The following is a 115343-nucleotide window of genomic DNA, read 5'->3' as shown; positions in this document are numbered from 1 at the left end:
CGAGCACGATCGCGGCCCGCTCTACGGCTGGCAGCCGCCGCCATTCACGCTGGGCGCGCCGCGCGGCGGCGACCGCCCGGTCCAGATCCGCAGGAATGAGCAGCGGATAGGTACCGACCACCTCACGCGCGTCGGCGGGGTTGTAGACGTCGCCCCGCCGGTCGCCGCCGACCAGTTCGCCGTCGATCAGGCACCGGCTGTCGATCTTGTTCACGGCCTCTCCTCCGGCTGGTCGAAACACACCACGGCGCGGCCGGGTGGCAGGCGAATCTCGTTGGTCAGCAACCCGGGCACGTCGTCGAGCGTGTAGGTCTCTGACACCAGGACGTCAAGCGGCAGCCTGCCGTCCCGGTACAGTGCGAGAGCGGCCGGAATATCGATCCTCGGCACCAGGGAACCCGCATACGTACCGGTGACCCGCTTCTGCATCATGAAGCCGTAAAGGTCCAGCTCGACCTCATTGGACGCGTCGTCGATGCCGACCGCCACGACCTCCCCACCGGCACGAATGCTCTGGAAGGCGGTCTCGACCGTCCCTTTGCGACCGACCGCGTCGATCGCCACGTCGGCACCCCGCCCGGTCAGTTCCATCACTGACCGCAGCACTCGGTCGCCGTCCGGGTCGAGCACGTGTGTGGCGCCGACCTTCTCCGCCATCGCCCGCGCGCCGGCCGACGGGTCCACCGCGATGATCGTGGTGGCGCCACGCACCTTCGCGGCCATGATCGCCGTCAGCCCGACACCCCCACAGCCGATCACGACGACGCTCGACCCGATCCACAGCGTCGTCCGGCGGACAACCGCTCCGAAACCGGTCCCGCCGCCACACGCGAGCAGTGAGGCTACCGGAAACGGGATGTCCTTGGGGATCGGCACCGCGGAATTCGATGGCACCACCGCGTACTCCGCGAGCGACGACTGACACAGCAAAGAATGGAACTCCTCACCGCCGTTGCTCAATCGCGTCGTCCCGTCGAGCAACAGCCCGCCGGGCGCCATCGCCGAGCCGACCTCGCAGATGGACAAATTCCCGAGCCCGCACTGGTAGCACGAGCCACACGACACCACGATGCTGAGGACCACGTGGTCGCCAACGCCGACATCCTCGACCCCGGGCCCGGTCGCCTCCACAACGCCGGCGCCCTCGTGCCCCGGCACGAACGGCAGCGGAGCCGGAAGCGCCCCGGACACCATCGAAAGGTCGGTGTGGCAGATACCGGTCGCGGCCAGCCGTACGAGCACCTCGCCCATGGCGGGGACCGGCTTGTCGATCTCCTCGATCGACACCGAACCGGGCTCTCGCGTCACCGCTGCGCGCATGGCGTCCTCAGCTCGCCGCGAGCAGGTCGGTTCGCCCGTCGTCGCTCAGCATCTGCTCGTACGCCGCGAACAACGGCTTGGTCAACGGCAGCAGCTTGAGGGCCTTTGCCGTAGAACCCTCCATCCGGATTTTCTTCTTCGCCATCGCGACCGGAAAATTCAGCTTGCCCAGCCAGAAGTTGTGTGCGTCATCGCATTTCATGTACAGGTCCACCGTGGCGTTGCCGGCCGAAGCCGCCTCGTCGCCGTAACTCACCTTCTGCGCCGGGAAGTCCACGAGGATGGTCGTCTCCGGCTCCACGTAGTTCAGACGTAGAACCAGCCCGGTGCCCTGCGTGGCGTTGACGAAGTCGGGCTCGGCGACCACGTTCTCGAACATCCTCCCGATATAGCCGTTGGCCTCTTCGGCATCCTTGAAAACCGCCATTGTTGCTGGCCTCCTTCGATCTTGTACGATGTTGACGAATGACGGGGCGTCAGTCCCAGTGCACGGGCAGCTTGCTGACCATGCGGTTCTGACCACCTTGGAACTCGACGGCGTCCAGATCGGTGATGCGGTAGCCGGGAATCCGCTTCAATATTTCCTCGAGCACGATGCGCATCTCCGCCTGCGCGAGCGGCGCCCCGACGCACCGGTGCACACCGTCCCCGAAGCCCAGGTGCCGGTTCGGCGAACGATCGATGTCGAAGACGTCCGGATTTTCGAACGCCTCCTCGTCCCGGTTGCCCGCGGCGTAGGACAACCAGACTTTGTCGCCCTTCCTGAGCTGCCTGCCCCGCACACACACGTCCTCGCTCACGGTGCGGGCGATGCCTTGCACGGGTGCGCCCTGCCGCAGCGCCTCCTCGACGGCGAGTGGGATCTGTGTGGGGTCGGCCGCGAGCCGCCGCTGGACGTTCGGATCGGCGCCGACGTACAACAGCAACGAGCCGATACCGCCCACCGTGGTCTCGTGGCCCGCGACGATCGTGATCAGGGTCATCCCGAGCGCTTCGTCCTCACCCATCGGGCGTCCGTCTACTTCGGCCTGCACGATTCGGGTAAGCATGTCGTCCGCGGGCTCGGCCCGGCGTTCGTCCAGGACGTTCATCAGGTAGATGCAGTATTCGAGCGCCGCTTCGAAGTTGGTTTCGAGGTCCTCGGCCTTGGCCGCCTCCAGCATCCGCTCGGTGAGCACCCGGAACTTTTCCCAGTCTTCCTTCGGAAATCCCATCAGCTGCGCGATCACCACCGCGGGCAGCGGGCTCGCCAGTTCGGTCGCGAAGTCGGCCTCGCCGCGGTCCGCGAACGCGTCGATGAGGTCGGTCGCGACCAGCCGGATGGTGCCCTCCAGCTCCTGCATCCGTCCGCGGCTGAACTCGCGCTGCAGGATGCGGCGGTAACTGGAGTGCAGCGGCGGGTCGGATTCGAGCGGGATCAACGGAACCGGTGAACCGAAATGTGGAATAGTGACCCCGGCCCCGCTGAGGAAGGTGTTCGTGTTCCGGGTCGCCGCCCTGATGTCGTCGTATTTGCTGAGCACCCAGAACCCGTCGTATTTCGTGGAACGCGCGACCGGGCAGCGCTGGTGGAGATCCCGGAACACCGGGAAGGGGTTCTGAATGAACTCCGGATCGGCATGGTCGAAATCGACGTTCTCGTCGACGTCGTCCCTGGTTTGGGCCATCCTCGCTCCTCCTTCAGGTGGCACGGCCGGAGCGGGCGTGCCGGCGGCATTGTCCGCGCGACCGTCCTTAAAGGATGATCGCGACATCGTACGCGGGACGTAGACTCGTCATGTCCAGCTCGACCCGCTTGTGCCGGATCAGCAGCTGCCCGCCGACGACAGCGAGCCGGTAGTCGTACCTGCCGACGTAGTCCACGTGCCGGCCGCCGCGCGACCGGAACACCGCGAACGCCGCCGTTACCGCGAGGACGTCGTCCACACGGGCGCCGAGGCGGACGTTGGATACGAGATGCCGGGTCTGTGAGTGGGGATACTCGCGATGTGCGCGGCGGCTGTTCAACCGCACCACACGCGATTCCATCCGCGTCCGGTCGTCGTCGACGAGCACCAGATCCTTGTCCGGATCGGCGTCCCGCGAGTCCGTCGCGGGCACGACATAGCGAGCGTCGTCGGTGTAAAGACCGAGCCAATCGTCGAGGTTCCACGCGTCGAGCAGGTCCGCTTCCGCGAACAGCAGGTCTTCCACATCGTGGCGGGTCACGCTGTGCGAGTCCGGCACGAACACCGAATAGCCAGGCACACCAGCCGCGATCGTCATAGTGCCTCCTCGTGCTCATCCCGGTCACCGTGCATCTGCTCTGCCCACCGCCGCCAGAACGCGCGCATCTGTTCCTCGTCCGTGTCCTTCGGCGACCGCGCCATCCCCCGCGACACGTCATTCCATTCGACGCCGCCGCTGTCGAAGCCCGTCTGGCACGACTCCAACGCCTCCAGGTCGTCGGGCGTGGCGAAACCGCCCGGCCCGAGAAAAGTCAGGAAGTTGTCGAGCCTTCGCTCGCGCAGCAACGGCATTTCGTTTTCCGGCGCGAGCTGCCAGGCAGTGATCTCGGTGCGCCCCGGGGCCACCGGCATGAAGGTCCGGACGGTGACCGCCATAATGTCGTTAATGATCAAGTTCGGGTAGATCAGCAGGTTCCGGCTGGTATTCGCCATCCGGTAGGCCTGTTCCTCACCGTGCCTGTCGACCAGTCCGGCCCGGATCCGCTCGATCTCGCCCCGGGCATCCTCGCCGAACGAGGGCTCCCAGTTCGCGATCGGCCTGCCCCAGGGTGCGTCGCCCTCCACGACGGCGTGACCGTTGCCCAGCGACCGGCCAACCCCGGTGATGCCGCCTTCGAGACTGGTGCCCAATGCGGCGAGGTACTGGAAGTACGTCGCGTGCACCGCCAGCGCGTGGTAGCCGTCTATGCTGTTCTCCACCAGGAGCTTCCAGTTGGCTTCCATGCCGTATTCGTGCGTGCCCTTGAGGATTTCGACAGCACCGGACGCGCCGTCGACGACGAGGTCGATGTATTCCTTCGCCCCGGCCAGATACGCCGGGAGGTCCATGATTTCCGGGTCGTAGCTGAGGAACACGAACCCCCGGTAGCTGTCCACCCGGGGCGGACGTGCCAGGCCGAGCTCCGACATGTCCAGTCCGCCGCCGTACGCGCCCCGATCCGGCACGCCCACCAGGTTTCCCTCCGTGTCGAAGGTCCAGGCGTGGTAGAAGCATTGGAACGTTTGCGCGTTCCCACTGTCCTTTCGGCACACCGCCGCACCGCGATGTGTGCACGAGTTGTGGAAGACTCCGATCTTGCCGCTCTTGGCGCCGCGCGCCATGAAGACCGGGCGGCCTCCCACCGGGCGGCGCACGTAGTCGCCGGGGTTGCGGACCTCCGACTCGTGGCCGACGTAAAGCCACGAATGTCCAAATATCCGCTCCCGTTCCGTTTTGAAGACCTGCTGGTTGGTCATGCTGGACCGGTGCACCCGGAACCGGCGCCGTTCGAGGTCCTCGTCGACGAGCCGGGACGGCACCGGGCTCGTTCGCGGCGATGCGCCGCTCACTAGCGTCACGACCACTCCTCACGCATAGATGGCGAACGCCTTGTTGGAATTGAAGACACCGGTCGTCACGAACGTCGACCAGTCGAGGCCGAGGCCGAGTTCGTCGACGGCGCCGAGCAAGCAGAACCAGTTAAGCATTTCGTGTTGCCCGGCGTCGACGATCTCCCTGCTGGTGATCTCCCGCCAGGGCTTGCGATGCCCCGAAGCCAGCGCGTCGTACAGGCGCTGATCAGCGGCGGTGTCCGGACGGAGATGCCAGTCCTTGTCGTTCAGGAACGCATGCGACCAACTCGAGGACGCGACGAACGCGACCCGTTTCCCCGAGGACCGCATCGCCCTGGCCACCGCCGCGCCCAGCGCCATACACCGCTGCGGACTCGGCCCCGCCGGGTCCCGCTGCGCGTCCTTGATCTCGTCGAACCGGGCCAGCCCGCCCCGACGGGCGATCAGGTGCTCGCCGTAGCAGTTCACTGTGATCGGCAGGAACCGGTACGGCAGCTTGGATCCGTAGTTCTCGTAGTCCAAAAAGGTCTGTGTGTTCAGGATCGAGTGCGGGAAATGGGTGTCGGCGCGTTGTTTGTACGAGTAGGCCATGTCGAAGCCGTCCTCGATCAACCGGTCCGTCAGCCAGCGCGCCAGCGCCGCGTCACCACGCAGGGTGCACGTCGTGTCGTGCGGCATGTTCCAGGCATTGTCCAGACCACGATCGGCGAGCAGCCCGAACGGCCGGACCTCGACGTCGTCATAGGCGAGCACGCAATAGGGCGGGACCACTTCCTCGCGGAAGTTCTCGTACTGGTCATCACCCCAGACCAGCACCACATCGGGCGCGAAATCGTCGAGCTTCTCGCGGATGCGCGACACCCCGTCGACGAGCTGCCGCCGGTGTTCCGCGGCCGCCGCCTTGCCGTGGTCGTCGGACCATTCAGCGCGCATCTGCTCGGGCCACGACGCGGGGTCCTTTTCCTCCGCCGGTATTCCCGGATCGCGAAGGGTGAACCCGAGAATACCGGCCATCTGCTCGTCGGTACCCCCCAGCGGGGGGTAGTGGGTCATCCCCAGACCGATTGCGCCGGACAATGTCTGCCTCCTCGTCGAGACCGGACGAACTGTTTCGGCCAGTGCGACCGCAGTATCGGACGCACTTTCCGCTGTGTGCCAGCCCACGTTCCGCAGGGCTGAATAGCGGGCTAGCCAGCCTGTCCGGCGCGCGCCCGGCACATCTCGAGGGCCCGTTCCGCAAGCACTTTCTTGTCGACCTTGAGACTGCTGTTGAGCGGCAGCTCCTCGGTGCGCAGAAACATGCGGGGCACCTTGAAGTTCGCCAGCGCGCTCCGGCACCATTCGCGCAAAGCGGTCTCGTCGAATTCGTAGCCGCGCTCGCAGACGATGAACGCCGCACCGACCTCGCCAAGCCGCTCGTCAGGAATTCCGACCAACGCGACCTCGCGCACACCCTCGTGCTCGCGGATGGAATTCTCCACCTCCGCGGGATACACGTTGAAACCGCCGACGATGAACATGTCCTTCAGCCGGCCGGTCACCTTGACATAGCCGCCCGGATCGACTAGCCCGACATCGCCGGTGTGCAACCAGCCCTCCGGATTGACAGCCTTCGCCGACTGCTCGGGATCGTTCAGGTATCCGCTCATCACGGTCGGTCCCCGCACCAGGAATTCACCCTGTTCCCCGGCCGACATCGTCCTGCCCTCGGCATCCACCACGCGGAACTCCAAATGCTCCAATACGCGACCGGCGTACTGCGACACGGTCGCCGGACTGTCCTGAAGGGACGAGACCGAAACCGGGCCGCACGCCTCCGTCAGGCCGTAAGCGGTGAGCACGTTGTCGAATATGTTGTTCTCCAGCAGGCCGATGACGAGTTCCTCCGGAATGACGGTGGAACCGGTGAGCGCGATCCGCAACGACGACAGATCACGCTGCCGCGCCTTCGGGGTCAGGAACGCGGCCAGGATCGTCGGCGGCCCTGGCAGTACCGTAACGCGTTCGCGCTCGACCAGGTCGATGATCGCATCGGGGTCGAACGCCGATTCCAGAATGGTCGCCGCCGCGTGCATCAGTCCCATGTAGAGCCCGGCACGCATACCGAACTGAGCGAACAGCGGGGCAAGCACCAGGTTTCGATCCCCTGGCCGGAACCCGAGCGCGGCGCCGAGCGCCTTCATCGCGAGCAGGTTCTTACCGTGCGTCTGGATGACGCCCTTCGGCACACCCGTCGTGCCGGAGGTGTACATGATGTCGCTGATCTCATCAGCCCGGAGGTCAGCCACACGCTTGAGCGCATCCTCCTCGGGCACGGTCGTGCCATGTTCGAGGAACTGCTCCCACGTAATGTCCTTTTCGGACACCTCGCCGCTCATGACCACGATCGGGAGATCGGCGTGGGACGGGGCAGCCTGGCGTAGCATCGCCGCGTAGTCGACATCGAGGAATCCCGAAGTGGTGAACAGCGCGACGGCCCGGCTGTTGTCCAGCAGCTCCGCGGCTTCCTTGCCACGGAAGCGAGTGTTGATCGGGACCGCCACTGCCCGCGCCGCGAGCACCGCGAGTTCTACGACGCACCATTGCCAGCAGTTCTGTGCCCAGACCGCCACCCGGTCGCCCTCGTGCACGCCCATCCCGATGAGCGCGCGGCACGCGTCGAGCACGGCTCGGTCGAGTTCCCGGTAGGTCAGCCGGACGGCCCCGTCGACGATGGCCTCCTGCTCTGGGTACCGGGCGGCGGTGGCGCGCAGTGTGGCGGGAATGGAGGCTGCTGTGTCACTCATGTTCTGCTCTCCTTTTTCGGAAGAGGGGGAAGACCGGTCATCGCCGAACCGGAATCGTCCGGCGAGACCAGCGAGGGTGGCAAGAGTTCGCCCAGCCGCCGGACGGCGCGATGTTGCAGGGCTCGAACGGCAGCCGCGTTCCTGCCGATGTGCCGGGCTGTCTCCGACACGGAGCGATTGGCGAAGAAGCGCCACCACAGGCACTCCTGCTGGTCCGGAGTCAACTGTGTGATCGCGAGACGGAGGGCGGCGCGGTCCAACTCCCGCAGCACGTCCTCCTCCGGGATTCCCTCACGGGCCACGGTTTCCGGCGGCTGCGCCGTTACCGCCGCGTTCCGGCTCCACCCGGACTTCGCCATGTCGAACGTGACGTTGCGGGCGATCGTGGTCAACCACGAGCCGAGATCCTTGCCCAGATCACGCACCGACCCGATCGACCGCAGCGCGCGCAGGAACGTCTCACTCGCGATGTCCTCCGCCGTCGCGTGATCACCCGTCTTGGCGTAGGCGTAGTCGGCGATGACGCGCGCATAGCGCCGGTAGATTCCGGCAAAGGCCGCGAAATCCCCGCCCTGGGTTGCGCTGACGAGTTCCCAGGTATCGATCGCGGCGTGTTCGACAACCGGCATATCGTTCACCTTCTCCGGGTGGACGGCGGACCGCTCAGCCCGAGACCGGCCGCAGCGCGGCCGCGATATCCGTTTCCAGCTCACGGTTCGCGGCCGCGAAGATGCCGCGGCCGACCGTGAGCTTGAGAATCTGGCTGGTCCCTTCGAGCAGATCGAAACAAACCGCGTCGCGGTACCACTTCTCCAGCAAATGCCGTTCCGAGGAGCCTTCACTGCCCATGATCTGCACCAGCCTGCGATACCCTCGCTCGACGATGCGCGGACCGTGCGATTTTGCCATCGCGGCCTCGGTACGGTGCGGCAGACCGTGATCCGCCTTCCAAGCCGCGTTGACGAGAAGGCGCATCAGATCGTCCATCGAGGCGCGGATTTCGCCGAGATCCTCCTCGATCCGTTGCCTGCGCCGGGCATTGAACCCAGGTGTCTGGCTCTTGACCCAATCGCCGACGTAATCGGTGGCGCCGCGTAGTGTGCCGACATTCCACGCCATGCAAAAGGGACGTGTACGGTTCAGCACGTTCAGCCCCTCAAGGAAGCCCTTCGGATCATCGGGATCGCCGAGCATGTGGTCGTAGGGCACCCGGACGTCCTCGAATTCGATCGTCGACTGCCGCAGGTAACGCATGCCGAGCTTGCGTTCCTCGGTCTCCCGCAGGATTTTGATGCCGGGCGAGTCCTGCGGTACCATCACGCCGCGCAGGCCGCTCATGCCTCGCGCCGGATCGACCGTGACGAACACGAGCATGACCGTCGCCTCGGCGCCCTGCGAGCTGAATCGCTTGCGGCCGTTGATGACCCACTCGTCGCCGTCGCGGACGGCCTGCGTCCGGATCGCCGAGATATCCGACCCGCAGTGCTCCTCGGTGAACGCGAACGAACTCTGGATCGGCTGCTCCCCCGGCGGGGTCTCCCATCGCTCGAGCTGCTGCGGGGTGCCGATGACGCTGAGGATCTTCTCGAGATTCGCGTTACGCGGCAACGCGCCCCACGCCCACCCGTCGCCGTAGCACATGGCCTCCATGGCCAGCACGCCGAGAACATGGTTGTCGTCGTCGGAGTCCGAGGCCCGGTACCGCTTGCCGCCGCCGGACCGGACGAGCCCGAGTTCCGGCACCGCCAGCGGCGACATGTCGATCGGGCAGCTTTCCAGGGCCCGCTTGCCCGCCTCGAACACCTTCGTCTCGAGGGTGTCGGCTGTGCGGGCGAGCGGGCGCACCTCGTGCAGCGACCATTCGCGCAGCTCAGCCAGCAGCTGCCGGGTTCCGGCGGGCAGGTCGAAAGAGATCGTCACGACGTCTCCTAGCTCAGTCCGAAGGGCATCTCGAGCAGGTCGAAATCGACGGCGCCGAGCGCCGCGGCGTGGCGATACCACCGCTCCACCGGCAGTTCGCGGGTGATGCCGCGGACCCCGATCAGCTGGACGCCGTCCCGGCTGGCGCGCAGGGCGAGGGCGGAAGCGCGATTGACCGCCCTGGTGACATGGCGCTCGATCTCGGCGACCTCGTCGAGCCAGGCGAGGCTCGCCGCGGCGTCCCACGACAGCAGCCGCACCTCCTCCAGTTCGGTGCTCAGCTCGATCAGTGGGAACGAAACACCCTGGTGCTGGGCCAGCGGGCTGCCCCAGGTGGTGCGTTGCACCGCGTACGCCGCGCAGTACTCCAGCGCCGCCCGGGCCAACCCGACCGAAGCCGCCGCCACCAGTAGCCGGGCCTGACCGATCGCGCGATGCAGGGCCAGGCCACTGGACAGCCGCTCGTCGGCGTCGAACGCGGCCTCTTGTATGAACACCGGGCCGCTGGGGGTCGCGTCGAGTCCGATCTTGCCCGCCTCGCGGTCGCCCGCCAGTCCCGTGCGGGCGCCGGCGAAGCAGAAGGCCGCAGGCTCGTCGCCATCGCGCCCGACGAGCAGTGACACGTCGGCGTCGGCCGGGTAGGCGACGGACCCCTTGCGGCCGGTGACGGTCCAGCCGTCACCGGCCCAGGTCACCTTCGTCTCGAACTCGCTCGGCTGGCGGCCGAAGTCCTCGTACACAAGTAAACTCGCGGTCGCCGCCTCGTTCCCGGTAAACGCCGCACCGGCAGCCTGGCGTTGCGCGTCCGTGCCACACGCGCAGACGATCGTGGCGACCTGGAACGCCGACACGGCGGCCCAGGCGATCCCGGCATCGCCGTAGGCGAGTTCCTCGACGGCCACGAGCAGGGTGTGCGGATCGTCGATACCCCTCTCGAACAGCGCCGCGGGGGCGAGGCCGACCTTGTCCAGCTGACGGACGAGGGCTGGGAGATCGAGCCCGGCACGCTCCGCTTCGGCGGCTCGGCCGCGCAGGTCGGTGCGGGCGATGGCGTGCAGTTCCGCGCGCATCGCCTGCTGCACGGGCGAAAGCCCAAGATCGAAATATGCGCCGGGCATCTGGCCAACCTCCTCAGATCCGGAACCCTAGTCGGCGTGCTGGACAGCCGCCCCGAGACAATGCGCGTTTCCAGTGCCACCCACAACGCGCATTTCCGGGGACCGGAACCCTGCCACTCGACGTAACGAGCTTTCGGCCGGTCGGTCCCGGGAACGTCCGTTTCCCGCGCCGACCACAACAAGCGTTTCCGGCTACCGGAATTCGGTCACTCGCGCGTCGCGAGGTTCCCGGCAGGCGGAACTTCGCATGGCGAGTCGCACGCGGACGCGGTTTGAATGCGGCGAACTCCGCTCATTTCGCCGAGAGGTCACCAATGTCCTGCACCGAAGTCACCTTCAACGACCTCATCGTCGACGCGCTCACCGGCCGCGGCGATCAGATCGCGTTCATCGACGGAGACAGGCGAGTCAGTTACGCCGAAGGCGCCGCCTGTGTGGGCAGGATCGTCACGATCCTCCGCGAACGCAGCGTGGCCGAGGGGTCGGGCGTTCTCGTGCTGAGCCCGAACCGGCCGGAATCGTGGCTGGTGCAGGCCGCCACCTATCTCGTCGGCGCCCGCTTCACTGGTCTTCAGGCATTGGGGTCGACCGACGATCACGTGTACGTCTGCGACGACACGGCCGCTTCGGTCCTGTTCGTCGATCCCCGGTTCGAGGACCGCGCCGCAGAACTCGTCGAGCGTTGCCCGAGCCTGCGCCATGTCATCACGTTCGGCGCCAGCGACGCGGGCGAGGATCTCTTTTCACTCTACCAAAAGACTTCACCCGCGCCGCTGGCGCCGGGCGACGCTGCCGGAGGAGACGGAAAAGGTGTTGCGCGGCGGCTGGCTCCGGACGGGCGACATTGGTCGCCGCGACGAGGACGGTTATGTCTACATCGTCGACAGGGCAAAGGATCTCATCATCTCCGGCGGTCTGAACGTCTATGCCCGCGAGGTCGAGGACGCGCTCGCCGCGGAGCCCTCCGTCGCCGCCGCGGCAGTGATCGGCGTGCCCCACGAACGCTGGGGTGAAGCGGTGAAAGCCTTCGTGGTCCCGCGCGCCGGACACTCGATCGACACCGATGCGTTGATGGCCGCTGTCAAAGCGAAGAAGGGTTCACACCAATCGCCGAAAAGCATCGAGGTCATCGCCGAACTGCCACAGACGACCGTGGGCAAGGTCGACAAGAAGGCCCTGCGCGCCCCGTTCTGGCAGCAGGCCGGACGCGAAGTCAACTGATCTCGAGGAGGTGGCTGTGAACGAGCACGTCGACGTGGGCGCCCACAGCGCCGCGCCGCCCATCCAGCGATCGCAACGGTTCCGCGGGGACACCGGCGCTCCGGTCTGCGCCCACGACTTCGGCGGCACCGGGGATCTCCTGATCATCGCCCATGCCGCGGGTTTCTGCGGCGGCGCGTACGCACCCATCGCGGCGACGCTGCGCACGCATTTCCGGGTGTGGGCGGTGGATCTGCGCGGGCACGGAGACTCCGAAGCGCCCCCGGACGCCGACTTCTCGTGGGACGGCATGGCGCAGGACATCCTGACCGTTCTGACCGGCCTCGGCAGGGGGCCGGCCGCGTTCTTCGGGCATTCCCTCGGCGGCGGTGCGGGACTGCGCGCGGAGGCGCTGGCGCCGGGTTCGTTCTCGTCGATTTACGTCTACGAGCCGGCGGTGCTGCCCGTACTCGCCGGGGTGCAGGCCGCGAGCGACGGCATGAGCAACATGGTGCGGCAGCGACGTGCGGTGTTCGAGTCGCGGGAACAGGCGGTGCGCCGGTTGTCCTCCCGGCCGCCGTTCGACACGATGCGCGGCGACGCGCTCGAATCGTTCGCACGGCACGGACTTCGCGACACGGACGAGTCGACTGTGGCGCTGAAGTGCTCGCCGGAGAACGAAGCTCTGGTGTACGGGGCGCCACGGAAGATCACCGTGGAGCAGATCTCGGCGGTCTCCGTGCCTGTGCTCGTCGGCCTCGGCGAGCGCGAGAACGGGTTGCCTGCCGTGGCCGCCCCGCTGATCCGGGATGCCCTTCCCGACGCCCGGATCGTCTCTTACCGGGGACTCGGGCACATGGGACCGTTCGAGGATCCCTCGTCCGTGGGAGCCGACGCGGCCGGCCACCTCGCCGGCCGCACCGGTCGCATCGGTCGTGCATAATGAGGAATGTGACGACAGAGGCGGAGAGAACGGGCGATGAGCCGACAACTCGCGAGCGCATGCTGGTCGTGGCCGCTTCGGAGTTCTCGAAAATGGGATACGATGGTGTCTCGCTGCGGAAAATCGAACGGGAGGCCGGGGTAAACCGTGGCCTGGCGTCCTATCATTTCGGCAGCAAGTACCAGCTGTGGCAAGCCGCCGTCTCGTGGCTGATGGACCGGTTCCACGACGAGATGACGCGATTCCAGGACGTCCTGCGCGTCGTCTCGAAACAGGAACGGGGCCGAATCCTCGTCCGTGTTCTCGTGCACTTCGCCGCGAAATACCCCGAATTCTTCCGGCTGGTGATGCTCGAGGGCGGCGAGCTCACCGAACGGTCGCGCTGGCTCGCCGACGAACACGTCCGCAGGCATATCGAGTTCTTTCACAAACTGGCGGGCACCGAAAGCATCCAGGCCTCCGAAAAGGAGGCGATCGCGTACTACTCGCTGCTCGGCGCGGCGTCCACGGTGTTCAGCGTGCCCGCCCAATGCCGGCAACTGTTCGGCATGGACCCACAGGACGAACGCTTCGTCGACGTGATGGCCGACCGGATGGCCGACCTCTACCTTACCGTCGTCGACACCGGGATCACCGACGAGAGCTGACCCGGCGCCGGGGGCACCTGTCGCCGGTCACCCTTGTTCAAGGGAACGGAATCCGTCGTTGCGAATGATGTGCGCACGGACAACGCTTGCCGCATGGGCCAAGACGGCGCCAATACAGGGCGCAGCACACAGGTTCCGGGTTCCGGGCGCGGGCCGGGAAATCATTGCAGCGAAAACCCGGTAGTGGACCTGCACACGCACTATATGCCGGCCGGTCTGCCGTCGTTCGCCGAAAGCAAAGGCGACAGCCGGTGGCCGCGGCTCGTGCCGGGCAGTGGCGGCCAGGGCGAGATCGTCCGCGGGACCAGCACCTTCCGGGTAGTGCGGCAGGCCTGCTGGGACATCACCGAGCGAATATCGGAAATGGACCGGTTCGGCGTGGACGTCCAGGTCATCTCGCCGGTGCCGGTTTCCCTTACGTACTGGGCGTCCGGGCCGGACGCCGCCGAATTCGCGCGAATTCAGAACGATGAGATCGCCGAAGCGGTGCGCGGATCCGCCGGCCGGTTGATCGGCTTCGCCGGAGTGCCGCTTCAAGACACTGACCTCGCGATCGAGGAGATGCGGCGCGTGGTCGGGGAGCTTGGCCTGCACGGCATCGAGATCGGGACCGTGGTGGGTACCGACGAGCTGGACCACGAGCGGTTGCGTCCGTTCTTCGCCGCCGCGGCGCGACTCGGCGTCCCCCTTCTCGTGCATCCGATCGACGGGCCTTGCATCGGCCGGTCTGCCGATCCGCTCGGCGCGTTCTCCATCGGAATGCTCACCGACACCGCGGTCGCCGCGCGGGCACTGGTGTGCGGAGGCGTCCTGACACAACTGCCCGACCTTCGTGTGTGCCTGTGTCATGGCGGCGGGTCGTTTCCCTGGATATATCCCCGATTGCGCTTCGGCGCGGTGCTCGACGGCGACGACTCGACCGGCGATCGCCTCGACGCCGACCTGCGACGACTCTTCGTCGATTCGCTCGTCTTCGATCCGCGGCACTACGCGCTCCTGACCGAACGGTTCGGCACGGATCACGTCGTGCTGGGCACCGATTATCCGTTCTTCTCCCTCGACGGGCCCGGCCCCGACCTGGCTATGGAGAACGGACTCAGCGAGCACGACCGAGCGGCGATCCGCGGCCGCAATGCCCTTGACTTCCTGCAGCGCGAGCACATCGGCGCCGCACGTAGCTGACCGAGCACCGAGGAGTGGCCTCATGTTCAACCCTGTCCTGACCGACGAACAGGCCGCGCTGGCCGACGTGGTGCGGCAGCTCGGCGAGCGCGCCATCCGACCGATCTTGCACGACGGAGGGCGGGCGACACCGGCGGACCTCGCCGGCGTGTGGCGCGACCTGTATGAGATGGGCCTGACCGCGCCGGTCAACGCGGAGTATGACGGCCAGGGCAGGCCCGATCCCGGCACGTGCCTGCTGATCGCCGAAGAAATCGGCTATGGCGACCCGGGCGTCGCGTACGACCTGGTCTCGACGTGCCAGGCCGCGTTGCTGATCGAGGAACTCGGCACCGAGGCACAGCGCACGGCGTATCTGCCCCGGTTCGCCCACGATCCCGCGTTCTCCACCGGAGTCGCCTATTTCGAAGGCTTCGGCCGCACTCCGCAGGAGTTGGGCGCCGTCGCGAAACGCGCGGGCGAGGAATGGCGACTGAACGGCCGGAAGGTCGGCGTGACCCGGCCGAGCGAAGCGGACGTACTCGTCGTGGTCACCGCCGACGCAGATTCCGACCAGCTGGCCGTCTTCGCCGTCGAGCCCGCGCGATGTACAGGGCTGGAAGTCGCCCGAGACGACGCGGTCACCGGGAAACTGGGCCTCGACGCGGTCAAGACCGGTTGTGTCGAGCTGCGCGAGGTGCGCGTGCCAGAGACGGCACGGCTGTCCAGCCACGGCTCGGACAGCACTCGCACGCACCGCGCCATCGCCGCGTTGCGATTGGGTGTGGGCGCCGTCCTGCTCGGCACCGCACGGGCGGCGCTCGCGTACGCCGTGGAGTACGCGAACACTCGCGAAGCGTTCGGCCACCCGATCGCCCAATACCAGGGTGTGGCGTTCCCGCTCGTCGAGACCGACAGTGAGATCGACGCGGCCCGCCTCCAGCTTTGGCGCGCCAGCGAGACGATCGGCTCCTCGGCGGACGACGTCGCCATTGCGACCAGCACCGCGGAGGCGATCTCCCGTTGCCAGCGCGCCGCGATGGAAGCCACCAGGATCGGCATCAACACCCTCGGCGGCCACGGGTTCATCCAGGACCACCCCGTCGAGCAGTGGTATCGCGCGGCGGCGACCCTGGCCGCACTCGACTTCGACCCGCTGGAGAGCGACTGCGGTGTGCTCTGACCAACCGGCAAGTTCACGGAACAAGGAGGTGCGCTGTCCATGACGGTCAGCTTCGATCTCAATCCCGGAGCGCGAGCTCTGCTGTCCGACGTGCGGGACTGGGCGCTGGCCGAAGGCCGGGCGATCGCACGCGAATCGGACGACGCCCACAGTGTGCCTGACCACCTCGCCACCAGGGCGATGAAGACCTGCCCGCTCGACGCCAGCCCACTGCTCGGTGTCGCGGTCGATTTCGGGGTGGACCGGGATTACGCGCTGAGTGAGCGCGACGGCAGCAGCACCATCGGCGTTCGGGTCAGCGAACTGGCTGCCTATGGCGACATCAGCCTCGTGCTGCTGTTGAAGGGAGCCGGAATCGGTGCGCGGGTCGTGGACCTGCTCGGCACCGACGAGCAGATCGACAGGTGGAGCGGTGGCATCGCCAGGGGCGAGTACCGGGGCACCGGGTTCGCATTGACGGAGCCGAATTGCGGATCCGACGCGATCGCGTTGACGACCTCCGCCGTGCGCGACGGCGACAACTGGGTGCTGAACGGCACGAAGATCTTCTGCAGCAACGGATACCTGGCCGACTTCATCGTCGTCTTCGCGACCGTGGACAGGTCGTTGGGGCACCGCGGCATCCGGGCGTTCGTGGTCCCGCGGCACCATCCCGGTTTGTCGATTCCCCGGGCCAACGAAGAAAAACTCGGGGTCCGCAGCATGGTCACGTCACAGCTGACGCTGGAGAACGTCGTGCTGCCCGCCAATCACTGCCTCGGTGACCCCGCTCGTGAGGACGGTTTCCGCACCGCGATGCAGACGCTCAATTCGACGAGGCCGCATGCCACCTCCCTGGCGCTCGGCATCGCGCAGGCCGCACACGACTACGCCCGCGAGTACCTCGATGAGCATCGTGACGGCTTCACCGCGCGGCGGTGGGGCCGGGTGGACGACGAGCTGCGCCGGATGAACGCCGCGCTCGACCGGGGCCGCCTGCTGATCGGCAGGGCCGCCTGGCTGCAGGACCAGGGGCGCGACAACGCGAAGGAATCCTCGGCGGCCAAGGCGTACACCTGCCCCATCGCCGAACAGGTGTGCGCGCGCACTCTGCTGCTGATGGGCGCGGACGGGTACAGCAAGGACCATCTCGTCGAAAAGTGGTACCGCGACATCAAGATCATGGACATCTGGGAAGGGTCGGGCAACATCCAGAAGCTCACCGTGAGCAGGCAGCTGCAACACCACGGGCCGCGCGGGCTGTGAGTGGAAGGAGTACGCAGTGGACACGCGAGATCCGGCGGCTATCAACTGCGATCTGCTCATCGTCGGCGCGGGCCCGGTCGGCCTGTTCGGCGCCTATTACGCGGGTTTTCGTGGCCTACGGGTCGCCGTGGTCGACTCACTGTCCGAAGTAGGCGGTCAGGTCGCCGCGCTGTATCCGGAAAAGGAGCTGCTCGATATCGCTGGGTTTCCGGCGATCAAGGGCCGGGACCTGATCGCGCGGCTGCAGGCACAGGCCGACCACTTCGAGCCGGTTTATGTGCTGGGACATCAGGCCAAGCAACTGGAGCGGCGTCCCACCGGCGACGGGACGCCGGAGGACCTGGTCGTCACCACCTCCCGGGGACTGCGGATCGTCGCCAAGGCGATCGTCATCACCGGCGGCATCGGCACGTTCACACCCCGGCGGCTGCCCGCGGGCTGGGAGTTCGAGGAGCGCGGCCTCGCCTACTTCGTACCGGAACCGGGCGATTACGCCGATGCCGACGTGGTGATCGTGGGCGGCGGCGACAGCGCCTTCGATTGGGCGGTGACGCTGCACCCCCTCGCCCGGTCCGTCACCATCGTCCACCGGCGCGACACCTTCCGCGCGCACGAGGCGACCGTCGCCGCAGTCCGCGACCTCGGCGTCCCGATCATCACCAACGCCGAGGTCAAACGCGTCTCCGGAAACGGCTGGATCGAGGCCGTGGAGATCGAGGAGGCGGGCGCGGCCGGTGTGCGCTCATTGCCGTGCCAGCGGCTCGTCGCCGCACTCGGCTTCACGGCGAATCTGGGCCCGCTGCGTGACTGGGGCCTCGAACTGGCACACAACCGGCACATCATCGTCGACTCGGCGATGCGCACCCGCCAGCCGGGCGTCTTCGCGGCCGGCGACATCACCGAGTTCGACGGCAAGGTGCGCCTGATCGCCGTCGGGTTCGGCGAAGCCGCGCTGGCCGTGAACCACGCGGCCATCCACATCGATCCCGGCCGGAAGCTCTTCCCCGGCCATTCTACCGATCCCACACAGCAACGCGTGGCCGCGGGCCGGTGACGGGGATCCGACAACAGACAAGGGAGCTGACATGCCCTACTTCATCGGGCCGGAGTGCATCGATTACATGGACAAGTCCTGCCTCGAGGAATGTCCCGTCGACTGCATCTACGAAGGCAAGCGCAAGCTGTACATCAACCCGGTCGAATGCATCGACTGCGGCGCCTGTGAAGCAGTGTGCCCGGTCGCGGCGATCACGCTCGAAGGCGATACCGACGACCCGGCGCGGCTGCGACTCGGCGAGGACAACGCGCGCTTCTTCGACACGCCCCTGCCGGGAAGGGACACGGCGATCGGCGCGCCTGGTGGCGCGGCGATCACCGGCCCGCTCGGCGTCGACACCCCGCTGGTCGCCGGTCACCCGGCGAACGACTGAATGACGAAATCGCCCGGTTCACCAACCTGGTGAACCGGGCGATCGTCGTTCTCGGGCCGGAAAACGCTAGCCGGTCGTGGAGATCCACTTGCTGATCTCGCCCGCCGCCCGCCGGACCTCGACCGGATCGGCCGCAGTGAGCCCACCGCTGCCCACCCGCGTCAGCGAGACCGCCGCGACGGCCCTCCCGTTGCGAAAGACCGGTGTGGCCACACAGAAGACTCCTAACTGACATTCCTCGACATCGAACGAGAGCCCCGTCTTGCGAGCCTGGACCAACTGGCTCAGCAGCAGCCGGGGCTGCGCCACGGACCGCCCGGAGACGACCGGAAGCGGCTTCGACAGGACGGACTGGATGACCTCTCGATCACTGTAGGCCAGCAACGCCTTTCCCAGCGCTGTGCACGTCGCCGGCATCTGGGCGCCGACCCGGGTGGGCACGCTCGTGCCGCCTCTCGCAGTCAGCTTCTCCAGATACATGATCTTCTCGTCGCTGAGCACACCGAAGTGCACGGTGGCGCCGGTCCGCTCGAAAAGGCTCGCCAGCGGCGCCTTGGCCTGCTCGACCAGCCGTACCCACTCGGAGCAGCTCAACGCGGCCTGCAGCTCGAACCAGCTCTTGCCCAGGCGGTACTTCTGCTGCTGGTTGCGCGCCACCAGGCCCTCGCGAATGAGTTCGACCAGCACTCGATGGGTCGTGCTCTTGGGCAGTTCGGCGAATGCGGCCAGGTTCGACACCCCGGCGTCACCTTCGTCCGACAACGCCAATGCGCGCAGTACTCGAGCAGCTTTGGCGATCGACGAGAGCTGCCGTGTCGCGTCTCCTCCGGTCTCGTCCACGCTTGCAGTGACCATCATCGTCAACGGCTCCTTTGCCGTGCGACCGGCGAGCGCCCGTCGCGCCTTGTCACCTTACAGGTTTCAACGCTCAAAGTATGTTACGCGACGAGTCGAGTGTCAAACTATTCCCTGTCGAGCTACATATCTGGTGAAAGCTCCCCGGAACGCCCGAATGGGCGGCACGGCTGGTCGCCGTTCCGCCCGTCCGGAATCGCGTTGTGTCGCCTCTGCTTCAGAGCATCGAACTACCACCGTTGACACTGACGACCTGGCCCGTGACGTAGGACGCGTCGTCGGAGGCGAGGTACTCGACCATCGACGCGACCTCGTGGACGCTGCCCGCCCTCCCCAGCGGAATCTCCGCTTGGATTTTCGCGATCGATTCCAGCTCCTCCGGCTTATCGTACGACAGCATGGCCCTGGTACGGATGATCGAGGGCGCCACCACGTTCACCGTGATGCCGTCGCGTGCGAACTCACGCGCGAGGCCCGTCGTGAAGCCGTGCACGCCCCCCTTGGCCGCGTTGTAGACCGCGTGCCAGTCCAGTCCATTGCGGACAGACTCCGCACCAAGACTGACGATACGGCCGTACTGCCGCTCCTTCATCGTCGGCAGCACCGCGAGCGTGCAGTGCAGGGTGGTCCACAGATTGCGGTCGAGGGTGGTGCGCAGGGTTTCTTCCGAGTGCGCCAGCGTCGGCATGATGACGCCGCCGCCGGCATTGTTGACAAGGATGTCCACGCGACCGAACCGCTCCACGCAGGCGCCCGCGAGCCGATTCGCACAGTCCTGTGTAGATAGATCGCCGGCGCACGTCACCGGCGACAGCACACCAGGACGGGTCAGCTCGGCCGCGGTCTTCTCGAGCGACTCGGCATCGAGATCGCCCAGCGCGAGCGCCACGCCCGCCTCCGCCAGACGGTCGGCAACCGCCCGGCCGACGTCGCTACAGGCGCCGGTGACGACCGCCGCCCGTCCCTCCCCGAACCTCATCGCGGCTGTTCCACCACCGACTCAAGCTCAGGCCGCCGATCGGACACACCCGCCCACTCCGCGGTCTTGCGGCTCACCATGCCGTCCCGGAAGAACTCGAGAAACACCTCGTTGAACATCTCCGGCTGGTCGGTCTGCCCCTGATGCCCGCATTCGTCGGGATAGAAGAACTGGACGCCGGGCAGGCTGTCCTCGATCTCATAACCCTTCTCCACCGGAAGCACCACGTCCTGACGGCCATAGAGGAAAATGCCGGGGATACCGCATTTGTCGATCCGGCCCCGGGTAGTCAGCCTTGCCGCCTCGACCGGGTCGGACGTGCCCGATACGTATTTCACCAGCGACACCGGAATCGGCTTGTACGATTCGGCCTGCGCACGTGCGGCATTGGTCCGCATGCCGATGAGATCGTCACCGATGGCCTCGCCCCGGTAGATGATCCGCTCCATGATCTTGCGCATCGAAGCCGGCGTGCCGTCGAAGGTGAACAGTTGTCCCTCCTGCTTCGCGTCGAGGGTCACATGCGGGGCGACGTCGCCTACCGGTCCGGCGATCAGCGCGAAGCTGGCCACCCGTTCCGGGTGGGCGCACACGTAATTGACCGTGTTCGCACAGCCCATCGAGTTGCCCGCGATGTGGAAGCGATCCAGGCACAACGCGGTCGCGAATTCCTCGACGAAATCCACATAAGACGCCAGACCTGTCGGCCGGTGCTCGGACGCGGTGTCGGCGAGCCCGAAGCCGGGGAGGTCCGGACAGTAAACGCGGAACCCGTTCGCACCAAGGTACGGCGCCATGAACCGCCACCCGGCCGTGCCGGACGAGCCGATGATGCCGCCGTGCAGCAACACGACGGCGGGACCGCTTTCCCCCGAGGTCATGTAGTGGGCCTTGGCCCCGCTGCCGAGGCGCACCCACCTGCTGAGCATCCCGGGAGTCTCGATGATGCCCTCGTCGGTCAAAGCCATCCGCAGCCCCTCGCGGTCTGGGAACCGAAACTTCGTCGGCTCATGGTGATCTTGCTTGTCTCCGGCGCCCGCAGACGCCGTCCTCGCATCGTCGCGCCGCGCACGACCGACCACCAAACCGACTTTCCACTCCCTTGAACGACCCGCCCTGAGCCGCACCAAAGCATCGCGCTCAGTCGAGAGCTACTCACACCACGTCACACAAAAGCACTCGGCGCCGCGCCCGCGCCCATCAATGAGGATCAGTTGCCCCTGAGACCCGGGAACTGGTCGTCGCACCATTCGGTGTCTGCGGCGGCGGTGGTGTTCTCGCGTTCGCGGAGTTCGACGCAGCGGAGTTTGCCCGAATGGTTTGAGCAGGTCGAAGAATTCGAGGCGGCGGACGCGCTGGTAGGGCGCGAGGTGCGCGCGGGTACATTCCAGAATGGACAGCGCTGTGTCTTTGCTCGGCTCGTGCCCGAGCCCACGGCGCGAGCGTGGCCCAGCCCGACCGCGCCCAGCTCCGGCAGATCCAGACCTTTATCGAGGAGAACCTGACCGATCCGGCCCTGACGCTGCTGCGCGTGGCCGGCGGGTTCCTCATGTCCACCAGGACGCTGCACCGGCTGTCCGCCCGGCACGGGCTCACCGTGTCGGCCCGGATCAAGCGGCTGACGAGAATTCGATCACCCGGTGCCAGCGCAGTCACGGCGGTCCCCACCGCCACGAGAGCGTCCGCGACCACCAGCGGCATCACGTTCCTCAACCTCGAAAGAGCGCACCGGCGAACGAGCCGGGGAACAGCCCGGTGTGCGGGGTGAAGGTGCGGATGACCGCGCCGATGAGCAGGAGTACGAACATCATTCCGCCGGGAACCATCGAGGCGAGCACCCCAGGGGCGGGACAGGGGTGCCGCCAGTGGGGCCGGACGGCCTGCCGAACGCCAGAGCAGCTGTCAGTAGACGCCCTGGGAAATCGCAGGTCAGTGCCCTTCTACGACTTTCTCGGAGTGCTGCCCGGCGTCCTGAACCATCCCCGACGCCGCTTTCGCTTCTTGACTGCCGACGTCCGGTGAAGTTAGTGTACTGATCGGTCAGACAGTGGCGGGCGTCACGTGATGGACGTGTCGGAAACCTGACGTTCACGAGCCAGCCAGCCATGACCAGACAACGTCCAGCTGTCCGAAAAACGACCTCGAGACCCCAGTGGTCCGGCATCAAGTCCGGAGGTCGGAAGGGAGAAGCGTGGCCCAATATCAAATAGGCGTCGACATGGGAGGCACCTTCACCGACGCCGTGGTCATCGACGAAAGCGGCAATCTCTGGGCGGACAAGGCGTCGACGACTCCGGATCACCTGCTCGACGGTTTGGTGGGCGCGCTCGAGGCAGTCGCCGCCCAAGTTGGCGTATCGCTGGACGTACTGCTCGCGGGGTGCGGCCGGTTCGTGCACGGCACCACGATCGTGACGAACAGCATCGCCGAGCTGCGTGGTGCCCGGGTCGGCGTCCTGGCCACCGAGGGTTTCGGTGACTCGCTGCGGATCGCCCGGTCGCCGCGTTCCGACGCCCGTGATCATCACGATCAGCTCAACGTGCCGGACATCGCGCCGCGCGAGGCGATCCTGGAGGTCCCGGAGCGAGTCGACAAGCGTGGCGAAGTCGTGACGGCACTGGATATGGACGCCTGTGAAAAGGCGATCCGCCACCTTGTCGAAGTACAGCGGGTCGAGTCCATCGCGGTCACGTTCCTGTGGTCGTTTCTCAACGACACACACGAACAACTGGCCGGCGAACTGATCGGCAAGCTCTTCCCGGATGTGCATGTGAGTCTGTCTTCGCGCATCTACCCGATGATCCGCGAGTACGAACGGTCGGTCACCACCGTGCTCAACGCGTTCACCGCGCCGAAGGTGGCGCGCTACGTGGACGAGATGACCGAGGCGTTGACGAGGCGCGGTCTGCGGGTTCCGGTGGCGTTCATGCAGGCATCGGGCGGCAGCCTCAGCGCGGAGGAAGCGCGTGAGGTGCCGATCGTGCTGCTGGACTCGGGCCCGGTCGGCGGTGTGGTCGGGGCCAACGAGCTGGCCAAGGAGCTCGGGATTCCGAACGTGATCACCGGCGACATGGGTGGTACCAGCTTCGACACCTCGGTGATCGCGGACAACCGACTGACGATGAGTGCCCGGTCCTATGTGCAGAACCTGCTCACCGGGCTGACCAAAGTGGACGTTGTGGCGATCGGCTCCGGTGGAGGCAGCATCGGCTGGGCCGATCCGCGTGGCCTGCTGCAGGCAGGTCCGCAAAGTGCCGGCGCGGACCCCGGTCCGGTCTGCTACGGCCGCGGCGGCGACCAGCCGACCGTCACCGATGCGATGGTATCGCTGGGATTCATCGATCCGAACTACTTCCTCGGTGGTCGGGCGAAGCTGCTGAAGGACGCCTCCGATGACGCGTTCAGGCAGCTGGGCAAGCAGGTCGGCATGTCGCTGGAGGAGACCGCGGCCGCGATGTATCGCGTGGTGGTGGCCTCGATGTCCAACGCCGTCCGCGGCATCACCGTCGAGCGTGGACACGACCCGCGGGTGTTCACCTTCTTCGCCTACGGTGGCGCGACACCGTTGTTCCTGGTCGACATCTGCCGGGAGCTCGGCATCAAGCAGGCGTTGGTGCCCAACGCCTCCGCGGTGTTCTCGGCCAGCGGACTGCTGGCCTCCGACGACCTCCGCGTGCCATCCAAGAGCCGGTTCTGGACGCCGGGGCAGCCCGTCGACGACGTCAACGCGGTGCTGGGCGATCTGGAGGATTCGGCGAGGCAGAATCTGCGCACCAGCGGTTACGCCGACGACGAGATCGTGGTCCAGCGCTTCGGCGACCTGAAGTTCCAGGGCCAGATCTTCGAGCTCACGGTGCCGCTGCCCGACCACGAGGTGGATCAGGCCGCGCTGGAAGAGCTGGCGGAGCGCTTCCCGGAGATGTACGAGGCGGAGTACGGCCCGGGCACCGCGTGGGTCGACGCCGGCGTGGTGATGATGGCCGTGCGCGTGGAGGCCAAGGCGAGCACCCGCAAGTATCGCTACGAGGGCGGTTCCGTCGCGAACACCGCCGGTGGCCAGGCGGAGAAGGCGAACCGCACGGTCACCCTCCCCGCGACCGGGGAGCAGATCACCATCCCGGTCTTCGACGGCGACCTGCTCGCGGTCGGCCGGGCGGTCAGCGGGCCCGCGGTGATCGAGAAGAAGCAGACCACGATCTTCCTTCCGGAGGGGTCGCGCGGGGTGCTCGACGCCAGCCGGAACCTCCTGATCGACACCCTCCTGTGACCTGGAAATCCGCTCTGTCCGAAAAGAGGCGTCAAGGATGACCGCTGCGGAACAAGAAGTCGATCTCGTCACCGCCGAGATCATGCGTCAGCAGTTGTACAACATCGCCCAGGAGATGGGCACCGTCATGATCCGGACCTCCGGTGACCCGATCGTCACCGAGGCGGTGGACTTCTCCACGTTCATCGCGGACCCCGAAGGCGGCATCATCGCCTTCTCCGGGTACATGACCTGGCATGCCGGCCCGGCCCGCAAGTCGGTCCAGCACATTCTGGCCAGCGTGCCACGAGACGAGATCTATCCCGGGGACGCGTTCATCTGCAACGATCCCTACACCACCGGGGCCTGCCATCCGCCGGACGTCGGGATCGTCCGGCCGATCTTCTTCGAGGACGAGCTGGTGGCGTGGTGCTGGTCGGAAGGGCACATCCTGGACGTCGGCGGGATGTCCCCCGGCGGTTTCGCGCCCGCGGCGATCGACTGCTACGGCGAGGCGTTGCGCTTCCCCGGTATCAAGTTCATGGAGAAGGGCAAGGTCTCCGAGGACGTCCGGCGGCTGATCGACGCGAACTTCCGGCTGGCCTCCCGTAACTACAACGACCTGCGGTGCTTTCTCGCGGCCACCTCGGTCGGCGAACGCCGGGTGGTCGACCTGATCGCCCGGCACGGGCTGGCGGACTTCCGCCGTTACGTGGACGTCAACACCAGTCTTTCCGAGCAGACGCTGCGTGACCGGATCACCAAGCTGCCGAACAAAACGGTGGTCGGCAAGGAGAACATCGAGCACAACGGTCACGCCAACGACGTGTTCACCGTGCGGTGCGCGATGACCGTCGAGGACGGCGTCATCAACCTGGACTTCACCGGCACGGACCCGCAGACCGACGGGTTCGTCAACATCGCCGAGGGTGCGATGTGGGGCGTCGCGGTGACCCCGCTGATGCTCATGCTGGCCCCGGACGTGGCGTTCAACGAGGGATTCTTCAAGTGCCTGCGGATGAACCTCCCCGAGGCGTCCCTGGTGAACGTGCAGATGCCGGCACCGTCGTCGTCCGGGCACATGGAAACCGGCATGCACGTGATGAAGCTGCTCACCCGGATGCTGTCGGAGCTGATGGCCGAAAGTGACGACCCGTTCGTGCGCTCACATGCGATGGCACCGTTCCACGACGGCTGGATCGGCGGGGTGTTCGCCGGCGCCGATGACGACGGAAACCAGTTCGTCATGCTGGACATGAACGGTGGCGGTGCCGGTGGCGGTGCGCAGACCATGGTGGACGGTATGGACGCGGCGGGAACCTTGACGCAGGTCAGCAACGGGCTCCCGGACATCGAGCTGAACGAGCTCAGCTTCCCGGTCCATTACCTGTGGCGGCGGCTGAACACCAATTCCGGCGGGCCAGGCCGGTTCCGCGGCGGGCAGGGCATCGACTTCGCCTGGACCTCGGACGGCGTCTCGCTGGGCTACGAAACGGTGTTCTCCTCCTGCTGGCAGATCCCGCCGGCCGGGGTCGACGGCGGGTTCCCCGGTTCCACCAGCGGATACCAGCTGATCACGAACACCAACGTGGTGGCGCTCACCGCGGACCGGAAACCGCTTACCCGCGAGTCCATCACCGGGGACGTCACGGATCTGGACGGCAAGCAGGCCAATGTCCCGGTCCGCAGGGGTGACGTGTTCATCCAGTTCGAGGGCGGCGGCGGTGGCCTCGGCGACCCGCTCACCCGCGACCCGCGCCTCGTCGCCGCCGATGTGCGAGACCGCTACATCGACCGGGCCGTGGCGGAGGCCGTGTACGGCGTGGTGTTCAAGGGCGACAGCCTCGACGCGGACAGTGCGGCCACCGAGCGGCGCCGCGCGGACATCCGCAAGAAACGGCTCAGCGAAAGCACGCCGGGCGCCGCGAAACGGCCGAGCCGGCCGTCCGGCGGGGCCGGGCGCCCCGTCGGGTTCTCGCTGACGCTGGTCTCCGGTCAGGGCGGCACGGTGTATTGCTGCCAGCAATGCGGCGAGCCGCTTGCAGAGGTCGGCAAAGACTGGCGCACGGCCTGTGCGCGAAGGGATCGGCCGGCGCACGAGGCGGCGTCCGAGCAGGGCGGCTGGGCGAGGGAGCGAACCGAATCTCCCAAGGTGTTCGTCACCGAATTCCTCTGCCCCGGTTGTGGCGCTGCCCTCAACGTCAGTACCGACGTCCGCTGAGTCGGCCCGCCGCCGCCCCGCCTGTCACCGCGTGGCAGGCGGGGCGGCGGCGGCATCCGGCCTGACCGCAGGAAGAATCCGCGATGGAGACCTTCACCGAGAACCCGTGCTGCGCGCTCCGGACTGACCCCGGCGCCTAATATGTACTGATCAGTACAAGGATAGCGATTGGAGCAGCGGGTGAGCGACAGCGCCGACAAATGGGAACAGATTCTTCGGGTAGCCGCGCGGCTGTTCGCGCAGCGTGGCTACCACGGCACGGGGATGACCGAGCTGGGTGACGCGGCCGGACTGCAGCGCGGCGCGCTTTACTACTACATCCGAAGCAAGGAAAACCTGCTGTACGAGATCTCCTCGCGGCACGTGGCGAAAATGGTGGAGTTCGGCGAGCGACTGGCGAAGGAAGAACGGCCCGCCACCGACAAACTGCTCCGCTTGAGCGAGCGGCTCATTCGCACCATTCACGACGATCTGGACGAGGTCACGGTCTTCTTCCGCGAGATCGGCGCGCTCACCGGGGAACGCCGAGAGCGGGTTTTCGAACTTCGGGACCGGTTCGAGGACGTCTGGATGAGTATTCTGCGACAGGGCGTCTCCGAGGGGACGTTCCGCCGCGCCGACCCACTTCTGATAAAGGCCGTCCTCGGTATGCACAACTATTCGTACCTGTGGTTGCGGCCGGACGGCAAGATGCAACCCGAGGAAGTGGCGCGGTATTTCTGTGATCTGTTGTTCCGCGGAATACTGACTGAAACCGGCGATGCGGAATATCGTTCGTTCACCGCGAACAGCTGAGGATCCCGCACCCCGGGCGGCGGCCCGCCGCAACGACGTGAAGGAGATGTTTTCTGTTGGCCAGCGCAGGCAATGCAACCGACTACCGGACAATTCGCGATCGGGTCTTCGCCGCGATCTGGGACGAGCTGGACCCCTTGGCGGAGCAGATCGAGAACGAAGAGCACATTCCGCGCGAAAAGGTCTGGCCGATTCTGCGCGACTGCGGGGCGTTCGGTCTGCTGGTTCCGTCCGAATACGGCGGATACGGCCTCACGATCGGGCAGTACCTGCCGATCATCGCCGAATTCGCCAAGGTCCAGGGTGGCATTCGCGCGCTCGTGCACGTGCACAATTCGTTCGCACACGCGCTTTCCGAGATCGGTGACCCGGCGCAGAAGGACGCGGTGCTCTCGGGCGCCGCGACCGGTGAGCGCTCGCTGGCGTTCGCGCTGACCGAGCCCGAGCACGGCACCGGCGCCGACCTGGGCACCACCGCGCGGCGGGAGGGGACGCATTACGTCCTCAACGGCACGAAATGGCTCATCACCAACTCGGACTTCGCGTCGCACTTCATGGTGATGGCCAAGACCTCCGCGACCGAGGTGTCCGCGTTGCTGGTGGAGCGCGACACCCCAGGATTCCGGATCGAGCCACTGCCGGAAACGATGGGCTGCAAGGGCGGTGAGCACGGGCGGCTGACCTTCACCGAGGCGCGGGTACCCGTCTCCGCGCTGATCGGCGGCGAAGGCCAAGGGCAGGAGCACCTCGAGCGGGCGCTGGAGATCTCCCGGGTGCTGGTGGCCGCGAGCTCGCTCGGCACGGCGGAACGGGCACTGGAACTGTCGGTACAGCGCGCCAACGAGCGAGTCACCTTCGGCAAGCCGATCGCGCAGCGCCAGGCGGTGCAGCGCTACGTGGCCGAGATGGCGATGGACGTCTACGCACTGCGCGGCATGCTGGCCGACGCGGCCGCCAAATGGGATGCCGGCCGGCGCATTCCCGCCGAGGCGTCGATGTGCAAGCAGTTCGGCCTCGAAGCCGTCGGCCGGGTGACCGACCGGGCGCTGCTCGTGCACGGCGGCATCGGCTACACCAGGCAGTTCCCGATCGAGCGGCTCTACCGGGACGCCCGGCTGAACTGGCTGGAGGAAGGCAGTCCCACGATCCAGTACATGGTGGCGGCCCGGGAGATTCTCGCCGGCTACCGGTTCGACGACGCGTTCGGAGGCCCCGTCGATGCGTGACGCGGTCATCGTCGACGTGGTTCGCACGCCGAGCGGCAAGGGCAAACCGGGCGGGGCGCTGACGCAGCTGCATCCGGTGGACCTGCTCGCCGCGACCTTGCGAGAGCTGCTGGCCCGCAACGAAATCGACCCGGCGCTGGTGGAGGACGTGATCGGTGGTTGCGTCACCCAGGCCGGTGTGCAGGCGGCGAACATCACGCGCAGCGCCGTGCTGGCCGCCGGTTTCCCGGTGTCCGTGCCGGCCACGACCGTGGACCGCCAGTGCGGTTCCAGCCAGCAGGCGCTGCACTTCGCGGCGCACACGGTGCTCGCCGGCGCCGCCGACGTGCTCATCGCCTGCGGCGTCGAGTCGATGAGCCTGGCTCCGCTCTGGTCGAACGTCGGCGACGCCGACCCCTCCGGCACCGGTGTCGCCGACCGGTTCCCCGGCGGGTTGATCCAGCAGGGGACGGCCGCCGAACTGGTCGCCGCGCGGTGGAAACTGAGCCGCGAGGAGCTGGACCAATACGCTTGCGCGTCACATCAGCGGGCCGCGGCGGCGACCGCCGACGGCGTGTTCGCCGCGGACCTGGTGGCGGTGCCGGACTGCCCGCTGACCCAGGACGAGACGATCCGGCCGGGCACCACGGTCGAGCAGCTGTCCCGGCTGAAACCCTCGTTCGCCGACGAGCGGATGGCACAGCGTTTCCCGGAAATCGACTGGCGGGTGACCGCGGGCAATTCCTCGCCGCTGACCGACGGCGCCTCCGCCGCGCTGGTGATGAGCGCGGACGCGGCGGCGCGGCTGGGATTGCGCCCGCGGGCCCGGGTCCACACGACGGCTGTCGCCGGAGATGACCCGATGCTGATGCTGATGGGCGTGCTCCCCGCGACCCAGAAGGTCCTCGGCCGGGCCGGTCTCAACGTGCGGGACATCGACGCGTTCGAGGTCAACGAAGCGTTCGCCTGCGTACCGCTGGCCTGGCGACGTGAGTTCGAGGTGCCCGAAGACAAGCTGAACAGGCACGGCGGGGCGATCGCCCTCGGCCATCCACTCGGTGCGTCCGGTGTCCGCATCGCCTCCACTCTGATCGAGACGCTGGAACGTCTCGACGCCCGGTTCGGCCTGCAGACCATGTGCGAAGCCGGTGGCATGGCCAACGCCACGATCATCGAGCGACTGTGAGGAGCGTTATGGCGGGGCCGCTTGCCGGCGTGACCGTGCTGGAGATCGCCGGAATCGGGCCGGGGCCCTTCTGCGGCATGATGCTGGCCGACATGGGCGCCCGGGTGATCCGCGTGGACCGCGCGGACGCGGTGACCGAGCCGCCCGACCCGCGGGCCCGTCACGAAATCCTCAACCGGGGCAAGCAATCCATCGCGGTGGACCTCAAGCACCCGGAAGGCGTGGCCACCGTGCTGCGCCTGGCTGAGACCGCTGATGCGATGTTCGAGGGGTTCCGGCCCGGAGTCGCCGAACGGCTCGGGATCGGGCCGAAGGACTGCCACGCCCGCAATCCCGCGCTGGTCTACGGCCGGATGACCGGCTGGGGCCAGGACGGTCCCTATGCCCAGCAGGCCGGGCACGACATCACCTACCTGGCCGTGGCCGGCGCGCTGCACCCGATCGGCCGCGACAGCGGCGGGCCGGTACCGCCACTGAACGTGGTGGGCGACTTCGGCGGCGGCGGGATGCTGCTGGCGTTCGGCATCGTCTGCGCGCTGCTGGAGGCCAGGACCAGTGGTAAGGGCCAGGTGATCGACGCCGCGATTGTGGACGGCGCCGCAGTGCTCACCGCGATGATGCACGGCATGCTCGCCGACGGACGCTGGTCCACCCGGCGCGGCGAGAACCTCCTGGACTCCGGTTGCCCCTATTACGACGTCTACCGCTGCGCGGACGGCGAGTACGTTGCGGTCGGTGCGCTGGAGGACAAGTTCTTCGCCGAACTGGTCGACGGGCTCGGCGTGTCCGATGACCCCGTTTTCGGCCCCGGGCGGACGGACCCCTCGCGGTGGCCGGCGATCCGGCGGCGACTCACCGAGATCTTCGCCAGCGACACCAGGCAGGAGTGGGCGGCTCGGTTCGGCTCGGGGGACGCATGCGTGGCGCCGGTGCTGTCGCTGACCGAGGCGAGCGGCGACGTGCACAACCAGCGGCGGGTGGTGTTCGACGAGACCGCCGGGTTCGTGCAGCCGAACCCGGCACCGCGGTTCGATCGCACCCCGGCCGGGCAGGTGGGGGTGGCCCCGTATCCGGGCGAGCACACCACGGCGGTGCTCGCCGCCGCGGGGTATGCCGACGCCGACATCGAGCGGCTGGAACGCCTCGGCGCGGTCCGCGGCGTGGGTGCCCGGCGATGACCGAGCGGCGGGTGCCGATCGTGACCGGCGCCGGTTCCGGTATCGGTGCGGCGACCGCGCGACGCCTGAGCGCGCGTGGGGTGCGGCTGGTACTGGTGGACCGGGAAGCCGGCCCGGTCCGGCGGTTGGCCGGCCTGCTCGACGCCGTCGCCGTGCTCGGCGACGTCACGGACCCGGAGACAACGAGCGCGCGCTACGGGCCGCGGCCCACCACTACGGCCGGTTTCGCCGACACCCCGCTGATCGCCGGTATGCGTGCCGCCTTCCTCGCGGACGGCTTCCCGCTGATCAGCGCGGACGATGCCGCAGCCGCCGTCGAGCATGCCTGGTCCGCCGCCGAACCAGGGCGCTCTGGGTGGTGCAGCCGGGCAGAGAACCGATCGCCCATCGCCCGGCCGGCGTACCCGGTCCGTGCGGTGACCGCAACGAGAGAAAGCAGGTGAAGTGATGCCGCAGACCGAGGAGACCTTCAGGTCCTTCTGGGAACGCCGGGTCGACGCGACCCCATCCGCGGATTTTCTCGTGTACGAGGGAACGCGGCAGACCTACGCGGAATTCGACCACTCGCTGAACTCGCTGGCTCACGGGTTGCTGGCGGCCGGGGTGCGTCAGGGCAGCCGGCTCGCCTATCACCTGCCCAACGGCCTGGACCTGCTGCGGGTGGAGCTGGCGGCGCAGAAGCTGGGCGCGGTCACCGTGCCGATGATCGCCGGGCTGACCTACCCGGAGATGACCTACATCCTGGAGCACGCCGAGCCCTCGCACCTGATTCTGGACGCGGCCGGGCAGCGCATCCTCACCGAGGGCGGCGGTATCGGTGCGCGGGACATCCGGGTCTTCGTCTTCGACGGGGATACGGCCGGCCTGGACACCGGCGAGAACCAGCGGCCGCCGGCACCCGATCTCGATCCCTTGGCACCGATGTCGATCCGCTACACCTCCGGCAGTACCGGCCGGCCCAAGGGCGTGATTCAGCCGTCCGCCGGTTTCGCCAGCGCCGGTCACGCGATCGCGAACCGGTTGTCGATCACCGGCGAGGACAACGTCTTCTCCGCGCTGCCGCTGTTCCACACCGCGGCCTCCCATATGATGCTCGCCCCGGCCGTCGCCGCGGGTTGTGCGTTCACCCTCGTCCCGCAGTTCAGCCGGACCGCGTTCTGGCAGCAGGTCCGGGACTCGGGCGGCACGATCACCTTGCTGATGCCGGCCCAGATCTCGATCCTGATGACCGCGGCCCCCGCACCCGGCGACCGGGACAACCCGCTCCGGCTGATCTTCTCGCATGTGCGGTCCGAGGAGTTCTGCACCAGGTTCGGGGTGGACATCTGCACGACCTGGGCGATGACGGAGACCTCGGGGATGGGCACGCTGACCCCGGCCGGATACGACTCCTACCGGCCCAAGCTCATCGGCCGCCCGATGCCGGACGACGCGGAGATCAAGATCGTCGACCCCGCCGGGGACGAACTCCCTCCGGGCGAGCCGGGAGAGCTATGTTTCCGGCATCCGCACGCGATGATCGAGTACTACCGGGACGAGCGCAACACCGCCGCGACACTGCGCGATGGCTGGGTGCACAGCGGGGATCTGTGTGCCATGGACGAAGCGGGTCAGGCGTATTTCCACGGACGGCTGAAGAACGTCATCAAGCGTGGTGGCGAGAACATCGCCGGGGAGGAGGTCGAGTTCACCATCATGGAACATCCCGCCGTGGAGGAATGCGTGGTCTGCGGTGTCGCCGACGAGATCTACACCGAGGAGGTGTGCGCCACCGTGGTGGTACGCGAAGGCTGCTCGCTGAGCGAGGCGGAGATCGTGCGGTGGTGTGCCCGGCACCTGTCGGACTGGAAGGTGCCCCGCTACCTCCGGCTGGTGCACACCCCATTGCCCAAGCTGGCCAACGGAAAGACCAACCGGGGCGTGGTCACCAGGAAGGCCGCGGACGATCTGGCCGATGCCTGGGATCGGCGGAACGAGGTGGCCATCGATGCCTGAGCCGGAGTTGTCCGCGTCGTTGATCTTCAGCCGGACGCCGCTCGCCGAGCTGGTCGGCCTGGCGCGGCGGTTGGAAGACGCCGGCTACCACCGGGTCTGCTTCGGGGAGGCCTGGCGGGAACCGGTGGTGCCGATGACCGCGACGCTCGCGGCCACGAGCCGGATCGGTGTGGGCTCGGCCATCTCGCAGATCTACCCGGTCAATCCGGTGGTCACCGCCCAGCAGGCGGCCCAGTTGCAGGAGCTGGGTGCCGGCCGGTTCACCCTCGGCCTGGGGCTGGGCGCGGGATTCGTCGTGGAACGGTGGTTCGGCGTGCCGTACGAGCGGCCGCTGCGGCGGACGAGAGAGTTCATCGAGGTCGTGCGGGGCGTGCTCGGTTCGGCGGAGCACGGGCCGTTCAGCTACGAAGGTGAGATCTTCCGCGTCCGTAAGTACCGGTTGCCCTTCGCCGAGCAGGCGGTCGGCGTGCCGATCCACCTTGCGGCGATCGGCCCGCGGATGCAGGAACTGGCCGGCGAACTCGCCGACGGGATCATCGTCGGCTCACTGCATTCGCCACGGTCCATGGAGGAGACGAAGAGGCGGATCGACATCGGTGCGGATCGTGCCGACCGCGACCCGAACGAGGTCGCCCTCTGGTACTACCTGACCTGCTGCGTGTCGAACGACTCCGAACGGGCCAGAGCGCTGGCCAGGCGGAGCCTGGTCTATCTCACCCAGTATCCGCATTACCGCTGCGTCTATGCCGAAGAAGGTTTCGGGGCGCTCGCCGAGCGGATCGCCGGGCTCGCCCGGGAGCGGGCGATGGAGCGGGCCGAAGCCGCGATCACCGACGAGATGATCGACCGCTTCTGCATTGCCGGAACGGTGGCGGAATGCCGGGATCAGCTACGCCGCTACGCCGGCTATCCCGGTTCTCCAGTGCTGCACCTGGTGCCCTTCCGGATCGAGGAAGACGAGGTCGTGGAATCCTTCCGGCTGGCAGCACAACTGGCGCAAGCCCCGGCAGGAGCACGGGCCACAACCTGAATTCGCCGGCGCTCGCGGGCGGCCGCGCACCCGCAGTGACCATTGCCACCGGAGCGGACGACGCCGGTGCGGGTGGTGCGTCGGTTGCGGAGTTCAAGCCGGTCATCGACACGATGCTCCGCGAGGACCCCGACGCACCACACGCAGCGCCAGCCCGGTCGACGAGCACGATGCAGGCGAGGTGTCGTACTCGCGGTGCCGGGATCACGTCGCCCGACGGCGCCCGGAGACCGCGATCCAGGCCGGCCGACAGTTCGGCGAGGGATTCGTGCCGCAGACCACGCGCCGGGCGCCTCGGGCCGGTGCGGTCAGCGCCACACTGCCGAGGCGCATCGGGATGGGGTTGCTGCAAGGCACCGGCGACGCGATCAAGATGATCGCCGCTCGCACCGGCATGAGCTATCAGCCGGTAGCTGCGCCTGGACCAGCAACCAGCTCGATCACGTCGCCACCGAACTGAACCACCGACCGCGTGTGTGTCTCAACCACAAGAACCCGGTGCTCGCCACGCGATGGGGATCTGACCGCATCACCCGATGGACAGGTACTTGGAATCCATAGAAACAACGCCCGATCTGCGTTGTTCCGCAGGTCGGGCGATCTTGAAAACTTGGGACTGGGAGCACGAGCAGGACGACAACGGACCTGGGGATGCCCCGTTTTGATGGACACCTGAGATCAGGGGGCATGCGCCTCCGGAAGGACGTCCCTCATCATGGACACCATGGGCAAGAAGAAGCCTCGACCTCGTCGTTCGTTCACGCGGGAGTTCAAGGCCGAGATCGTCGAGCTGTGCCAGCGCGGCGACCGTTCGGTCGGTCAGGTCGCGAAGGACTTCGACCTGACCGAGACCGCCGTCCGCCAGTGGGTCACCCAGACTGAGCTGGACGCGGGAACCCGCACCGACAGGCTGACCAGCGACGAACGGGACGAGCCGGCCCGGTTGCGACGGGAGAACCGCCGACTCTCGGAGGACGTGGAGATCCTCAAACGAGCGACAGCTTTCTCCGCGAAGGAGATCCGGTGAACGTGTACCCGTTCATCGAGGGGAGAACGCTGCCAAGGGTGGCAACGTCAAGCGCGCGTGCACCCTGTTGAAGGTCTCCCGAGCCGCCTACTACGCCCACCGCACCGCCGGACCGTCTACCCACGCACGGCAGGACGCAGAACTGACCGAGCAGATCGCTGCGATCCACGACGAGTCGAACGGCACCTACGGAACACCCCGGCTGCACGCCGAACTGCGCCACCGCGGGCGGCGGCAACCGGAACCCGGGGTGATCTTCCACTCCGATCGCGGCTGTCAATATACGTCTGCCCAGTTCGGTGCTCTCGCCGACCAGCACGGCGTGCGTTCGTCGGTGGGGCGTAAAGGACAGTGCTGGGACAACACCGTCGCCGAATCGTTTTTCGCCACCATCAAAGCGGAATCGATCGACCGGCGCGGTTGACCGACCCGGGTTGCCGCGCACAAGGCGATCTTCGGCTACATCGAAGGCTGGTACAACACCCACCGGCTGCACTCCAGCCTCGGCTACCCCAGCCCCAACACCTACGAAGCCACCCATCAGATAGCCTGACCACACCTCAACGACCCTGTCCGTCAAAACGGGTCAGCCCCACCCAGTTCCAGGACCTCCGGTTCAAGCTCACCCGCATGGCCGCCGACATCGAAGCGGCTCGCCAGCTGATGTACCACGTGGCCACGGAAATCGACTCTGACCGCCGCTGCGACCGCGAGGCCGCAATGGCCAAGTACTTCGCCAGCGAAATGGCCGAGCGGGTGACCAGCGAAGCCATGCAGATCCACGGCGGTGCCGGGTACACCACGGACTTTGCCGTGGAACGGCACTGGCGAGACGCCCGGCTGACTCGGATTTTCGAAGGTGCTAACGAAATCCAGCTCCGCGTGATCTCCAACGACACCCTCGGCCCCGCGAGCTGACTCGCGGAACGGACATCCCGCTGTAGCCGCAAAGCGGACACCGATCGACGCGGCCCTGGCCGTTCAGACGGATCGGCCGAGCCGCAGCTCGGACCGCATACCGATGGCGGCTGGCGCTGTGCCGAAGTCGACGCTGGGTGCGGAGTACTCTCCGGTGCCCGAGACCTGCACGGCTGCGCGCTGATTCATGTCAGGGCGGCAGCCCAGCGAAAGACGGTTCGACGGCATGCTGCGCCGACAGGGCGAGCCGAGCCGCGGTTCGAACGGCGCGGGCTGATTCGCCTGGGCAAGACCGCATCGAAGGTCCTGGCCTGCCCAGCCCGAGGTCGCCGGATCGCGTTGGGCTGCAGGTCGGTCAGCTATATGACCGTAATCGCGGCGCTGGGAGCAGGCCCCCTGCGTCGCGGGATGCATTTGAGGAAGATGCCGAGGAATCGGCCGCGCCGACCAGTCTTCGCGTGGGCGGCGACCGGGCGAGCGACGGGACCCGGGGGAGGCGCTTTCTTCTTTGGCCGCTTCCCGTTCGAGGATCGTGGCAGCCTGCTCGGCACGGTCGCCCCTCGCGCAGCAACGGAAAGCGTCGCCGGCATACCGATGCACCAGTAATCGCGGAGTGAGGTTTGGCCAGACCGAGTTGCCGCTCCTCGCGCAGGTGGCTAGGCATGATCCGCATGAGTCCGGCCGACTGTGCGCAGTCGAATGTCGCCTCCTCGAGCGCAAAATGAGACGACTCCTTGTCGGCCAGGACCGCCGCCTGGTCCCCACACAATCGGGGCGGACGAAGCCATCACTGCCTGCGGACACTGACCGAGCACCGCGACGACCTCGTCGGTCGGACCGGTTCACGATCTGGCGAAGAAACTTGCGTAGATCGCCCGATCGGCTACATGTCCTGGAGCAGCGCGTGCACCCGACCCGAAATGGGGTCAGGGCCTGCTCCAGTCTTGCTCCAGTTACTGAACGGTAGCTGAAGTTACGCTTGAAACTCAAGATCCGGCAGGACGAAAAAACCGCCCTACCTGGATCTTCGGATCCGGTGGGCGGTGTTTCGTCACGGTGGAGCTAAGGGGACTCGAACCCCTGACCCCCACACTGCCAGTGTGGTGCGCTACCAGCTGCGCCATAGCCCCGGAGCGAAGGTGTACTCCGCATCTCGTCTGCGACTACTTTACATGACACCGGGATGGCCGTTGCACGGGGGGTCGGTCATGCGGGACCGGCCCCCCGCGGCGACTCATCCGGCCTGGTTGACCAGGTTCGTCAGCCAGCCGTCCTGCGTCCAGTTGATGACCTGGCCGTTGTGCATGACCGTGGGGGTGCCCTGGAAGTTCGGGGCCTTCGAGACCTCGGTCAGCGCGTCGTCGAGCTGCTGGTTGTAGGTGCCGCCGTTCACGCACGTCGCGAACTCGGGCGCGCTGATGCCCAGGTCCTGGCCCAGTTTGATCAGCTGGGCCTTGTCATAGCCGCGCTTGCCCTCCTCCGGCTGGGAGGCGAACAGGCTGTCGTGGAAGGGCGTGAACTTGCCCTGGTCCGCCGCGCACAGGGAGGCGTTCGCCGAGTCCAGCGAGTAGCCCGCCGGGTCCGACCGGTTGTTCAACAGCGGGATCATGTGGTACGTGACCTGCACGTTCCCAGCCTTGATCTGATCCTCGATCTGCGTGCCGTACTTCTGCTGGAGCTGCGCGCAGTAGGGGCACAGGAAGTCGGCCCAGATGTCGAGCTTCACCTTGGCGTCGGCCTTGCCCGAGACGACCGTGGCGCCCTGGCGCTCGTCCGCGGTGTCCAGCGCCGCCGACGCCGTCTGGGGTGTGATGGTCGTGCCCTCGGTCTCGTTCTTCGACGCGTTCGTCCAGATCACCCCGCCGATGACCACCGCGGCCAGCACCACCACCGCGACCACCGACACGATCGTCTTCCGGCTGGGGCCGCCACCACCGCGGGCCTGGGTCACCGCCCTGGCCGCCGCGGACTGCTGCTGGCGGCGCTTGCGCGCGGACCGTTCCGCTCCACCCACGTTCTTCAGATCCTCTCTTCTTCCAGCTCGACCTGCGGCGCGCCGCCGCGGAGCCAGCGGTCCAGCGCGAACCGGCTCGCCGGGCGCACGACCAGCCAGCAGGCCAGGACCAGGAAGCCCACGTCACGGGCGATCTCCTGGGGGTACCGGGTCTGCCCCGCCGCCACCTCGCCACCGCCGCCGAAACAACCGCAGTCGATGGTCAGGCCCCGCGCCCACGACTGGGCCACCCCGGCGATGAACACCAGCAGCAGCACGGCCGAAGCGACGGCCACCCAGCGCGTGGCGAGCCCGAGCAGCAGGAAGGCGCCCAGGACCAGCTCCAACAGCGGCAGCGCGGTCGCCACCGGGTGCAGCAGCGCGTCGGGCAGGACGTCGTAGGCCTTGACGGCCAGGTACGTCTGCCCGGAATCGCTGATCTTGGCGATCCCGGAGACCAGCCACACCGCGGCCAGGCCGAGCCGCACGAGGGTGCCGACGGCGTCGAGCACGGAGGGGGACGGGCGGAACACGGACCCAGGCTAGCGGCCTGCCCTGAGAAACCTGTGAGTTCCGGGGCCGGCGGGCGAATCCCATACGTCCGGGTGACCGGGGACTCAGCCACCGCCCACCGTCTACGGTTGCTCACGCCATGAACCTGCCCGATCTCCCTGTCCGCGCGGTCCTCGGCGAACTCGCCGCCGCCCTGGCCGATCACGGCACCGCGGTGCTGGTCGCACCGCCCGGCACCGGCAAGACGACGCTCGTCCCGCTGGACCTGATGGACCGGGCCGACGGCCGCGTCGTGGTGGCCGAGCCGCGCCGCCTCGCCGCGCGCGCGGCGGCCTCCCGGATGGCCGCGCTGCTCGGCGAACCGGTGGGCGAGACCGTCGGCTACTCCGTGCGCGGCGACCGGAAGGTGTCGAAGCGCACGCGCGTCGAGGTGGTCACCTCCGGCCTGCTGGTCCGGCGGGTGCAGAACGACCCGGAACTGCCCGGTGTCGCGACCGTGCTGCTCGACGAGTGCCACGAGCGGCACCTGGACGCCGACCTGCTGCTCGCCCTCCTGCTGGACGTCCGTGCCGGGCTGCGGGACGACCTGCGCCTGCTCGCGACGTCGGCCACCGTCGCGTCCGGACGGCTCGCGGACCTGCTCGGCGGGGCGCCGGTGGTCACCGCGCAGGCGCGCACCTACCCCGTCGAGACGACCTACGTCCCGCCCGCCCGCGGCGAGCGGATCGAAGCGTGCGTCGCCCGGGCGGTGCGCAGGGCGCTCGCCGACGGCGACGGCGACGTCCTGGCGTTCCTGCCCGGAGTGGGCGAGATCGCCCGGGTCAGCGCGATGCTCGAGCTCCCCGGCGTGAACGTGCTGCCGCTGCACGGCCGCCTCGCGCCTGGCAGGCAGGACGCGGCGCTGCGCCCCGGCGACCGCCGCCGCGTGGTGCTGGCGACCGCGGTGGCCGAGTCGAGCCTGACCGTGCCGGGTGTGCGGGCGGTCGTCGACTCCGGGCAGGCGCGCGTGCCGCGGGTGGACCACCGCCGAGGCCTGCCCGGCCTGGCGACCGTCCGGGTGTCGGCGGCCGTAGCCGAGCAGCGGGCTGGCCGGGCCGGGCGGGAGGCGCCCGGCCGGGCGTACCGCTGCTGGCCGCAGCACGAGCAGGCCGGCCTGCCCGCCTACCCCGAACCGGAGATCCGCACCGCCGAACTGGCCCGGCTCGCGCTGGAGCTGGCCTGCTGGTCGACGCCCGACGGCGCGGGCCTGTCCTGGTGGGATCCGCCACCGGACGGGCCGCTCGCCGCCGGCCAGGACCTGCTCCGCACGCTCGGCGCCCTGGAGGGCAACACCGTCACCGAACGCGGCCGGCGCATGGCCGAGCTGGGCCTGCACCCACGCCTCGCCCGCGCGCTGCTCGACGGGGCCGCCCAGGTCGGCGCCCGTTGCGCAGCCGAGGTGGTGGCGCTGATGGACGCCGGTGGCACGCTCGCCGATGTCGAGGCCGAGTTGCGCCGCCTGCGTGAGGACCGCGGATCACGCTGGCACACCGAGGTCGGGCGCCTGGAGCGGCTGGTGCCCGGCGGCCCGGACGCGCCCGACCCGGCGCTGGTGGTCGCGCTCGCCCACCCGGAGCGGCTCGCCCGGCGGCGGGGGCCGGATTCGCCGGTCTACCTGATGGCCGGTGGCACCGCCGCCGAACTGCCCGCCGGCGGGGGGCTCGGTGACGCGGAATGGCTCGCCGTTGCCGAGGCGACGCGTGACCCCGGCCGCGCGCACGGCGTGATCCGGCTCGCGGCGCGCGCGGACGAAGGGCTCGCGGTGCGGGCTGCCCCGAACGTGGTGACCGAACACGACGACGTGTCCTGGAACGGGGACGTGGTGGCGCGGCGGGTCCGGCGGCTGGGCGCGATCGTCCTGCGTGACCGGCCGCTGCGGGACCCGGACCCCGCTCTCGTGCGCGAGGCCCTGCTGACCGGCCTCCGCGACGGGAACGTCCTGACGTGGACGACCGAGGCCGAGCGCCTGCGGGCGCGGATCGCCTTCCTGCACGACGTCCTCGGCAACCCCTGGCCGGCCGTGGACGACGGCGCGCTGTTGTCCAGAGTGGACGAGTGGCTGGAGCCGGAGCTGTCCCGCTCTCGCCGTCGCGCCGACCTGGCCCGGATCGACACCGCCTCGGCGTTGCGCCGTCTGCTGCCCTGGCCGGAGGCCGGGCGGCTGGACGAACTGGCGCCGGACCGGATCGAAGTGCCCTCCGGGGCGCGGTTGCGGCTCGACTACTCGACCGGACGGCCGGTGCTCGCGGTGAAGCTGCAGCTCGCGTTCGGGTGGCGGGAAACCCCGACGGTCGCAGGCGGGCGCGTACCGGTGGTGCTGCACCTGCTCTCCCCGGCCGGCCGGCCCGCCGCTGTCACCGGCGATCTGGAGTCGTTCTGGGCGAACGGTTATCCGGCTGTGCGGGCGGAGCTGCGCGGGCGCTACCCCAAACACGCCTGGCCTGCGGATCCTCAGTCGCCGTAGGACCGCTCCGGCCGGGCAGGCAGGTCGCGCTCGAGCTCCTCGTCCTCCTCCTCGTGCAAGCCGAGCACCACCGCCTGCCGGATCTGCTCGCGGTTCTCCCGCACGACGTGGGCGAAGAACGCTTCCGTCCGCGGGTCGATCAGCACCTCGAGCATGACCCGCATCGTCGTGTCCACAAGGGAGTGGAGGATCTCGTCGTGGAACGGGAGCCGGGACAGCCTGCCAGCCTGCGGGTCGTCCTTGATCTTCTCGGTGATGATGGCGCGCAACGTCTCCCGGTTCTCGCCCAGTGACCTGGCCAGGTTTTCCGGGTAGTTGCCGGTCTCGATGACCTTGACCACCTCGTCGAGCACGGCGATGGTGATCGGTTTCTTGATGGCCAGCACGATCGGCCGGGACATGCGCTCGACCAGGCGCTGGGTGAACAGTTCGCCGAACGCGCGGTCGGCCGTGCGCGCCAGCCGCACGATCACCATCACGATCCGGAGCAGGCGGAAGCTGCGCAGCGCGGGGTGCGCGATCGGGATCATGCCCAGGATCTCGTACCAGTTGCGCAGCGGAAAGCGCTTGTCCCACCCAGCGCGCGACCACCGCCAGAGGAACTCGATCAGGAACACCCCGCAGATCGAGGTGTCGATGACGAAGATTCTGTGCGCCGTCTCGGGCGAGTGCGGGAAGAACGTGACGTAGACGACCAGGCCGACGGACACGACCGCCAGCGCCAGCATCGCCCCGTCGAGCGGGCTCACCCTTCGCCGGGAAATCATGGGGCGCATTCTGCCCTGCCGAAAGTGCAGGTGCGTGGGTGACCTTCGGCCGATGCGTCCCGGCGTGTCCGGTTCCTACCGTCGACCCCATGATCACGGTACGCGCGCTGACGAAGCGCTTCGGCGGGAGAACCGCCGTCGACCAGCTCACCTTCGCGGTGCCGCCAGGCAAGGTGACCGGGTTTCTCGGCCCGAACGGCGCAGGCAGGTCGACCCGATGCGCATGGTGCTGGGGCTGGGCCGCCCGACGGCAAGCGGTACGGGGACCTGCGGTGGCCACTGCGGACGGTGGGCGCGCTGCTGGATGCCAAGGCACTCCACCCTGGCCGCTCGGCGGCCAAGCACCTGCTGGCGATGGCGCGCAGCAACGACATCCCGGACCGCCGCGTCGAGGACCTGCTGGCCACCGTCGGGTTGTCGGACGTCGCGGGGAAGCGGGCCGGCCAGTTCTCGCTCGGCATGGGGCAACGGCTCGGCATCGCCGGGGCGCTGCTCGGCGACCCCGGAGTGCTGCTGTTCGACGAACCGGTGAACGGTCTCGACCCCGACGGGGTCCGCTGGGTGCGGCAGCTGATGCGCTCGCTCGCCGCTGAGGGCCGGACGATCCTGGTCTCCAGCCACCTGATGAGCGAGATGCACCTGACCGCCGACCACCTCCTCGTCATCCGAAAGGGACGCCTGCTGGCCGACGCGCCGCTGGGTGAGCTGCTCGCCGATGGATCGGTGGTGCGGGCGCGGTGCGCGGAACCCATCGGCCGTGCGCGGCTGGCCGCCCAGTTGCCCGGCGCGCGGGTCGAGGGTGACTCAGTGCTCGTGACCGGCGCGACGGTGGAGTCGATCGGCGACCTGGCCTTCGAGCTGGGCGTCCGGCTGCACGGGTTGAGCGAGGAACGGGCGTCGCTGGAGCAGGCGTACATGGAATTGACCGCGGACGCGGTCGAGTACGGCGCGGACTCCGCGCGGAAGGCTGGTGTGCGATGACGACAACCGCGGCGATCCGCTCGGAGTGGGTCAAGATCTGGTCCGTGCGCTCGACCTTCTGGGGTCTGGCCGGCGCGGTGGTGCTGATGCTCGTGTTCGTGCTGCCGTCGGCCACTTCCGTGACCTACACCAGCACCCAGGAGTCGGCGCCGGACCTGGTGGCGGGTGGGAGCTTCTACCTCGCCGAGTTCGCGGTGATCGCGCTGGCGAGCTTGTTCATCGCAGGTGAGTACGCGACCGGGAGCATTCGCGGGACGTTGCAGTGGGTTCCCGTCCGGAGCCGGTTCCTGGCCGCGAAGGGCGCGGTGCTGGCTCCGGTGTTGCTCGTGCTCGGCGTGGTGGCCGCGGCGGTGGCGATCGCGGTGGCGACGCCGTTGATGGACGGCTTCGGGCGTGCCGCGTCGACCGGCGAGATCATCCAGGCGTGCGTGGCCAACGGGGCTTTCTTCGCGCTCACCGGTTTGCTCAGCCTCGGGATCGGGACGGCGCTGCGCAGCGTGGCGGGCAGCATCACGGTGGCGTTCCCGGTGATGCTGATGACCGCGAGGGTGGCCGGTTCGCTGGGGCTCGGGGTCGTGAACTTCATGCCCGGTGTCGCGGGCGCTGCCGCGCTCGTGCCGTTCGGGCAGCCGAACCCGGTCTCCGGGCTGGTCCCGCCGTACCCGTCGTGGGCCGGGCTGCTGATCCTCGCCGCCTGGACCCGGTTGCGGACGTCGAGCCTGCCGAGGATCGTGCTGACGTAGGCCTTCACGGTGCCCTCGACCACGAACAGCCGCTCGGCGATATCCGCATTGGACAGTCCGGCGGCGACGAGGGCGAGCACCTCGCGTGCGGTCAGGACGGTGATGCGGTCCCGGGTCACCGCGGCCCGGGACATGCGGTCGCCGGACAGCTGGGCGATCACCCGCTGCGCGACCTTGGGTGACAGGAAGGCCGCGCCGTCGGCGACGGCGCGGACTCCGGCGAGCAGTTCGCGGGGGTCGCCGGACTTCAGCAGGAACCCGCTGGCGCTACCGGCGAGGGCGCGCTCGATGTAGGCGTCCTCGCCGAAGGGTGGTCAGCATGATGACGCCGGTGCCGGGCAGCAGGCCGCGGATCTCCTCGACCGCGGCGAGGCCGCCGAGGCGGGGCATGCGGATGTCGACGAGCGCGACATCCGGGCGGGTGCGCCGGGCCTGCTCGACGGCCTCGCGGCCGTCCCCCGCCTCGGAGACGACCTCGATGTCGTCGTCCGCGGACAGGATGGCGGCGACGCCGGCTCTGATCATGGCCTCGTCGTCGGCCAGCAGCACACGGATCACGTCGGAACCTCTCCTCGGTCACTGTCGTCGGTCAGGAGATCTTTGCTCACGAGCCGGTCGCCCGCGGAGCAGAGCCGGTACGCGTCGAGCCGGAACTGGGTGATGCTGCGACCGGTGCCGTAGTACTCGCACGTCAGACCCGGCGGCTCGGGCGCGCTGACGTGCGGGCCGCGTTGCCGTTGCGGCAGGACGGTGGCGATCTCAGCGCGGGCCTGGCCGGGGCGCAGCTGCTCGTAGTCGGCGGGGTCCAGCACGGAGGTCTGCCACTCGTACAGGTAGACCGTGCCCACCACACCGAGGAGCCCCGCCATGATCGACGGCGGCACGATCAACGCGGCGAGCTGTCGCCGGCGCACCTCGCGCCGGGCCTGGACGTGCCTGCGGGCGGACCCGGACTGCACGGGCTGGACGGGCGCGGGCGCGGAGGCGTGCGGGAGCCGGGCCACCACCTCGAAACCGCCGTCGCGCGGTCCTGCCCGGAGGGTGCCGCCGAGCAACCGGACGCGCGCCCGCAACCCTTCGAGCCCCTGGCGCCCGGAAACAGTGCCCGGCAACGGCCCGGCGGGCGGCGGCCCGTTGCACGCCCGGACGACGGTTTACTGGTGTGCGCGGGAGATGGTGACGGTGACCCGGGCGCCGGGGGCGTGCTTGGTCACGGTGGTGAGCGCCTCCTGGACCACGCGGTAGGCGGCGCGCTCGACCATCGGCGGTTCCGCGGTTGGTCCCTCCGAAGAGGACGATGCACTGGGAGCCGGTGATGGGTTGTCGGTGTCTGGCGCGAGCGGTGGAGCAGCATCCGCACCCGAGGCATGCAGCGTCGAACCGCCAAACGGAACGGAACCGGTGCCCGGAACCGCGCCGACGCCCGAAGAGGCATCGGCGTGCGTAGCGGCGACCGGCCGGGATCGAGCGACGGCCTGCGGTGGGTGGGCATCAGCAAGCCGTGGAGCGACGGCCTGCGGTGGAGCGGCACCAGCCAGCCCTGGACCGACGGCCCCCGGCACGGTCGCACCAGCCAGCCGTGGAGCGACAGCCTGCGGTCGTGCCGCGGCCTGCGGTCGAGCGACGGCCTGCGTCGGGCCCCGGCGCTTTCCCCTGCAACCACTGCCTCTTCCGAGAAGTCGATGTCCAGTCCGGACGCCCGGGCGCACTCGACCAGTGCCGGCACGCCGCCCTGGACCGGGTCGACCGGTGGGGCGTCTTCGCGCAGCACACCAATGAGCTCACGCAGCCGCTCGGTGGCCGCGGCGGCGCTTTCGCGCAGTGCCTTGGCTTCTGCGCTCCCCGACATCTCCAGCGCGGCCGCGCGCAGGGCGATCAGGCTCAGTTCGTGGCCCAGCGAGTCGTGCATGTCGCTGGCGATGCGGGCCCGCTCACGCAGCCGGGCCTCCTCCGCCACGATCCGTTGCCGCAGCTCCAGTTCCTCCGCGCGCTGCCACCCGGAGCGCACCAGGTCGTCCCGCGTGCGCATGTACCGGCCGAGCTGCCAGGGCAGCACCGCGGCGAACAGCATCACCCCGATCACCGCGCCCCAGTCGGCCATGGCGTGCCTGCCGATCGCGAGCGACAGCGGGACGCCGATGCCCCCGACCGTCAGGAACGTGACCAACGCGGGACGCACCGACTCCATCCGCCGCCCGGCCAGGCAGGCGAACGGCACCATGAGCAGCACCGGCCACACCGGAACGCGCCCGCCGAAGCTGAACATCATGGCGAGACTCGACGCCACCGCCGCGGTCAGCGACAACCACGGGCTGCGCCGGGCGGTGGCGACCGCGACCACGATCGCCACCATCCCGCCGATCATCTCCCACGGCTGGGCGTTGCGCCTGCTCTCGTACAGCAGCAAGGCGACGACCGGCGCCCCGGCGAGCACCTCCGCTGTTCTTCCCCAGAATCTCCCCACGGGAGGGAACGGTACCGACCAAGGTGGAGGGACGGCATCTATCTAAAGACAGGTTTTCGTGGTCACGCGGATGAATTCCAGGACCTGCGGCCAGGAGATCGCGAACGCCTCCGCGTTGACCGGCTCCCCGTGCCGCGTCTTGTTGGCGAAGCCGTGCTCGGCGGCCGGATACACGTGAATCAGGCTCGGGCCGGTGTCCCGCGCCTGCAACGCCGACTGCAGCTCGTCGAAGCGCGAGCGCGGGACCAGTTCGTCGGCCGTCGGGTACATCGTCATCACCGGCGCCTTGATCAGCCCGGCGTGGGCGATCGCGTCCATCGTGTGGTTCGGCGGCGTCTCCCCCGGCACCGTCGGGTGGTAGGCCACGACGTTCGCCACCCGGTGATCCTTGCCACCCAGGATCAAGGCGAACCGCCCGCCGAGGCACCACCCGATGACGCCCGCCTTGACGCAGCCCAGCTCGCCGAGGAGGTGGTCCAGCAGCTGCGTCTGCTCGTCCAGCGCGATCGCGTCGTCGAGTTCGGGCATCTTCGCCAGCAGGTCCGGCATCGACGTGTCGTCGCTGCTCGGACCGTGGAACGGGTCCCACACCAGCGCGGTGACGCCGATCGCGGCGATCGCCCCGGCCCACTCGCGCAACTGCTCGCCGATGCCGGTGACCATCGGCAGCAGCAGCATCCCGGACTCGCTGCCGCCGGCAGGCCGCGCGAGGTAGGCGTTGAGGCCGTTGACGGTGAGCCGTGACGTTTCGATGTCCTGTGTCATGCCGCGACATTAGGCATGATGATCGGCATGGCCGAACGCACCCTGGCCGAGCAGCTCGGCGCCGAACCGCCCGCGGGCGTCGCCGCGCTGGACCCGGCCCACCAGCAGGATCTCGCCGACGCCGTGCGCGCCGCCCGGCGCCGTCAGGCGGCGGTGCTGGCCAAGGCGGGCAACGATGCGCTGAAGTTCGTGCCCGCCCTGCTGCGGCCCGCCGTCCGGAAGGCCGTCGGCCTGTGACGCCCCAGGAAGCGGAGATCCACAAGCTCGCCCGCGTGCTCGGAGTCGGCGCGGAACGCCTCGGCTACCTCGCCGCCGTGCCGGTCGAGGACCTCCGTGAGCTGCGGGAACGCGCCTCGACGGTGCTGTTCGACGCGCACCTGAGCGTGCTGGAACGGATGGCCGGCGCGAGCAAGCTGCTGCCCACCCCGGTGCTGGCCAAGATGGCCGAGCGCGTGTTCGGGCCGCTGCTCGCCGCGCGCATCGCTGGGCTGGTGGAAGCCTCCCGCGGAGCGGAGATCGCCGGACGGCTGTCCCCGGCTTTCCTCGCCGACGTGGCCGCCGAACTGGACCCGCGGCGGGCGCGCGGGATCATCGCGAAGCTGCCCGCGGGGGTGGTCGTCGCGGTCGCGCGTGAGCTGAGCAGGCGGCGGGACTGGATCACCATCGCGCGGTTCGTCGACCACCTGCCGGACGCGACGATCGTGACCAGCCTGGAGTTCATCCCGGACGCCGCGCTGCCCGAGGTCGCCGCGCTGCTCGACGACCCGGCCAGGATCACCAAGGTGCGCGACCTGCTGCCGCCGGAGCGGCTGGCCGCGCTGCCGGAGCACCTGCGCTGACCGTTCCCATTCGTCCAAGCCGGCGGCCCTCCGCGGGCACCACCATGGACGGCATGATCCAGCGGATAGTGCCCTACCTCACCACGACGGACCCCGCTCCGGTGCGGGACTTCTACGTCGGCGTCCTCGGCCTCGATGTGGCCATGGAGGACCCGGTGCTCAACCTGCGCTCGCCCGGCAACCCGGCCGCGCAGATCATCGTCCAGCGGCCCGGGTCGCCCGAACCGCGTTTCGGCATCGACGTGGGCACTCCGGACGCCGTCGACGCGTCCCACGCCGAAGCCGTCGCCAGAGGCCTGCACGTCGTCTACCCGCTCACCGACGAGGCGTGGGGTGTGCGGCGCTTCTTCGTCGCCGATCCGAGCGGCTCAGTGGTGAACGTGCTCGCTCACGCGGTGACGATGAGGTAGATGCCGTAGAGCACGACGGCCGCGCACGCGGCGAAGCAGACGCCCGCCGTCACCGCGCCCGCCGTGCCGCTCGCGCCCGTCTCCCTGGCGTCGGCACGGGCGGCGACACCGCGGACGCCGACCGCGAACAGCCCGGTCACCACGGCCACCGCCGCCAGTGCCGTCACGAACACGCTGCCGAGCGCAGCCCAGTCGATGTGCACGGAAAGCCTCCTCAGACCGCCACCGGAACGGCTTGCTCGGGCTCGGCCACGGACTGCGGCGTCACCGGGTTGCGCCGCGACCACAGCCAGATGCCCAGCGCCGCCGCGACCAGCACCAGGCCGACGACCACAGTGCCGACGGTGCCCATGGTCGCGACCTTCGCCGCGACCGCGCCGACCGCGGCCGCAGCGGGCAGGGTCAGCAGCCACGCCAGCACCATCCGGCCCGCGACGCTCCAGCGCACCTCGGCCAGCCGTCGTCCGACGCCGGATCCGATGATGCCGCCCGAGCAGACGTGGGTGGTGGACAACGCGAACCCGAGGTGCGAGGACGCCAGGATCGTGGCGGCCGCGCTGGTCTCGGCGGCGAACCCCTGCGGTGTCTGGACGTCGGTGATCTTGCGGCCCATCGTGTGGATGATCCGCCAGCCGCCCATGTAGGTGCCCAGCGCGATCGCCAGCCCGGCGCTGAGCACGACCCACAGCGGCGGTCCGGACCCGGCGGCCAGCGCGCCGGAGGAGATCAGCGTGAGCGTGATGACCCCCATCGTCTTCTGCGCGTCGTTCGTGCCGTGCGCGAGTGAGACCAGCGACGCCGACAGCACCTGCGCGCGCTTGAACGACTTGCTCACCACGTCCTGCCGCACCTTCGCGGTGATCCGGTAGACGAGGTAGGTGCCGACGATCGCGACCAGCCCGGCCACCAGCGGCGAGGCCACCGCGGGGATCAGGACCTTCTGCACGACCTGCGCGAAGTGCACCGCGTCGGCTCCGGAGGCGACCCAGGTGGCGCCGATCAGGCCGCCGAACAGGGCGTGCGAGGAGCTGGACGGCAGGCCGACCAGCCAGGTCACCAGGTTCCACAGGATCGCACCGACGAGTCCGGCGAAGACGACCACGGGGGTGACCTTCGCGTCGTCGACGATGCCGCCGGAGATGGTTCTGGCGACCTCGACCGACAGGAACGCGCCGATCAGGTTGAGAATGGCGGAGATCGTGACCGCGACCTTGGGTTTCAAGGCGCCGGTCGCGATGGAGGTGGCCATGGCGTTGGCGGTGTCGTGGAAACCGTTGGTGAAGTCGAAGGCCAATGCGGCGACGATGACCACCAGGACGATCAGCGAGAGGTCCACACCTCCCACGGTACCTTTCGGGTGAACGATCACCCACCTCGGCCGAGGAACTCGCGGTGAACCGTGACCTCGGAGTGATTTGCCTTACGCCACACGGGAACCGCGTCGCCAGACCCGCCAGGTCAGGGGCACGCCGGGCCGGTAGGCGAGGTGCGTCCGGGACGGCGCGTCGAGCACGTGCAGGTCGGCTCGCGCGCCCGGGCGGAGCACGCCGACGTCGGTGCGGCGGAGGGCCCGCGCCCCACCGAGGGTCGCCGCGCGCACTGCCTCTGCCACGGACAGGCCCATCTGCAGGACGGCGGTCGCCACGCAGAAGCCCATCGACGTGGTGTACGAACTGCCCGGATTCGCGTTGGTGGCCAGTGCCACCGTGGCTCCCGCGTCGAGCAGCCTGCGGGCGGGCGCGAGCGGTTGGCGGGTGGACAGGTCGCAGGCGGGCAACAGGGTCGCGACGGTGTCCGACGACGCGAGGGCCTCGACATCCGAGTCGGACAAATGGGAGCAATGGTCGACACTGGCCGCACCCATCCGGACCGCGAGCCGCACCCCCGGCCCGGGGCCGAGCTGGTTGCCGTGCACCCGCAGACCGAGGCCGCGCCGCGCGGCGGCCCGCAGGACCCGCTCCGACTGGGCCTCGTCGAACGCGCCCGTCTCGCAGAACACGTCCGCCCAGCGCACCGACCCCGCCACGGCGTCCAGCATCTCCCCGCAGACAAGATCCACATAGGACGCCGCGTCCGCGCCGGGCGGCACCAGGTGGGCGCCGAGGAAGGTGACCTCGTCGGCGACCGCGGCGGCGATGCGGGCGGCGCGGACCTCGTCGGCCACGGTCAGCCCGTAGCCGGTCTTGGTCTCCAGGCAGGTCGTGCCCTGGCGCACGGCCTCGGACACGTGCCGCCGCAGGTTGGCGGTCAGTTCCGCGTCGGTCGCCGCGCGGGTCGCGTCCACCGTGACCGCGATGCCACCCGCAGAGTAGGGCTGACCAGCCATCCTGGCCTCGAACTCGGCGGTGCGGTCGCCGGCGAACACGAGGTGCGTGTGGCTGTCGACCCAGCCGGGCAGCGCGGCGCGGCCCTCGACGTCGATCCGCTCGTCGGCGTCCGGCGCGGCCGCGGCAGGGCCGACCCAGGCGATGGCGGGGCCGTCGAAGACGATCGCGGCGCCGGTGAGCGTGCCGAGTTCGTCGTCGTTCGTGGTCAGCTCGCCGATGCCGGTGATCAGGACTGCCACAGCGCCGCCACCTCCTCGGCCAGCACCGTCGCCGGGCGGTCGACCAGCCGGTGCGCCCGGTCCCGCACGATCCACCGGCCCCCAACAAGGACGTCGGTCACGTCGGCGGCCGAGGCGGCGAACACGGCGCCTGCCGGCTCGGTTCCCGCCGTGCGGACCGAGTCCAGTGCGACGACGACCAGATCGGCGGGCTCCCCCGCGGCCAGCCGCCCACCGTCGCGTCCGATCGCGGCGTGATGGGTGCCCGCGGCCACCAGTTCGGCGGCGCCGAAGCGCCCGCGCGCCTCCGACGCGAGCCGTTCGTGCAGTTCGAGCGCGCGCAGCTCCTCGAACGGGTCGATCACGGCCTGGCTGTCGCTGCCGAGGCTGAGCCTTACGCCCGCGTCCGCCAGGCGTCGTGCCTCGCCGATGCCGTCGCCGAGGTCGCGTTCCGTGGTCGGGCAGAAGCAGACCTGCGACAGCAGTCCGAGGTCCGTGGCCGTCAGGTGGGTGCCGTGCACCGCGACGGTGTCCTGGCCCAGGACGCCGGCGCGGTCCAGCAGTTCGGCCGGGGTGCAGCCGTGGTGTGCGAGGCAGTCCTCGTTCTCGGCGCGTTGTTCGGACAGGTGGACGTGCAACGGGCCGTCCCAGTCGGCGAAGAACGGCAGCTGCTCGGCCGGGACCGCCCGCACGGAGTGCACGGCCGCCCCGACCAGCGCCGAGTCCGGTTTCAGTGCGGCCACGCGCGTGGCCCAGCCGTCCACGTCCCCGTCGCCGAACCGCAGTTGCACGCCGGACAGCTCGCGCGCGAAGCCGCCGGTGAGGTAGCAGGTGTCCAGCAGGGTGAGCCGGATGCCCGCGTCCTCGGCCGCCTGGACCAGGGCGTGGCCCATCGCGTTCGGGTCGGCGTAGCGCCGCCCGCCCGGCGCGTGGTGGAGGTAGTGGAACTCGCCCACAGCCGTGTACCCGGCGAGCGCCATTTCGGCGTAGACGGCCCGCGCGAGCCGGTGGTAGGAGTCCGGGTCGAGTCGCTCGGCCAGCGCGTACATCCGCTCGCGCCAGGTCCAGAACGTGCCGCGGTCGTGGTGCGTCCGGCCACGCAGGGCCCGGTGGAACGCGTGCGAGTGCCCGTTGGCGAAACCGGGCAGCACGAGCCCGGGCAGTGCGCTTCCTTGGCGTGGCGCGCCGGGGCTGACGTCGGTGAAGACGCCGTCGGTGATCTCCAGGCGCACCGCGGAAGCGACGCCCTCCGGCAGCCACGCGTGCTCGGCCCACAAGGTCGTCATGTCGACAACGCCTCCAGCACCCGGGTGAGCGCGACCACGCCCTCCTCGACGTCGGCGTCCTCGGCGAACTCCTCCGGCGCATGGCTGATCCCGGTCGGGTTGCGCACGTAGAGCATCGCGGTCGGCACGTGCGCGGCGAGGATCGCGGCGTCGTGCCCGGCGCCGGTGGGCAGTTCGGGAGCGTTCAGCAGGCCGGTCAGGCGGTCGCGCAGCCCGGCGTCGAACGTGACGGTGCAGCCGTAGGACTCTTCGCTGACGGTGACCGCGCACCCTTCCGCGGCCGCTGCCTGCTCGGCCGCCTCAGTCAGCTCCGCGACCACTTCGCGGCTGTTCCCCCGTGCGTCCAGCCACAGGTCCACGGTGGACGGGATGACGTTCGTCCCACCCGGGTGCGGCACGAGCCGGCCCACCGTGGCCCGGGTGTCCATTGTGGATGCGATTTTGCGAGCCGCCAGCACGGTTTCCGCCGCCGGCAACATCGGGTCCCGGCGATCGCGCAAAATTGTCGTACCCGCGTGGTTCCCTTGTCCGGTGAACGAGAACCGCCACCGCCCGTGCTCCAGGACCGTGCTGCCGACGCCCACCGGCACGTCCAGCCCCCGCCCCTGCTCGACGTGCAGTTCGACGAACGTGCCGATGCGGCCGAGGGCAACGTCGTCACGCCCCAAGTGCCGCGGATCCACACCCGCCTCCGCGGCTGCCTCGGCGAGCGTCGTCCCGTCCGGATCGCGCAGAGCACGCGCCCGGCCCGGGTCGAGGGCACCGGTCAGCAGCCGTGAGCCGAGGCAGGGCACGCCGAACCGGCCGCCCTCCTCCTCGGCGAAGACGACCACCGCGAACGGCTTCGCGGGGCGGAAACCATCGTCCTGCAACCGGGAGACGGCCGCCAGCGCGCTGACCACGCCGAGCGGTCCGTCGAAGGCGCCGCCGCCGGGCACCGAGTCGAGGTGGCTGCCGGTCACCAGCGCGTCCGGCCCCTGCGCGCCCCACCACGCCCACAGGTTCCCGTTGCGGTCGGTCTCGACGTCCAGCCCGCGCCGCCCGGCCTCCTCCCGGAACCACTCGCGCATCTCGGTCTCGGCGCGGTCGAACCCGTGGCGCGCGTATCCTCCGCCGGGGGCACGGCCGACATCGGCGAGATCGTCGAGCAGGCTCACGCCTCCTCCCGCATCGGCACGCGCACGCCCCGGTCCCGCGCCACCTCGGCCGCACGCTGGTACCCGGCGTCGACATGCCGGATCACGCCCATGCCGGGGTCGTTGGTCAGCACCCGTTCGATCTTCTGCGCGGCCAGCGGCGTGCCGTCGGCCACGCACACCTGACCCGCGTGGATCGAGCGGCCCATGCCGACGCCCCCGCCGTGGTGCAGCGACACCCAGCTGGCGCCGGAGGCGGTGTTGACCAGCGCGTTGAGCACTGGCCAGTCGGCGATGGCGTCCGAGCCGTCGGCCATCGCCTCGGTCTCGCGGTACGGGGAGGCCACGCTGCCGGCGTCGAGGTGGTCGCGGCCGATCACCACCGGCGCGCTCAGCTCACCGGAAGCCACCATCTCGTTGAACCGCAGCCCGGCGAGGTGCCGTTCGCCGTAGCCGAGCCAGCAGATGCGTGCCGGAAGCCCTTGATACGCCACCCGTTCGCCGGCTAGCCGGATCCACCGGGTGAGGGTCTCGTTGTCCCCGAACAGGTCGAGGACGGCGCGGTCGGTCGCGGCGATGTCCGCCGGGTCGCCGGAGAGCGCGGCCCAGCGGAACGGTCCCTTGCCCTCGCAGAACAACGGACGGATGTAGGCGGGCACGAAACCCGGGTAGTCGAAGGCCCGCTCACAGCCGCCGAGTTTCGCCTCACCACGTAAGGAGTTGCCGTAGTCGAACACTTCAGCACCGGCGTCCAGGAAACCGAGCATCGCGCCCACGTGCTCGGCCATCGACTCGCGCGAGCGGTCGGTGACCTCGTCGGGCTTCTCGGACGCGTAGTCGTGCCAGTCGGCGACGTCGACGCCGATCGGCAGGTAGGCGAGCGGGTCGTGCGCGGAGGTCTGGTCGGTCACGATGTCCGCCTCGAGCCCGCGGCGCAGCAGCTCGGGCAGCACCTCGGCGGCGTTGCCGATCACGCCGACCGACACGGCCTCGCCGGCCTTCTTCGCCCCGGCGACCCGGCGCACGGCGGCGTCCACATCGGACGCGAGCTCGTCGAGGTACCGGGTCTCCAGGCGACGGCGGGCTCGGGCGGCGTCGCATTCGACGACCAGCGCGGCGCCACCGTTCATGGTGATCGCGAGCGGTTGCGCGCCACCCATGCCGCCCAGCCCGGCGGTCACAGTGAGCGTGCCGCGCAGGGTGCCGCCGAACCGTTTCTCCGCCACGGCGGCGAACGTTTCGTAGGTGCCCTGCAGGATGCCCTGCGTGCCGATGTAGATCCAGGACCCGGCGGTCATCTGCCCGTACATCGTGAGGCCGAGCTTCTCCAGCCGACGGAACTCGGGCCAGGTCGCCCAGTCCCCGACCAGGTTCGAGTTCGCGATCAGCACGCGGGGGGCCCACTCGTGCGTGCGGAACACGCCCACCGGCTTGCCGGACTGCACCAGCAGGGTCTCGTCCTGCTCGAGCCCGGTGAGGCAGCGGGTGATCGCGTCGAAGCTCGCCCAGTCGCGGGCGGCCTTGCCGGTGCCGCCGTAGACGACCAGGTCCTGCGGGCGCTCGGCGACCTCGGGGTCGAGGTTGTTGTGCAGCATCCGCATCGCGGCTTCGGTCTGCCAGTTCTTGGCCGTCAGCGTGGTCCCGCGGGCGGCCCGGACGGTGCGGCTCATGCTTTCTCCAGTGCGGTGAGAGCGGCTCCCGAACGGACGAGTTCCTCGGCGGCCGCGATTTCCGGGGCGAGGTGGCGGTCCGGTCCCGGCGGTGCGACGCGTTCCCGGAGCAGGTCGCGCACCGCGGCGGTGACCGGCGCGGGGCGCAGGGGCGCGCGGAAGTCGAGCGCGCGGGCCGCGGTCAGCAGCTCGATCGCCAGCACCGAGGTCAGCCCGTCGACCGCGCGGCGCAGTTTTCGCGCCGCGGCCCAGCCCATCGAGACGTGGTCCTCCTGCATGGCGCTGCTGGGGATCGAGTCGACCGACGCCGGGACGGCCAGCCGCTTCAGCCCGCTGACAATCGCGGCCTGCGTGTACTGGGCGATCATGTGGCCGGAGTCGACGCCCGGGTCGTCGGCGAGGAACGCGGGGAGACCGTGCGAGCGGGACACGTCGAGCATCCGGTCGGTGCGGCGCTCGGCGATGCTCGCGACATCGGCGACCGGGATGGCGAGGAAGTCCAGCACGTAGGCCAGTGGCGCGCCGTGGAAGTTTCCGTTCGACTCGACCCGGCCGTCGGCGAGGACTACCGGGTTGTCGATGGCGGCGGCGAGTTCCCGGTCGGCGACCAGCTCGGCGTGCGCGACGGTGTCCCGGGCCGCGCCGTGCACCTGGGGCGCGCAGCGCAGCGAGTAGGCGTCCTGCACCCGGGTGCACTCCGGGCCGCGGTGGCTGGCGACGATCTCCGAATCCGCGAGCGCGGCGAACATCCGGCGCGCGGAGCGGGCCTGCCCGGGATGCGGGCGCAGCTGCTGCAGGTCGGCCGCGAACGCCCGGTCGGTGCCGAGGAGGGCCTCGACGCTCATCGCGGCCGTGAGGTCGGCGGTGTCGAGCAGGCGGTTCAGGTCGTCCAGGGCGAGGACGAGCATGCCGAGCATCCCGTCGGTGCCGTTGGTGAGGGCCAGCCCCTCCTTCTCGGCGAGGGTCACCGGCGCGATCCCGGCCTCGGCGAGGGCCTGCGCGGCGGGACGGCCGTCGAGCACCTCGCCCTCGCCCATCATCGCCAGCGCGACGGCCGCGAGCGGCGCGAGGTCGCCCGAGCAGCCGAGCGAGCCGTGCTCGTGGACGACCGGGACGATGCCGGCGTTGAGCATCCCAGCCAGCGCGTCCGCGGTCGCCGGGCGGACGCCGGTGTGCCCGGAGGCGAGGGTGCGCAGGCGCAAGAGCATGAGGGCGCGCACGACCTCCGCCTCGACGGCGGGACCGGTGCCGGCGGCGTGCGAGCGGATCAGGGAGCGTTGCAGCGCGGTGCGGCGGTCGGGCGGGATGTGCCGGATCGCGAGTGCGCCGAAGCCGGTGGAGATGCCGTAGGTCGGCTGGTCGGCGTCGGCGAGGGCGTCGATGTGGCGGCGGGTCTCGCCGAGCGTCTTGCGGACCTCGTCGGCGAGCTCGACCGTGGCGCCGTGCCGCGCGACGGCGACGACCTGCTGCCGGTCGAGTGGCCCGGAGTCCAACCGCACTGTGCTCATGTCGTCATTGCACTCCGTCGCGGGGGCGGCCGGGGGTCCCCGCGGGGTGGTTGTGTCTGGTATCCCAGACAGATGACGGATGTCCCCGCTCTGCGCCGTGGTCTGGCGGTGTTGCGGGTGCTGGCGGCGCGGCCGGGGCCGATCTCGGCCGCCGCGATCGCGCGTGAGCTGGACCTGCCGCGGTCGACGACGTACCACCTGCTGGCGGAGCTGGAGGCCGCGGGTTTCGTGGTGCACCTGGCGGCCGAGCGCCGGTACGGGCTGGGGATCGCCGCGTTCGAGCTGGGTTCGGCGTACTTGCGGCACGACCCGCTGGAGCGGCTGGCGGCGCCGTTGTTGCGGAAGCTGGCCGACCGGGTGGGGCACACCGCGCAGCTGGGGGTGCTGCACGGCAACGAGTTGCTGTACCTGCTGAAGGAGCGGCCGTCGGCGCCGGAGACGCTGGTGACCGACGTGGGTGTCCGGTTGCCCGCGCACCTGCCGGCGAGCGGCCAGGTGTTGCTGGCCTACCTGCCGCACGCGCACGTCCGGGCGCTGTACCCGCGCTCGTTCGTCACGCGCACCGGCCGGGGCCCGACGTCGCCTGCCGAACTGCGGCAGGCGCTGGCCGCGGTGCGGTCCCGCGGCTGGGCGGTGGAGGACGGTCAGGTGACCGCCGATTTCGCCTCGGTGGCGCACGCGGTCTTCGACCACAACGGGCGCCCGCTGGCGTCGGTGGCGGTGACGTTCCGCCACGTCTGCGAATCCGGATGCACCCGAACGTGGCCCGACCTGGCGCAGGAAACCGCCACGACAGCAGCTGCACTGACACGCCAGGTGGGCGGCAAACCCCCACCCACCACCCGCTGACACACACCCACCGCGCAGCCCCCTGCTACGCCAGGCACACCCACCCCCGCAGAAACGAACACCCCAACACGAAGCACCCTGGCGAACCAGCTTCACAACCCCAGCAGCGAAGCGTCCTGGCGAAGCCAGCAGCGAAGCACCCCCACCACGGAACCCACCAACCCGACGCAACCATCGGATGGGGGTCCAAGGGGGAAGCCCTCCTGGCGGCGGCCTGGGGGGTTCGACCCCCAGAGAAAATGCCGAAGGCCGAGGCCTGCGAGCGTCCTCCGCGAGCAGGCCTCGGCCTTCGGCCGAGTGGAGGTGCCGGGAATTGAACCCGGGTCCTCTGGCGCCTTGCCTAGGCTTCTCCGTGCGCAGTTCGCTGTGCCTCTACTCGGCCCCACCGGTCACGCGAACAAGCCGGTGTGACGGGCCCAGCCGCTGTGGTTTTCCCTTCCGGTCCCCGCGGCCGGGTCCGGAAGGTGAGCCTCCTAGCTGATGCCGGCTACCGGGACGGAGGCGCTCCCGGGCCGACAGACTCGCACTCGCTCAGGCGGCGAGGGCGAAGTCGCGCTGACTATTAGTCTTGGCGCTTATTTGGTTACGACGACGCTTAACGGTGGTCTCTCGCCTGCACCGGCACGCTTCCCTTGACTCAACGTCCAGAGTCGAAACCGTTCACCCCCTTGATGGTGTTCCGTTACCAGCATAACGCCTCCGGCAACCGGGTTTGTTCCGCACCGGTGGGGTTGTCCCTACCTCGGTGACGCCCGCGCGCCCCATGGCCCACCAGCGGGAACCTCGCGATGCTGGTCCCGTGTTGCAGAGAGAGGAACGGATCATGGGGCCGACGTATTCCGCGCTGGACGGGACGCGGCCGCGCCCTCCGGTGCTCGGTTCGCTCGGGTACCTGCTGTGCAACCTGCCGCTGGGGGTGGCGGGGTTCGCGCTCATGGTGACCTTGTTCACGGCGGGTCTGGGCACCGCGATCGTGTGGGTCGGGCTGCCGGTACTGGCCGCCGGGGTGCTGATCGCCCGCGCGGCAGGCCGCTTCGAGCGCGCCAGGGTGCACCGGATGCTGGGCGCCTACATCCCGACGCCCTACAAGCCGCTGCCGGAGTTCGGCCTGCAGGCGCGCTGGCGTGCGCGGCTGACCGACGGCGCGACCTGGCGGGACGTCCTCTACCTGGTTCTGCTGCTGCCGCTCGGGATCGCCGAGTTCACGATCGTGGTGACCTTGTGGCCGGTCGGGCTGGCCGCGACGACCCTGCCGTTCTACTGCACCTACCTGCCTGGTGGCGCCTACTTCTTCCCGGCCTTCGACGAACGCTGGATCGTGGTGGATTCGCCGGTCGACGCGCTGCCGTGGGCCGCGCTGGGGTTGATCGTCCTGGCTTGCGCGATCGCGCTGACCCGCGGCATGGGCACGGCTCACGCGTTGTTCGCCCGCGCCATGCTCGGTCCGGGGCCGCGTGCGCGCAGGCTCGTCGAATCGGACACCGACCGCCGTGGCGCGGTGGCATGATGAGCGCCGTGGCCGGTGAGCACGGGCCGATCGAGCAGCCGCGTCCGGCTGCCGCGAAGTCGATCGCGTACATGATCTCCTCCTTCGCGTTGCGCCTGGTCCAGTTCGTGCTGGTCGTGACGCTCAGCCTGGTCGGGATCGTGACGACGGTGATCTGGATCGGCATCCCGATCCTGTTGTGGACCACGAGCATGGTGCGCGGGTTCGGCGACCTGGAGCGCCGCTGGGTGCGCCGGATGCTCGGCACTCCCCTGCCGCCCGCCGACCGCGCGCCGGTCGAGGGCGGGGTGCTGCGCCGGTGGCGGATGCGCCTGGTGGACAGCACGACGTGGCGGGACCTCGCGTACCTGCTGATCGCGTTCCCGCTGAGCGTGGTCGAGTTCGCGGTCGGCATCGCGTCGATCGTGCTGGTGCCGATGGCGATCTGGGTCGCGCCGTGGATCGGCTGGGTGCACGGCTCGCTGGCCATCGCGCTGCTGGGCCCGAACCGCGCGGAACGGCTGCGCGTCAAGGCACAGCAGCTGCAGGCGTCGCGGGCGCGCGGGGTGGACGCCGCCGAGGCCGAGCGCCGCCGGATCGAACGGGACCTGCACGACGGCGCGCAGCAGCGGCTGGTCGCGGTGGCGCTGAACCTGGGCCGGGTCAAGAACAAGCTGGACAAGGAACCGGACGCGGTCCGCGCGCTGATCGAGGAGGCGCACACCGACGCCAAGCTCGCGGTGTCGGAGCTGCGGGACCTCGCACGCGGCATCTACCCGGCGGTGCTGGGCGACCGCGGCCTCGACGCGGCGTTGTCCGCGCTGGCGGCGAAGACGCCGATCCCGGTGGAGGTCGCGGTCGACATCGAGCCGCGCCCGCCGGCCGCCGTGGAGACCACCGCGTACTTCATCGCCGGCGAGACGCTCACCAACGTCGCCAAGCATTCCGGCGCGACGGAAGCGCAGGTCAAGGTGTGGCGCACGGACGACAAGGTGATCATCGAGATCACCGACAACGGGCACGGCGGCGCGGAGGTGCGCCCCGGCGGCGGTCTGGCCGGGCTGGCCGACCGGGCCGTCACCATCGACGGCGTGATGACCGTGGTGAGCCCCGAGGGCGGGCCGACGGTGGTGCGAGCCGACCTGCCGTGTACCTGGTGACCCGGTTCGTGAGTGAATAGGGCGAATTCACTCACGGAACTGGGGGTTGGCGGAATGCGTGTGGTGATCGCCGAGGACGCGGTCCTGCTGCGGGCCGGGGTCGAGCGGTTGCTCGCCGACGAGGGCATCGAGACGGTCGCCGCGGTCGACCGGGGCGACGAGCTGGTCGGGGCGGTCACCGAGCACCGGCCGGACCTGGCGATCGTCGACGTCCGGATGCCGCCGACGTTCACCGACGAAGGCTTGCGCGCCGCGCTGGCCGCGCGCGAGGCGGTGCCGGGCCTGCCGGTGCTGGTGCTTTCACAGTACGTCGAGGAGAGCTACGCGGTCGAGCTGCTGTCCGGCGGGGCAGGCGGCGTCGGCTACCTGCTGAAGGAACGCGTGGCCGACGTGGCCGACTTCCTCGACGCGGTCCGCCGTGTCGCACGGGGTGGCACGGCCATCGATCCGGAGGTGATCGCGCAGGTCATGGCTCGGGGACGGAAGAACCCGCTGGACGCGCTGACCGCGCGGGAGTCCGAGGTGCTCGGGCTGATGGCGCAGGGCCTGTCCAACTCCGCGATCGCCGCGACGCTGGTCGTCTCGCAGGGCGCCGTGGAGAAGCACATCGGCAACATCTTCGCCAAGCTCGGACTGGAGGCCAGCGCGGAGGAGCACCGCCGGGTCCGCGCGGTGCTCACCTACCTCGGCCGCCCCTAGCGGGTCCAGGGCGGCACGATCGTGGCGCCCTGGACCGTGCCGACCATCCCGGCCGAGGTGCACACCGTGGCCCGCGCCGGTTCCGCGCCAGGGTTGTCCAACCGGAACAGGGTGTCCGGCGGCACGATCATCGCGTCCCCGGGGGCGAGCCGGTGCACTTCGCCGCCGAGCGTCAGTTCGAGCACCCCGGTCTGCAGCACGAATACCTCCTCCCGGCTCACCGAATGCTCCTCACCGGTCAGCCCCGGCTCGAGCTCCAGCAACCAGACGGCCAGCTCGGCGGACCCGCGGCTGGGCACGGCCAGCGGGCGGAACAGCGCACCGCCGCGCTCGAACCGGGGCGCCTCCGCCAACGTCGCGACAGGCATTTTCCGACCTCCAAGTAGTCAAGCAGCTTTACCAGTTTTAAGGTAAAGCAGCTTGACCATCTAGTCAAGGAGCTTGACCATGACCGCTGGCGACCTGCCGGGACTGCTCGCGCTGACCTTCCGCGCGCTGATGGACGAGATCCACGAGCACCTCGCCGCGGAGGGGTTCGACGACGTCCGCCCGGCACACGGCTTCGTGTTCCACTTCCTGTCGCACCGCCCCGCCACGGCCGTCGAACTCGGCGAGCACCTCGGCATCACCAAGCAGGCCGCCGTGCAGCTCGTCGACGAGCTGATCACCCGCGGGTACGTCGAGCGCCGCCCGCACCCGACCGATCGGCGCAGCCGACTGGTCGTCCTGACGCCGCGCGGCCGCCAGTGCATCGACCGGGTGGCCGCGCACTCGCGGGCAGCCGAAGAACGGTGGGTGCACCTGATCGGCGCCGACGATTTCGCCCGGATGCACCAAGGGCTGTCGGCGTTCGCAGACGATATGGCGCGACACCGGAGGGTCACCGTCCGTCCGGTGTGGTGAATCGCTCCTCACCCGTTCTGACGGCGGCGCCCGGTCCGCCGCTCACCTACCATGGGCGGACGTTGACATCGTTTCCCCGCACGAGGAGGGCCCCATGACCGAAGAGAACGTCCGGTTCTTCGGTGGCCCACTCGACGGCCGGGTCCAGACGCTCGACGACCCGGTGAGCGGCACGGTCATGCGGCACGTCCACCTGCACGAAGGCCCCAAGATCGAGACCTTCTACCAGCTCGGGTTCTCCCCGGAGGCCGGCTGGGAGTACCGGCTCTGCGGCCTGCCCGCCTCCGAGGCCGACGAGGCTCGCGAGCTGTAGGCAGGGCGGACCCCACCACGGTCCTGCACCTGACCCCCGCCCGAAGACGGCGGTCTGCCCGGCTGTGCCCGGAACCCGTTCCGACCAGGCTGAACGCATGCGAACAAGCCTGCGGCAGGCCCCGGCGGGAGCCCGCGACACCTTCCTCGACGTGGTCCGCGCGACCGCGATCCTCGCCGTCATCGGGCAGCACTGGCTGATGCCCGTGCTCAGCTACGACCACGGCCGTCTCGCGATCGGCAACGCGCTGACCACCCCCGGCTGGTGGGCGCTGACCTGGCTGTCGCAGGTCATGCCGATGGTCTTCTTCGCCGGCGGCGCGGCCAACCTGATGTCGCTGCGCCGCGCCGCGTCCACGCGCGACTGGCTGTCCACGCGGCTCAAGCGCCTGCTGGTCCCGGTCCTGCCGCTGTTCGCGGTGTGGCTGCTGGCGCCGGACCTGTTGCGCGACCTCGGCGCGCCGGAGCAGCCGGTGCAGATCGCCGGCGCGATCGCCGGGCAGTTGCTGTGGTTCCTCGCCGTCTACCTGCTCACTGTTGCCGCGACACCGCTCATGCTGGCCGCGCACCGCCGCTGGGGACTGCGCGTGCCGCTGGTGCTCACCGGGCTCGCGGTGATCGTCGACTTCGGACGGTTCGAGGTGTTCGGCACAGTCGGGTACGCCAACGCGGTGTTCGTCTGGCTCGCCGTGCACCAGCTCGGCTTCTCCTACGCCGAGGGCAGGCTCGGCACGCTGAGCCGTCGTGGCGCGGCCGCGCTGGCCGTGGCCGGGTTCGGGGTCACCGCGCTGGCCGTCGCGTTCGGTCCGTACCCGGCGAGCATGATCGGCATGCCGGGCGCGCCGGTGTCCAACATGAGCCCGCCGACCGCGGTGCTGATGAGCCTCGCCGTCGGGCAGGCCGGGTTCTGGCTGGCGCTCAAGCCCACGCTGGCCACGCTCGCCGAGCGCCCCGCCGTCGCCGCCGTGCTGCGCTCGAGCGGACCGCGGTTCATGAGCATGTACCTGTGGCACATGCCGGCGCTGGTCGTCGTCGCCGGTGTCGCGGTGCTGGGCTTCGGTTACGCGACACCGGAACCCGGCAGCCCGGACTGGTTCGCCCTCGCCCCGCTGTGGGTCGGCGCGGCGGGAGTTGTGCTGGCCGGTCTGCTGAAGGCGTTCGGGCGCTTCGAAACCCGGCCCAGCCCGGCCGGCGGCGTCCCGGCCGGACAGCTCGCCGCGGCGGCTGTGCTGGCGTCCGCCGGGCTGCTCGGCCTGGCCGCGAAGGGGTTCACCACGCCACTGGACGCCGGGACGCTCGCCGGTCCCGTGCCGTGGGTGGCGCTGGTGCTGACAGGGCTGCTGCTGGCGGCGAAGCCGGTGCGGGTCGCCGTCAGAGGTTGAGCAGCTTCGCTGGGGTGTCGTGCAGGACGGCCCGCAGGAAGTCGTCCCCGAGGCGGTCGTCGGCAGCCCAGCCGGCGACCGCACGCAGCTGCGTGGCGTAGGAGTAGGGGATGTTCGGGAAGTCGGTGCCGAGCACGATCCGGTCGGCGATGTCCGCGAGCCGGCTCGTCCAGTCCGGCGGCAGCGGCATCAGCGCCTCGGTGAACGGGACGCCGACCATCGTGGTGTCCAGGTGGACGCGCGGGTAGCGCTCGACCAGGGCGAGCGCCTCGGCGTACTCGGGCATCCCCGCGTGCGCGAGCACCGCGGTCAGCCGCGGGTGCCGGGCGAGCACCTCGCCGAACACGTCGAGCCCGGTGTGCGGGCCGCGCTCGGGCCCGTGCCCGGCGTGCACGACGACGGGCACCCCGGCTTCGGCGAGCGCGCCCCACGCGGGGTCGAGCAGCTCGTCCCGCGGGTCGTACGCGCCGACCTGGACGTGCGCCTTGAAGCAGCGGGCGCCGGCCTGCAGCGCTTCGACGACGTAAGTGGCCGCCGACGGTTCCGGGTAGAGCGTCGCGGTGGGCACGGCCGCCGGGACGCGTTCGGCGAACTCGCGCAGCCACCCGTTGAGCCACTCGGCCATGCCGGGCTTGTGCGGGTAGGCCAGCGGCGCGTACCGCAGCACCCCGAACGATTCGAGCAGCGCGACCCGCTCGTCCTCGGCCACCCGGTACTGGATGGGCCACTCGTAGCCGGTGCGCTCACCGATCCGGTCGAAGTAGGCCCAGACCTTGATCAGCATCCGTTCCGGCAGGAAGTGCAGGTGCAGGTCGACGAGACCGTCCAAGCCGAGGCCACGCACCCACTCCCGGATGTCCTCGTCGCGCTCCGGCCCCATCTAGCGGCGGCCCTTCAACGCCCTGCCCACCGCGCGGCTGATCTCGCGCTGGGCGTCGCGCTTGGCCAGGTCCTGGCGCTTGTCGTAGGCCTTCTTGCCCTTGGCGAGGGCGAGCTCGACCTTGACCTTGCCGTCCTTGAAGTACATGGACAGCGGGACGAGCGAGAGCCCGCCCTCCTTGGTCTTGCCGATCAGCTTCTCGATCTCGCCGCGGTGCAGCAGCAGCTTCCGCTTGCGCCGCGACTCGTGGTTGGTCCACGTGCCGTGCTCGTACTCGGGGATGTGAAGGTTGCGCAGCCACACCTCACCGTCGTCGACCGTGGCGAACGCGTCGACCAGCGAGGCGCGGCCGGCGCGCAGGCTCTTCACCTCGGTGCCCACCAGCGCGATCCCGGCCTCATAGGTGTCCAGCACCGCGTAGTCGTGCCGCGCGCGGCGGTTCGACGCGATCACCTTGGAGCCTCGTTCTTTGGGCATAGTTCCAGGTTATCCCACACGTCCCGGGCGGAGCACGGCGTTAATGCCGCACGTAGAGCCGCAGCGTCAGGTACCCGGTGGTGGCCGAGATGATGATCGACGCGAGCAGCAGCCACGGCGCCACCACGATCACGTCGAGCACCTGGATGTTGGGGATGATGCCGCCGGTGACGGACAGGATGCGGTCGATGAACGCGAACTTCGCCGCGATCAGGCCGCCGACCGCGATCGCCCAGCCGATGACACCGGTGACCACCGCTTCCAGGAGGAACGGCAGCTGCGTGTACCAGCGGGTGGCGCCGACGAGCCGCATGATGCCGACCTCGGTGCGCCGCGTGAACGCGGAGATCTGCACCGTGTTGGAGATCAGCAGCAGCGCGGCGAGGGCCTGGATGAGCGCGATGACGAAGGTGCCGTCGCGGACGCCGCCGAGCACGCCGAAGAACCGGTCGAGGAACTGCTTCTGGTCGTCTACGCGGGACACACCGGGCCGGGTGCCGTACTCCTGGGTGATGACGTCGCTGCGGCTCGGGTCCTTGAGCTTGACCTGCAGCGAGGCGGGCAGCGCCTCGGGGCGGGCGGACTGCACCAGGATCGGGTTGTCCTGGAAGAGCTTCTTGAACCGCTCGTAGGCCTGGTCGCGGTTCTCGAACACGACGGAGTCGACGGCCGGGTTGCTGTTCAGGTCGGCCAGCAGTCCGCGGCACGGGTCCTGGGTGCAGGTCTTGTCGTTGGCGCTGACGTCCTGGGTCAGGTAGAGCGAGACCTCGACGTCGGCCATGTAGTTGACCTGCATCTTGTCGATGGTCCGCACGATCAGCAGGCCGCCGCCGAGCATGCCGAGCGAGATGGCCGTGGTGATGATCATCGCGATGGTCATCGTGATGTTGCGGCGCAGGCCGGTGAAGACCTCGCTGAACACGAAACTGGCACGCATCGGGGGGTGGTTCCTCAGGTCGGGGGCAGGCGGGGGGTTCGGGGTGACTTATCGGCCGACGCCGTACACGCCCCGGGCGTCGTCGCGGATCACCTTGCCGAGCTGGAGCTCGACGACCCGGCGCCGCATGGAGTCCACGATGGAGTGGTCGTGGGTGGCCATCAGGACGGTGGTGCCGGTGCGGTTGATCCGTTCCAGCAGCAGCATGATGTCCTGACTGGTGTCGGGGTCGAGGTTCCCGGTGGGCTCGTCGGCCAGCAGCACGAGCGGCCGGTTCACGAACGCGCGGGCGATCGCCACCCGCTGCTGTTCACCACCGGAGAGCTCGTGGGGCATGCGGTCGGCCTTCCCTTCCAGCCCGACCAGCTCGAGGACCTCCGGCACCACCTTCTTGATGGTGTGCTTCGGCTTGCCGATGACCTCGAGCGCGAACGCGACGTTCTCCGCGACGGTCTTGTTGCCGAGCAGGCGGAAGTCCTGGAAGACGCACCCGATGGTCTGCCGCAGGCGGGGGACCCTGCGGCGGGCCATCTTGGCCACGTCGAAGTTGGACACGAAGACCCGGCCCTTGGTGGGGACCTCCTCGCGCAGGAGGAGGCGCAGGAACGTCGACTTGCCGGACCCGGAGGGTCCGATCAGGAAGACGAACTCGCCCTTGTCCACGTCGACCGACACGTTCTCGAGTGCGGGACGCGTCGACGTCTTGTAGACCTTGGAGACACTGTCGAGCCGAATCACGGTGGGCAATCCTACCCATGGGCGTCGTTAAGCCCGGGTTGGCCTATTGCCTCCGGCGCGGCGGTTACGCAGCGTTGACCTGTTTGCGCCAGCGGATGCCGGCCTCGAGGAAGTCGTCGATCTCCCCGTCGAGCACCGAGCTGGGGTTACCCACCTCGTGCTCGGTGCGGAGGTCCTTGACCATCTGGTACGGGTGCAGAACGTAGTTGCGCATCTGGTTGCCCCAGCTGCTGCCGGAGTCCTTGAGGGCGTCGAGCTCGGCGCGTTCCTCCTCCTTCTTCTTGAGGAGGAGTTTGGCCTGGAGGACCTTGAGCGCGGCGGCCTTGTTCTGCAGCTGCGACTTCTCGTTCTGGCAGGAGACGACGATGCCGGTGGGCAGGTGGGTGATGCGCACCGCGGAGTCGGTGGTGTTGACGCTCTGCCCGCCGGGGCCGGAGGAGCGGAACACGTCGACCCGGATGTCCTTCTCCGGGATCTCGACGTGGTCGACCTCCTCGACCTCGGGCAGCACCTCGACGTGGGCAAACGACGTCTGGCGGCGGCCCTGGTTGTCGAACGGGGAGATCCGGACGAGCCGGTGGGTGCCCTGTTCCACGGAGAGGGTGCCGTAGATGTAGGGGGCCGCGACCTTGAAGGTGGCCGACTTGATGCCGGCCTCTTCGGCGTAGGAGATGTCGTAGACGTCGGTCGGGTAGCCGTGACGCTCGGCCCAGCGCAGGTACATGCGCAGCAGCATCTCGGCCCAGTCGGCCGCGTCGACGCCGCCGGCTTCCGCGCGGATGGTGACCACCGCGTTGCGATCGTCGTACTCGCCGGAGAGCAGGGTGCGGACCTCGAGGGCGTCCACTTCCTTGGCGAGGCGGGTCAGCTCGCCTTCGGCCTCGGCCTTGCTGGCGTTGTCGCCCTCGGCCTCGGCGAGCTCGTGGAGCACCTCGAGGTCGTCGAGCCGCTGGCGCAGGTCGGTGACCCGGCGCAGCTCGGCCTGCCGGTGGGACAGCTGACTGGTGACCTTCTGCGCGGCCTCCGGGTCGTCCCACAGGTTGGGGTTGGACGCCTGCTCTTCCAGGTCAGCCACCTGGGCGCGCAGGGCGTCGAGGTCCATGACGGACTCGACCTGCGTCAGCTTGCCGGCGAGGTCCTTCAGGTCGGCTGCGAAGTCACCACTCACAACCTTCAAGGTTACGGCACGGGGCGCGGCCGGTTACGGGAACCGGCCGCTTGGGGCCCCGTGGCCGCTCAGGCGTCCGGGATCGCGTCGATCAGCTTCAGCGCCGCGCGGGCGTGCGCCTGGCCGAACTCGGCGATGGCCTTGCTGTAGGGGTCGCCTGCTGCCTTGACGGCCGCCCTCGCCTCGTCCAGGTCCTCCTGGTAGCTGGCCCTGGCCGTCTCGATGAGGCTGGCGCGCTGCTTCGCGGTGAGCGAGGCGGCGTGCACGAGGCGCAGGATCAGGGGGCTGCGGAGGTGGTCGGGGCCGGCGTCGGAGGTCAGCCAGGCCTTGAAGGCCTTCTTCCCGGCGGCGGTGATCACGTACTGCTGGCTGGAGCGCGGGCCTTGCTTGCCGAGCCGGACGAGCCCTTCCTTGGCGAGGGCGGGCAGCTCACGGTAGACCTGGCTGCGGGTGACGCTGAAGAACGTCCCGAACCGCTCCTCCGCCGCCGCAACCAGCTGCCCCCCGGTGGCCGGGCCGTCCTGGAGCAGGCCGAGCAATGCCGCTGCTGTTGCATTGAGTTCAGACACACCTACAAGGTGCCACTTTTCCGCCGATCTGTCCACAGTGGTCACGGTCAATGTCCACAAAGGTCAATTACCTTCCCCCGTCCGGCCCAATCGGGGGTGACCCAAGCGCACGAAAAAGGCCCGGTCCGTGAAGACCGGGCCTTTTCGTCTGGTAGCGGGGACAGGATTTGAACCTGCGACCTCTGGGTTATGAGCCCAGCGAGCTACCGAGCTGCTCCACCCCGCGCTGTAAGACCCACTATACACACCCCACCCCGACCCCCAAACCGGCCCCCCAGACGCTCCCGAGTGGACACCACCCCGCACCCCGGGCATACGACACCGCACGACGCCAGGCACTCACCCCTGCCCAACGCCTGGAGTCAGCCCCCCCCCCAGCAACTCCGAGTGGCCCCCCCACATTCCCCAACCGAGCCCCTCAACACCGGCGGCCCACCACCCATGCCCCAGCGCCGCCAGGCGCGAAGGGCAACGCCAGGCGCGCCCCACTTCACCCGCACATCCTCGCCGATCCGGCACCGCACGGGGGTGCAGGGGGCTCGCCCCCTGCCCGGGGCCTGGGGGTCGCCCCCCAGAGACAACGAAGAGAGGCCCCTGTATCCGCGCTTTCCGCGGATACAGGGGCCCCTGCCTCTCGTAGCGGGGACAGGATTTGAACCTGCGACCTCTGGGTTATGAGCCCAGCGAGCTACCGAGCTGCTCCACCCCGCGTTGTGAGGATGAGTTTACGCCTTGGTTGCGGGGGTGTGCACACCGGGTGCCAGAAGCTGGCTCCGGCACCCGGTGGGGTGCGTCATCCGCCCGGCTGGGGTGGCGCCGAGGTCGTCTGGGCGGCCTTGGCGTTCTCGTAGGCGCGGGCGGCGGCGTCGAGGGCGGCGAGCGCCTCGCCCTGTGCGGCGAAGTTGCCGCTCTGCTGGGCCTGCCGGAGCCGTTCGAGCGCCGACTGGATGTCGGTGACGGCCTGGTCGAGGGCGGGGCTGCTGCCCGTGCCGCCGGTGGCAGGCGGCGTCGTCGGCGTGGTGGACGGTGTCGGCGTGGTCGTGGGTTGTTGCTGGGTCGGCGAGGTCGCCGCCTGGCCGGCCTGGTCGCCGAACACCTGTTTCAGCGCGTCGGCGAGGGTGGAGGCGAACCCGACCTTGGACCCGTAGGACACCAGCACGCGGGCGAGCTGCGGGTAGCTGTTCTGGTTGCGTTGCTGGATGTAGACGGGTTCGACGTAGAGGAACCCGCCGCCGACGGGCAGGGTGATCAGGTTGCCGAAGATCACCGTGACGCTCTGGTTGCTGAACAGGGTGCGTTCCTGGGCGAACCGGGAGTCGCTCTGGAACCTGTTCTGGACCTGGACGGGGCCGTCGACCTGGCTGTTGCCCGCCGCGGTGGTCGGTAGTCGCAGGACCTTGATGGCGCCGTAGTCGTTCGGGTCGGAGGACACCGTCATCCACGCCGCGAGGTACTGCCGTTGCAGCGCGGTGAGCGGGCTGGTCAGCTGGAACGTCGTGCCGCTCTGCCCCGGCGCCTGCGCCAGCACGTAGTAGCCGGGCTGGTTGGCCAGGCCGGAGGCGTCCAGGTTGGTGCCGCCCTCCTGGGTCGGGTCCTGTGGCACGTTCCAGAAGGTGTTGGTCGTGTAGAACTCCTGCGGGTCGGTGACGTGGTACTTCGTCAGGAGTTCACGCTGGACCTTGAACAGGTCCTCCGGGTACCGGAAGTGCGACCGCAGTTCGGGGCTGATCTCGCTGCCCGGCTTGACCAGGCCCGGGAAGACCTGCTCCCATGCCTTGAGGACCGGGTCCTTGTCGTCGACCGAGTAGAGGGTGACGGTGCCGTTGAACGCGTCGACCGTCGCCTTCACCGAGTTGCGGATGTAGTTGATGTTGTTGTTGGCCTGGCGGGCGACGCCGGCGAGGGTGTCCTCGGTGGCGGCGCCGAGCGGCGTCTGCTGGGAGTACGGGTAGTTGTTCAGCGTCGTGTAGCCGTCGACGATCCAGACGATCTTGCCGTCGACCACCGCCGGGTACGGGTCGCCGTCGACGGTGAGCCACGGCGCGACCTTGCTGACGCGCTGGCGCGGGTCGCGGTTGTACATGATCTTCGAGCCGTCGCTGATGGCGTCGGAGAAGAGGATGTTGCGCTCGCCGTACTTCGCCGCGAAGGCGAGGCGGTTGAACCAGTTGCCGAGGTTCACGCCGCCGCTGCCGTCGTAGCGGTAGTTGCTGCTGCTGGCGCTGTCGTACTCGCCGGGCGCGCGGCCTTCCTGGCCGCCGACGATGGCGTAGTCGTTGGTGAGCTCGCCGTAGTAGATCCGCGGCTCGGTGACCGCGATGCCGGGCGCGGTGGGGTTGGCCGGGTTGATGCCGGCGCCGGTCGGGTTCTGCGTGTCGCTGGTGACCGCGATCGGGTAACCGCCGTCGCTGTTGGCGCTGCTCACCGCACGGTCGATCGTGTTGGCCGGCGCCGCCACGAACCCGTTCCCGTGCGTGTAGACCATGTGCTTGTTGATCCAGTTGGTCTGGTTGCCGGTGAGGTTCGCGGTGTTGATCTCACGGGCGGCGACCACGTAGTCCTGCAGCCTGCCGTCGATCTCGTAGCGGTCGATGTCGAGCTTCTGCGGGAAGCCGTAGAAGTTCTCCCGGCCGACCCGCTGGGTGAAGGTGGGCGCCAGCACGTTCGGGTCGAGCAGGCGGATGTTGGGCACGGTCGTGGTGTCCGAGCTGATCTCCGACGCGGTGGCCTGCCCGGTGCCGGTGTAGTCCTCGTACTGGACGTTGTTGAGCCCGAACGCCGACTTCGTCGCTTCCATGTTGCGACTGATGGAAAGCGCTTCCTTCTGGTTGGCGTTCGGCTTGACCGAGAACTGCTCGAGGATCGCCGGCCAGGCGACGCCGACCAGCACACCGGACAGGATCAGCAGCACCAGCGCGATCGCGGGCAGCTGGATGTTGCGCAGGAAGGCGCCCGCGAAGAATGCGACGGCGCAGATCGCGGAGATGCACAGCAGGATCAGCTTCGCGGGCAGCACCGCGTTCAGGTCGGTGTAGGTGGCGCCGTAGAACAGCGGGGCGTTGCGGTCGGAGAACAGCAGGTTGTAGCGGTCGAAGTAGTACTCGACGGCCTTCAGCAGCACGAACAGCCCTGCGGTGACGGCGAGCTGGACGCGGGCCGAGCCGGCGAGCTGGCCGCCGCGGCCGGCGAGCCGGATGCCGCCGAACAGGTACTGCGCGATGAGCGCGCCGATGAACGAGATCGTCACCGCGACGAACAGCCAGCCGAGCAGCCACTGGTAGAAGGGCAGCGTGAAGGCGTAGAAGCCGATGTCGTTGCCGAACTCGGGGTCGGTCTGGCCGAAGCTCGTGCCGTGCAGGAACAGCTGGATGCGCTGCCAGTCGCCCTCGCCGGTCGCGCCCGCGATGAGGCCGGTGACCAGCGGGATGCCGATGCCGAACAGCCGGATGCGGCCGACCACGGCCGAGCGGTAGCGGGCCAGCGGGTCGTCGGCGCCGGAGACCGGGACGAACACTGGCCGCGTGCGGTAAGCGATCCACAGGCTGAGCGCGAGCGAGCCGCCGACCAGCAGCCCGATCGCGAAGAACAACACGATGCGGGTGACGACCATCGTGTTGAAGACCTGGCGGGCGTCCACCTCGCCGAACCACAGCCAGTCGACATAGGTGTCCAACAGGCGCGCGCCGAGTAGCAGCGCCAGGACGATCACCGCGGCGATGATCAGCAGTACCCGGCTGCGACGGGACAGCTTCGGCAGGCTCACTGGGGGCCGACTGGCCACTGCGCACGCTCCTGATGTCTTGGTCCGCTGGCGGGGCGCCCCGTAATGCGGGACACCCCTGAACCCCTAACTCTAGGAGGGCCGCCGCGGGTTCCCCGACCGGCCCGAATCGGACACGTCCGGCAGGCACCTGACACGATGAGGAGATGGCATCGGAAGTCAACCCCGCCACCGGTCCGGCCATCGCGGCGCTGGCCCGTGAGGTCGAGGAGTTCGTGGCCGCCGCCGGGTGGGACCAGGCTCCTCAGCTGTTCGCGCTGGTCCCGACCGCGTCGCTGCTGCGCGAGCAACCGGAGCTGGCCGGGCAGCTCGACCCGTCGAGCGCGCTGACCCCGGTGGCGCAGGAGCCGCTGCCCGAGGGTGACCTGGCGGAGGCGCTGGGGCGGATCGCGTGGCCGGAGGCCGTGCTCGGCTGCGCGCTGGCCCAGGAGATCATCGTGCTGCCGCCGAGCGCCGAGTCGGAGCTGTCCGAGTCCGGCGACGCGGAGCGGCTGCGGCAGGCCGCGGCGGACCACCCCGACCGGACCGAGGCGCGCCTGGTGGCGGCCGTGCTGCGGGACGGCCCGGGAGCCTGCGTCATGCGGCTGCGGGGCTACACCAAGGCGGAGGACGCCGAGCCCACCGACGAGATCATCGAGCACCCCGACCTGGCGCCGAACCTGCTGGACGCACTTCGCGCCACGCTGACCCCCTGACTTCACCGCTCGGCCGCGTGCCCCAGGCGGGGCACCCGGCTGAGCGCCGCGAATTCCGCACCGCCGCAGCCCCTGCTCAGCGCCCAGGCCCCACGGTCCGGGCACCCCCCCGGGTCCTATGAGCACCGCGGATTCCCCTCCCCGGCGCGGGTCCGGGTCAGCAGGACGGCGTGGGCTGCCCCGCCTTGAGCGCGTCCAGCGCCGAGAGCGCACTGTCCAGGTCGGACACCTTGACCAGCTTCAGCCCGTCCGGCGCCGCGGCGGAGGCCTCCGCGCAGTTGGCCTCGGGCGTGAGGAACACGGTGGCGCCGGCCTCGCGCGCGGCGACGACCTTGAACGAGATCCCGCCGATCGCGCCGACCTGCCCCTTCTCGGTGATCTCCCCCGTGCCGGCGACGTGCTCACCCGCCACCATCTCGCCCGGGGTGAGCCGGTCGACGATGGCCAGCGCGAACATCAGGCCTGCCGAGGGGCCGCCGACGTCCTGCAGCGAGATCTTCACGTCGAAGGGCACGTCGGCCCGGTCGATGGGCTGCAGGCCCATGAACCCCTGCTTCTTGGACGGGTCCGGGTTCGCGGCGAGCGTGATCTGCTCGGTGCGGGGCGGCTCGGTGCCGTGCTGGAATGTGATCGGCACGGTCTGGCCCGGGCTGGTGTCGGCGAGCGCCGCGGTCACGTCGTCCTCGTTGGTGATGGTGCGGCCGTTGACCGACAGCAGCCGGTCGCCCGCCGCGAGTACCCGGCTGGCCGGGGTGTTGTCGACGATCGACTGGGCGAGCACCTTGACCGGGAAGCCGAGGTGGCGCAGGGCGGCGACCTCGGCGTTGCTCTGCGAGTCCTGGAACTGCTGGACGTTCTCCTGCTGGACCTGCTCGTCGCTCTCGCCGGGGCGGAAGTACTCCTCGCGCGGAGCGAGCGCGTACCGGCCGCTGACCCACAGCCCGAGGGCGCCGAACAGGCTGATCTCGTCGTTGAGCGAGACGGTGGTCATCCGCAGCTCGCCCGCGGTCGGGTAGGTCTGCTGCCCGTCGATCTCGACCACCGGCACGCCGTTGACCTGGCCGAGCGTGTCGTAGGTCGGGCCGGGGCCGATGGCCACGTAGGGCACCTGGACGAACGCGCCGATGAGCCCGAACGCCACGATGAGGACACCGCTGGTCACGACGGTCCAGCCGCGCCTCGTCATGCGGGCGCGCTCGCGGGGCCGCATCGCGCGGTGCCCGTCGCGGGCCTGGTCGCCGTCGTCGGGCTTGGTGCCGGTCGCGGCGCCGGGAGCAGTGCTTTCGTCGCGGGACTCGCTCACGGCCCACAGCGTACGGTGACCGGCCCGCATGCTCGATCACCAGGCCTTGATCGCGCCGAGCGAAATCGGACACCTCTGGCGCGGTCACGGCTGTTCCGGCCGCGTACGGTGGAGCTATGAGCAATCTCCCGTTCGGCTTCGGGCCCCCGGATCCCGACAAGCCCGGTGACAACGGGCCGTCGGAGGGCGGCCAGCAGCCCGGCGCCGACGCGTTCAACCAGCTCGGGCAGATGCTGAGCCAGCTCGGGCAGATGCTGAGCCAGGCCGGCAGTTCGTCGGGCCCGGTGAACTACGACCTCGCCAAACAGATCGCACTGCAGAAGCTCGGCGGAAGCGCAGGCGGCACGATCGGTTTCGCCTCGAGCGGCGACGCCGACAGCGCCGTGCGGGACGCCGGGCACCTCGCGGAGCTGTGGCTCGACGCGGCGACGATCCTGCCCGCGGGCGCGTCGGTGACCGCGGCGTGGTCCCCGCGCGACTGGGTGCAGAAGACGCTGCCGACGTGGCAGCGCCTGTGCGATCCCGTGGCCCAGCAGGTGTCGGGCGCGTGGGTGGAGGCGCTTCCCGCCGAGGCGAAGCAGGCCGCCGGGCCGCTGCTGTCGATGGTCGGCCAGATGGGCGGCATGGCGTTCGGCTCGCAGCTGGGCAACGCGCTCGCCCAGCTTGCCTCGGAGGTCCTGACCTCGACCGAGGTGGGTCTGCCGCTGGGGCCAGAGGGGACGTCGGCCCTGCTGCCCGCGAACATCGGGAAGTTCACCGAGGGGCTGGAGCTGCCGAGCAGCGAAGTCCTGGTGTTCCTGGCCGCGCGGGAGGCGGCGCACCAGCGCCTGTTCTCGCACGTGCCGTGGCTGCGGCAGCGGCTGCTGGCGACGGTCGAGGAGTTCGCGCACGGCATCAAGGTCGACACCTCCGCGCTGGAGCAGCTGGCCGGCCAGGTGGACCCGTCGAACCCGGCGAGCATCGAGGAGGCGTTGTCCTCGGGGCTGCTGGAGCCCCAGACGACGCCCGAGCAGCAGGCGGCGCTGAACCGGTTGGAGACGCTGCTCGCCCTGGTGGAGGGCTGGGTGGACGTGGTGGTCGCCGACGCGGTCGGCGACCGGCTCCCCGGGGCCGACGCCCTGCGTGAGACGCTGCGCCGCCGCCGCGCGACTGGCGGCCCGGCCGAGCAGACGTTCGCGACTCTGGTCGGCCTCGAACTCAGGCCCCGCCGGATGCGTGCGGCGTCCGCGCTGTGGAAGCTCGTGGGCGATCGGCACGGCGCCGAGAAGCGGGACGGCCTGTGGTCGCACCCGGACCTGATGCCGTCGGCGGAGGACCTGGACGACCCGCTGGAGTTCGCCGAGCGGCTGGGCAAGCCGGGCGAGCTGGACGACCCGATGGCCGAGCTGGAGCGCACCAAGCGGGAGGACAAGCGAGACCCCGGCAAGGACGACGAGCCCGGCAGCTGACCACGGTCGCACAAGCGAAGCCGGCTGGGGCGGGCGGCAAGCCCGGCCCCAGCCGAGCGCGACCCGCCGCGCCCCTCTTGGGGCGCGTTCAGCGCTGGGCTTCGAGAGGCCCGCGACCAACTGCGCTGCTCTAAGCCCTGGCTGTCGATAGTCCCGGCAGCGGCCCCGCTGCCCTCAGCCCGACAGCCCGACGGGCCCGGCCACCAGGAACGGCCCTCAGCCCTGCATCTGTATGAGGCCCCGGCCCCGGCCACGCAGCCCTCAGCCGTAGATCCCGGCGGCCCGGCAACACCAACGCAGCCCTCAGCCCCGCATCTCGGTAAGCCCGGCCAACGGCCACGCAGCCCTCAGCCCGCATCGCGGCTGCACGGCCAACGGCCACGCAGCCCTCAGCCGTGCATCCCGGTAAGTCCCGGCCAACGGCCCCGCCGCGCACAGCCGTAGATCCCGGCGGCCCGGCCAACACCAACACCGCCCTCAACCCTGGGCCCCGGCAAGCCCGGCCACCGGCCCGCCGCCCTCATCCCGGCAGTCCGGCCAACGGCCCCGCCCCCCTCGGCCGTGCATCCCGGTTAGCCCCGGCCAACGGCCCGCCCCCTTAGCCCCGGATCCCGGCACCCCGGCCACGGCAACGCCGCGCTCCGCCCTGGATCTCAGCAAGCCCGGCCAACGGCCACGCCGCCCCTGTCCTTGTTTCAGGTAATCCCGGCCAACAGCAGCGATGCCGTCCTCGGCAGAGGACTCCGGGGCACTCCGGCCCGCGGCGATACCAGCCGCGCACCCAGCTCAGCGCCACACCGACACCACGGCCGCCTGGTCAGGCCGCTGTTTCCCACCCCCTCACGAGGTCGGGGGCCCCGCCAAGCAGCGAGGCCCCCGAGCTGCGTTCCTCAGTCGTCGTCCAGCTCGCTGATCCCCCAGCCGGCTGCCGCGGACAGGCCCTCGAGGTAGCCGATCGCCCGCTCCGTCTTCGGGTAGCGCCGGACCAGCTCCCAGAACTCGGCGTTGTGCGCCGCCACCCGCAGGTGCGCCAGCTCGTGCACCAGCACGTAGTCCAGCACCCACGCGGGCACGTTCTGCAACCTGTCACTCACCCGGATCGTCCGGTCCGCCGGTGTGCACGAAGCCCACCTGGTGCGCATCGGCGGGACCCAGCGGACGCTCGCCGGCAACGCCTGCCGGTCGAGATATCGCGCCGACAGCTGCGCGCACCGCGCGAGCAGCGCGGCATCCGACTCGCGTGCCGGAGACGCCCGCTTGGTCTCCGTGCGCTGGAGCTTGCGCTCCATCTCGGCCACCCAGTGTTGTTCCTCGGCTCGGCTCATGCTCGCCGGGATGAGCACCACGAGGGTGTCGCCGTCCCGGTACGCGCTGACCGTCCGCCTTCGTCGTGCACTGCGCCGTACTTCGACCTTGAGCTGCGGGTTCGATGACTGCCCGGTGTTGTCCCGGTTCCTCAAAGAGGGCACCCGTGCGTTCGCCACCCGTCCACGGTAAAGCCAGGGGCCGACAAGTCGGGAGAGCCGACTTCGAGAAGGCCCGAGTTATCCACATGATGGCCTACCTGTGGATAACTCGCGATCTTGGTTAGCGGATTCTTAGCCACCTTCCGTCACTCTGTGCTCCATGACGGACAGCAGCACAAATCAGCACACGGTCTTCCTGCCCGAACGCCCCTGGCTGCGGCCGGGCCTGGAGGTCTTCGACCGCGGTCCGGGCGAGGTCCAGATCGGTCTCGACCCCAGGCACGCGATGGTGGCCAAGGACCTGCCACCCGACCTGGTGGACGCTCTGCACCGCCTCGACGGCAGTCTCCGCCTGGAGAGCCTGCTCGCGCTCGCCAAGAGCGAACACGTCGAAATCCTCCGAGACATCGTCACCAACCTGACCCGGCTCGGACTGGTCGAGGAGGCATGGCCGCCGTCCGCCTACAACCGCGCCGCCAGCGAGGCCGGCCTGTGGTCCCTGTCCACCGGGCACCGCCATGGCGAGACCGTCGCCCGGCGCCGCCACAGCGCCGTCGTGCTGTTCGGGTCGGGGCGGCTGACGGTCGCCATCGCGGTGCTGCTCGCCACGGCGGGAGTGGGACAGGTGCGTGTCGAGGCCGCCGGCAATGTCACCGAGCACGACACCGGCAGTGGCTACACCGACGCCGACATCGGCCGGTCCCGGTCGGCCGCGGCGGCTGACGCCGTCCGGCGGGCGAACCCTGCGACCGTGACGCGCCGCCTGCTCGACGGACGGCTTCCGGAGCTCGTCGTGCTCGCCGACGCCATCGTTCCGGCGCCCGAGCTGGTCCGGCAGCTGATGCACGAGCGGGTGCCGCACTTGGCGGTGCGCGTGCGGGAGGGCATCGGGATCGTGGGTCCGCTCGTCGAACCCGGGCGGAGCAGCTGCCTGGCGTGCGCGGACCTCACCCGCCGCTCGATGGACGACCGCTGGCCCACAGTCGCGGGACAGCTCGCCGGGCGCACCCAGAAGGCCGACCTGACCACGGTCCAGGCGACCGCCGCCATGGCGACCGGTCAGGTGCTCCGGGCGCTCGGACCGGTCGACGGCGTGCCACCCGGCTGGAACACGACGATGGAGATCGACCCGTACGACTGCACGGTCTACCACCGCCCGTGGCCGCCGAACCCGGCCTGCACCTGCGGGGCCCGCCCGGAACCGCTGGTCAGCAACGTGCTCGCGCCGATGGCTGCGGAGGACATGGTCGACAAGGCACAATCGCAGGAGTGACCGACTTTCCCGAAGAGACCGACGACCGTGCCGATCCCGGGATTCCCCGCCGCACCGCCGCCCGCGCCGCGAAGCTCGCGAGCCTGCCGCTCGGAATCGCGGGGCGGGCGGTCGGCGGCTGGGGGCGGCGCCTGACCGGTCAGAGCGCGGAAGAAGTCAACGCGAACCTGTCGGCGAAGGCTGCCGAGCAGCTGTTCGAGGTGCTCGGCACGCTCAAGGGCGGCGCGATGAAGTTCGGGCAGACCTTGAGCGTCTTCGAGGCGGCCGTGCCCGACGAGCTGGCCGCCCCGTACCGGGACGCACTGACCCGCCTGCAGGCCGCTGCGCCGCCGATGCCGGTCCGCCAAACCCGGCGCGTCCTGGCCGAACAGCTGGGCCGGTCGTGGGAGACGCGGTTCCGTGAGTTCGACGACGCCCCCACCGCGTCGGCGAGCATCGGTCAGGTGCACCGCGGGGTGTGGCACGACGGTCGCGAGGTGGCGGTCAAGGTCCAGTACCCCGGCGCCGACGAGGCACTGCGCAGCGACCTGCGGCAGCTGCAGCGGTTCAGCAGGCTCTTCCAGGCGCTCCTGCCGGGCACCGAGGTCAAGCCACTGCTTGCCGAACTGTCCGCGCGGATGGACGAGGAGCTGGACTACCGCGGCGAGGCCGACAGCCAGCGCGAGTTCGCGAAGGCCTTCGACGGTGACGACAAGGTCCTGGTGCCGAAGGTGGTCGCGAGCGCGCCCAAGGTGCTCGTGACCGAATGGGTCACCGGCACCCCCCTCGCCAAGATCATCGCCGGCGCGGACGCCGAGACTCGCAACCACGTCGGCGCGCTCCTGGCCGAGTTCCACTTCTCGTCACCGGCCCGGGCGAAGCTGTTGCATTCCGACCCGCATCCCGGCAACTTCATGTTGCTGGACGACGGCCGCCTCGCCGTGATCGACTTCGGCGCCGTTGCCCGCCTACCGCACGGCATTCCCCGCCAGCTGGGCGAGATGACACGTCTGGCCCTCGATCACCGCTCCACCGAACTCATGGAGTTGCTGCGCTCCTCCGGCTTCATCCGGCCTGGCACGGAACTCAGCGCTGACGACGTGCTTGCTTACCTGGCCCCGTTCACCGAGCCCCTCGCCAACGAGCGCTTCCATTTCACGCGCCGCTGGATGCAACGCCAAGCGATGCGGGTCAGCGACACCCGTGGCCGCGACTTCCGCACCGGCCGGTCACTGAACCTCCCGCCGGAATACCTGCTGATCCACCGCGTGACGGCAGGTTCGACGGGAATCCTGTGCCAGCTCGACGCGGAGATTCCAGCACGAGCGATCGTGGAGCGCTGGCAGCCCGGCTTCGCCGACTGAGCAACACCTGCCTTTCGGTTCATTCTCGTCCGGACGTCAGGGGCGACGCTCTTCGCGCAAGCCCCGGGACGTCGCGGAGTCCGGTGCCCTGTTCACGGCGCTGAGCCCGGCGTCTCGGCCCTACTCGCAAACACGCGCCCTTTCCCGGCCGGTTTCTTGTCTCGCGCAACGTATGCCCCGCCAATTCCTTCAGTCCGCATCAGCATGTGCAATCCCACCCGCTGCATCCCTGCGCCTTCCTCGCAACACATCGCATTGCATGCCACCACCTCCTCGTCGTCATATACCCCGCCAGCGCAGTGGGTGCACGACGAGCGAACCTTCCATCGCCACGCGGACCGAGCTTCCGCGCTGGTCTTCGTCCTGCCTGTCCCGACGCAACATCCACCATGCCGCAACTTCGGCCGCCGCGGATTCCGTGGGCCGCTCAGGACCCCCAGTTATCCACAATTTCGACGAGAACCGCACGAGATGACCAGTCGCACCATCGAGTTGTCCACAGTTCCCCGTCACCTCTTCCCCTGCCTCATTTCCAGCGCAACGCTGGTTCCATGACCGAAACCATCAGCGCAACACCAGCGTGTGATTCGACTCCGGGCGAGGACGTCACCACCAGCATGCGCTTGCGCCGAGCGGGCCTGAGCCAGCACGTCATCTCGTCCCGGTGCCGTCCGGGCGGGCCGTGGCGAAGGCTCCTGCCAGGCGTGATCCTGTTGAGCAACCGAGAACCCAGCCGGGGCCAACAGCTGCGCGCAGCGATGTACCACGCCGGCCCGGATGCGGTGATCAGCGGCACGGATGCGTTGCAGGCTCAAGGCATTCCGCTGTCTCCGTCCCGGCGCGTCCACGTCCTGATCCCGATCGGACGTCGGATCGCGTCGCAGGAGTTCACCTGGCTCGATCGCACGTCCCGCGTGCCCGAGCCGGTCGTCGTGGACGGGCTACCGTTCGCTCCGCCCGCCCGCGCCACAGTCGATCTCGCCAGGCACGAGACCGATCCGGACAGGCTCCGGCGCCTGCTCACGCTGCCGGTCTACTACGGCCTGTGCAGCGCCGAACAGTTGCGTGACGAGGTCGACGCCGGTAATCAACGCGGAACAGCGGCAGTCCGCCAGACCCTGCGCAGTCTGGGTTCGCTCCGCGACACCTACCAGCAGGGTGTGGCGCGGGAACTGCTTGGCGGCGTCCCGGTGCCGCCGCCGGTCTGGAACGTGACCATCTGCGACTCGGCCGGACGTCGGCTCGGCGTGGTCGACGCCTGGTGGGACGAAGTCGCCCTGGGCTGGATCCTCGATCCCGCCCCCACCTGCTCTGACCGTCCGGCGGCGAGCCACCTTCCGCTCACCGGCGCCGGAGTGGTGTTGGTCCACACCACCCCGAGCCGGCTTCGCGGTGACGCGATGGCGGTGGCGCGGGAACTCACGAGCGCGTTCGCCGCGGCAGCTCGCCGCAGGCGGCCGAGGGTTCAGGCGCTGAAGGAGGTAGCAGCATGACGAGCAGTCACCAGTATTCGGGTGGGAGCTTCCCCTCGATGTCACGGACGTGCTCACGAGCGCATCGGGGACACAGCCAGTGCAGAGCACCGCCCTCGCGTTCGCTGACCCACGCCAACGTTTCCAGCGGGTCCTCGTCTAGCTTCCGTTCAGTGCCGCAGCGAGAACAGGCAACCGCCTCGGTCATCGGCGCGATCCGAAGTGGACTGTCTGCGTTCCGAGCACGTAGATGTCCTCGCGGTTGCCCAGGTACTCGGGATCCGCTGGATCGAGGAGGCGGTGCAGGACGTCCCGATCTTCCTGCGTCACCAGCTCGTCGCCGTCCGACGCGAGCCAGGCTATGCGCTCGATCACGTAGTTGCGAACGACTTGGCTGGGTGGCGCAGGCAAGTCGACAAGACAACTGAAAGAGCCGACTTGCCCCAGACCTGCTTTGACGAGGGCTGTGTACCAGCCATAGGGCATCCGGACCGAGCCCGGCATGCCGGCACGCATTTCTCCGAACGAGTGGTCGCGGGCTGCCAGTAGACGACGCTCCAACCCGGGTTCGCCGATGCCCAGATCCCAGGGGAGGCAGTACGTGGGTGGGCTCCCCTCAGCCAGAGCGAGCGTTCCGCCCGACTTGAGAGCCGTGACCAAGCCGTCGACTCCGGCTTGCTGATCAGGGAGGTGATGCGCCATCGAAGCGGCCCAGACCAGGTCCGCGGGCTGGACGAGCTGAGCAAGGTCCACCGACGCGACGTCGGCTCGGATGCTCTCGATCGAGACATGCCCGGCGAATGCAGCCTTGGAAACAGCCTCAGGTCCGGGGTGGGCGCGGCCTACCGTCGCAGCCACAGCGCTCCCCGCCAACTCCGCTTGCGCCTGCTCGAGTTCGACCTGTTGCGGTGCAGCTGAGGGCTCGCCTCGGGTCCCAGCCTCAGGACTCTCCAGGTCCGCCCGGGCGATGCGTTCCGCGTTCACCCGCCCGACGGCCGCCCTGGCTGCGGCCTCGGCCACCTCGAGCAGCTCCGGAACGGCGTCGACGAGAACGAGCGTGCCGCCGCCGCGGCTGGCCAACTCGGCCGCGAAGGCCGCGCTCATCCCGCCGGCTCCACTACCTACGTCGACGATCACCGGCTGCGCGCCGAGGCGACCGACCAGGTGGGCGGCGATTCCCGCGTGGGTGGTTGCTTGAAGCTCGTCGGCGCGGCGCAACGCCGGTATCCGCTCGGCCCAGTCGATGTGATCGTGCGTGTGTGCGGCCATAGCGGTCATTCAACACCGGCGTCCGGTCGCTCGCCGCCGTTTCGGATCGGTGACATGTGGTCAGTGCGCTTCGAGGTAACCGACGCGGTATGGAGCGCCCGCAGTGGCGATTGGATGCGGCGAACCTCCAGCCGCCACTGGGCGGCCACTGAAATGGATGCCCAACGGCGTCAGGCCCGGTGGTGTTCGAGAGCCTTCCTCGAAACACCACCGGGCCTAGGAGCCGACGGTCGTGACGAACCGCTACGAGCGGTTTCAGCGATCGACTAGGCGCGGTAGCGACCTGCGCGGCGCGAAGCCCAGCGGGCCACCCGGTCCCACCGGCGGGCGGCGCGTGCATTGGTGCGCACCGTTCGCGGCCGGACGTCGTCGTGCAGGTCCTGTATTCGTGCTCTGGCCAGTTCTTCGTTGAGCAACATTCGGATGGTCTCCTTGGTCATGGGCGCGACCCCGGCGCGGGGACGCGGCGTGCTCGGATGCTTCGTCCACGACACGGGAACTAAGGGGGCTTCAGTACTCATGCGGCTGCACTCTGCTGGTCAGTGCGGTTGCGGCGCTCGATGCGCTTCTCCGCTACGGGCGTTTCCACCGGGTTCTTGCGAGGACGTCCCCGCGGCCGCTTGCGCGCGACCACGGCACCGCGCTCGAAGATCTCGCCTCCCCAGACCCCCCAGGGCTCCCGCCGGGCGAGCGCACCGGACAGGCACGCACTCCGGATCGGGCAGTCGGCGCACCGGCTCTTGGCCAGCTCCAGATCCGCCGGTGACTCCGCGAACCACAGGTCGGCGTCGCCGGACCTGCAGGGCAGGTCGGCGTCCGGCGAGGCCACGGCATCGAAAAGCTCACCGATTCCGGATCCCGGAAGGGCGAGTTCGTCGGGTAACGCCTTCTCTGACGCGAAGGCGATTGCCGATGACATTCCCGTTCTCCTTTGTGTAGTAACGGTTTTTCGGTTGTGAGGTGGCACAAAAACACGAGGGCCGCGGATCCGAAACTCGGTTCCGCGGCCCTCGTGAGCCTGTCTCCCTGACGGGGGGTCAGAGTCTGAGCTCCGGTGGAGCCAGCGGAACGTGGAGTCGGGTCTGCTTGTCGGTCGGGACGTACGCCGGCTTGACGGCGGACACACCCGTCCCGTCGAAGCGGTCACGCAGCCGGGCGAGGATCGGCAGAGCGACGCCGGCAGTGCCGACGCCCGAGCCATTCGCGCAAGCCATCGCCGAACGGGCGAAGGGCAGGGCGATGCCAGGCTGCGTGACCGTGGTCGAAATGTTCACGTCCCAGCACCTCCTCTCGTCCTTCGCTCATCGCCGGCGGGCGACGGGCGTTCGCTTCGCGGGCGCTCTTCACCCGCTCATGCAGGCTATTGCCCCTGCCCGAGGCGGGGCAACTCATTTTTCGCAGAACTTTCCCGGACGACGAAGATCGTCCCTGAGCAGCGGTTCCGCCGCGCGAAGCGGCCCTTCTACGCGGTCAAGCGTGCGTGCCCCCGCGAGCTCACACCCGCGCTGATGATCACGGTGACGAGTGCAGCACGCAGCGCGATCGTTCCGGCGAGCTAGGTTAGCCAGTTCCGGGTGAGCGCGCGAGGTCTTTGCGCGCCACAGGCTGCTGAGCGAGGTCACGGCTGGGCGGGCCAGATTGCCGGGCGAGTCAACACTTCTGCCTGCCCGGTGGTACTGCCGCTTCTGCCCGGACGATTGCGGAGGGCACGACCACAGGGGTCGGTGCGCCCCACGGCTGCTGCGCATCCAGCGAGTCCGGCAATGTCGCTCGGCAAGCGGCCAGGCAGAACCGGCCGTACCACCGGGCAGGCAGCCAGCCAGGAGCGACCGCCTGGGGAAGCACAGGGCCAGGAGCGGCCGCCTCGGTAAGCACATAGCGAGTTCCGGCCGCCGGGTAGTCAGAGGGCCGGGCAGGAACGGCCGCCCACCTCACGACCGACAAGAACAGCCGCCCACGGGACAACCGGTCAAGGACGGCCACCCCGCCAGACAACCGAGAAACAGCCGCTCACCGGACAACCGAGAAACGACCACCCACCAAACGACCGAGAAACAGCGCCCCACCGGGCAACCGAGAAACAGCGGCTCACCAGACGCCGAGAAACAGCGGCTCACCGGACAACGGAGGAACAGCCACTCACCCGACGACCGAGAAAGGCGCGCTCACCGGGCAACAGCGAAAAAACGGCCGCCCACCGGAACGACCGCTCAGGCGTGGTCTCGGAGGAGGGACAGGACCTCGTCGCCGAAGCGTTGCACCTTTGTCGGGCCTATGCCGGAGATCGCGACCAGTCCGCGCTGGTCGTCGGGGCGTTGTTCGGCTATTGCGACCAGCGTGGCGTCCGTGAAGACGACGAACGGCGGCACCTTCAGTTCGCGCGCTCGCTCGGCTCGCCACTCCTTCAGCCGCGTCAGCAAGGCCTCGTCGAGGTCGCTCGGGCAGCGGGCGCAGCGTCCCAGCTTCACCTCGAGCGTGTTCGCCAGCTGTTCGCCGCACATGCGGCAGCTCGGCTTCGTCCTCGTGGTCGCCGCGCGGCGGGGCACCCGCGCCGTCGGGTGTTCCTCCGGGATCAGGCCGTACAGGAACCGGCTGCGGCGGCGGTGCCGTCGCCCGCCGGGGTGGCGCGACAGCGACCACGACAACCACAGCTGCTCCCGCGCCCGGGTGACCCCCACGTAAAAGAGCCTGCGCTCCTCCTCGATCGCCGCCTCGTCGCCGTCGGCGCGCTGGATCGGCATCGTGCCCTCGGCGAGTCCCACCAGGAACACCGCGTCCCACTCCAGGCCCTTCGCCGCGTGCAACGACGCCAGCGTCACCCCCTCGACCGTCGGCGGGTGCTGCGCCGCCGCGCGCTGCTCCAGCTCCGCGACGTACCGGCCCATCGACGCGCCCTCCACCGACGCCGCCAGCTCCTCGGCCAGCTCCACCAGCGCCAGCAGCGCGTCCCACCGCTCCTTCGCCGCCCCGCCCGACGGCGGCTGCTCCGTCAAACCGACCCGGGCCAGCACCGCACGGACCGCCGTCACCAGGTCACCCGCAGGCGGATCCGCCGCGGCCGTGCGCAGCGAGACCATCGCCTGCCGGATCTCCCGCCGTTCGAAGAACCGCTCGCCGCCGCGCACCAGGTACGGGATCTCCAGGTCCGTCAGCGCCTGCTCGTACACCTCCGACTGCGCGTTGACCCGGTACAGGATCGCGATCTCGCTGGCCGGCACACCCGCGTCCAGCAGCTGCCGCACCCGCCCGGCGACCGCGCCCGCCTCCGTCGGCTCGTCGTCGAACTCCGCGAACCGCGGCTCCGGGCCGTCCGGGCGCTGCCCGATCAACTTGAGCCGCGACCCCGCCGGCCGCCCCCGCGCGGCGCCGATCACCTTGTTCGCCAGCTCGACCACCTGCGGCGTGGAGCGGTAGTCCCGCTCCAGCCGCACCACCGTCGCCTCCGGGAACCGCCGCGTGAAGTCCAGCAGCGGCCGCGGCGACGCCCCGCCGAACGAATAGATGGTCTGGTTCGCGTCGCCGACCACCGTGATGTCGTCGCGCCCGCCGAGCCACGCGTCGAGCAACCGCTGCTGCAGCGGGGTGACGTCCTGGTACTCGTCGACGACGAAGCACCGGTACCGGTCGCGGAACTCGCGGGCGACGTCCGCGTTGTCCTCCAGCGCGGCCGTCGTGTGCAGCAGGAGGTCGTCGAAGTCGAGCATCCGCGCCGCGTTCTTGACCTCTTCGTACTTGCGGTACACCTCGGCGACCTGCGCGGCCTGCATCGGCGTGTCCCGCTGCAGCCGCGCGGCCTGCGCCGGGTAGTCCTCCGGGCTGATCAGCGACGCCTTCGCCCACTCGATCTCGCTCGCGATGTCCCGCAGGATCTCCGTGTCGGTGCTGACCCGCGTGCGCTGCGCCGCCTGGGCGACCAGCCGCAGCTTGCCGTCGAGCAGGTCCCACATCCGGTCGCCCACCACGCGCGGCCAGAAGTACCGCAGCTGCCGCCGCGCGGCCGCGTGGAACGTCAGCGCCTGGGCGCCGTCGACGCCCAACGCGCGCAGCCGCGTCCGCATCTCCCCCGCCGCGCGCGCGGTGAACGTGACCGCGAGCACCTGACCTGCGGAAACGTGCCCGGACGCGATCAGGTGCGCGATGCGGTGGGTGATGGTGCGCGTCTTGCCGGTGCCCGCGCCGGCCAGGACGCAGACCGGCCCGCGCGGGGCTGCCGCGGCGGCACGCTGCTCGGGGTCCAGCCCGTCCAACAGGCCTGTCGGGGACTTGGTCACAGGTGCGCTAGCCACCCCGGCATCCTCGCAGAGGGGACCGACAGGATCGCGTCGCCCTGCCCGGCCGTATCCTGGTTCATATGGCGGGAAAGCAGGACAAAGAGGCTGCCAAGCAGGCCAAGCGGGAACGACGCGCCGCGAGCAAAGCCCGGCGCGGTCAGATCTGGGAAGCGTTCAAGATGCAGCGCCGGGAGGACAAGGCGCTCCTCCCCTGGATGCTCGGCGCGTTCCTGGTCGTGGCCGGTGTCTTCGTCGTGATCGGGCTGCTGCTCGGGATGCTGTGGGTCCTGTTGCCGCTGGGCATCGTCCTCGGCGTGCTCGCCGCGGTGATCATCTTCGGCCGCCGGGTGCAGCGCACGGTGTTCGCGAAGGCGGACGGCCAGCCCGGAGCCGCGGGCTGGGCGCTGGACAACCTGCGCGGCCGCTGGAAGGTCACCCAGACGGTGGCCGCGACCACGCAGCTCGACGCCGTCCACCGCGTGCTGGGTGGCCCGGGTGTCGTGCTGGTCGGTGAGGGCGCCCCGCACCGCGTGCGGAACCTGCTGTCGCAGGAGAAGAAGCGCGTGGCCCGCCTGGTCGGCGACACCCCGATCTACGAGGTCGTGGTCGGCAATGAGGAGGGCCAGGTCCCGCTGCGCCGCCTGTCGAGCCACATGATGAAGCTGCCGCGCAACCTCCGCCCGGCGCAGGTCGACGCGCTGGAGGCGAAGCTCGCCGCGCTCGGCAACCGTGGTGGCGCGGCCATGCCGAAGGGCCCGATGCCGCAGGGCGCGAAGATGCGCAGCGTGCAGCGCGTCATCAAGCGCCGCTGACCCCGTACCCAAAGAGAAGGCCCCGACCAGGCAGGTCGGGGCCTTTTTCGGGCTCAGCGCATCCGGATGACGACGGTTCCGGTGAGGCGGTCGAGCCAGCTGCGGCCGTCGGCGTTGCGGATCGCGGCCGGGATGATCAGGAACGTGAGCGCGGCGCGGACGATCGCCCTGGGCACCCCGACCATCCCCGCGCCGTCCAGGCGGGCGACGCGGATGCCGGTCACGAACATGCCCGGGGTGAACCCGAAGAACGAGACCGGGACGACCGTGATGATCGCCCACACGGCGACCGCCCACAGGTTGTAGGACTGCATCGCGGCGGTGTCCTGCAGGTCGGGGTGCACGAAGAGGGAGGTCAGCAGGGACGCGGCGACCAGGTCGACGACCAGGCCGAGCAGGCGCGCGCCGCCACCGGCGACGGCGCCGACCCCCTGCTCGGGAAGGCCGAGGCGTTCCCCTCGCCAGCGCGGGGGTTCCTCGGCGCCGAGCCGAGGTGCGGACAACCACTCACCGGTCCATCTCGCCACCCGACCAGGGTATGCCGGTGGCGTGCGCCACGTCCGCCCTGGTCTGCTGGGGGATATCGCCCAACCCGTTAACCTCCGCGAAACATACGGGTGACGGTCGGGCAACACCGCGCTCTTAGCGTGAGCCGAAGAGAGTACTGCCCCCGGCAATGCGTATGAAGGAGTTACAGAGGGTGTCCACTACTCCAGACGATATCCAGCGTCTCATCGCAGATGAGGACGTGCAGTTCGTTGACGTCAGGTTCTGTGATCTGCCGGGTGTGATGCAGCACTTCACCGTCCCTGCGAAGGCGTTCGACGCGGACGCGTTCGAAGAGGGCCTGGCCTTCGACGGCTCCTCGGTGCGCGGCTTCCAGTCGATCCACGAGTCCGACATGCTGCTGCTGCCCGACCCGGAGACCGCGCGGATCGACCCGTTCCGCAAGGAGAAGACCCTCTCCATCAACTTCTTCGTGCACGACCCCTTCACCCGCGAGGCCTACAGCCGCGACCCGCGCAACATCGCGCGCAAGGCCGAGCAGTACATCGCCGAGTCCGGCGTCGCCGACACCGTGTTCTTCGGCCCCGAGGCCGAGTTCTACGTGTTCGACTCGGTGCGCTTCGACTCGCGTGAGAACGGCTCCTTCCACGAGATCGACTCGGTCGAGGGCTGGTGGAACACCGGCCGCCACGAAGAGGGCGGCAACCGCGGTTACAAGACCCGTTTCAAGGGCGGCTACTTCCCCGTCCCGCCGGTGGACCACTTCGCCGACCTGCGTGACGAGATCAGCCAGAAGCTGATCAACTCCGGCTTCACGCTCGAGCGCGCGCACCACGAGGTGGGCACCGCGGGCCAGGCCGAGATCAACTACAAGTTCAACACGCTGCTGCACGCTGCGGACGACCTGCAGCTGTTCAAGTACATCGTGAAGAACACCGCGTGGAACGCCGGCAAGACCGCGACCTTCATGCCGAAGCCGCTGTTCGGTGACAACGGTTCGGGCATGCACTGCCACCAGTCGCTGTGGAAGGACGGCCAGCCGCTGTTCTACGACGAGTCCGGTTACGCCGGCCTGTCGGACATGGCGCGCCACTACATCGGCGGCATCCTGGCCCACGCCCCGTCGCTGCTGGCCTTCACCAACCCGACGGTGAACTCCTACCACCGCCTGGTGCCGGGCTTCGAGGCGCCGGTCAGCCTGGTGTACTCGCAGCGCAACCGCTCGGCCTGCGTCCGGATCCCGATCACCGGGTCCAACGCCAAGGCCAAGCGCATCGAGTTCCGGTGCCCGGACTCGTCCGGCAACCCGTACCTCGCGTTCGCCGCGATGATGATGGCCGGCCTGGACGGCATCAAGAACAAGATCGAGCCGCCGGAGCCGATCGACAAGGACCTCTACGAGCTTCCGCCGGAGGAGGCCAAGGACGTCAAGCAGGTCCCGGCGACGCTCGACGAGGTGCTGAACAACCTCGAGGCCGACCACGACTTCCTCACCGAGGGCGGCGTGTTCACCCCGGACGTCATCGAGACGTGGATCTCGCTCAAGCGCGAGACCGAGATCGACCCGCTGCGGCTGCGTCCGCACCCGTACGAGTTCGCGCTGTACTACGACGTGTGATGCGAAACCGGGTCTGACCTGGTAAAGCGCCTGTTGTCGGCCACCTCAGGCCGTCTACAGGCCGTCAAAGCGGAGAAACGGCCGGTTCTGCTGCCTGCGCGGAACCGGCCGTTACTCACTCTGTGTGAAAAGCTGCCGATCGATGCAGGTCGGCGCGCACTGGGCAAACACCACGGCCCCCGACGCAGGAATCCCAGGCAACCTGGCAGTGCGTTCGGGCACGATCAGGTGCCGGCGTGTCGGGCCAGAAACACCGAACTTGGAACAGTCCCGCACGGTCGGCGTAGACGGCGTCGGGGCGACGACGGGGACGGCCGCGTCGAACTCGCACCGGCGGGATCGACTCAACCAGCGGCATCAACTGGGTGATGTCGTTGCGGTTGCCGCCGGTCAGCGACACCGGCAACGGGATGCCGTGCGCTTAGGTGATCAGGTGGTGTTTCGAGCCGGTTCGGGCACGGTCGACCGGGCTCGGCCCGGTTTCGGGCCGCCCTTCAAGGCCCGCACGCGCGAACCGTCCACCACCACCCTCGACCAATCCAGCGCGCCCGCGGCGTGCAGTTCGGCCAACAGGGACTCGTGCAGGCACTGCCAGACCCCGGCATCGTTCCAATCCCGCAGGCATCGCCAACAGGTCATGCCCGATCCGAACCCCAACTCTGTGGAAGGAACTCCCATGAAATCCCGGTGTATAGAACGAACAAGATCCCACAGAGCACCTTGCGGTCGTGCAGTCGCGGGCGGCCGGGACGATCGACTCGGCGTGGCACGGCGACCGGCAGCAGCGGTGGGACACGTGTCCGCGGCTCGTCGGAGACGAGCCATGGTGGCTGCTCGCCCTTCCTCACGCCGTGATCAACACACGAGATGATCTAGCTATTCCGTGATCCAACTTTGTTATGACTTGTTAGCCACTGTCGGCCACCGCGGCGACTGCGCAGCGTCAGCGGTAACCCCACCGATGCCCCAGGGCGAAACCCACGCCCGCGCCACCCACCGTGTTTTCGGATCGAGCGCGCGTGCTCGCGATAATGCCAATGTCCCACCGAATTGAGCCGAATGAGAGATCCTTGGAAAAGTTTGCTGACCGGCCATTGATCGTCGCCTTTGCCGCCATTTCGACGATACTTGCGGACTTCTCGCTCCGGGGCGGGAGCAAGGGACCTTTACTACCTTTCTTGGGCAGCAAAGTCCCCTTGCTCATCCCCTCGCCCCAGGGCGGCAGGCCGTGGGCTGATCGGGGAAAGCACGGAAAACACCGAGAAGGCTCGGTGAAAAACTCCGGGAAAATTCCCGGAAAAGCACGGCGAAAAGCGCAGACAAATCACCGGTGCGCCCCGGTGTCCGGTTCGACGACACGGCAGGCGAGTTGCAGTACCAGCCGGTCATCGGCGTTGGCCAGGTTGACCGACAGCAGCCGTTCCACCCGGCCGATGCGGTAGCTGACCGTGTTGCGGTGCACCCCCAGCGCCGCGGCGGTCGACGTCGCGGACGATTCGCGGTCCAGGTACACCGCCAGCGTCGCCAGCAGCTCCGCGCCGTCGTCGTCCCCCAGCAACGGCTGCAGCAGCGAGTACGCGTAGCTCCGGAACGCGTCCGAGTGGTACCACCCGGACAGCAGCCGCCGCAGGCCGAGCCGGTCGATGTGCTCCACCGGGCTGGCGTCCCGGCCGGTACCGGCGAACAGCGCCGCTTCGTGCGCCTCCCCGAGGCTCCGCGCGATGCCGGACGCCCCGGCGCACGGCCGGCCGACCCCGGCCACCACCCGCACGGTCTCGGTCAGCTCCTCCACCGCGCGCGCCAGCCGGGCGGTGATGTCCCGATAGGACTGCGACGACGGTTCCCGTTCTTCGGTGACCCAGCAGACCCAGCCGTCGCTGCGTTCGACGACCGGCCCGTCGATCCCCTGCGCCCGGAGCCGGTCGCGGACCTCCCCGGTCGGCCGCCATCGCGCGGTGCTCGACTCCACCTCGCGCAGATGGATACCGGTGTGCCAGCCGTCGAGCCGCCATCCGGCCTTGAGCGCGCGCTCCACGGTGCCCTGCGAGAGCACCTGCTGACCCTCCAGCAACTCGGCGAGCAGGACGCTGTGGTCGCGCGCCTCCGCCTCGGCGAGCAGGCGCCCCCGCAGCACCCAGGACCGGGCGGCGAGCCCGGCCACCGTGCACACCTGATGGGCCACCGACACCCACGACCGGTGCCACGCCGGCGTCGCCGCGACCAGCCACGATTCGGCGCGCACCGGGGTCTCCACCACGATCGGCGAGTAGAGCCGGAAACCGTCGTCCACCACCACCGTGTGCGCGATCGGCATCGCGAACAGCTCCACGTCGATGTCCGGTGGCGCCTTCCCGGCCAGCGTGCTGCCGTCCGGCCCGACCAGCGCGACCGTACACCCCAGCTCCGTGCTGACCACCTCGACCACCTCCGCGGCGCTCTGCGCCGGGACTTGCAACCGCGTGATCACCCGCGCCAGCACCGGCAGGAACGCCCGCGACGGCTCCCGGACGACCTGTTCCACCCGCCAGGCGACCCCGACGGCCTCGGACTCGCGCACGGTGAACAGCGCGATGCCCAGCCGGTCCGCGAGCTTCTTGGTGGACAGCAGCAGGCGGCGCGAGGTCGCCAGCACGACCGCGGCCGCGCGCGCCGCCGCGGCCCGGCGCAGCAGGACCTCCGCCTGGACCGCCGAGTCGTCGATCAGCATGGCCACCATCAGGGCGCCGATGGGCAAGCCGGTCGACGCGTCGGCTGAGGACACCACGGTGACCGACTCCACCGGGGTGTCCAATCCGGACTCCCCGCCGACCAGTTCGGCGGTGCCGAGGCACTTCCCGGCGATCAGGTTGCGGACGTGCACGGGTGGGTCGCCCCGCTCCTGTTCCATTACGCGACCCCGTTCGGGACGGTGTAGTCGACGTCGTACCCGAACGCGCGCGGCCCGGCGAGGCCGAGCCCGGCCGAGGTACGCCAGGCCGGGGCGCACGGCAGGGCGAGCACCGTGACGGTCAGGCCGTTGCGCACGTGCTCGGTGCGCAACGGGTTCATGCCGGGCGAGGAGAGCAGGCAGATCACGTCCGGCACGGACGCGCGGAGCTCGCCGTTCTCCACCGCGAGGTAGTACTCGTTCTGGAACTCCACGTGCAGGAACCGCTCGCTGTCCTCGGCATGCTGCAGCACCAGGGTTCCCCTGCCGTACCCGTTGCCGTAACGCCGGTCGGTTTCCACGATGGTGCCCCGGAACAGGATCCGCCCGCCGTAGGTGTCCAGCAGCTCGTCGAGCTTCTTCCGCCGTAACAACTTTCCCACGCCCTTGGCCAGGGAGATCGAGTTCCGGATGGCGAAGCGGTCCAGGTCGCGGGCGCGCTGCGGGGCGAACCCGACCAGCGCCCAGCCGCCCATCGCGACCGCCCCGGCCCGCGCGAGCCGCTCCGCCTGCGCGGCCTCGCGCGCGTCGATGATCACCGTCCCGATCAGCGCGTCGGCCAGCACCATCGGGGTCACCGGCAGCCGCGCCAGGGTGAACACCGTCTGGTCGAGGTTCGGCAGCGCCCGGCCTTCCCCGTCGGCGTCCAGCAGCGGCACCCCGAGCCGCGCGGCGGCCACCACCGGCAGCAGGAGGTTGACCCCCGCCGCTTCGAACGCGAGCACCGCGGACACCTCCTCGCCGGTGTGCCGTTCGAGCGCGCCGACGACCGCGCCGAACTCGGTACCGGCGGTGAACCGCTCCTCGAAGACGGTGACCGAGCCGATCAGTCCGATCGGGACGGCGCGTGCGTCGCCGGGCAGTTCCGCCGGGGACAGCACGGTGAGCGGCTCGCGCCGCAACAGCTGCTTGGCCAGCAGCGTGGCCACCCGCACCTCGCCGCCACCGCCGCCGCCCAGCAGCTCCGCACCACGCGCGAGGTCGTCGACGTCGTCCGCGCCCAGCTGCCACATAGGCTCAGTCTAGGTTCCGCCGGGGCCGGTCCCCGGACCGCGAACCGCCGGCTTCGGAGAGAACTTCGGCCAGGTGCTCAAGCGAGGCGAAGTTGTGCCCGCTGGAGAAGACATCGATGTGCGGCAGCGCGGCCCGCATGCCGCGGGCCAGCGGCTGGTAGTCGAGCCCGCCCTTGAGCGGGTTCAGCCAGATGATCCGGTACGCGAGTTTCGACAGCCGCTCCATCTGGGTACCGAGCACCGCGGGGTCGCCCTGCTCCAAGCCGTCGGAGCAGAGCACCACGATCGCTCCCCTGGCCGGCCCGGCCCGCCCGAAGGTGTCGAGGAACGTCTTCAGCGACGGGCCGATCCTGGTGCCGCCGTCCCAGTCCAGCACGCGATCGGCGGCTGCGGCCAGCGCGGTCTCCACGGAGGAGGTGGACAGCACCCGGGTGAGCCTGGTCAGGCGGGTGCCGAAACAGAACACCTCCATCGGATGCCGGCCACGCAGCGCCGAGTGCGCGAAGACGAGCAGCGACCGGGCGTAGTCCCGCATCGAGTGCGACACATCGAGCAGCAGGATCAGCCGGCGCGGCTTGCGCACCCGTCGCCGGCGCCGCAGCTCGACGGCTTCGCCACCCTGCCGGAGTGCCCGGCGCACCGTGCGCCGCAGGTCGATCGGCCCCGACGGCGCGCGGCGCCAGCGGCGGACCCGGCGCGGCGGGACCCGCAACCGCAACCGTTCGATGAGCGCGGCGACCTTCGCGAGCTCGGCCTCGGACAGCTCGGCGAAGTCCTTGTGGGCCAGCAACTCCACCTCGCTGGCGAGGCCCTCCTCCTCGGCACTGTCGTCCTCCCCGGACACCAGATCGCTCGGCCCGCCGGGATACGCCTCCTCCTGCTCGTTCCGGCTCTCCGCCTGCTCGGGCAGCCGGGCGAAGTAGGTCACGAACGCCTTGTCGTAGCGCGGCAGGTCCTCGGCCCGGCCGATCAGGGTGAGCCGGCCAGACCAGTAGAGGTCGCGTGGTTCGACCAGGGTGGCGGCCCGGCAGAACTCGATCGTCCTGCCCTGTCCGACGTGGACCCCGTGCCGGCGCAGCTCGGCCACGAACCCGACCAGGTCCCGCGCGGGCTCCGGCACACCGGACGGCTCAGCCACCGACGATCTCACCCAGCGCCTGGCGGACCGTGCCGAGATCCTCCCGCCCCTTGATCACCACGCCCACGGTGGCGTCGGCCAGCTCGGGGTTCAGTTCGCGCGCCCCGATCATGGTCAACGCGCGCGCCCAGTCCACGGTCTCCGCGATCCCCGGTCGTTTCGCCAGGTCGAGCTCACGCAACCGGGCCACCGTCTCGGCGATCGACCGGGCGAGCCGGTCGTCCGCTTCGGGCACCCGGATCCGGACGACCTCGGTTTCCCTTTCCACGGTGGGGAACTCGATCCAGTGGTAGACGCAGCGGCGCTTGAGCGCGTCGTGCAGCTCCCGGGTGCGGTTGGAGGTGATCACGATGGCGGGCGGCTCGGCGGAGCACACGGTGCCGATCTCCGGGATCGTCACCGCGTGCTCCGACAGGATCTCCAGCAGGAACGCCTCGAACTCGTCGTCGGCGCGGTCGAGTTCGTCGATCAGCAGCAGGCATCCTCCGCCCGTCCGCACGGCCCGCAGCAGCGGCCGCTCGAGCAGGAACTCGGGACCGTAGAGATCGGCGGTGCCCACCCGGCCGGGACCGCCCGTCTCGGCGGTCAGGCGGGCGTGCAGCAACTGCCGGCTGTAGTCCCAGTCGTAGATCGCCTGTGCCGCGTCGATTCCCTCGTAGCACTGCAGGCGGATGAGATCCAGCCCGAGCACTCCGGCGAGCCGCTTGGCGACGTCGGTCTTGCCGACGCCGGGCTCGCCTTCCAGCAGCAGCGGGCGCCGCATGCCCAGCGCCAGATGGATCCCGGTCGCCAGCCCCCGGTCGGGCAGGTAACCGGCCTCCCGCAGTGCCTTCTCGACCTCGTCGACCGAGGCGAAGGGAAGTCCGCCGGCCGGCACCGGATCACTTTCCGGCGCGCTGATCGGCCACCTCCCGGATTGAGTTCACGATGCCGTGGTATCCGGTGCACCGGCACAGGTTCCCGGAAATGCCCTCCCTGATCTCCTCGTCGCTCGGCGCCGGGTTGTCCGCCAGCAGCTCGCAGGCGGTCAGGATCATGCCCGGCGTGCAGAATCCGCACTGCAGGCCGTGATTGTTGGCGAAGGCCCGCTGCATCGGGTGCAGTTCGCCGCCGGTGGCCAGGCCCTCGATGGTGGTGATCTCCGCGCCGTCCGCCTGCACCGCGAGCAGGCAGCAGGATCGGACGGTGCGGCCGTTGAGCAGGACGGTGCAGGCGCCGCACACCCCGTGTTCGCAGCCGAGGTGCACACCGGTGCCGCCGCAGTCCTGGCGCAGGAAGTCCGCGAGCGTCTTGCGCGGTTCGCAGTCCGCCTGGAACGTCCTGCCGTTGACGGTGACCGAGATCCGGACTGTGGTGGCCATCAGTGGTGTCCGTTCGTGTTGGCGACGGCGCCCTGCAGCGCGCGACGGGTGAGTACTTCGGCGACGGTGGTGCGGTACTTCGCCGTGGCATGGATGTCCCCGACCGAGCCGGTCGCGGCCGCGGCTGCCGCGGCCGCGGCCGCGATCGCCTGCTCGCTCGGGGATTCACCGACGAGCAGGGACTCGGCACGTTCGGGCCGCAGCGGGGTCGCGTTCGTCCCGGCGATGCCCAGCCGCACGTCGGCGACCTTGCCCGCCGCGTCCAGCGACACCGCGCTGAACACGGCCACCAGCGCGAAGTCGCCGTGGCGCCGCGCCTGCTCCTGGACACACACGCCGGTACCACGCGGGGAGACCGGCACGATGATCTCGGTCAGCAGCTCGTCCGGCTCGGCGGCCGTGGTGAGGTAACCCTCGAAGAAGTCCGCCGCGGCGACCTCCCGCCTGCCGTCCGGGCCTTCCAGCACGACCCGGCCGTCCAGCGCGACCAGCACCGAGGGCAGCTCCGCGGCCGGGTCGGAGTGCGCGACGCTGCCGCCGATCGTGCCGCGGTTGCGAATCGTCACGTGCCCCACATACCGCAGCGCGTCGACCAGCAGCGGCACGTGCCGGGCCACCTCGGGCGAGGTCTCCACCGTGCGGTGCCGGGTCAGCGCGCCGATCCGCAGCACGTCCCCGTCCAGCCGGACATAGTCCAAGTCGGACACTTGGTTGATGTCGACCAGGACCGACGGGCGGGCCAGCCGCATCGACAGCAGCGGGACCAGGCTCTGGCCACCGGCCAGTACCTTCGCGTCCCCGTCGCCGCCGGTCAGTGCGTGCACCGCGTGCTCGACGGACTCGGCCCGCACGTAGTCGAAGGGAGCAGGTTTCACGCCGCACCTCCCGCGCGCTCGATCAGCTCCAGCAGGCGCGGCGGGGTCACCGGCAGCTGGGTGATGGTGATGTCGAGACCGTCCAGCGCGTCCTCGATCGCCTCCGCGATCGCCGCGCCACCGCCGATCGTGCCGCCCTCTCCGACGCCCTTGAACCCGCCGGGGATGTGGTCGGACGGGGTCTCCATGTGCAGCACCTCGAACGGCGGAATCTCGGCGGCGGTGGGCAACAGGTAGTCCATGAACGTGGTGGTCTGGATCTGCCCGTCCTCGCCGTAGATCAGTTCCTCGTACAGCGCGCCGCCGATCGCCTGCGCCGCCCCGCCGTGGATCTGACCGTCCACAATGGTCGGATTGATCACGGTGCCGCAGTCGTGCGCCATCAGGTAGTCCAGCAGCTGGACGTGCCCGGTCTCCGGGTCCACTTCGGCCAGGATCGCGGTGCAGCCGTATGAGAACGCGACGTTCTCCGGGTCGAAGACCTCGCGCTCCTCCAGCGTAGGCGACTCGCCGGGCGGGAGCTTGCCGTCGAGCCTGCGGTAGGCCGCGTCGCCGATCTCGGCGGTGCTGACCGAGCGGCCCGGTGCGCCGGCGACGCTGATCGTGCCGTTTTCGACGACCAGGTCCTCCGGTGCGGCTTCGAGCATGTGCGCCGCGATCCGCACGAGCTTCTCCTTGAGCCGCTTCGACGCGGTGAGCACCGCGGCGCCACCCACCGACGCGGCCCGGCTGGCCCCGGTGCCGTACCCCGTGTAGGGGCAGCTGTCGGTGTCGCCGTACACCACGCTCACGTCCTCGAACGGCACACCGAGCGAGTCGGCGGCGACCTGGGCGAGCGCCGTCTGCACGCCCTGGCCGAGCGCCGTCTGTCCGGTGTAGACGGTGACCTTGCCGGTGGAGTCCATCCGCACCACCTCCTCGTCGAAGGAGGAGTGCTGCAGGCCGGCGGAGTTGAACATCCGGCTCGGGCCGAACGCGGTGATCTCCACGTGGAACGAGTAGCCGATGCCGAGCTTGCGGCCCTCCTTCGCGGCGGCCGCCTTGCGCTCGTGCCAGCCGCGCTCGGCCACCGCGTCGGTACACGCCCGCAGGCAGTCGTGGTACCGGCCGGTGTCGTAGACGAACACCGCGCTCTGGTACGGGAATGCCTTCTCCGGGATGAGGTTCCTGCGCCGGACCTCGTTGGGGTCCATGTCCAGCTCCCGCGCGAGCAGGGTGAGCATGCGCTCGTGCACCAGGTTCGCCTTCGGCTGGCCCCAGCCGCGGTAGGAGCCGTACGGCGAGCGGTTGGTGACCACGCCGACGACGTTTGCCTCGATGTTCGGGATGTCGTACGGGCCGCCGAGCATCGCCGCGGTCAGCCAGTTCGGGCCGATGCCCACGGTGGCGAGCTGACCGCCGAGCACACCGTAGATCGTGCAGCGCAGCCCGGTGATCTTACCGTCCTTTGTGGCCGCCAGCTCGACGTCGAGGCGCTGCTCGCGGGAGTGCGCGTTGGCCACGAAGCTCTCCAGCCGGTCCTCGATCAGCTTGACCGGCCGCCCGGTGCGCTTGGACAGGATCGAGGCGACGACCTCTTCGGCGTAGAAGTCGAACTTGTTGCCGAACCCGCCACCGACGTCGGGCACGCGCACGCGTACCTTGTCGCCCGGAATGCCCAGCACGTCGCCGAGCAGGTCGCGGGCGAGGTTCGGCGACTGGTTCGACATCCAGATGTCGAGCCGGTCGGTGAACGGGTCCCAGGTGGCCACGCAGCCTCGGGTCTCCAGCGGGGTGCCCATCTGGCGGCCGTGCCGGAAGGTCTTGGTGACCACGACCTCGGCCTCGGCGAACGCCTTGTCCACGTCCCCCTTCGGGATCGTGGTGCGGCAGCTGACGTTGTCCGGCCACTCGTCGTACAGCTTCGGCGCGCCCTCGGCGAGCGCGTCCTCCAGCGAGACGACGGCGGGTAGCTCCTCGTACTCGACCGCGATCAGTTCGAGGGCGTCCTCGGCGACGTAGCGGTTGGTCGCCACGACCGCGGCGACCGGCTGGCCCACGAACCGGACCCGGTCGGTGGCCAGCACACGGCCCTCGGGCATGAGCTGGTCGGGGACGAGCTGCCAGATCACCGGCTGCGACATCTTCGTGGCTTCGAGCACGTCGGAACCGACGATCACGTCGAACACACCCGGCAGCGCGCGGGCCTCGCTCACGTCGATGTGCGTGATGCGGGCGTGCGCGAACGGGCTGCGCAGCACCGCCGCTTCGAGCATGCCGGGCAGGGCGACGTCGTCCAGGAACTGACCCCGCCCGGTGATCAGCCGCGGGTCTTCCTTCCGTTGCACCTTGGCGCCGATGACGCCAGGCGGTTTGCTCTGCACAACCAAGGGACACCTTCCAGGTTCGTGGCGGGTGGCGGCAGTCGAGCGGATCGCCGCATGGCTCAGGGAAAGACTCCATCCGGCCTAGTGCTGGGTCAATTGACCGATCGCACCAAGCTCGCCCTTGATCTTTTCCGGATCGGTCATTACGAAGTGGGCTTCCGGTAACCGAGACTGGACCGGTCAGCGGCTCACCCATCCGGGGGCGGGCCGGAACGATCGGGGCGGACAGGAGCGCGCGTGCTGGTTGACACCTTCGGCCGCCGGCACACCAGCCTGCGCGTCTCGCTGACCGACCGCTGCAACCTGCGCTGCACGTACTGCATGCCGGCGGAAGGGATGTCCTGGCTGCCGAAGCCGGAGCTGCTCACCGACGACGAACTCGCTCGCGTGCTCGGGGTCGCGGTGGCGGAGGGCATCACCGACATCCGGTTCACCGGTGGGGAACCCCTGCTGCGCCGCGGTCTCGTGGACATCGTGCGCCGGGTGTCCACAACGCACCCGGAAGTCATGCTGAGCTTGACCACGAACGGAGTCGGGCTCGCTCGGATGGCGCAAGCACTGCACGCGGCCGGTCTGCACAGGGTGAACATCTCGCTCGACACGCTGCGCCGTGACCGGTTCGCCGAACTCACCCGCCGCGCCCGGCTGGACGAGGTGCTCGCCGGGATGGCGGCGGCCCAGCGGGCCGGGCTCACCCCGGTCAAGGTGAACGCGGTGCTCATGCGCGGGATCAACGACGACGAGGCCGAGGACCTGCTGGAGTTCTGCCTGGCCAAGGGGTACCAGCTGCGCTTCATCGAGCAGATGCCGCTGGACGCGCAGCACGGCTGGCGCCGCGAGAACATGGTCGACGGGCGGGAGATCCTCGACCGGCTGGCGCGGCGGTGGACCCTGACCCCGGTCCCCCGCCGTGGCAGCGCACCGGCCGAAACCTTCCACGTCGACGGCGGGCCGGCGACGGTGGGCGTGATCGCCAGCGTCACGAAGCCGTTCTGCGGCACCTGCGACCGGCTGCGCCTCACCGCGGACGGCTACCTGCGCAACTGCCTGTTCGCCCGGGAGGAGAGCGACCTCCGCGAACCGCTGCGTGCCGGTGGTTCCGACGCCGACCTGGCCACGGTGCTGCGCGACTGCGTCGCCGCGAAACGCGCCGGGCACGGCATCAACGACCCCGGATTCGTCCAGCCCCACCGTTCGATGTCGGTCATCGGCGGCTGACGAAGTCACCACGAGGAGAGAAACCTGATGCGGCTCGAACACAACTTCGTCGTTCCCGTCCCGGTCGAGCAGGCGTGGCAGGCGCTGCTCGACGTGGAGCGGGTCGCGCCGTGCATGCCGGGCGCCACCCTCGGCGAGGTGCACGGCGAGGAGTTCACCGGCACGGTGAAGGTCAAGCTCGGGCCGATGGCGCTGACCTACGCCGGCAACGCCACGTTCACCGAGAAGGACGCCGACGCCCACCGCGTGGTGATCTCCGCGGCGGGCAAGGAGAAGAAGGGCGCCGGGACCGCGAAGGCGACCGTCACCGCGACGCTGGCCGAGCAGGGCAGCCAGACCGCCGTGCACGTGATCACCGACTTCACCATCACCGGGAGGCCCGCGCAGTTCGGCCGCGGGGTGCTGCAGGAGGTCAGCAACAAGCTGCTGGACGAGTTCGCCACCCGGCTCTCCGGCCAGCTGAGCGGCGCCACCGCCGGCCCGGCCCCGGCTCCGGCGGCGAGCACGGGTGACTCCCGGCCGGCCGCGGGACCGGCGGCGGGCCCCTCCGTCGCGGGCAACGACGCGATCGACGTCTTCGGTGTCGCGGGTTTCCCGGTGCTCAAGCGGCTCGCGCCGGCGGTACTGGGGCTGCTGGCTCTGGCCGCGATCGCCGCCATCCTGCGCCGCCCCGCCCTCCGTTGAGCACGTCCGAGCAGTCCACTGCCATTCCCGAGGAGAAACCATGAGCGGCAACCCACTCGCCGTCCTCGTCTCAACCACCACGCCGCCGGAGCAGGTGGGCCCGACCGCCGCGCTGACCGAGGAGCTCGGTTTCGGTGACGTGTGGGTCGCCGAGGACTACTTCTGCTACGGCGGGTTCACCGCGGCCGCCGCCGCGCTGAACGCCACCGAGCGGATCACCGTCAACCTCGGGGTGATCGCATCCGTGGCTCGGCATCCCGCGGTCACCGCGATGGAGATCGCCAACCTCGCCCGCACCCATCCCGGCCGGTTCCGCGCCGGGATCGGGCACGGCGTGCCGTTCTGGACCAACCAGATGGGGCTGACCCCGAAGTCGCCGCTGGCCACGCTCGACGAGTGCGTGACCGGGGTGCGCCGGCTCCTCGCCGGGGAAACCCTTGACGTGGAAGGAAAGCGGTTCACCTTCCGGTCGGTTGCGCTGAGCCACCCCGCCACGCAACCGGTGCCGATCCTGACCGGCGTGGTCGGGCCGAAGTCGCTGAAGCTGTCCGGCCGCATCGCCGACGGCACGGTGATGAGCGTGCTGGCGGGCACCAAGTACCTCGAGTCCGCCGTCGCGCACATCCGCGAAGGGATCCCCGAAGGCAGCACGCAGCAGCACGAGGTGCCCACGTTCGCCCTGTTCAGCGTGCACGAGGACAGCCAGACCGCGAAGAACGCCGCCCGCGCGTCGGTGGCGTTGTACCTCGCCGCGCTCGGTCCGCACAACCCGCTCTCCGGCGCCTTCGGCTACAACGACCGGCTGGCGGAACTGCTCTCCGACGGCGGCACCGACCGGCTGACCAGGGAGATGCCCGACGAGTGGGTGGACGAGCTCGCGGTCGCCGGCAACCCGGACGAGGTGACCCAGCGGGTGCGTGCCCTGCTGGCCGCCGGCGCGACTAGCGTGGTACTGGCCCCGGTCACCCCGGAGACCGCGACCGACGAACTCCGGCTGGCCGCGAAGACGGTGCTGCCCCGGTTCGGTTGACTGTCGCGATGCGGCGTGCCCGAAGCGCGGCTGGCGAAGCTGCGATCCCGATCGCCGCCGAAATGATCGCCGAGACGTGGCGGGGCTCCGGCCACGCGCTTTCCGGTACCTCAGGCCGAATCCACCGGTGACTACTCCGCGCACCGCAGCCTGAGCTGCAATTCGGCGACCAAACGGTCCACCGGATCCGCCAGATCGAGGCCGCACAGCTCGGAGATCCGCCGCAGCCGGTAGCGCAGCGTGTTGCGGTGCACGAAAAGCGCTTTCGCCGCCTGGGTCAGGTCGCACGCCGCGTCGAAGTAGGCGCGCAGGGTCGGCAAGTACTCGGTCTTGCCCGCCGCTTCGAGTTCGAGCAGCACGTCGATCCGGCCGCGCAGCAGGTGCGGTCGGTCCCGGGCGAGTTCGGATAGTTCGTCGAGCACCGCGTGCGAACGTAGTTCCTCCGCGAGCGCCACCGGCTGCCCGCGACGCGTCCCGAGCAGCCGCAGCGCGCGATCCACCTCGCGCCGGGCCGCCGGCAGCTCGTCGCACTCGGTCACCACACCACCGATCGCGGCCACCATGGCCAGGCCGAGCTGCTTGTCCACCAGCGACACCAGTTCCTCGGCGAGCGGCTGGATCCTGTCCAGCCCGGACTCGGCGTCGGCCACGAACACGTAGCACCGGTCCAAGAACGGCAGCACGGTCGCGCCCGGGCAGCCGGACTCCACCCGCAGGGTGATCAGGTCGTGCGCGTACTTCACCGCGACCCGGTCCGGTACCCGCCGGCCGGCCGCGCCGAAGGCCACCAACCGGCACTTCCCCGGGCCGATGCCCAGCTCGTCGGCGGCCGTACGTGCCGGGACCCTGCCCTCGAGCACGCCCTGGAGGCAGCGGGCCCGGAGGTGTCGCGCCGGATCGGTCTCCGCCCGCCGCTGAACCAGCGCGGCACCGGTCGTCCGGGCGATCTCGGCGAGCCGCTCGCCAATCGAGGGCGGCAGTCCCTGGGCACCCTCGATCAGCCACAGGTAGCCCAGGATCTCGATGCCGGCCCGGATCTCGATCGCGAGCCGGCGCCGACTGCCCGGCCGGGACACCAGGATCGGGCGAACGGATTCGCGCAACCGCCCGAACACCCCGGCCCGCCGCAACCACGAGAGGAACTCCGCGGGCGCCCGCCGTTCGAAGATCCACGCCCGGTGCAGCTCGTCCACCGCGCCGTCGGAGTTCGCGAAGGCCAGCAGCCGCATCGCGCTGTCCGCGATCTCGACCGTGCCGCCCAGGATCCGCGCGGCGGCATCGGCGAGATCGAACAGGTCGCGGCACACGTCCCCGGGTGCTTCGCCGGCCAGTGCCGGATCGGTGTCCAGCACCGAACGCACCTGCATGTGCAACTCAGCCCACGGCAGCCCGCGCGGCACGCTGAGCACTGCGACCCCGGTACGCCGGGCGATGTCCTCGACCTCCGCCGCGTCGCAGAGCCCCTTCACCGCGATCCCGGCCGCACCGGCGGCCGCGGCGGGGGACAGCAACGCGCCGAACGCGGGCGAGTCCAGCGACACGCCCACCGCGAGGATGAGATCGCCCGGCTCGAGCTCGGACGGGCTTTCGCTGTCCCAGATGACCGGGGCGCGCACCGGGACGGCGAGGCCACCCGGTGCGCAGAGGACCTCGGCCGTACCGGCCCCGAGTCTTTCCAGCAGGCCGGCCAGGGTCGTCTGGTAGCCGCCGAAATCCGCGTGCGTGTCCCGCACGTCGGCCACGGAGAGCGTTACCGTCACCGCACCATCACCACCTCGTCCGCCGTGTCGCGGTCCTGGGCAGGAACTCTCGGAACTCTCAGACCTCGTCGCGCCGCTTGTCGCGGAGCGCGGCCAGTACGTCGAAGGGACTCAGCGGCAGGGACCGCACCGGCACGCCGATCGCGTCGGCCACCGCGCACCCGATTACCGCGGCCACCGGCACCAGCGGAGGTTCGGCCACGCCCTTGGCCCCGAGCGGGCCGTGCGGGTACGGGTTCTCCAGGAGCTGGATGTCGATCGGCGGCGCGTCCAGCGCGGTCGGCAGCCGGTAGGACTCCAGTCCCTGATCCAGGACCAGGCCGCCGTCCAGCCGCAGGTTCTCGTACAGCGCGAACCCGAGGCCCTGCACCACGCCGCCGTGGATCTGTCCCTCGATCATCTGCGGGTTGATCGCCTTGCCCACGTCCTGGGCCACCGCGTACCGGAGCACGGTGACCTTACCGGTGTCCGGGTCGACCTCCACCTCGGCGAAGTGCGCGTGGTAGGTCGCGGCGAAGAAGTTGGTGAACAGGGCGCCGACCATGCAGCCGGCGTCGAACGGGATAGGTGGCGCCGCGAACGAACCGGCCGCCGCGATCGGCCCGGTGGTGAACAGCGCCGCACCGGCCACCTCGGCGAGCGTGACCTTGCGGTCCGGCACCCCGCTGATGCCGACCGCGCCGTCGGCGAGTTCGAGGTCGGCCACGTCGGCTTCGAGCAGGCCGGCGGCCACGTCCAGGATCTGGTCGCGCACCTTGGCCGACGCGTCGAGCGCGGCGTTGCCCATGCCGACCGTCGTGCGGCTGCCCTGGGCGCCGTGGTCGTACCCGGCAGCGTCGGTGTCCGGCGGGGTGACCACCACCCGCTCGAACGGCACGCCGAACTCGGCGGCGACGAGCTGCCGGATCCCGGTGGCCACCGCGCCGGTGCCGATCTCCGCGGCGGCCGCGGTGACCACGATCGAGCCGTCCTCGTCCAGCTTCACGTTCGCGCCGGACGGGCCGGGGTTGGTGATCCAGGTCAGCGGGACGACCGCGGTGCCCCGCAACGCCTTGGGGTTGCCCGAAGGCGTTGCCTCGCCGGACATCCGCTCCACCGTGTCCAGCGCGTCGGTGAGCACGGCGTCGTCGAGCACCTGGCCGTTGACCATGGCCTCGCCCGCCTTGAGAACGTTGCGCCGCCGGATCTCCCGCCGGTCCATCCCGAGCTCGCGGGCGATGTGGTCGAGGTGCATCTCCTGGGCGAACACGCAGTACGGCCCGTTCACGCCCCGGAACGCCGCGGTCGGCGGGGTGTTGGTGTAGATTACCTTGCTGACGTAGCGCGCGTTCGGGATCCGGTAGGTGCCGCCGAGCACCAGCGGCGGGATGTTGGCGCAGGCGACCGTCTCCCCGCTGGAGTTGGCGCCGTTGTCGGAGAGCACCTCCGCCTCCTGCGCGAGGATCTCGCCGTCCTCGGACACCGCGGTCCGCAGCCGCACGACGGCGTTCTCCCTCGGCGCGGCGGTGGCCATCTCCTCGGCCCTGGTGTTGACGATCCGCACCGGGCGGCCTGCCTTACGGGCCAGCACGCAGGCCAGCGGTTCGAGCATCGAGTCGAGCTTGCCGCCGAATCCGCCGCCGATGGTAGGCACCACGATCCGGATCTCGGACGGGCGCACGCCCAGCAGCTCGGCGACCCGGCCCCGGACCAGGAACGGGAACTGGGTCGGGGTGTGCACGATGTAGCGGCCCTGCTCGTACCGGGCCACCGCGGCGTGCGGTTCGATCGAGCACTGGTGCTGGCGCGGGGAGCGGAACTCGTCCTCCACCACGATCGCGGCGGTGGCGAACACCGCGTCCACGTCCCCGCGCTCGGTGCTGGCCTGCCAGGCGAGGTTGCCCTCCCGCGGCGCCGGCACCATCGTCTGGTAGCTCTCCCAGTCCGGATGGACCAACCGGGTTTCCGGCCGCAGCGCCTCGTCCAGGTCGAACACCGGCTCCAGCGGCTCGAGTTCCAGCTCGATGGCGGCCAGTGCGGCCCGCGCCTGCCTCGGCGTCTCCGCCGCCACCGCCGCGATCGGCTCCCCGATGTAGCGGATGACCCCGTCCGCGAACACCCGCTGGTCCTTCAGCGCCATCATCCCGGACAGGCCGGGCGCGTCGGCCGCGGTGGCCACCGCCCACACCCCGGGCATGGCCTGCGCCTTGCTCGTGTCCAGCCGGACGACGCGCGCGGCCGGTACCTCGGCCCGCAGCACCTTGGCGTGCAGGGCCGCCCGCTCGGTGTAGTCCATGCCGTAGATCGCGGTACCGCGGACCTTCGCCTCGCCGTCCGCCCGGCGGTGGTTCTGCCCGATCACCCCGGTCATACCGGCTCCTCGCTCGCGGTGGTCACGGCCAGCGCCGACTCCACGATCTTGTGGTAGCCGGTGCACCGGCAGATGTTGCCCACCAGTTCGGTGCGCACCCGCTCCTCCGAGGGCCGGTTTTCCTTCTCCAGCAACGCGGTCAGCGTCATCACCACGCCAGGGATGCACGCTCCACATTGGACCGCCCCGCCGTCGAGCAGCGCGTCCTGGACCGGCGAGAGCGGCGCGTCCGGCGCCGCGATCGACTCGATCGACCGCACCTGCCTGCCCTCGACGTTCGCCGCCGGGTACAGGCAGGACGCCACGGGCTCGCCGTCCACCAGCACGGTGCACGCACCGCAGCGGCCTTCCCCGCAGCCGAGCTTGGTGCCGGTACCGGCGTGGTCACGGACCAGCCGGAGCAACGGGGTCAGGCCGTCGATCTCGGCCTCGACCGCCCTGCCGTTGAGCGTGAACGAGCATTTCATTCGCTGTCCTCCTGACCGGTGGCGTGTGCGGCCGCCCTGCGCACCAACGTGGGAAGCACCTCTGCCCGATACCAGCCCGGCGCGTCCAGACCGTCGCGCGCCGAGCACTCCCTGGCCGCGATCCGGCCCGCCTCCTCGATCGCCTCGAGATCGGAGAACCCGTGTCCCACCAAGGATTCCGAAGCGACCGGGCAGAGTTTCGCGACCGGTTCGACACTGCCCACCGCGATCCGGGCCGCGCGCACGGCGCCCTCGGCGTCGAGGTCGACCGACACCGCGGCGTTGGCGATCGGGTACTCCCCCGAGCCGCGCACGGTCAACCGGGCGAACCCGGACCGGCGGCCGGCGGGAGTCGGCAGGAACACCGTGGTGATCAGCTCGCCCGCCGACTTCTCCCGCCACGCCAGGAAGTCCACCACCGGTATCCGCCGCCTGCCGGCCGGGCCGGCCAGCTCGACCTCGGCCTCCCCGGCGAGCAGCGCGGGCACCAGGTCGGCCTCGGCGAACCCGATCGCGGCGAGGTTCCCGCCGATCGTCGCCACGTTGCGCACCTGGGGGAACGCGGAGCCGCGGGCCGCCTCGACCAGTGCGGCGGCCGGCGGCCCGGCGACCAGTTCGGCCAGCCGGGTGTGCGTGACCAGCGCACCGACGCCCAGTTCACCGTCCCCATAGGACACTTCGGCCAACTCGGGGATGCCGCCGATCGCGACGTAGCGGTACGGATCGTCTTCGCCGCGCAGTCCCGCCCGTAGCACCCAGGTTCCCCCGGCCAGCGGCCTGCCGTGCTCGCCCAGCTCGGCGAGCCGGGCGAGGGCGTCGGATACGGATTCCGCGCGCAGCACGGATTCGGTCACGGTCATACCGAACTCCCGATCTTCGAGGCGGCGAGTTGTTCGAACGGAACGAAATCGAGGTCGATGCCGAACGCGCGGGGGCCGAAGGTGTCCAGCGCCTCCGGGGTGCGCATGATCTCCGGCGTGCCGATGGCGAACACCCGGACCCGGTGCCCGTAGCGGAGCCGCTCGGCGGTGATCGGCTCACCGGTTTCCGCGTGCAGCACGGTGATCAGGTCCGGGACCACGATGGCCGGCCGGTCGTCGACGCGGGCGAGCAGGAACTCGTTCTGGAAGTCGATCTGGCAGGTGGACCCGCCGTCGAAGGACACCAGCTTCGCCGAACCCTTGGTGAATCCACCGTCGGTCTTCCGCAGTACGTCGATCACCTTGCCTTCGAAGACCACCCCGCTGCTCTCGTAGAGGGTCTCCGAGAGCGTTTCGCTCAGCGCCTCCACCGGATCGCGGTGCTGCTCGCGGGCCTCGCGCAGGGTCCGCCCGAGGCGCAGGGCCAGCGACAGCGTGCGCGGGATCGCCGTGCGCTTCACGTCCGCCCCGCTCATCGGATACTCGGCGACGTAGCCGACCCCGCCCATCGAGGTGGCCAGCGCGCGGGCGTACTTCTCCATCTTCTTGTTGTCCTGCCCGGTGTCCACGATCCCGCTGTACCCGCGCTCGTCCGCGATGGCCAGCGGCGACCCCGGGCAGCCGTAGATGCCGAAGGTCTCCATCTGCAGCTCGGGAAAGGCGCGCCCCATCCCGTCGCCGTCCACCACCGGCAGGCCCACGGTGCCCGCGACGAACAGCGGGATCATCGAGTTGATCCCGCCCGACTCGATCGGCATCGTGGCGGTCGCCGTGCGGCCGAGCAGCCGCTCCAGCGCGCGCAGGGCGTCCACCGGTTCGTTACCGGCCGGGATCCGCTCGACCAGCACGCTGGGCGCGCCGATCATCGCGGTCGGTACCACGAAGTCGTCGTCGGCGAGGTCGTCGAGGTCCAGCACGGTGATGTTGCCGTTGGTCCGGATCGCCTGCGCGGCAAGCAACCTGCCGGCATGCGGATCACCGCCGCCGCCGGTGCCGAGCAGCGCGGCGCCCAGCGACAGGTCCGGCAGGTGGTCGATCGTCAGTTCGAAGGCCATCAGGGGCGTCCTTCCGGGTACGCGAGCAGGCGGGTCACGGGGCTGCGGGTCACCGGTCGCTGGTGAGCACGAGATCGCCCACCGCGCGCACCCGGATGCGGGTCGCGTTGCCGGGCAGGTAGGCGACCGGGACCTCGTCGACGTCCACGATCTCTACACTCGACGGCTCGGCACCGGCGGCGACCGCCCGCGCGGTGGCCTCCTCCTTGGCCTGGTCGAGTACCGAGTCCCGCTTACCCGGCTCCACCCCGAAGATCCGGTCCACTTCGCCGCCGATCTGGGCGATCGCGGCACCGATGGCGTTGGCGTTGGCGTAGTGGTCGGGCCGGTGCACCTTGGTCGCGCCGGGGAAGTCGTCGGTGAGCAGGATGCTGCCGCCACCCACCAGGACCACCGGCAACGGCTCCGGGCTGGTCCGCATCTGGTCGACGGCGGACGCGACCTGGGCGGTCATCGTCTCCACCGCGGCCCGGACCATGCCGGGGGCGAGGTCGCGGACACGGGCGCGGTCGCCGATGTCCGCCATGCCGGCCGCCACCGCGATGTCGGTCGCGGTGAGCGTGGGCCCGCCGAACACGCGCGCCTGCTCGCGCAACCGGTACCCGACGCTGTCCGGCCCGACCGTGGGCAGGTCGCCGTCGGTGCGCACCCGGCTGCCCCCGCCGATCCCGATGGAGAGCACGTCGGGCATCCGGAAGTTCGTGCGCACTCCCCCGACACTGACCTCGGCGGTCGCCTCCCGGGGGAACCCGCTCTCCAGGATGCCGACGTCGCTGGTCGTGCCGCCGACATCGACCACGACGCAGTGGCCGAGGCCGGACAGGAACGCCGCGCCGCGCATCGAGTTGGTCGGCCCCGAGGCGAAGGTCGCGACGGGATACTCGCGCGCGTAGCCGACCTCCATGAGGGTGCCGTCGTTCTGGCTGAGATACAGCGGCGCGTTGAACCCGGCGTCGGCCAGGGTCTGCGCGAGACCGGTGCAGATCTGCTCCGCCAGCTCGCGCAGGCACGCGTTGATGATGGTGGCGTTCTCCCGCTCCAGCAGGCCGACCCGGCCGACCTCGTGGGAGAGGCTGATGTGCACGTCGGGCAGCTGGTCGAGCAGGATCGACGCGGCTTCCTGCTCCATCTCCGCGTTGACCGGGCTGAACACAGAGGACAGCGCGATGGACCGGATGCCGGCCTCGCCGAGCTCCTCGGCGATCCGCACCAGTTCCGAACGCTTGAGCGGGGAGATGATCCGGCCGTCGAACTCGTGGCCGCCGTGACACAGGTAGGCCTGGCCGCCGATGGCCCGCACCAGCCGTTCCGGCCATTCCACCAGCGGCGGGAGCGCCGCGGTGGTGGGCAGGCCGAGCCGGATCGCCGCGGTGGGCGCCAGTCGATCCGCTTCGACGATGGCGTTGATGAAGTGCGTGGTGCCGAGCATGACCGCGTGGACCCCGGCGGGGTCGAACGGGCGCTGCCGGCGCAGTGCCTCCAGCGCGTTGACGATGCCAGTGGTGACATCGGCACTGGTCGCGGTCTTCACGTCGGCGAGCACGACCTCGCCGTCCAGCAGCACCGCGTCGGTGTTAGTGCCACCGACATCGATCCCAATCCGCATCTCTACCTCGGTTCCTGACGTGGCGTGGGTCACGCTTGACCATGAACTCTAAGCAGCCGCCAGGTGACCGTCATTAGGCATGTTGCTATCTTCGCTTGGTCAAGTTGTGCACTCCGCCAATGACCCTCGCACGTACGGGTTCGCGGGGCCAGACAGGATCGGTCGAAGAGCACGAGGGAGCGGGCGCCCACCCCGCGCCGCATCCGGTCGAAGGCGGCGGGCACGTCCGCCAGCGCGATCCGGTGGGTCACCGGGGCGGCGAGATCCAGCTCCCCGCGCAACACCGCGTCCACCAGCCGGGGCGTACGTCCCGGTCGGGATCGGCGGGCCCCGTACACCGAGGAGGTCAGCGTCCGCGCGAAGTGGAAGAGCTCCAGCGCGGAGAACTCCACCGGATCGTCCTTCGCCCCCATCCCGGCCACCACGCACCGCCGGCCCCGGCGGGCGCTCTGCCAGGCCGACCGGATCGGGTCGGCCCGCCCCAAGCATTCGAAGGCGTAGTCGGCGCCCCGCCCGCCGGTCAGCGCCCGGATACCGCGCGAGACCGGCACCCGCCGGCAGGAAGTCGGTGGCACCGCCGCCCTGGCCAGCATCGCCTTCTCCGCGGACACGTCGACCGCGATGATCAGCCGTGCTCCGGCGACCACGGAGAGGCCGACCCCGCCGAGCCCGATCGCCACGACCCACTCACCGGGCGCACCCCGGCGGTGTTGCGCACCGCGCCGGTGCGTGCGGCGCACCCGATCAGCGGGCCTCCTCCAGCGGCAGCTCCGGGGCACCAGGACCACCGCCTGTTGGGCACCACGACCTCCTCGGCCAGCGCGCCGACCCCGAGCGTCGCGTGCTCGGGTGTGCCATCGGCCAGGGTGCCCCGCGGGCGCGACGCGATCCCCTCCACCGCCGAGCACAAAGCTCCCCACGTTCGCAGAACCAGCAGCGCCAGCAGGCCGGCGACAAGTTGAGCACCACCGGGTCCCCGGCCCGCACCCGCGTCACCCGGGTGCCGGCGGCGCTGACCACCCCGGCCGCCTCGTGCCCGAGCAGGAGCGGGAACTCGGGTGACACCGTGCCGTTGATCATCAAGAGATCGGCAGTGTCAGACTCCCGCGGCGCGCACCCGGACCCGCACCTCATCGGGACCGGGACCGGGTAGCTCGACGTCCTCGACCGCGAGGTCGGTGCCCGCGCCCTGCGCGACCAATGCATTCACCATCTGTTCGTACCTCCGTACTCGGGCCACACTCAGCGCTGGATCGCCTTGGTCTGCAGGAATTCCTCGAGCCCGTAGGCACCCAGTTCGCGCCCGGTGCCGGACTGCTTGTAGCCGCCGAAGGGCGCCATCGGGTTGACCGGCCGCCGTTGACGTCTACCTGCCCGGTCCGCAGCCTCCGGGCCACGTCCAGCGCGCGGTCCTCGTCGGCCGACCAGACCGCGCTGGAGAGCCCGTACCGGGAGTTGTTCGCGATCCGCACCGCGTCCTCGTCGTCCTCTAACGGTATGACCGACAGCACCGGCCCGAAGATCTCCTCATGGGCCACCGTGTCGTCGGGTTTGACATCGGCCAGCGGGCACGCCGATGATCAGCTCGGCGGTGATCTCCAGGATCAGCGCGACCGCCGCGGCCAGCCGGAAACCCGTTACCACGTAAGGCAACGCGGTCGGCCAGATGACGGTGCGGACGATCGCCCAGCGGGAGAACCGGTACGAGCGCGCGGTGTCGCGCACGACTGAGTCGACGTCGGCGACCCCGTAGAGCACCTGGACGAGCACCTGCCAGAACGACGCGTACACGACCAGCACGAGCGCGGACTCCGGCTCGCTGCCGTAGATCAGCATCACCAGCGGGATGAGCGCCACCGACGGGATGGGCCGGAGGAACTCGATGGTGGAGGCGGTCAGCGAGCGCAGGACCGGGACGCTGCCGACGACGATCCCGGCCGCCATCGCGATGGCGAGACCTTCCGCCCAGCCGAGCAGGGTCTGGTCCAGCGATGTCCAGAACGCTCCGTGCGCGAGTTCACCGCCGAGCGCCCGGGCGATTTCGCTTGCCGGGGCGAGGAAACGTGCGTCGACGATTCCCGACCGCGGCAGGATTTCCAGCAGCGCCACCAGGATCAGGAGCCCGGTGGCGCCGAGCAGGGCGCGTCCCGGCCGCGGAGCGAAGGCCCGCCGCGGCAGGCCAGGCCCGTCGTCGCGGGAGCAGCGCCTCGACGTCGGGCGCCTTGGTCAGCAAGCCGTCCTGCTGCGCGAGGGTGGCGAGCTTCCGCACGGCGGCCGTGTCGATGGTCGCGGGCCACTTCGGCAGGACCATCGCGCTCTGCACGTTCGGGTCGATCTTGGTCTAGCTGTTCAGGATCGCCCGCGCCTCGTCCGGGTGTTCCTGGGCGTAGGTCAGGGACTTCTGCATCGCCGCGGTGAACTGCTGGACCACCTGCCGGTTCTTCTCGATGTACTGCTTGGAGCTGAAGTACATGCCGACCTCCAGGCCGGGGTCGGTGCCCGCGTAGTTGGACACCGCCTGCCGGTCGCCCTGCTGGGTCGCGATGGTCAGAGGAACGGCTCGACCACCTGCCCGGCGTCCACGTCGCCCTTGGCCACGGCCGCGGCGATGTCCGGGAACGCCAGCTCGACGTACTGGATCTTCGACGGGTCACCACCGGCCTGGCGCACGACCTCGTTGATGGTGGCGGTGGTGTTGATGTTCTTCAGGGTGTTGACCGCGACCTTCTTGCCCGCCAGGTCGGCCGTCGTCCGGATCGGGCTGTCGGCCTTCACCACGACGGCGCCGAAGTCCTTGCCCAGCTCGCCGGTGGAGGCGTTGCCGGAGCTGACGACCTTCACCGGCAGGCCCTGCGACTGGGCCAGCAACAGCGAGATCGTGTTGCTGAAGCCGAACTGGAACTGCCCGCTCATCACACCGGGCACGATCGCCGCGCCGCCCTGGGCGGTCTCCAGGCTCACGTCGAGGTGCTGCTCCTTGAAGAAGCCCTTGCTGACGCCGAGGTAGATGGGCGCGACGTCGACGATCGAGATCACGCCGACCTTGATCGCGGTGTCGCCCGCGGCGTTGGTGGCCGACGAGCCGCCGCCTCCGCCGCAGGCGAGCGCCACGAAGACGCCGGCAGGAGGAGGAGAAGAAGGAGGTTGCGCTACTCGGCGCCGAGGACCGACAAGTCGACCCCGGCGCGTTCGAAGCGCCCGCGCGGGTCCTCGACCAGCTTGCGGCGCTCGAGGTCCATCAGCCCGAGGGTGCTGGTGATCTCCGCGGACAGCGTGCCGTCGGCCTTGAGGATGTTGTTGGTCATCCGGAACGTCTTGCCGGTGCCGAACTTCGCGTCGCACGTCGCGTAGACGGTTTCGCCGCCGCGGATCTCGCGGCGGAAGACGATGTGCGACTCCAGCAGCACGGGCGACACGTTCTCCTCACGCAGCTTGCCGCCGCCGGCGAGCTCCATCGCCTCGATGCGCGCGACCTCGCCGTAGGAGTGGTACACCGCGTGGTTGAGGTGGCCGAGCGTGTCCAGCTCGTAGTGCCTGACCTTGATCTCCACCCGGAACGGTTCGCGCTCAGTCACGGATCCACTGTAAGCGGGAGTCGGGCCTCCGCGGGTTGGGACGTTCGCCACGTCAGGCCTCGTAGAAGAGCCTCTCGACGACGGCGTGCGCCCGCCGGGTGGTGCGGCGGTAGGAGTCGAGGAACTCGCCCGGGTCGTCGTCGGCGCTCTGCCCAAGGATGCGCGCGACCGCGGCCAGGTCGCGGCCCGAGCTGGGCACCTGGTCGACGGCCTTGCCGCGGACCAGCATCGCGGCGTTGCGCACCCGAGTCGCGAGCAGCCAGGCCTCGGTGAGCGAGGCGGTGTCCTCCGGTTCGGCCAGGCCGGCCTCGGCCAGCGCGGCGAGCGCTCGCGGGGTCGAGGTGGTCCGCAGGTCCGGGACCTCGAACGCGTGCCGCAACTGGAAGAGCTGCACCGTCCACTCGACGTCGGCCAGTCCGCCCCGGCCGAGCTTGGTGTGCAGGGTCGGATCGGCTCCGCGCGGCATCCGCTCGGTGTCCACCCGCGCCTTCATCCGCCGCACCTCGCGGGCGCGGGACGCGTCCAGCCCGCCGTCCGGGTAGCGGATCGGGTCGATCATCTCGATGAAGCGCTCCCCCAGGTCCGCGTCACCGGCGACGAACCGGGCACGCAGCAGCGCCTGCGTCTCCCAGACCTCGCCCCAGCGCGCGTAGTACGCCCGGTACGAGTCGAGCGTGCGCACCAGCGGACCACCGCGCCCCTCCGGCCGCAGGTCGGCGTCCACCTGCAGGGGCGGGTCCGCGCTCGGGGCGCCGAGCATCTTGCGCACCGTCTCGGCGACCGAGGACGCGTAGCGCACGGCGTCGCCGTCGGATACGCCCTCGGCGGGCTCGCAGACGAAGAGGACGTCGGCGTCCGAGCCGTAGCCCAGCTCGGCGCCACCCAGCCGCCCCATGCCGATCACAGCGATCTTCGCCGCCTCGCCACCCAGCTCGGCACAGCGCTTGCGGATCGCCGCGGACAACGCGCTCTGCAACACGGCGACCCACACCGAGGACAGCGCCTCGCACACCTCGCGCACGTCCAGCAGGCCGAGCAGGTCGGCCGCGGCGACGCGCAGGATCTCGTGGCGCCGCAACGACCGCGCCGCCGCCACCGCCGCGTTGAGCCCGGGCTGGCGGCGCACGGTCGCCCGCAGCGACTTCGCGACCTCGGCGGGCGTCCGGCCGGTCAGCCGCGCAGGGTCGCCGAGCAGTTGCAGGACCTCGGGCGCGCGCACCAGAAGGTCAGGCACCAGCTTCGACGTGCCGAGCAGGGACGCCAGCCGTTCGACGACCGCGCCCTCGTCCCGCAGCACCCGCAGGTACCACGGGGTTTCCTCCAGCGCCTCGGACACCTTCCGGTACGCGAGCAGCCCGCCGTCCGGGTCCGGGGTGTCGGCGAGCAGGTCGAGCAGGACGGGGAGCAGCGCCTTCTGGATTGCGGCCCGGCGCGATACACCGGAGGTGAGGGCCCGGATGTGCTGCAGCGCGCCGTCGGGCGCCGCGTAACCGAGAGCCGCGAGGCGTTGCGCGGCCTGCTTCGTGGTGAGGCGGAGGTCCTCAGTGGACACACTGGCCACGGACTGCAGCAGCGGGCGGTAGAAGAGCTTCTCGTGCAGCCGGCGGATCCGCTGGTTGTGGCGGCGGAACTCGACGAGCAGGATCTCGCCCTCGCCGCGGGCCATCTCGGGGCGGATGCCGATCGCCCGGCCGAGCACGCGCAGCTCGTCCGAGTCGTTGAAGTCCGGGAACAGGTGGGTGCGGCGCAGGCGGCGCAACTGCAGCCGGTGCTCGACCGTTCGCAGGAACTCGTAGGACATCTCCAGCTCGGCCGCGTCGCTGCGGCCGACGTAGCCACCCGAGCCGAGCGCCGCCAGCGCCTCGACGGTGGACGGCGACCGCAGGTTGGGATCGGCCCGGCCGTGGACG

106 protein-coding genes, 3 tRNA genes, 1 other RNA gene and 6 pseudogenes (2 of these 116 only partly in view) are annotated in these 115343 nt (G+C 69.8%); 45 read left to right on the top strand and 71 right to left on the bottom strand.

Annotated features, from left to right (window positions below):
• The 11 genes from AMETH_RS06050 to AMETH_RS06000 all read right to left on the bottom strand — a co-directional run.
• Positions 1 to 214, bottom strand: partial view of an aldehyde dehydrogenase family protein gene (locus tag AMETH_RS06050; RefSeq protein ID WP_017987162.1) — the 5' portion only. 1229 nt of this gene lie to the left of the window's left edge; only the first 214 of its 1443 coding nucleotides appear in the window; it begins with the start codon at positions 212 to 214; its stop codon lies beyond the left edge, outside the window.
• A complete protein-coding gene (locus AMETH_RS06045; protein ID WP_223843066.1) occupies positions 211 to 1308 on the bottom strand; it encodes a zinc-binding dehydrogenase in 1098 nt (365 codons plus the stop codon). Before AMETH_RS06045 ends, AMETH_RS06050 begins: the two co-directional genes overlap by 4 nt.
• Before the next feature lie 19 nt (positions 1309 to 1327).
• The gene (locus tag AMETH_RS06040; RefSeq protein WP_017987160.1) at positions 1328 to 1747 is read right to left on the bottom strand and encodes an SCP2 sterol-binding domain-containing protein; all 420 of its coding nucleotides are present in this window, start codon (positions 1745 to 1747) and stop codon (positions 1328 to 1330) included.
• Positions 1748 to 1796: 49 nt separating this feature from the next.
• The gene (locus AMETH_RS06035; RefSeq protein WP_223843065.1) at positions 1797 to 3074 is read right to left on the bottom strand and encodes a cytochrome P450; all 1278 of its coding nucleotides are present in this window, start codon (positions 3072 to 3074) and stop codon (positions 1797 to 1799) included.
• On the bottom strand, positions 3055 to 3585 hold the full coding sequence (locus tag AMETH_RS06030) for an aromatic-ring-hydroxylating dioxygenase subunit beta (protein WP_017987158.1): 531 nt from the start codon (positions 3583 to 3585) through the stop codon (positions 3055 to 3057). The genes AMETH_RS06035 and AMETH_RS06030 overlap by 20 nt, the downstream gene beginning before the upstream one ends.
• Positions 3582 to 4847, bottom strand: a complete 1266-nt coding sequence (locus AMETH_RS06025) for an aromatic ring-hydroxylating oxygenase subunit alpha (RefSeq protein ID WP_017987157.1) — start codon at positions 4845 to 4847, stop codon at positions 3582 to 3584. Before AMETH_RS06025 ends, AMETH_RS06030 begins: the two co-directional genes overlap by 4 nt.
• 48 nt (positions 4848 to 4895) lie before the next feature.
• Positions 4896 to 5957: a DODA-type extradiol aromatic ring-opening family dioxygenase gene (locus tag AMETH_RS06020; RefSeq protein WP_026153853.1), complete on the bottom strand. Its 1062-nt coding sequence runs from the start codon at positions 5955 to 5957 to the stop codon at positions 4896 to 4898.
• A gap of 110 nt (positions 5958 to 6067) precedes the next feature.
• Entirely contained in the window at positions 6068 to 7666 is a 1599-nt protein-coding gene (locus AMETH_RS06015) for an AMP-binding protein (RefSeq protein WP_017987155.1), read from the bottom strand.
• Positions 7663 to 8295: an RNA polymerase sigma factor gene (locus AMETH_RS06010; protein WP_017987154.1), complete on the bottom strand. Its 633-nt coding sequence runs from the start codon at positions 8293 to 8295 to the stop codon at positions 7663 to 7665. Before AMETH_RS06010 ends, AMETH_RS06015 begins: the two co-directional genes overlap by 4 nt.
• 34 nt (positions 8296 to 8329) lie before the next feature.
• The gene (locus tag AMETH_RS06005; RefSeq protein ID WP_017987153.1) at positions 8330 to 9586 is read right to left on the bottom strand and encodes an acyl-CoA dehydrogenase family protein; all 1257 of its coding nucleotides are present in this window, start codon (positions 9584 to 9586) and stop codon (positions 8330 to 8332) included.
• 8 nt (positions 9587 to 9594) lie between these two features.
• Entirely contained in the window at positions 9595 to 10704 is a 1110-nt protein-coding gene (locus AMETH_RS06000) for an acyl-CoA dehydrogenase family protein (protein ID WP_081617669.1), read from the bottom strand.
• Between AMETH_RS06000 and AMETH_RS42390 the strand changes: the two are divergent.
• The 9 genes and pseudogenes from AMETH_RS42390 to fdxA form a co-directional block, all read left to right on the top strand.
• Positions 10692 to 11384: pseudogene (locus tag AMETH_RS42390) on the top strand (AMP-binding protein); the annotation flags it as partial. The gene AMETH_RS06000 and the pseudogene AMETH_RS42390 overlap by 13 nt on opposite strands.
• A 130-nt stretch (positions 11385 to 11514) precedes the next feature.
• Positions 11515 to 11925 (top strand): AMP-binding enzyme, encoded by a 411-nt coding sequence (locus tag AMETH_RS05995; protein WP_017987151.1) that lies wholly within the window; start codon positions 11515 to 11517, stop codon positions 11923 to 11925.
• Positions 11926 to 11941: 16 nt separating this feature from the next.
• The gene (locus tag AMETH_RS05990) at positions 11942 to 12847 is read left to right on the top strand and encodes an alpha/beta fold hydrolase (protein ID WP_017987150.1); all 906 of its coding nucleotides are present in this window, start codon (positions 11942 to 11944) and stop codon (positions 12845 to 12847) included.
• 8 nt (positions 12848 to 12855) lie between these two features.
• Positions 12856 to 13494, top strand: a complete 639-nt coding sequence (locus AMETH_RS05985; RefSeq protein WP_157628495.1) for a TetR/AcrR family transcriptional regulator — start codon at positions 12856 to 12858, stop codon at positions 13492 to 13494.
• Positions 13495 to 13677: 183 nt separating this feature from the next.
• Positions 13678 to 14676, top strand: a complete 999-nt coding sequence (locus AMETH_RS05980; protein ID WP_017987148.1) for an amidohydrolase family protein — start codon at positions 13678 to 13680, stop codon at positions 14674 to 14676.
• Positions 14627 to 15838 carry an acyl-CoA dehydrogenase family protein gene (locus AMETH_RS05975; RefSeq protein WP_081617665.1) on the top strand — a complete coding sequence of 404 codons (1212 nt, stop codon included), beginning with the start codon at positions 14627 to 14629 and terminating at the stop codon, positions 15836 to 15838. Before AMETH_RS05980 ends, AMETH_RS05975 begins: the two co-directional genes overlap by 50 nt.
• A 39-nt stretch (positions 15839 to 15877) precedes the next feature.
• On the top strand, positions 15878 to 17083 hold the full coding sequence (locus AMETH_RS05970; protein ID WP_017987146.1) for an acyl-CoA dehydrogenase family protein: 1206 nt from the start codon (positions 15878 to 15880) through the stop codon (positions 17081 to 17083).
• A gap of 16 nt (positions 17084 to 17099) precedes the next feature.
• Entirely contained in the window at positions 17100 to 18137 is a 1038-nt protein-coding gene (locus AMETH_RS05965; RefSeq protein WP_017987145.1) for an NAD(P)/FAD-dependent oxidoreductase, read from the top strand.
• A gap of 31 nt (positions 18138 to 18168) precedes the next feature.
• Positions 18169 to 18513: a ferredoxin gene (gene fdxA / locus AMETH_RS05960; RefSeq protein WP_017987144.1), complete on the top strand. Its 345-nt coding sequence runs from the start codon at positions 18169 to 18171 to the stop codon at positions 18511 to 18513.
• Between the two features lie 66 nt (positions 18514 to 18579).
• On the opposite strand, the gene AMETH_RS05955 is transcribed toward fdxA, so the two are convergent.
• The 4 genes from AMETH_RS05955 to AMETH_RS42385 form a co-directional block, all read right to left on the bottom strand.
• Positions 18580 to 19371, bottom strand: a complete 792-nt coding sequence (locus tag AMETH_RS05955) for an IclR family transcriptional regulator (protein ID WP_051079498.1) — start codon at positions 19369 to 19371, stop codon at positions 18580 to 18582.
• Positions 19372 to 19585: 214 nt separating this feature from the next.
• Positions 19586 to 20347, bottom strand: a complete 762-nt coding sequence (locus tag AMETH_RS05950) for an SDR family NAD(P)-dependent oxidoreductase (protein WP_017987142.1) — start codon at positions 20345 to 20347, stop codon at positions 19586 to 19588.
• Positions 20344 to 21315: an alpha/beta fold hydrolase gene (locus tag AMETH_RS05945; protein WP_017987141.1), complete on the bottom strand. Its 972-nt coding sequence runs from the start codon at positions 21313 to 21315 to the stop codon at positions 20344 to 20346. Before AMETH_RS05945 ends, AMETH_RS05950 begins: the two co-directional genes overlap by 4 nt.
• Positions 21316 to 22056: 741 nt before the next feature.
• Positions 22057 to 22155, bottom strand: a complete 99-nt coding sequence (locus AMETH_RS42385) for a hypothetical protein (RefSeq protein WP_223843179.1) — start codon at positions 22153 to 22155, stop codon at positions 22057 to 22059.
• Between the two features lie 344 nt (positions 22156 to 22499).
• On the opposite strand from AMETH_RS42385, the gene AMETH_RS05935 reads away from it, so the two are divergent.
• The 13 genes and pseudogenes from AMETH_RS05935 to AMETH_RS05880 all read left to right on the top strand — a co-directional run bounded on the left by AMETH_RS05935 (position 22500) and on the right by AMETH_RS05880 (position 36148).
• Positions 22500 to 24614 carry a hydantoinase/oxoprolinase family protein gene (locus AMETH_RS05935; protein ID WP_156131611.1) on the top strand — a complete coding sequence of 705 codons (2115 nt, stop codon included), beginning with the start codon at positions 22500 to 22502 and terminating at the stop codon, positions 24612 to 24614.
• Positions 24615 to 24651: 37 nt separating this feature from the next.
• On the top strand, positions 24652 to 26814 hold the full coding sequence (locus AMETH_RS05930; protein ID WP_017987138.1) for a hydantoinase B/oxoprolinase family protein: 2163 nt from the start codon (positions 24652 to 24654) through the stop codon (positions 26812 to 26814).
• A gap of 180 nt (positions 26815 to 26994) precedes the next feature.
• The gene (locus AMETH_RS05925) at positions 26995 to 27609 is read left to right on the top strand and encodes a TetR/AcrR family transcriptional regulator (RefSeq protein ID WP_051079591.1); all 615 of its coding nucleotides are present in this window, start codon (positions 26995 to 26997) and stop codon (positions 27607 to 27609) included.
• A 56-nt stretch (positions 27610 to 27665) separates the two neighbouring features.
• The gene (locus AMETH_RS05920; RefSeq protein WP_017987136.1) at positions 27666 to 28835 is read left to right on the top strand and encodes an acyl-CoA dehydrogenase family protein; all 1170 of its coding nucleotides are present in this window, start codon (positions 27666 to 27668) and stop codon (positions 28833 to 28835) included.
• Positions 28828 to 30000, top strand: coding sequence for a thiolase family protein (locus tag AMETH_RS05915; RefSeq protein ID WP_017987135.1), 1173 nt, complete (start codon positions 28828 to 28830; stop codon positions 29998 to 30000). The genes AMETH_RS05920 and AMETH_RS05915 overlap by 8 nt, the downstream gene beginning before the upstream one ends.
• An 8-nt stretch (positions 30001 to 30008) precedes the next feature.
• Entirely contained in the window at positions 30009 to 31178 is a 1170-nt protein-coding gene (locus tag AMETH_RS05910) for a CaiB/BaiF CoA transferase family protein (RefSeq protein WP_017987134.1), read from the top strand.
• Positions 31175 to 31621, top strand: a complete 447-nt coding sequence (locus AMETH_RS05905; RefSeq protein WP_017987133.1) for an SDR family NAD(P)-dependent oxidoreductase — start codon at positions 31175 to 31177, stop codon at positions 31619 to 31621. Before AMETH_RS05910 ends, AMETH_RS05905 begins: the two co-directional genes overlap by 4 nt.
• Before the next feature lie 4 nt (positions 31622 to 31625).
• Positions 31626 to 33173, top strand: a complete 1548-nt coding sequence (locus AMETH_RS05900; RefSeq protein ID WP_017987132.1) for a class I adenylate-forming enzyme family protein — start codon at positions 31626 to 31628, stop codon at positions 33171 to 33173.
• Positions 33133 to 34203: an LLM class flavin-dependent oxidoreductase gene (locus AMETH_RS05895; protein WP_323806982.1), complete on the top strand. Its 1071-nt coding sequence runs from the start codon at positions 33133 to 33135 to the stop codon at positions 34201 to 34203. Before AMETH_RS05900 ends, AMETH_RS05895 begins: the two co-directional genes overlap by 41 nt.
• A 724-nt stretch (positions 34204 to 34927) precedes the next feature.
• Positions 34928 to 35230 carry a transposase gene (locus AMETH_RS05890; protein ID WP_157628494.1) on the top strand — a complete coding sequence of 101 codons (303 nt, stop codon included), beginning with the start codon at positions 34928 to 34930 and terminating at the stop codon, positions 35228 to 35230.
• Between the two features lie 67 nt (positions 35231 to 35297).
• Positions 35298 to 35654, top strand: a complete 357-nt coding sequence (locus AMETH_RS35505) for an IS3 family transposase (protein ID WP_017987129.1) — start codon at positions 35298 to 35300, stop codon at positions 35652 to 35654.
• A gap of 21 nt (positions 35655 to 35675) precedes the next feature.
• Positions 35676 to 35783 (top strand): annotated as a pseudogene (locus AMETH_RS42380) (IS3 family transposase); the annotation flags it as partial.
• Positions 35780 to 36148, top strand: a complete 369-nt coding sequence (locus tag AMETH_RS05880; protein WP_223843178.1) for an acyl-CoA dehydrogenase family protein — start codon at positions 35780 to 35782, stop codon at positions 36146 to 36148. The pseudogene AMETH_RS42380 and the gene AMETH_RS05880, both read left to right, overlap by 4 nt.
• Before the next feature lie 1057 nt (positions 36149 to 37205).
• On the opposite strand, the gene AMETH_RS05875 is transcribed toward AMETH_RS05880, so the two are convergent.
• From AMETH_RS05875 to AMETH_RS05865, 3 genes are all read right to left on the bottom strand, one after another.
• Positions 37206 to 37278, bottom strand: a tRNA-Ala gene (locus tag AMETH_RS05875).
• 104 nt (positions 37279 to 37382) lie between these two features.
• Positions 37383 to 38162 (bottom strand): DsbA family protein, encoded by a 780-nt coding sequence (locus AMETH_RS05870; RefSeq protein ID WP_017987127.1) that lies wholly within the window; start codon positions 38160 to 38162, stop codon positions 37383 to 37385.
• A 5-nt stretch (positions 38163 to 38167) separates the two neighbouring features.
• Positions 38168 to 38674: a MauE/DoxX family redox-associated membrane protein gene (locus AMETH_RS05865; protein WP_017987126.1), complete on the bottom strand. Its 507-nt coding sequence runs from the start codon at positions 38672 to 38674 to the stop codon at positions 38168 to 38170.
• 119 nt (positions 38675 to 38793) lie between these two features.
• Between AMETH_RS05865 and hrpB the strand changes: the two genes are divergently transcribed.
• The gene (gene hrpB / locus AMETH_RS05860) at positions 38794 to 41157 is read left to right on the top strand and encodes an ATP-dependent helicase HrpB (protein ID WP_017987125.1); all 2364 of its coding nucleotides are present in this window, start codon (positions 38794 to 38796) and stop codon (positions 41155 to 41157) included.
• Here hrpB and AMETH_RS05855 read toward each other — a convergent pair.
• Complete coding sequence (locus AMETH_RS05855) at positions 41145 to 41924, bottom strand: hypothetical protein (protein WP_026153850.1); 780 nt, start codon at positions 41922 to 41924, stop codon at positions 41145 to 41147. The genes hrpB and AMETH_RS05855 overlap by 13 nt on opposite strands.
• 89 nt (positions 41925 to 42013) lie before the next feature.
• Between AMETH_RS05855 and AMETH_RS05850 the strand changes: the two are divergent.
• Both AMETH_RS05850 and AMETH_RS05845 read left to right on the top strand, forming a co-directional pair.
• Positions 42014 to 42905 (top strand): annotated as a pseudogene (locus tag AMETH_RS05850) (ATP-binding cassette domain-containing protein).
• Positions 42902 to 43648, top strand: coding sequence for an ABC transporter permease (locus tag AMETH_RS05845; protein WP_017987122.1), 747 nt, complete (start codon positions 42902 to 42904; stop codon positions 43646 to 43648). Before AMETH_RS05850 ends, AMETH_RS05845 begins: the two are co-directional and overlap by 4 nt.
• On the opposite strand, the pseudogene AMETH_RS05840 reads toward AMETH_RS05845, so the two are convergent.
• The 4 genes and pseudogenes from AMETH_RS05840 to AMETH_RS05825 all read right to left on the bottom strand — a co-directional run.
• Positions 43594 to 44206 (bottom strand): annotated as a pseudogene (locus AMETH_RS05840) (response regulator transcription factor); the annotation flags it as partial. The gene AMETH_RS05845 and the pseudogene AMETH_RS05840 overlap by 55 nt on opposite strands.
• On the bottom strand, positions 44203 to 44760 hold the full coding sequence (locus AMETH_RS05835; protein ID WP_156131610.1) for an ATP-binding protein: 558 nt from the start codon (positions 44758 to 44760) through the stop codon (positions 44203 to 44205). The gene AMETH_RS05835 and the pseudogene AMETH_RS05840, both read right to left, overlap by 4 nt.
• Before the next feature lie 98 nt (positions 44761 to 44858).
• Positions 44859 to 46112: a sensor histidine kinase gene (locus AMETH_RS35500; protein ID WP_156131609.1), complete on the bottom strand. Its 1254-nt coding sequence runs from the start codon at positions 46110 to 46112 to the stop codon at positions 44859 to 44861.
• A gap of 42 nt (positions 46113 to 46154) precedes the next feature.
• The gene (locus AMETH_RS05825; protein ID WP_017987120.1) at positions 46155 to 46877 is read right to left on the bottom strand and encodes a dienelactone hydrolase family protein; all 723 of its coding nucleotides are present in this window, start codon (positions 46875 to 46877) and stop codon (positions 46155 to 46157) included.
• A 27-nt stretch (positions 46878 to 46904) separates the two neighbouring features.
• Between AMETH_RS05825 and AMETH_RS05820 the strand changes: the two genes are divergently transcribed.
• From AMETH_RS05820 to AMETH_RS05810, 3 genes are read left to right on the top strand one after another with little or no spacing between them, the layout of a single operon-like run.
• Positions 46905 to 47114, top strand: a complete 210-nt coding sequence (locus AMETH_RS05820) for a hypothetical protein (protein ID WP_026153849.1) — start codon at positions 46905 to 46907, stop codon at positions 47112 to 47114.
• The gene (locus AMETH_RS05815; protein WP_017987118.1) at positions 47111 to 47716 is read left to right on the top strand and encodes a hypothetical protein; all 606 of its coding nucleotides are present in this window, start codon (positions 47111 to 47113) and stop codon (positions 47714 to 47716) included. Before AMETH_RS05820 ends, AMETH_RS05815 begins: the two co-directional genes overlap by 4 nt.
• A 53-nt stretch (positions 47717 to 47769) precedes the next feature.
• Complete coding sequence (locus AMETH_RS05810; RefSeq protein WP_038531907.1) at positions 47770 to 48126, top strand: VOC family protein; 357 nt, start codon at positions 47770 to 47772, stop codon at positions 48124 to 48126.
• On the opposite strand, the gene AMETH_RS05805 is transcribed toward AMETH_RS05810, so the two are convergent.
• The 7 genes from AMETH_RS05805 to hutH all read right to left on the bottom strand — a co-directional run bounded on the left by AMETH_RS05805 (position 48105) and on the right by hutH (position 56271).
• Positions 48105 to 48329: a hypothetical protein gene (locus AMETH_RS05805; RefSeq protein ID WP_017987116.1), complete on the bottom strand. Its 225-nt coding sequence runs from the start codon at positions 48327 to 48329 to the stop codon at positions 48105 to 48107. The genes AMETH_RS05810 and AMETH_RS05805 overlap by 22 nt on opposite strands.
• Before the next feature lie 11 nt (positions 48330 to 48340).
• A complete protein-coding gene (locus tag AMETH_RS05800; protein ID WP_017987115.1) occupies positions 48341 to 49462 on the bottom strand; it encodes an inorganic phosphate transporter in 1122 nt (373 codons plus the stop codon).
• An 84-nt stretch (positions 49463 to 49546) separates the two neighbouring features.
• Positions 49547 to 50692 (bottom strand): imidazolonepropionase, encoded by a 1146-nt coding sequence (hutI, locus tag AMETH_RS05795; RefSeq protein WP_017987114.1) that lies wholly within the window; start codon positions 50690 to 50692, stop codon positions 49547 to 49549.
• Positions 50680 to 51957, bottom strand: coding sequence for a formimidoylglutamate deiminase (locus AMETH_RS05790; protein ID WP_017987113.1), 1278 nt, complete (start codon positions 51955 to 51957; stop codon positions 50680 to 50682). Before AMETH_RS05790 ends, hutI begins: the two co-directional genes overlap by 13 nt.
• Entirely contained in the window at positions 51954 to 53114 is a 1161-nt protein-coding gene (locus AMETH_RS05785) for an allantoate amidohydrolase (protein WP_017987112.1), read from the bottom strand. Before AMETH_RS05785 ends, AMETH_RS05790 begins: the two co-directional genes overlap by 4 nt.
• Positions 53111 to 54763: a urocanate hydratase gene (gene hutU, locus AMETH_RS05780; protein WP_017987111.1), complete on the bottom strand. Its 1653-nt coding sequence runs from the start codon at positions 54761 to 54763 to the stop codon at positions 53111 to 53113. Before hutU ends, AMETH_RS05785 begins: the two co-directional genes overlap by 4 nt.
• Positions 54760 to 56271 (bottom strand): histidine ammonia-lyase, encoded by a 1512-nt coding sequence (hutH, locus tag AMETH_RS05775; protein WP_017987110.1) that lies wholly within the window; start codon positions 56269 to 56271, stop codon positions 54760 to 54762. The genes hutU and hutH overlap by 4 nt, the downstream gene beginning before the upstream one ends.
• A 72-nt stretch (positions 56272 to 56343) precedes the next feature.
• Here hutH and AMETH_RS05770 point away from each other — a divergent pair, with 72 nt between their 5' ends.
• The gene (locus AMETH_RS05770; protein ID WP_038531904.1) at positions 56344 to 57120 is read left to right on the top strand and encodes an IclR family transcriptional regulator; all 777 of its coding nucleotides are present in this window, start codon (positions 56344 to 56346) and stop codon (positions 57118 to 57120) included.
• Between the two features lie 295 nt (positions 57121 to 57415).
• Here AMETH_RS05770 and ssrA read toward each other — a convergent pair.
• Positions 57416 to 57788: a transfer-messenger RNA gene (gene ssrA, locus AMETH_RS36425) on the bottom strand.
• A 155-nt stretch (positions 57789 to 57943) separates the two neighbouring features.
• On the opposite strand from ssrA, the gene AMETH_RS05765 reads away from it, so the two are divergent.
• The 3 genes from AMETH_RS05765 to AMETH_RS05755 are packed head-to-tail and all read left to right on the top strand — an operon-like array spanning position 57944 to position 60465.
• A complete protein-coding gene (locus tag AMETH_RS05765; RefSeq protein ID WP_017987108.1) occupies positions 57944 to 58627 on the top strand; it encodes a sensor domain-containing protein in 684 nt (227 codons plus the stop codon).
• Complete coding sequence (locus AMETH_RS05760; RefSeq protein WP_017987107.1) at positions 58627 to 59766, top strand: sensor histidine kinase; 1140 nt, start codon at positions 58627 to 58629, stop codon at positions 59764 to 59766. Before AMETH_RS05765 ends, AMETH_RS05760 begins: the two co-directional genes overlap by 1 nt.
• A 54-nt stretch (positions 59767 to 59820) precedes the next feature.
• Complete coding sequence (locus AMETH_RS05755) at positions 59821 to 60465, top strand: response regulator transcription factor (RefSeq protein ID WP_017987106.1); 645 nt, start codon at positions 59821 to 59823, stop codon at positions 60463 to 60465.
• Here the strand turns inward: AMETH_RS05755 and AMETH_RS05750 are convergent.
• On the bottom strand, positions 60462 to 60833 hold the full coding sequence (locus AMETH_RS05750) for a cupin domain-containing protein (protein ID WP_017987105.1): 372 nt from the start codon (positions 60831 to 60833) through the stop codon (positions 60462 to 60464). The two genes, AMETH_RS05755 and AMETH_RS05750, sit on opposite strands and share 4 nt — an antisense overlap.
• 79 nt (positions 60834 to 60912) lie before the next feature.
• On the opposite strand from AMETH_RS05750, the gene AMETH_RS05745 reads away from it, so the two are divergent.
• The 3 genes from AMETH_RS05745 to AMETH_RS05735 all read left to right on the top strand — a co-directional run bounded on the left by AMETH_RS05745 (position 60913) and on the right by AMETH_RS05735 (position 63062).
• Entirely contained in the window at positions 60913 to 61368 is a 456-nt protein-coding gene (locus AMETH_RS05745; RefSeq protein WP_017987104.1) for a MarR family winged helix-turn-helix transcriptional regulator, read from the top strand.
• A gap of 94 nt (positions 61369 to 61462) precedes the next feature.
• A complete protein-coding gene (locus tag AMETH_RS05740) occupies positions 61463 to 61681 on the top strand; it encodes a hypothetical protein (protein WP_017987103.1) in 219 nt (72 codons plus the stop codon).
• A gap of 97 nt (positions 61682 to 61778) precedes the next feature.
• Complete coding sequence (locus AMETH_RS05735) at positions 61779 to 63062, top strand: acyltransferase family protein (RefSeq protein ID WP_017987102.1); 1284 nt, start codon at positions 61779 to 61781, stop codon at positions 63060 to 63062.
• Here AMETH_RS05735 and AMETH_RS05730 read toward each other — a convergent pair.
• The 9 genes from AMETH_RS05730 to AMETH_RS05690 all read right to left on the bottom strand — a co-directional run bounded on the left by AMETH_RS05730 (position 63052) and on the right by AMETH_RS05690 (position 71594).
• Complete coding sequence (locus tag AMETH_RS05730; protein WP_017987101.1) at positions 63052 to 63942, bottom strand: amidohydrolase family protein; 891 nt, start codon at positions 63940 to 63942, stop codon at positions 63052 to 63054. The genes AMETH_RS05735 and AMETH_RS05730 overlap by 11 nt on opposite strands.
• Positions 63943 to 64419, bottom strand: a complete 477-nt coding sequence (gene smpB, locus AMETH_RS05725) for an SsrA-binding protein SmpB (RefSeq protein ID WP_026153846.1) — start codon at positions 64417 to 64419, stop codon at positions 63943 to 63945.
• A gap of 40 nt (positions 64420 to 64459) precedes the next feature.
• Positions 64460 to 65356: a permease-like cell division protein FtsX gene (ftsX, locus tag AMETH_RS05720; protein WP_017987099.1), complete on the bottom strand. Its 897-nt coding sequence runs from the start codon at positions 65354 to 65356 to the stop codon at positions 64460 to 64462.
• 48 nt (positions 65357 to 65404) lie between these two features.
• Complete coding sequence (ftsE, locus tag AMETH_RS05715; RefSeq protein ID WP_017987098.1) at positions 65405 to 66094, bottom strand: cell division ATP-binding protein FtsE; 690 nt, start codon at positions 66092 to 66094, stop codon at positions 65405 to 65407.
• 64 nt (positions 66095 to 66158) lie between these two features.
• Complete coding sequence (prfB, locus tag AMETH_RS05710) at positions 66159 to 67262, bottom strand: peptide chain release factor 2 (RefSeq protein WP_017987097.1); 1104 nt, start codon at positions 67260 to 67262, stop codon at positions 66159 to 66161.
• A gap of 68 nt (positions 67263 to 67330) precedes the next feature.
• Positions 67331 to 67831, bottom strand: coding sequence for a PadR family transcriptional regulator (locus AMETH_RS05705; protein ID WP_026153845.1), 501 nt, complete (start codon positions 67829 to 67831; stop codon positions 67331 to 67333).
• Between the two features lie 149 nt (positions 67832 to 67980).
• Positions 67981 to 68057 (bottom strand) — tRNA-Met (locus AMETH_RS05700).
• A 411-nt stretch (positions 68058 to 68468) separates the two neighbouring features.
• Positions 68469 to 68542, bottom strand: a tRNA-Met gene (locus AMETH_RS05695).
• Positions 68543 to 68624: 82 nt separating this feature from the next.
• Complete coding sequence (locus tag AMETH_RS05690) at positions 68625 to 71594, bottom strand: UPF0182 family protein (RefSeq protein WP_017987095.1); 2970 nt, start codon at positions 71592 to 71594, stop codon at positions 68625 to 68627.
• A gap of 164 nt (positions 71595 to 71758) precedes the next feature.
• Here AMETH_RS05690 and AMETH_RS05685 point away from each other — a divergent pair, with 164 nt between their 5' ends.
• Positions 71759 to 72307, top strand: a complete 549-nt coding sequence (locus tag AMETH_RS05685) for a PPA1309 family protein (protein WP_017987094.1) — start codon at positions 71759 to 71761, stop codon at positions 72305 to 72307.
• Between the two features lie 157 nt (positions 72308 to 72464).
• On the opposite strand, the gene AMETH_RS05680 is transcribed toward AMETH_RS05685, so the two are convergent.
• A complete protein-coding gene (locus AMETH_RS05680; RefSeq protein WP_017987093.1) occupies positions 72465 to 73610 on the bottom strand; it encodes a YlbL family protein in 1146 nt (381 codons plus the stop codon).
• A 116-nt stretch (positions 73611 to 73726) separates the two neighbouring features.
• Between AMETH_RS05680 and AMETH_RS05675 the strand changes: the two genes are divergently transcribed.
• Complete coding sequence (locus tag AMETH_RS05675) at positions 73727 to 75058, top strand: zinc-dependent metalloprotease (protein ID WP_017987092.1); 1332 nt, start codon at positions 73727 to 73729, stop codon at positions 75056 to 75058.
• Between the two features lie 890 nt (positions 75059 to 75948).
• Here the strand turns inward: AMETH_RS05675 and AMETH_RS05670 are convergent.
• Positions 75949 to 76518 (bottom strand): M48 metallopeptidase family protein, encoded by a 570-nt coding sequence (locus AMETH_RS05670; protein WP_026153844.1) that lies wholly within the window; start codon positions 76516 to 76518, stop codon positions 75949 to 75951.
• 166 nt (positions 76519 to 76684) lie between these two features.
• On the opposite strand from AMETH_RS05670, the gene AMETH_RS05665 reads away from it, so the two are divergent.
• The 3 genes from AMETH_RS05665 to AMETH_RS05655 all read left to right on the top strand — a co-directional run bounded on the left by AMETH_RS05665 (position 76685) and on the right by AMETH_RS05655 (position 80633).
• Entirely contained in the window at positions 76685 to 77797 is a 1113-nt protein-coding gene (locus AMETH_RS05665; protein ID WP_017987090.1) for a ThiF family adenylyltransferase, read from the top strand.
• On the top strand, positions 77794 to 79140 hold the full coding sequence (locus AMETH_RS05660; protein WP_017987089.1) for an ABC1 kinase family protein: 1347 nt from the start codon (positions 77794 to 77796) through the stop codon (positions 79138 to 79140). The genes AMETH_RS05665 and AMETH_RS05660 overlap by 4 nt, the downstream gene beginning before the upstream one ends.
• Positions 79141 to 79691: 551 nt before the next feature.
• A complete protein-coding gene (locus AMETH_RS05655; RefSeq protein WP_038531899.1) occupies positions 79692 to 80633 on the top strand; it encodes a hypothetical protein in 942 nt (313 codons plus the stop codon).
• 183 nt (positions 80634 to 80816) lie between these two features.
• Here AMETH_RS05655 and AMETH_RS05650 read toward each other — a convergent pair whose 3' ends face one another.
• From AMETH_RS05650 to AMETH_RS05635, 5 genes are all read right to left on the bottom strand, one after another.
• Positions 80817 to 81881, bottom strand: coding sequence for a class I SAM-dependent methyltransferase (locus AMETH_RS05650; protein ID WP_038532745.1), 1065 nt, complete (start codon positions 81879 to 81881; stop codon positions 80817 to 80819).
• A gap of 266 nt (positions 81882 to 82147) precedes the next feature.
• Positions 82148 to 82321, bottom strand: coding sequence for a hypothetical protein (locus AMETH_RS36415; RefSeq protein WP_156131608.1), 174 nt, complete (start codon positions 82319 to 82321; stop codon positions 82148 to 82150).
• 77 nt (positions 82322 to 82398) lie between these two features.
• Positions 82399 to 82800, bottom strand: coding sequence for a WhiB family transcriptional regulator (locus AMETH_RS05645; RefSeq protein WP_026153842.1), 402 nt, complete (start codon positions 82798 to 82800; stop codon positions 82399 to 82401).
• A gap of 118 nt (positions 82801 to 82918) precedes the next feature.
• Complete coding sequence (locus AMETH_RS05640) at positions 82919 to 83155, bottom strand: hypothetical protein (protein ID WP_017987085.1); 237 nt, start codon at positions 83153 to 83155, stop codon at positions 82919 to 82921.
• Positions 83156 to 84091: 936 nt separating this feature from the next.
• Positions 84092 to 86167 carry an ATP-dependent DNA helicase UvrD2 gene (locus AMETH_RS05635; protein ID WP_038531896.1) on the bottom strand — a complete coding sequence of 692 codons (2076 nt, stop codon included), beginning with the start codon at positions 86165 to 86167 and terminating at the stop codon, positions 84092 to 84094.
• 65 nt (positions 86168 to 86232) lie between these two features.
• Here AMETH_RS05635 and AMETH_RS05630 point away from each other — a divergent pair, with 65 nt between their 5' ends.
• Positions 86233 to 86964, top strand: a complete 732-nt coding sequence (locus AMETH_RS05630) for a DUF4191 domain-containing protein (protein ID WP_017987083.1) — start codon at positions 86233 to 86235, stop codon at positions 86962 to 86964.
• 53 nt (positions 86965 to 87017) lie between these two features.
• Here AMETH_RS05630 and AMETH_RS05625 read toward each other — a convergent pair whose 3' ends face one another.
• Complete coding sequence (locus AMETH_RS05625; RefSeq protein WP_017987082.1) at positions 87018 to 87491, bottom strand: RDD family protein; 474 nt, start codon at positions 87489 to 87491, stop codon at positions 87018 to 87020.
• A gap of 173 nt (positions 87492 to 87664) precedes the next feature.
• Here AMETH_RS05625 and glnA point away from each other — a divergent pair, with 173 nt between their 5' ends.
• The gene (glnA, locus tag AMETH_RS05620; protein ID WP_026153841.1) at positions 87665 to 89089 is read left to right on the top strand and encodes a type I glutamate--ammonia ligase; all 1425 of its coding nucleotides are present in this window, start codon (positions 87665 to 87667) and stop codon (positions 89087 to 89089) included.
• Between the two features lie 274 nt (positions 89090 to 89363).
• Here the strand turns inward: glnA and AMETH_RS39675 are convergent.
• The 8 genes and pseudogenes from AMETH_RS39675 to AMETH_RS05585 form a co-directional block, all read right to left on the bottom strand.
• Positions 89364 to 89937, bottom strand: a pseudogene (locus tag AMETH_RS39675) (IS5 family transposase); the annotation flags it as partial.
• A gap of 476 nt (positions 89938 to 90413) precedes the next feature.
• Positions 90414 to 91976 carry a PucR family transcriptional regulator gene (locus AMETH_RS05615; RefSeq protein WP_017987080.1) on the bottom strand — a complete coding sequence of 521 codons (1563 nt, stop codon included), beginning with the start codon at positions 91974 to 91976 and terminating at the stop codon, positions 90414 to 90416.
• On the bottom strand, positions 91976 to 93028 hold the full coding sequence (locus AMETH_RS05610) for a DUF917 domain-containing protein (protein ID WP_017987079.1): 1053 nt from the start codon (positions 93026 to 93028) through the stop codon (positions 91976 to 91978). Before AMETH_RS05610 ends, AMETH_RS05615 begins: the two co-directional genes overlap by 1 nt.
• A gap of 4 nt (positions 93029 to 93032) precedes the next feature.
• The gene (locus tag AMETH_RS05605; RefSeq protein WP_017987078.1) at positions 93033 to 94166 is read right to left on the bottom strand and encodes a vWA domain-containing protein; all 1134 of its coding nucleotides are present in this window, start codon (positions 94164 to 94166) and stop codon (positions 93033 to 93035) included.
• On the bottom strand, positions 94159 to 95043 hold the full coding sequence (locus AMETH_RS05600) for an AAA family ATPase (protein ID WP_017987077.1): 885 nt from the start codon (positions 95041 to 95043) through the stop codon (positions 94159 to 94161). The genes AMETH_RS05605 and AMETH_RS05600 overlap by 8 nt, the downstream gene beginning before the upstream one ends.
• Before the next feature lie 4 nt (positions 95044 to 95047).
• Positions 95048 to 95527, bottom strand: coding sequence for a (2Fe-2S)-binding protein (locus AMETH_RS05595; protein ID WP_017987076.1), 480 nt, complete (start codon positions 95525 to 95527; stop codon positions 95048 to 95050).
• Complete coding sequence (locus tag AMETH_RS05590; RefSeq protein ID WP_017987075.1) at positions 95527 to 96402, bottom strand: FAD binding domain-containing protein; 876 nt, start codon at positions 96400 to 96402, stop codon at positions 95527 to 95529. The genes AMETH_RS05595 and AMETH_RS05590 overlap by 1 nt, the downstream gene beginning before the upstream one ends.
• Complete coding sequence (locus tag AMETH_RS05585) at positions 96399 to 98765, bottom strand: xanthine dehydrogenase family protein molybdopterin-binding subunit (protein ID WP_017987074.1); 2367 nt, start codon at positions 98763 to 98765, stop codon at positions 96399 to 96401. The genes AMETH_RS05590 and AMETH_RS05585 overlap by 4 nt, the downstream gene beginning before the upstream one ends.
• Positions 98766 to 99005: 240 nt before the next feature.
• On the opposite strand from AMETH_RS05585, the gene moaA reads away from it, so the two are divergent.
• From moaA to AMETH_RS05570, 3 genes are read left to right on the top strand one after another with little or no spacing between them, the layout of a single operon-like run.
• Positions 99006 to 99986, top strand: coding sequence for a GTP 3',8-cyclase MoaA (gene moaA / locus AMETH_RS05580; protein ID WP_017987073.1), 981 nt, complete (start codon positions 99006 to 99008; stop codon positions 99984 to 99986).
• A 27-nt stretch (positions 99987 to 100013) separates the two neighbouring features.
• Positions 100014 to 100670: an SRPBCC family protein gene (locus tag AMETH_RS05575; RefSeq protein WP_017987072.1), complete on the top strand. Its 657-nt coding sequence runs from the start codon at positions 100014 to 100016 to the stop codon at positions 100668 to 100670.
• Positions 100671 to 100710: 40 nt separating this feature from the next.
• Positions 100711 to 101700, top strand: coding sequence for an LLM class flavin-dependent oxidoreductase (locus tag AMETH_RS05570; RefSeq protein ID WP_017987071.1), 990 nt, complete (start codon positions 100711 to 100713; stop codon positions 101698 to 101700).
• A 131-nt stretch (positions 101701 to 101831) separates the two neighbouring features.
• Here AMETH_RS05570 and AMETH_RS41895 read toward each other — a convergent pair whose 3' ends face one another.
• From AMETH_RS41895 to AMETH_RS05515, 14 genes and pseudogenes are all read right to left on the bottom strand, one after another.
• Positions 101832 to 103460, bottom strand: a complete 1629-nt coding sequence (locus AMETH_RS41895; protein WP_156131607.1) for a PucR family transcriptional regulator — start codon at positions 103458 to 103460, stop codon at positions 101832 to 101834.
• Between the two features lie 58 nt (positions 103461 to 103518).
• A complete protein-coding gene (locus AMETH_RS05560) occupies positions 103519 to 105810 on the bottom strand; it encodes a xanthine dehydrogenase family protein molybdopterin-binding subunit (protein WP_017987069.1) in 2292 nt (763 codons plus the stop codon).
• A complete protein-coding gene (locus tag AMETH_RS05555; protein ID WP_017987068.1) occupies positions 105807 to 106277 on the bottom strand; it encodes a (2Fe-2S)-binding protein in 471 nt (156 codons plus the stop codon). Before AMETH_RS05555 ends, AMETH_RS05560 begins: the two co-directional genes overlap by 4 nt.
• Positions 106274 to 107137: an FAD binding domain-containing protein gene (locus AMETH_RS05550; protein ID WP_017987067.1), complete on the bottom strand. Its 864-nt coding sequence runs from the start codon at positions 107135 to 107137 to the stop codon at positions 106274 to 106276. The genes AMETH_RS05555 and AMETH_RS05550 overlap by 4 nt, the downstream gene beginning before the upstream one ends.
• Positions 107134 to 108252: a DUF917 domain-containing protein gene (locus tag AMETH_RS05545; protein WP_017987066.1), complete on the bottom strand. Its 1119-nt coding sequence runs from the start codon at positions 108250 to 108252 to the stop codon at positions 107134 to 107136. Before AMETH_RS05545 ends, AMETH_RS05550 begins: the two co-directional genes overlap by 4 nt.
• A 49-nt stretch (positions 108253 to 108301) precedes the next feature.
• A complete protein-coding gene (locus tag AMETH_RS05540) occupies positions 108302 to 109858 on the bottom strand; it encodes a hydantoinase/oxoprolinase N-terminal domain-containing protein (protein ID WP_017987065.1) in 1557 nt (518 codons plus the stop codon).
• A 29-nt stretch (positions 109859 to 109887) separates the two neighbouring features.
• Complete coding sequence (locus tag AMETH_RS39655) at positions 109888 to 110538, bottom strand: zinc-binding dehydrogenase (protein WP_017987064.1); 651 nt, start codon at positions 110536 to 110538, stop codon at positions 109888 to 109890.
• A gap of 64 nt (positions 110539 to 110602) precedes the next feature.
• On the bottom strand, positions 110603 to 110938 hold the full coding sequence (locus tag AMETH_RS39650; protein ID WP_223843063.1) for an alcohol dehydrogenase catalytic domain-containing protein: 336 nt from the start codon (positions 110936 to 110938) through the stop codon (positions 110603 to 110605).
• Between the two features lie 162 nt (positions 110939 to 111100).
• A pseudogene (locus AMETH_RS36405) lies at positions 111101 to 111420 on the bottom strand (aldehyde dehydrogenase family protein); the annotation flags it as partial.
• The gene (locus tag AMETH_RS39645; RefSeq protein WP_223843176.1) at positions 111386 to 111802 is read right to left on the bottom strand and encodes an ABC transporter permease; all 417 of its coding nucleotides are present in this window, start codon (positions 111800 to 111802) and stop codon (positions 111386 to 111388) included. The gene AMETH_RS39645 and the pseudogene AMETH_RS36405, both read right to left, overlap by 35 nt.
• Positions 111803 to 112199: 397 nt before the next feature.
• The gene (locus AMETH_RS41330) at positions 112200 to 112373 is read right to left on the bottom strand and encodes an ABC transporter substrate-binding protein (protein WP_267283474.1); all 174 of its coding nucleotides are present in this window, start codon (positions 112371 to 112373) and stop codon (positions 112200 to 112202) included.
• 32 nt (positions 112374 to 112405) lie between these two features.
• Entirely contained in the window at positions 112406 to 112969 is a 564-nt protein-coding gene (locus AMETH_RS05525; protein WP_267283473.1) for an ABC transporter substrate-binding protein, read from the bottom strand.
• A gap of 38 nt (positions 112970 to 113007) precedes the next feature.
• A complete protein-coding gene (locus AMETH_RS05520) occupies positions 113008 to 113433 on the bottom strand; it encodes an acyl-CoA thioesterase (protein WP_017987059.1) in 426 nt (141 codons plus the stop codon).
• Positions 113434 to 113485: 52 nt separating this feature from the next.
• A protein-coding gene (locus AMETH_RS05515; protein WP_017987058.1) for a bifunctional [glutamine synthetase] adenylyltransferase/[glutamine synthetase]-adenylyl-L-tyrosine phosphorylase crosses the window boundary here: on the bottom strand, positions 113486 to 115343 show its 3' portion. The gene runs 1121 nt beyond the window's last position; the window shows 1858 of its 2979 coding nt (coding positions 1122-2979); its start codon lies beyond the right edge, outside the window — the gene reads right to left on this strand; its stop codon occupies positions 113486 to 113488.

Source organism: Amycolatopsis methanolica 239 (assembly GCF_000739085.1).
In the GTDB taxonomy this organism is placed as follows: domain Bacteria; phylum Actinomycetota; class Actinomycetes; order Mycobacteriales; family Pseudonocardiaceae; genus Amycolatopsis_E; species Amycolatopsis_E methanolica.
The sequence above is the reverse complement of the archived record's forward strand: the minus strand, read 5'-3'. Positions and strand labels throughout refer to the sequence as shown.

Coding starts and splice junctions, on each gene's coding strand:
- AMETH_RS06040 (WP_017987160.1), bottom strand. CDS start 1,747: ATGGCGGTTTTCAAGGATGCCGAAGAGGCCAACGGCTATATCGGGAGG.
- AMETH_RS06035 (WP_223843065.1), bottom strand. CDS start 3,074: ATGTCGCGATCATCCTTTAAGGACGGTCGCGCGGACAATGCCGCCGGC.
- AMETH_RS06030 (WP_017987158.1), bottom strand. CDS start 3,585: ATGACGATCGCGGCTGGTGTGCCTGGCTATTCGGTGTTCGTGCCGGAC.
- AMETH_RS06015 (WP_017987155.1), bottom strand. CDS start 7,666: ATGAGTGACACAGCAGCCTCCATTCCCGCCACACTGCGCGCCACCGCC.
- AMETH_RS06010 (WP_017987154.1), bottom strand. CDS start 8,295: ATGCCGGTTGTCGAACACGCCGCGATCGATACCTGGGAACTCGTCAGC.
- AMETH_RS06000 (WP_081617669.1), bottom strand. CDS start 10,704: ATGCCCGGCGCATATTTCGATCTTGGGCTTTCGCCCGTGCAGCAGGCG.
- AMETH_RS05975 (WP_081617665.1), top strand. CDS start 14,627: ATGCCCTTGACTTCCTGCAGCGCGAGCACATCGGCGCCGCACGTAGCT.
- AMETH_RS05970 (WP_017987146.1), top strand. CDS start 15,878: ATGACGGTCAGCTTCGATCTCAATCCCGGAGCGCGAGCTCTGCTGTCC.
- fdxA (WP_017987144.1), top strand. CDS start 18,169: ATGCCCTACTTCATCGGGCCGGAGTGCATCGATTACATGGACAAGTCC.
- AMETH_RS05955 (WP_051079498.1), bottom strand. CDS start 19,371: ATGATGGTCACTGCAAGCGTGGACGAGACCGGAGGAGACGCGACACGG.
- AMETH_RS05950 (WP_017987142.1), bottom strand. CDS start 20,347: ATGAGGTTCGGGGAGGGACGGGCGGCGGTCGTCACCGGCGCCTGTAGC.
- AMETH_RS05945 (WP_017987141.1), bottom strand. CDS start 21,315: ATGGCTTTGACCGACGAGGGCATCATCGAGACTCCCGGGATGCTCAGC.
- AMETH_RS42385 (WP_223843179.1), bottom strand. CDS start 22,155: ATGTTCGTACTCCTGCTCATCGGCGCGGTCATCCGCACCTTCACCCCG.
- AMETH_RS05930 (WP_017987138.1), top strand. CDS start 24,652: ATGACCGCTGCGGAACAAGAAGTCGATCTCGTCACCGCCGAGATCATG.
- AMETH_RS05915 (WP_017987135.1), top strand. CDS start 28,828: ATGCGTGACGCGGTCATCGTCGACGTGGTTCGCACGCCGAGCGGCAAG.
- AMETH_RS05910 (WP_017987134.1), top strand. CDS start 30,009: ATGGCGGGGCCGCTTGCCGGCGTGACCGTGCTGGAGATCGCCGGAATC.
- AMETH_RS05905 (WP_017987133.1), top strand. CDS start 31,175: ATGACCGAGCGGCGGGTGCCGATCGTGACCGGCGCCGGTTCCGGTATC.
- AMETH_RS05900 (WP_017987132.1), top strand. CDS start 31,626: ATGCCGCAGACCGAGGAGACCTTCAGGTCCTTCTGGGAACGCCGGGTC.
- AMETH_RS05895 (WP_323806982.1), top strand. CDS start 33,133: ATGCCTGGGATCGGCGGAACGAGGTGGCCATCGATGCCTGAGCCGGAG.
- AMETH_RS05890 (WP_157628494.1), top strand. CDS start 34,928: ATGGGCAAGAAGAAGCCTCGACCTCGTCGTTCGTTCACGCGGGAGTTC.
- hrpB (WP_017987125.1), top strand. CDS start 38,794: ATGAACCTGCCCGATCTCCCTGTCCGCGCGGTCCTCGGCGAACTCGCC.
- AMETH_RS05855 (WP_026153850.1), bottom strand. CDS start 41,924: ATGATTTCCCGGCGAAGGGTGAGCCCGCTCGACGGGGCGATGCTGGCG.
- AMETH_RS05845 (WP_017987122.1), top strand. CDS start 42,902: ATGACGACAACCGCGGCGATCCGCTCGGAGTGGGTCAAGATCTGGTCC.
- AMETH_RS05825 (WP_017987120.1), bottom strand. CDS start 46,877: ATGACACAGGACATCGAAACGTCACGGCTCACCGTCAACGGCCTCAAC.
- AMETH_RS05820 (WP_026153849.1), top strand. CDS start 46,905: ATGGCCGAACGCACCCTGGCCGAGCAGCTCGGCGCCGAACCGCCCGCG.
- AMETH_RS05810 (WP_038531907.1), top strand. CDS start 47,770: ATGATCCAGCGGATAGTGCCCTACCTCACCACGACGGACCCCGCTCCG.
- AMETH_RS05790 (WP_017987113.1), bottom strand. CDS start 51,957: ATGACGACCTTGTGGGCCGAGCACGCGTGGCTGCCGGAGGGCGTCGCT.
- hutU (WP_017987111.1), bottom strand. CDS start 54,763: ATGAGCCGCACCGTCCGGGCCGCCCGCGGGACCACGCTGACGGCCAAG.
- hutH (WP_017987110.1), bottom strand. CDS start 56,271: ATGAGCACAGTGCGGTTGGACTCCGGGCCACTCGACCGGCAGCAGGTC.
- AMETH_RS05770 (WP_038531904.1), top strand. CDS start 56,344: ATGACGGATGTCCCCGCTCTGCGCCGTGGTCTGGCGGTGTTGCGGGTG.
- AMETH_RS05765 (WP_017987108.1), top strand. CDS start 57,944: ATGGGGCCGACGTATTCCGCGCTGGACGGGACGCGGCCGCGCCCTCCG.
- AMETH_RS05760 (WP_017987107.1), top strand. CDS start 58,627: ATGAGCGCCGTGGCCGGTGAGCACGGGCCGATCGAGCAGCCGCGTCCG.
- AMETH_RS05755 (WP_017987106.1), top strand. CDS start 59,821: ATGCGTGTGGTGATCGCCGAGGACGCGGTCCTGCTGCGGGCCGGGGTC.
- AMETH_RS05750 (WP_017987105.1), bottom strand. CDS start 60,833: ATGCCTGTCGCGACGTTGGCGGAGGCGCCCCGGTTCGAGCGCGGCGGT.
- AMETH_RS05745 (WP_017987104.1), top strand. CDS start 60,913: ATGACCGCTGGCGACCTGCCGGGACTGCTCGCGCTGACCTTCCGCGCG.
- AMETH_RS05740 (WP_017987103.1), top strand. CDS start 61,463: ATGACCGAAGAGAACGTCCGGTTCTTCGGTGGCCCACTCGACGGCCGG.
- AMETH_RS05735 (WP_017987102.1), top strand. CDS start 61,779: ATGCGAACAAGCCTGCGGCAGGCCCCGGCGGGAGCCCGCGACACCTTC.
- AMETH_RS05730 (WP_017987101.1), bottom strand. CDS start 63,942: ATGGGGCCGGAGCGCGACGAGGACATCCGGGAGTGGGTGCGTGGCCTC.
- smpB (WP_026153846.1), bottom strand. CDS start 64,419: ATGCCCAAAGAACGAGGCTCCAAGGTGATCGCGTCGAACCGCCGCGCG.
- ftsX (WP_017987099.1), bottom strand. CDS start 65,356: ATGCGTGCCAGTTTCGTGTTCAGCGAGGTCTTCACCGGCCTGCGCCGC.
- AMETH_RS05685 (WP_017987094.1), top strand. CDS start 71,759: ATGGCATCGGAAGTCAACCCCGCCACCGGTCCGGCCATCGCGGCGCTG.
- AMETH_RS05675 (WP_017987092.1), top strand. CDS start 73,727: ATGAGCAATCTCCCGTTCGGCTTCGGGCCCCCGGATCCCGACAAGCCC.
- AMETH_RS05665 (WP_017987090.1), top strand. CDS start 76,685: ATGACGGACAGCAGCACAAATCAGCACACGGTCTTCCTGCCCGAACGC.
- AMETH_RS05655 (WP_038531899.1), top strand. CDS start 79,692: ATGACCGAAACCATCAGCGCAACACCAGCGTGTGATTCGACTCCGGGC.
- AMETH_RS05650 (WP_038532745.1), bottom strand. CDS start 81,881: ATGGCCGCACACACGCACGATCACATCGACTGGGCCGAGCGGATACCG.
- AMETH_RS36415 (WP_156131608.1), bottom strand. CDS start 82,321: ATGACCAAGGAGACCATCCGAATGTTGCTCAACGAAGAACTGGCCAGA.
- AMETH_RS05645 (WP_026153842.1), bottom strand. CDS start 82,800: ATGTCATCGGCAATCGCCTTCGCGTCAGAGAAGGCGTTACCCGACGAA.
- AMETH_RS05630 (WP_017987083.1), top strand. CDS start 86,233: ATGGCGGGAAAGCAGGACAAAGAGGCTGCCAAGCAGGCCAAGCGGGAA.
- AMETH_RS05615 (WP_017987080.1), bottom strand. CDS start 91,976: ATGGAACAGGAGCGGGGCGACCCACCCGTGCACGTCCGCAACCTGATC.
- AMETH_RS05610 (WP_017987079.1), bottom strand. CDS start 93,028: ATGTGGCAGCTGGGCGCGGACGACGTCGACGACCTCGCGCGTGGTGCG.
- AMETH_RS05595 (WP_017987076.1), bottom strand. CDS start 95,527: ATGGCCACCACAGTCCGGATCTCGGTCACCGTCAACGGCAGGACGTTC.
- AMETH_RS05575 (WP_017987072.1), top strand. CDS start 100,014: ATGCGGCTCGAACACAACTTCGTCGTTCCCGTCCCGGTCGAGCAGGCG.
- AMETH_RS05570 (WP_017987071.1), top strand. CDS start 100,711: ATGAGCGGCAACCCACTCGCCGTCCTCGTCTCAACCACCACGCCGCCG.
- AMETH_RS05560 (WP_017987069.1), bottom strand. CDS start 105,810: ATGACCGGGGTGATCGGGCAGAACCACCGCCGGGCGGACGGCGAGGCG.
- AMETH_RS05555 (WP_017987068.1), bottom strand. CDS start 106,277: ATGAAATGCTCGTTCACGCTCAACGGCAGGGCGGTCGAGGCCGAGATC.
- AMETH_RS05550 (WP_017987067.1), bottom strand. CDS start 107,137: ATGACCGTGACCGAATCCGTGCTGCGCGCGGAATCCGTATCCGACGCC.
- AMETH_RS05545 (WP_017987066.1), bottom strand. CDS start 108,252: ATGGCCTTCGAACTGACGATCGACCACCTGCCGGACCTGTCGCTGGGC.
- AMETH_RS05540 (WP_017987065.1), bottom strand. CDS start 109,858: ATGCGGATTGGGATCGATGTCGGTGGCACTAACACCGACGCGGTGCTG.
- AMETH_RS39650 (WP_223843063.1), bottom strand. CDS start 110,938: ATGATCAACGGCACGGTGTCACCCGAGTTCCCGCTCCTGCTCGGGCAC.
- AMETH_RS39645 (WP_223843176.1), bottom strand. CDS start 111,802: ATGGCGGCCGGGATCGTCGTCGGCAGCGTCCCGGTCCTGCGCTCGCTG.